At 71.9% G+C, this 108411-nt stretch carries 107 protein-coding genes and 13 pseudogenes (1 of these 120 only partly in view); 65 read left to right on the forward strand and 55 right to left on the reverse strand.

Annotation, left to right across the window (positions count from 1 at the left end; all coding sequences use genetic code 11):
- The coding region (gene tnpA / locus ACFY3J_RS23600; protein ID WP_390841690.1) for an IS200/IS605 family transposase at positions 1 to 294 on the forward strand (294 nt) is incomplete at its 5' end.
- A gap of 306 nt (positions 295 to 600) precedes the next feature.
- Positions 601 to 1845 (forward strand): IS110 family transposase, encoded by a 1245-nt coding sequence (locus ACFY3J_RS23605; protein WP_390841691.1) that lies wholly within the window; start codon positions 601 to 603, stop codon positions 1843 to 1845.
- Positions 1846 to 2134: 289 nt separating this feature from the next.
- On the opposite strand, the pseudogene ACFY3J_RS23610 reads toward ACFY3J_RS23605, so the two are convergent.
- The 6 genes and pseudogenes from ACFY3J_RS23610 to ACFY3J_RS23635 all read right to left on the reverse strand — a co-directional run bounded on the left by ACFY3J_RS23610 (position 2135) and on the right by ACFY3J_RS23635 (position 8595).
- Positions 2135 to 3595, reverse strand: a pseudogene (locus tag ACFY3J_RS23610) (aldehyde dehydrogenase family protein).
- Positions 3547 to 5334 carry an asparagine synthetase B family protein gene (locus ACFY3J_RS23615; RefSeq protein WP_390841692.1) on the reverse strand — a complete coding sequence of 596 codons (1788 nt, stop codon included), beginning with the start codon at positions 5332 to 5334 and terminating at the stop codon, positions 3547 to 3549. The pseudogene ACFY3J_RS23610 and the gene ACFY3J_RS23615 overlap by 49 nt, the downstream one beginning before the upstream one ends.
- A 76-nt stretch (positions 5335 to 5410) precedes the next feature.
- A complete protein-coding gene (locus tag ACFY3J_RS23620) occupies positions 5411 to 5917 on the reverse strand; it encodes a hypothetical protein (protein ID WP_384178355.1) in 507 nt (168 codons plus the stop codon).
- An 85-nt stretch (positions 5918 to 6002) separates the two neighbouring features.
- Entirely contained in the window at positions 6003 to 6839 is an 837-nt protein-coding gene (locus ACFY3J_RS23625) for a hypothetical protein (protein WP_384178352.1), read from the reverse strand.
- Entirely contained in the window at positions 6836 to 7897 is a 1062-nt protein-coding gene (locus tag ACFY3J_RS23630; protein ID WP_384178349.1) for a hypothetical protein, read from the reverse strand. Before ACFY3J_RS23630 ends, ACFY3J_RS23625 begins: the two co-directional genes overlap by 4 nt.
- Positions 7894 to 8595, reverse strand: a complete 702-nt coding sequence (locus tag ACFY3J_RS23635) for a cupin domain-containing protein (protein ID WP_384178347.1) — start codon at positions 8593 to 8595, stop codon at positions 7894 to 7896. The genes ACFY3J_RS23630 and ACFY3J_RS23635 overlap by 4 nt, the downstream gene beginning before the upstream one ends.
- A gap of 851 nt (positions 8596 to 9446) precedes the next feature.
- On the opposite strand from ACFY3J_RS23635, the gene ACFY3J_RS23640 reads away from it, so the two are divergent.
- On the forward strand, positions 9447 to 9776 hold the full coding sequence (locus ACFY3J_RS23640) for a hypothetical protein (RefSeq protein ID WP_384178344.1): 330 nt from the start codon (positions 9447 to 9449) through the stop codon (positions 9774 to 9776).
- Positions 9777 to 9961: 185 nt separating this feature from the next.
- Here ACFY3J_RS23640 and ACFY3J_RS23645 read toward each other — a convergent pair whose 3' ends face one another.
- Positions 9962 to 10927, reverse strand: a complete 966-nt coding sequence (locus ACFY3J_RS23645; protein WP_384178341.1) for a nitronate monooxygenase — start codon at positions 10925 to 10927, stop codon at positions 9962 to 9964.
- A gap of 166 nt (positions 10928 to 11093) precedes the next feature.
- Entirely contained in the window at positions 11094 to 13205 is a 2112-nt protein-coding gene (locus ACFY3J_RS23650) for a kelch repeat-containing protein (protein WP_384178338.1), read from the reverse strand.
- 474 nt (positions 13206 to 13679) lie between these two features.
- Between ACFY3J_RS23650 and ACFY3J_RS23655 the strand changes: the two genes are divergently transcribed.
- The 3 genes from ACFY3J_RS23655 to ACFY3J_RS23665 all read left to right on the forward strand — a co-directional run bounded on the left by ACFY3J_RS23655 (position 13680) and on the right by ACFY3J_RS23665 (position 15620).
- Positions 13680 to 14450, forward strand: a complete 771-nt coding sequence (locus ACFY3J_RS23655) for an esterase/lipase family protein (RefSeq protein WP_384178335.1) — start codon at positions 13680 to 13682, stop codon at positions 14448 to 14450.
- An 88-nt stretch (positions 14451 to 14538) separates the two neighbouring features.
- Positions 14539 to 14922, forward strand: coding sequence for a DUF1801 domain-containing protein (locus ACFY3J_RS23660; protein WP_384178332.1), 384 nt, complete (start codon positions 14539 to 14541; stop codon positions 14920 to 14922).
- 407 nt (positions 14923 to 15329) lie between these two features.
- On the forward strand, positions 15330 to 15620 hold the full coding sequence (locus tag ACFY3J_RS23665) for a DUF3040 domain-containing protein (protein WP_384178329.1): 291 nt from the start codon (positions 15330 to 15332) through the stop codon (positions 15618 to 15620).
- A gap of 206 nt (positions 15621 to 15826) precedes the next feature.
- Here the strand turns inward: ACFY3J_RS23665 and ACFY3J_RS23670 are convergent, their stop codons facing one another.
- From ACFY3J_RS23670 to ACFY3J_RS23680, 3 genes are all read right to left on the reverse strand, one after another.
- Complete coding sequence (locus ACFY3J_RS23670; RefSeq protein ID WP_390841693.1) at positions 15827 to 17104, reverse strand: cation:proton antiporter; 1278 nt, start codon at positions 17102 to 17104, stop codon at positions 15827 to 15829.
- Positions 17105 to 17108: 4 nt separating this feature from the next.
- Entirely contained in the window at positions 17109 to 17579 is a 471-nt protein-coding gene (locus tag ACFY3J_RS23675; protein WP_384178323.1) for a cation:proton antiporter regulatory subunit, read from the reverse strand.
- A 164-nt stretch (positions 17580 to 17743) separates the two neighbouring features.
- A complete protein-coding gene (locus ACFY3J_RS23680; RefSeq protein ID WP_390841694.1) occupies positions 17744 to 18382 on the reverse strand; it encodes an HD domain-containing protein in 639 nt (212 codons plus the stop codon).
- Positions 18383 to 18497: 115 nt separating this feature from the next.
- On the opposite strand from ACFY3J_RS23680, the gene ACFY3J_RS23685 reads away from it, so the two are divergent.
- Complete coding sequence (locus tag ACFY3J_RS23685; protein WP_384178317.1) at positions 18498 to 19457, forward strand: GlxA family transcriptional regulator; 960 nt, start codon at positions 18498 to 18500, stop codon at positions 19455 to 19457.
- A gap of 6 nt (positions 19458 to 19463) precedes the next feature.
- Here the strand turns inward: ACFY3J_RS23685 and ACFY3J_RS23690 are convergent, their stop codons facing one another.
- The gene (locus ACFY3J_RS23690; protein WP_390841695.1) at positions 19464 to 20333 is read right to left on the reverse strand and encodes an alpha/beta fold hydrolase; all 870 of its coding nucleotides are present in this window, start codon (positions 20331 to 20333) and stop codon (positions 19464 to 19466) included.
- A gap of 83 nt (positions 20334 to 20416) precedes the next feature.
- Positions 20417 to 20898: pseudogene (locus tag ACFY3J_RS23695) on the reverse strand (MFS transporter); the annotation flags it as partial.
- Between the two features lie 119 nt (positions 20899 to 21017).
- Here ACFY3J_RS23695 and ACFY3J_RS23700 point away from each other — a divergent pair.
- The 3 genes from ACFY3J_RS23700 to ACFY3J_RS23710 all read left to right on the forward strand — a co-directional run bounded on the left by ACFY3J_RS23700 (position 21018) and on the right by ACFY3J_RS23710 (position 23952).
- Entirely contained in the window at positions 21018 to 21533 is a 516-nt protein-coding gene (locus tag ACFY3J_RS23700) for a CGNR zinc finger domain-containing protein (RefSeq protein WP_390841696.1), read from the forward strand.
- A gap of 183 nt (positions 21534 to 21716) precedes the next feature.
- Positions 21717 to 22922, forward strand: a complete 1206-nt coding sequence (locus ACFY3J_RS23705; protein WP_390841697.1) for an NAD(P)/FAD-dependent oxidoreductase — start codon at positions 21717 to 21719, stop codon at positions 22920 to 22922.
- A gap of 133 nt (positions 22923 to 23055) precedes the next feature.
- Positions 23056 to 23952 carry an RNA polymerase sigma-70 factor gene (locus ACFY3J_RS23710; protein WP_384178305.1) on the forward strand — a complete coding sequence of 299 codons (897 nt, stop codon included), beginning with the start codon at positions 23056 to 23058 and terminating at the stop codon, positions 23950 to 23952.
- A 112-nt stretch (positions 23953 to 24064) separates the two neighbouring features.
- On the opposite strand, the gene rox is transcribed toward ACFY3J_RS23710, so the two are convergent.
- Positions 24065 to 25501: a rifampin monooxygenase gene (gene rox, locus ACFY3J_RS23715; protein ID WP_390841698.1), complete on the reverse strand. Its 1437-nt coding sequence runs from the start codon at positions 25499 to 25501 to the stop codon at positions 24065 to 24067.
- 403 nt (positions 25502 to 25904) lie between these two features.
- On the opposite strand from rox, the gene ACFY3J_RS23720 reads away from it, so the two are divergent.
- On the forward strand, positions 25905 to 27665 hold the full coding sequence (locus ACFY3J_RS23720; RefSeq protein WP_390841699.1) for an MOSC domain-containing protein: 1761 nt from the start codon (positions 25905 to 25907) through the stop codon (positions 27663 to 27665).
- A 29-nt stretch (positions 27666 to 27694) separates the two neighbouring features.
- Here the strand turns inward: ACFY3J_RS23720 and ACFY3J_RS23725 are convergent, their stop codons facing one another.
- Together ACFY3J_RS23725 and ACFY3J_RS23730 are read right to left on the reverse strand one after the other, a co-directional pair.
- Positions 27695 to 27925, reverse strand: a complete 231-nt coding sequence (locus ACFY3J_RS23725; RefSeq protein ID WP_384178296.1) for a hypothetical protein — start codon at positions 27923 to 27925, stop codon at positions 27695 to 27697.
- A complete protein-coding gene (locus ACFY3J_RS23730) occupies positions 27922 to 28404 on the reverse strand; it encodes a MarR family winged helix-turn-helix transcriptional regulator (protein WP_384178293.1) in 483 nt (160 codons plus the stop codon). The genes ACFY3J_RS23725 and ACFY3J_RS23730 overlap by 4 nt, the downstream gene beginning before the upstream one ends.
- 131 nt (positions 28405 to 28535) lie before the next feature.
- Between ACFY3J_RS23730 and ACFY3J_RS23735 the strand changes: the two genes are divergently transcribed.
- Complete coding sequence (locus ACFY3J_RS23735) at positions 28536 to 29162, forward strand: isochorismatase family protein (protein ID WP_390841700.1); 627 nt, start codon at positions 28536 to 28538, stop codon at positions 29160 to 29162.
- Positions 29163 to 29195: 33 nt separating this feature from the next.
- A pseudogene (locus ACFY3J_RS23740) lies at positions 29196 to 29423 on the forward strand (hypothetical protein); the annotation flags it as partial.
- A 51-nt stretch (positions 29424 to 29474) separates the two neighbouring features.
- On the opposite strand, the gene ACFY3J_RS23745 reads toward ACFY3J_RS23740, so the two are convergent.
- From ACFY3J_RS23745 to cynR, 3 genes are all read right to left on the reverse strand, one after another.
- Entirely contained in the window at positions 29475 to 30398 is a 924-nt protein-coding gene (locus tag ACFY3J_RS23745) for a GNAT family N-acetyltransferase (RefSeq protein WP_384178653.1), read from the reverse strand.
- A gap of 197 nt (positions 30399 to 30595) precedes the next feature.
- Entirely contained in the window at positions 30596 to 30889 is a 294-nt protein-coding gene (locus tag ACFY3J_RS23750; RefSeq protein ID WP_384178287.1) for an SCO4225 family membrane protein, read from the reverse strand.
- Positions 30890 to 31120: 231 nt separating this feature from the next.
- Complete coding sequence (cynR, locus tag ACFY3J_RS23755) at positions 31121 to 32032, reverse strand: transcriptional regulator CynR (RefSeq protein ID WP_390841701.1); 912 nt, start codon at positions 32030 to 32032, stop codon at positions 31121 to 31123.
- A 124-nt stretch (positions 32033 to 32156) separates the two neighbouring features.
- On the opposite strand from cynR, the gene ACFY3J_RS23760 reads away from it, so the two are divergent.
- The 4 genes from ACFY3J_RS23760 to ACFY3J_RS23775 all read left to right on the forward strand — a co-directional run bounded on the left by ACFY3J_RS23760 (position 32157) and on the right by ACFY3J_RS23775 (position 34436).
- Positions 32157 to 32750 carry a carbonic anhydrase gene (locus ACFY3J_RS23760; RefSeq protein WP_384178281.1) on the forward strand — a complete coding sequence of 198 codons (594 nt, stop codon included), beginning with the start codon at positions 32157 to 32159 and terminating at the stop codon, positions 32748 to 32750.
- 109 nt (positions 32751 to 32859) lie between these two features.
- Positions 32860 to 33330 carry a cyanase gene (gene cynS / locus ACFY3J_RS23765; protein ID WP_390841702.1) on the forward strand — a complete coding sequence of 157 codons (471 nt, stop codon included), beginning with the start codon at positions 32860 to 32862 and terminating at the stop codon, positions 33328 to 33330.
- 82 nt (positions 33331 to 33412) lie between these two features.
- Positions 33413 to 33913 carry a nucleoside deaminase gene (locus ACFY3J_RS23770; protein ID WP_365422987.1) on the forward strand — a complete coding sequence of 167 codons (501 nt, stop codon included), beginning with the start codon at positions 33413 to 33415 and terminating at the stop codon, positions 33911 to 33913.
- A 10-nt stretch (positions 33914 to 33923) separates the two neighbouring features.
- On the forward strand, positions 33924 to 34436 hold the full coding sequence (locus ACFY3J_RS23775; protein ID WP_384178272.1) for a nucleoside deaminase: 513 nt from the start codon (positions 33924 to 33926) through the stop codon (positions 34434 to 34436).
- 94 nt (positions 34437 to 34530) lie between these two features.
- Here the strand turns inward: ACFY3J_RS23775 and ACFY3J_RS23780 are convergent, their stop codons facing one another.
- Entirely contained in the window at positions 34531 to 35181 is a 651-nt protein-coding gene (locus ACFY3J_RS23780) for an ankyrin repeat domain-containing protein (protein ID WP_390841703.1), read from the reverse strand.
- Positions 35182 to 35419: 238 nt separating this feature from the next.
- Positions 35420 to 35992: a heme-binding protein gene (locus ACFY3J_RS23785; protein ID WP_384178651.1), complete on the reverse strand. Its 573-nt coding sequence runs from the start codon at positions 35990 to 35992 to the stop codon at positions 35420 to 35422.
- A 319-nt stretch (positions 35993 to 36311) separates the two neighbouring features.
- Here ACFY3J_RS23785 and ACFY3J_RS23790 point away from each other — a divergent pair, with 319 nt between their 5' ends.
- Positions 36312 to 37634: a sensor histidine kinase gene (locus tag ACFY3J_RS23790; RefSeq protein ID WP_384178266.1), complete on the forward strand. Its 1323-nt coding sequence runs from the start codon at positions 36312 to 36314 to the stop codon at positions 37632 to 37634.
- Positions 37631 to 38302, forward strand: coding sequence for a response regulator (locus ACFY3J_RS23795; protein WP_384178263.1), 672 nt, complete (start codon positions 37631 to 37633; stop codon positions 38300 to 38302). The genes ACFY3J_RS23790 and ACFY3J_RS23795 overlap by 4 nt, the downstream gene beginning before the upstream one ends.
- A 49-nt stretch (positions 38303 to 38351) precedes the next feature.
- Here ACFY3J_RS23795 and ACFY3J_RS23800 read toward each other — a convergent pair whose 3' ends face one another.
- Entirely contained in the window at positions 38352 to 38783 is a 432-nt protein-coding gene (locus ACFY3J_RS23800) for an SRPBCC family protein (protein WP_384178260.1), read from the reverse strand.
- Here ACFY3J_RS23800 and ACFY3J_RS23805 point away from each other — a divergent pair.
- Positions 38782 to 39051: pseudogene (locus tag ACFY3J_RS23805) on the forward strand (polysaccharide deacetylase family protein); the annotation flags it as partial. The gene ACFY3J_RS23800 and the pseudogene ACFY3J_RS23805 sit on opposite strands and share 2 nt — an antisense overlap.
- A gap of 77 nt (positions 39052 to 39128) precedes the next feature.
- On the opposite strand, the gene ACFY3J_RS23810 reads toward ACFY3J_RS23805, so the two are convergent.
- The gene (locus ACFY3J_RS23810) at positions 39129 to 39785 is read right to left on the reverse strand and encodes a class I SAM-dependent methyltransferase (protein WP_384178257.1); all 657 of its coding nucleotides are present in this window, start codon (positions 39783 to 39785) and stop codon (positions 39129 to 39131) included.
- A gap of 355 nt (positions 39786 to 40140) precedes the next feature.
- On the opposite strand from ACFY3J_RS23810, the gene ACFY3J_RS23815 reads away from it, so the two are divergent.
- The 3 genes from ACFY3J_RS23815 (at position 40141) to ACFY3J_RS23825 (ending at position 42506) form a co-directional block, all read left to right on the forward strand.
- Positions 40141 to 40587, forward strand: a complete 447-nt coding sequence (locus ACFY3J_RS23815; protein WP_384178649.1) for a DUF1772 domain-containing protein — start codon at positions 40141 to 40143, stop codon at positions 40585 to 40587.
- Positions 40588 to 40608: 21 nt separating this feature from the next.
- Positions 40609 to 41421 (forward strand): alpha/beta fold hydrolase, encoded by an 813-nt coding sequence (locus tag ACFY3J_RS23820; RefSeq protein WP_390841704.1) that lies wholly within the window; start codon positions 40609 to 40611, stop codon positions 41419 to 41421.
- 125 nt (positions 41422 to 41546) lie between these two features.
- Positions 41547 to 42506, forward strand: coding sequence for a DUF5996 family protein (locus ACFY3J_RS23825; protein WP_384178647.1), 960 nt, complete (start codon positions 41547 to 41549; stop codon positions 42504 to 42506).
- Between the two features lie 56 nt (positions 42507 to 42562).
- Here ACFY3J_RS23825 and ACFY3J_RS23830 read toward each other — a convergent pair whose 3' ends face one another.
- A complete protein-coding gene (locus tag ACFY3J_RS23830; protein ID WP_384178251.1) occupies positions 42563 to 42712 on the reverse strand; it encodes a hypothetical protein in 150 nt (49 codons plus the stop codon).
- Between ACFY3J_RS23830 and ACFY3J_RS23835 the strand changes: the two genes are divergently transcribed.
- Genes ACFY3J_RS23835 through ACFY3J_RS23845 form a run of 3 tightly spaced genes read left to right on the forward strand, consistent with a single transcriptional unit; the run spans position 42711 to position 45160 of the window.
- The gene (locus tag ACFY3J_RS23835; RefSeq protein WP_384178248.1) at positions 42711 to 43268 is read left to right on the forward strand and encodes a pyridoxamine 5'-phosphate oxidase family protein; all 558 of its coding nucleotides are present in this window, start codon (positions 42711 to 42713) and stop codon (positions 43266 to 43268) included. The genes ACFY3J_RS23830 and ACFY3J_RS23835 overlap by 2 nt on opposite strands.
- A 33-nt stretch (positions 43269 to 43301) precedes the next feature.
- A complete protein-coding gene (locus ACFY3J_RS23840) occupies positions 43302 to 44603 on the forward strand; it encodes an amidase (RefSeq protein ID WP_390841705.1) in 1302 nt (433 codons plus the stop codon).
- The gene (locus tag ACFY3J_RS23845) at positions 44564 to 45160 is read left to right on the forward strand and encodes a hypothetical protein (protein ID WP_390841706.1); all 597 of its coding nucleotides are present in this window, start codon (positions 44564 to 44566) and stop codon (positions 45158 to 45160) included. The genes ACFY3J_RS23840 and ACFY3J_RS23845 overlap by 40 nt, the downstream gene beginning before the upstream one ends.
- A gap of 90 nt (positions 45161 to 45250) precedes the next feature.
- Here ACFY3J_RS23845 and ACFY3J_RS23850 read toward each other — a convergent pair whose 3' ends face one another.
- Positions 45251 to 46120: an alpha/beta fold hydrolase gene (locus ACFY3J_RS23850; RefSeq protein WP_384178238.1), complete on the reverse strand. Its 870-nt coding sequence runs from the start codon at positions 46118 to 46120 to the stop codon at positions 45251 to 45253.
- A 55-nt stretch (positions 46121 to 46175) separates the two neighbouring features.
- Positions 46176 to 46988, reverse strand: a complete 813-nt coding sequence (locus tag ACFY3J_RS23855; RefSeq protein WP_384178235.1) for an RNA polymerase sigma-70 factor — start codon at positions 46986 to 46988, stop codon at positions 46176 to 46178.
- A gap of 318 nt (positions 46989 to 47306) precedes the next feature.
- Here ACFY3J_RS23855 and ACFY3J_RS23860 point away from each other — a divergent pair, with 318 nt between their 5' ends.
- The 3 genes and pseudogenes from ACFY3J_RS23860 to ACFY3J_RS23870 form a co-directional block, all read left to right on the forward strand.
- Positions 47307 to 47792 (forward strand): carboxymuconolactone decarboxylase family protein, encoded by a 486-nt coding sequence (locus tag ACFY3J_RS23860; protein ID WP_384178232.1) that lies wholly within the window; start codon positions 47307 to 47309, stop codon positions 47790 to 47792.
- A gap of 606 nt (positions 47793 to 48398) precedes the next feature.
- Positions 48399 to 48584 (forward strand): annotated as a pseudogene (locus ACFY3J_RS23865) (hypothetical protein); the annotation flags it as partial.
- Positions 48581 to 48751, forward strand: a pseudogene (locus ACFY3J_RS23870) (multicopper oxidase domain-containing protein); the annotation flags it as partial. The pseudogenes ACFY3J_RS23865 and ACFY3J_RS23870, both read left to right, overlap by 4 nt.
- A 22-nt stretch (positions 48752 to 48773) precedes the next feature.
- Here ACFY3J_RS23870 and ACFY3J_RS23875 read toward each other — a convergent pair.
- Together ACFY3J_RS23875 and ACFY3J_RS23880 are read right to left on the reverse strand one after the other, a co-directional pair.
- The gene (locus tag ACFY3J_RS23875; protein WP_390841707.1) at positions 48774 to 49868 is read right to left on the reverse strand and encodes a barstar family protein; all 1095 of its coding nucleotides are present in this window, start codon (positions 49866 to 49868) and stop codon (positions 48774 to 48776) included.
- 21 nt (positions 49869 to 49889) lie between these two features.
- Positions 49890 to 50063 (reverse strand): hypothetical protein, encoded by a 174-nt coding sequence (locus ACFY3J_RS23880; RefSeq protein WP_390841708.1) that lies wholly within the window; start codon positions 50061 to 50063, stop codon positions 49890 to 49892.
- 242 nt (positions 50064 to 50305) lie between these two features.
- Here ACFY3J_RS23880 and ACFY3J_RS23885 point away from each other — a divergent pair, with 242 nt between their 5' ends.
- Together ACFY3J_RS23885 and ACFY3J_RS23890 are read left to right on the forward strand one after the other, a co-directional pair.
- Positions 50306 to 51124: an isocitrate lyase/phosphoenolpyruvate mutase family protein gene (locus tag ACFY3J_RS23885; RefSeq protein ID WP_390841709.1), complete on the forward strand. Its 819-nt coding sequence runs from the start codon at positions 50306 to 50308 to the stop codon at positions 51122 to 51124.
- Between the two features lie 227 nt (positions 51125 to 51351).
- Positions 51352 to 51600, forward strand: a complete 249-nt coding sequence (locus tag ACFY3J_RS23890; protein ID WP_384178220.1) for a hypothetical protein — start codon at positions 51352 to 51354, stop codon at positions 51598 to 51600.
- Positions 51601 to 51725: 125 nt separating this feature from the next.
- Here ACFY3J_RS23890 and ACFY3J_RS23895 read toward each other — a convergent pair whose 3' ends face one another.
- Entirely contained in the window at positions 51726 to 52367 is a 642-nt protein-coding gene (locus ACFY3J_RS23895) for a superoxide dismutase (protein ID WP_384178217.1), read from the reverse strand.
- Positions 52368 to 52606: 239 nt separating this feature from the next.
- Here ACFY3J_RS23895 and ACFY3J_RS23900 point away from each other — a divergent pair, with 239 nt between their 5' ends.
- The 3 genes and pseudogenes from ACFY3J_RS23900 to ACFY3J_RS23910 all read left to right on the forward strand — a co-directional run.
- Positions 52607 to 52909, forward strand: coding sequence for a hypothetical protein (locus ACFY3J_RS23900; RefSeq protein WP_384178214.1), 303 nt, complete (start codon positions 52607 to 52609; stop codon positions 52907 to 52909).
- Positions 52910 to 53054: 145 nt separating this feature from the next.
- Positions 53055 to 53225 carry a 50S ribosomal protein L32 gene (gene rpmF / locus ACFY3J_RS23905; RefSeq protein ID WP_384178211.1) on the forward strand — a complete coding sequence of 57 codons (171 nt, stop codon included), beginning with the start codon at positions 53055 to 53057 and terminating at the stop codon, positions 53223 to 53225.
- 6 nt (positions 53226 to 53231) lie between these two features.
- Positions 53232 to 53321 (forward strand): annotated as a pseudogene (locus ACFY3J_RS23910) (GTP-binding protein); the annotation flags it as partial.
- Between the two features lie 132 nt (positions 53322 to 53453).
- On the opposite strand, the gene ACFY3J_RS23915 reads toward ACFY3J_RS23910, so the two are convergent.
- Complete coding sequence (locus ACFY3J_RS23915; protein ID WP_390841710.1) at positions 53454 to 54143, reverse strand: TetR/AcrR family transcriptional regulator; 690 nt, start codon at positions 54141 to 54143, stop codon at positions 53454 to 53456.
- A gap of 119 nt (positions 54144 to 54262) precedes the next feature.
- Here ACFY3J_RS23915 and ACFY3J_RS23920 point away from each other — a divergent pair, with 119 nt between their 5' ends.
- Positions 54263 to 54781, forward strand: coding sequence for a hypothetical protein (locus tag ACFY3J_RS23920; protein ID WP_390841711.1), 519 nt, complete (start codon positions 54263 to 54265; stop codon positions 54779 to 54781).
- Positions 54782 to 55458: 677 nt separating this feature from the next.
- On the opposite strand, the gene ACFY3J_RS23925 is transcribed toward ACFY3J_RS23920, so the two are convergent.
- Positions 55459 to 55683 (reverse strand): YozE family protein, encoded by a 225-nt coding sequence (locus ACFY3J_RS23925; RefSeq protein ID WP_384178202.1) that lies wholly within the window; start codon positions 55681 to 55683, stop codon positions 55459 to 55461.
- A 248-nt stretch (positions 55684 to 55931) separates the two neighbouring features.
- Between ACFY3J_RS23925 and ACFY3J_RS23930 the strand changes: the two genes are divergently transcribed.
- Genes ACFY3J_RS23930 through ACFY3J_RS23940 form a run of 3 tightly spaced genes read left to right on the forward strand, consistent with a single transcriptional unit; the run spans position 55932 to position 58802 of the window.
- Complete coding sequence (locus ACFY3J_RS23930) at positions 55932 to 57002, forward strand: Dyp-type peroxidase (RefSeq protein WP_384178199.1); 1071 nt, start codon at positions 55932 to 55934, stop codon at positions 57000 to 57002.
- A gap of 19 nt (positions 57003 to 57021) precedes the next feature.
- Positions 57022 to 57855 (forward strand): family 1 encapsulin nanocompartment shell protein, encoded by an 834-nt coding sequence (locus ACFY3J_RS23935; protein WP_390841712.1) that lies wholly within the window; start codon positions 57022 to 57024, stop codon positions 57853 to 57855.
- Complete coding sequence (locus tag ACFY3J_RS23940) at positions 57852 to 58802, forward strand: hypothetical protein (protein WP_384178193.1); 951 nt, start codon at positions 57852 to 57854, stop codon at positions 58800 to 58802. Before ACFY3J_RS23935 ends, ACFY3J_RS23940 begins: the two co-directional genes overlap by 4 nt.
- A 185-nt stretch (positions 58803 to 58987) precedes the next feature.
- On the opposite strand, the gene ACFY3J_RS23945 is transcribed toward ACFY3J_RS23940, so the two are convergent.
- The 4 genes from ACFY3J_RS23945 to ACFY3J_RS23960 all read right to left on the reverse strand — a co-directional run bounded on the left by ACFY3J_RS23945 (position 58988) and on the right by ACFY3J_RS23960 (position 62530).
- Entirely contained in the window at positions 58988 to 59305 is a 318-nt protein-coding gene (locus tag ACFY3J_RS23945) for a sulfurtransferase TusA family protein (protein ID WP_384178190.1), read from the reverse strand.
- Positions 59302 to 60489 (reverse strand): cysteine desulfurase family protein, encoded by a 1188-nt coding sequence (locus tag ACFY3J_RS23950; RefSeq protein WP_390841713.1) that lies wholly within the window; start codon positions 60487 to 60489, stop codon positions 59302 to 59304. Before ACFY3J_RS23950 ends, ACFY3J_RS23945 begins: the two co-directional genes overlap by 4 nt.
- Complete coding sequence (locus ACFY3J_RS23955) at positions 60486 to 61154, reverse strand: ArsR/SmtB family transcription factor (protein ID WP_384178184.1); 669 nt, start codon at positions 61152 to 61154, stop codon at positions 60486 to 60488. The genes ACFY3J_RS23950 and ACFY3J_RS23955 overlap by 4 nt, the downstream gene beginning before the upstream one ends.
- Before the next feature lie 113 nt (positions 61155 to 61267).
- A complete protein-coding gene (locus ACFY3J_RS23960) occupies positions 61268 to 62530 on the reverse strand; it encodes an MFS transporter (protein WP_384178180.1) in 1263 nt (420 codons plus the stop codon).
- A gap of 370 nt (positions 62531 to 62900) precedes the next feature.
- Between ACFY3J_RS23960 and ACFY3J_RS23965 the strand changes: the two genes are divergently transcribed.
- The 3 genes from ACFY3J_RS23965 to ACFY3J_RS23975 all read left to right on the forward strand — a co-directional run bounded on the left by ACFY3J_RS23965 (position 62901) and on the right by ACFY3J_RS23975 (position 65259).
- Positions 62901 to 63380 carry a hypothetical protein gene (locus ACFY3J_RS23965; RefSeq protein ID WP_390841714.1) on the forward strand — a complete coding sequence of 160 codons (480 nt, stop codon included), beginning with the start codon at positions 62901 to 62903 and terminating at the stop codon, positions 63378 to 63380.
- Positions 63377 to 64648 (forward strand): MFS transporter, encoded by a 1272-nt coding sequence (locus tag ACFY3J_RS23970; RefSeq protein ID WP_390841715.1) that lies wholly within the window; start codon positions 63377 to 63379, stop codon positions 64646 to 64648. The genes ACFY3J_RS23965 and ACFY3J_RS23970 overlap by 4 nt, the downstream gene beginning before the upstream one ends.
- Positions 64649 to 64740: 92 nt before the next feature.
- On the forward strand, positions 64741 to 65259 hold the full coding sequence (locus ACFY3J_RS23975) for a GNAT family N-acetyltransferase (protein WP_390841716.1): 519 nt from the start codon (positions 64741 to 64743) through the stop codon (positions 65257 to 65259).
- Between the two features lie 24 nt (positions 65260 to 65283).
- Here ACFY3J_RS23975 and ACFY3J_RS23980 read toward each other — a convergent pair whose 3' ends face one another.
- A complete protein-coding gene (locus ACFY3J_RS23980) occupies positions 65284 to 65796 on the reverse strand; it encodes a GNAT family N-acetyltransferase (protein ID WP_384178168.1) in 513 nt (170 codons plus the stop codon).
- 214 nt (positions 65797 to 66010) lie between these two features.
- On the opposite strand from ACFY3J_RS23980, the gene ACFY3J_RS23985 reads away from it, so the two are divergent.
- Complete coding sequence (locus tag ACFY3J_RS23985; RefSeq protein WP_390841717.1) at positions 66011 to 66244, forward strand: hypothetical protein; 234 nt, start codon at positions 66011 to 66013, stop codon at positions 66242 to 66244.
- A 142-nt stretch (positions 66245 to 66386) separates the two neighbouring features.
- Here ACFY3J_RS23985 and ACFY3J_RS23990 read toward each other — a convergent pair whose 3' ends face one another.
- The gene (locus ACFY3J_RS23990) at positions 66387 to 67757 is read right to left on the reverse strand and encodes a dicarboxylate/amino acid:cation symporter (protein ID WP_384178162.1); all 1371 of its coding nucleotides are present in this window, start codon (positions 67755 to 67757) and stop codon (positions 66387 to 66389) included.
- A gap of 750 nt (positions 67758 to 68507) precedes the next feature.
- Here ACFY3J_RS23990 and ACFY3J_RS23995 point away from each other — a divergent pair.
- Both ACFY3J_RS23995 and ACFY3J_RS24000 read left to right on the forward strand, forming a co-directional pair.
- Positions 68508 to 69032 carry a transglycosylase SLT domain-containing protein gene (locus tag ACFY3J_RS23995; protein ID WP_390841718.1) on the forward strand — a complete coding sequence of 175 codons (525 nt, stop codon included), beginning with the start codon at positions 68508 to 68510 and terminating at the stop codon, positions 69030 to 69032.
- A gap of 258 nt (positions 69033 to 69290) precedes the next feature.
- Positions 69291 to 70541, forward strand: coding sequence for a glycoside hydrolase family 3 N-terminal domain-containing protein (locus ACFY3J_RS24000; protein ID WP_384178156.1), 1251 nt, complete (start codon positions 69291 to 69293; stop codon positions 70539 to 70541).
- A gap of 125 nt (positions 70542 to 70666) precedes the next feature.
- Here ACFY3J_RS24000 and ACFY3J_RS24005 read toward each other — a convergent pair whose 3' ends face one another.
- Positions 70667 to 70798, reverse strand: coding sequence for a hypothetical protein (locus ACFY3J_RS24005; RefSeq protein WP_384178153.1), 132 nt, complete (start codon positions 70796 to 70798; stop codon positions 70667 to 70669).
- A 129-nt stretch (positions 70799 to 70927) separates the two neighbouring features.
- Positions 70928 to 71551, reverse strand: a complete 624-nt coding sequence (locus tag ACFY3J_RS24010; RefSeq protein ID WP_390841719.1) for a LysE family translocator — start codon at positions 71549 to 71551, stop codon at positions 70928 to 70930.
- A 444-nt stretch (positions 71552 to 71995) separates the two neighbouring features.
- Here ACFY3J_RS24010 and ACFY3J_RS24015 point away from each other — a divergent pair.
- Positions 71996 to 72914 (forward strand): annotated as a pseudogene (locus tag ACFY3J_RS24015) (LysR substrate-binding domain-containing protein).
- An 84-nt stretch (positions 72915 to 72998) separates the two neighbouring features.
- Here ACFY3J_RS24015 and ACFY3J_RS24020 read toward each other — a convergent pair.
- Positions 72999 to 73445, reverse strand: a complete 447-nt coding sequence (locus ACFY3J_RS24020; RefSeq protein WP_384178144.1) for a VOC family protein — start codon at positions 73443 to 73445, stop codon at positions 72999 to 73001.
- Between the two features lie 211 nt (positions 73446 to 73656).
- Between ACFY3J_RS24020 and ACFY3J_RS24025 the strand changes: the two genes are divergently transcribed.
- On the forward strand, positions 73657 to 74388 hold the full coding sequence (locus tag ACFY3J_RS24025; RefSeq protein WP_384178141.1) for an MgtC/SapB family protein: 732 nt from the start codon (positions 73657 to 73659) through the stop codon (positions 74386 to 74388).
- 58 nt (positions 74389 to 74446) lie between these two features.
- On the opposite strand, the gene ACFY3J_RS24030 is transcribed toward ACFY3J_RS24025, so the two are convergent.
- From ACFY3J_RS24030 to ACFY3J_RS24045, 4 genes are all read right to left on the reverse strand, one after another.
- Positions 74447 to 74869, reverse strand: coding sequence for an ATP-binding protein (locus tag ACFY3J_RS24030; protein WP_384178138.1), 423 nt, complete (start codon positions 74867 to 74869; stop codon positions 74447 to 74449).
- 190 nt (positions 74870 to 75059) lie between these two features.
- Positions 75060 to 75872, reverse strand: coding sequence for an anti-sigma factor family protein (locus tag ACFY3J_RS24035; RefSeq protein ID WP_384178135.1), 813 nt, complete (start codon positions 75870 to 75872; stop codon positions 75060 to 75062).
- Positions 75873 to 75897: 25 nt separating this feature from the next.
- Positions 75898 to 76431, reverse strand: a complete 534-nt coding sequence (locus tag ACFY3J_RS24040) for a sigma-70 family RNA polymerase sigma factor (protein WP_384178132.1) — start codon at positions 76429 to 76431, stop codon at positions 75898 to 75900.
- A gap of 445 nt (positions 76432 to 76876) precedes the next feature.
- The gene (locus tag ACFY3J_RS24045) at positions 76877 to 78529 is read right to left on the reverse strand and encodes a phospholipase C (protein ID WP_384178129.1); all 1653 of its coding nucleotides are present in this window, start codon (positions 78527 to 78529) and stop codon (positions 76877 to 76879) included.
- A gap of 387 nt (positions 78530 to 78916) precedes the next feature.
- On the opposite strand from ACFY3J_RS24045, the gene ACFY3J_RS24050 reads away from it, so the two are divergent.
- From ACFY3J_RS24050 to ACFY3J_RS24075, 6 genes and pseudogenes are all read left to right on the forward strand, one after another.
- Positions 78917 to 80812 (forward strand): ATP-binding cassette domain-containing protein, encoded by a 1896-nt coding sequence (locus ACFY3J_RS24050; protein ID WP_384178126.1) that lies wholly within the window; start codon positions 78917 to 78919, stop codon positions 80810 to 80812.
- Between the two features lie 139 nt (positions 80813 to 80951).
- Positions 80952 to 81308 (forward strand): DsrE family protein, encoded by a 357-nt coding sequence (locus ACFY3J_RS24055; protein WP_390841720.1) that lies wholly within the window; start codon positions 80952 to 80954, stop codon positions 81306 to 81308.
- An 80-nt stretch (positions 81309 to 81388) separates the two neighbouring features.
- Positions 81389 to 81775, forward strand: a complete 387-nt coding sequence (locus ACFY3J_RS24060) for a hypothetical protein (protein WP_384178120.1) — start codon at positions 81389 to 81391, stop codon at positions 81773 to 81775.
- A 56-nt stretch (positions 81776 to 81831) separates the two neighbouring features.
- A pseudogene (locus ACFY3J_RS24065) lies at positions 81832 to 82261 on the forward strand (hypothetical protein).
- 62 nt (positions 82262 to 82323) lie between these two features.
- Entirely contained in the window at positions 82324 to 83070 is a 747-nt protein-coding gene (locus ACFY3J_RS24070; RefSeq protein ID WP_384178114.1) for a DsbA family protein, read from the forward strand.
- Positions 83067 to 83927, forward strand: coding sequence for a cytochrome c biogenesis CcdA family protein (locus ACFY3J_RS24075; protein ID WP_384178111.1), 861 nt, complete (start codon positions 83067 to 83069; stop codon positions 83925 to 83927). The genes ACFY3J_RS24070 and ACFY3J_RS24075 overlap by 4 nt, the downstream gene beginning before the upstream one ends.
- Positions 83928 to 84010: 83 nt before the next feature.
- On the opposite strand, the gene ACFY3J_RS24080 is transcribed toward ACFY3J_RS24075, so the two are convergent.
- Positions 84011 to 84589: a restriction endonuclease gene (locus tag ACFY3J_RS24080; RefSeq protein WP_384178108.1), complete on the reverse strand. Its 579-nt coding sequence runs from the start codon at positions 84587 to 84589 to the stop codon at positions 84011 to 84013.
- Positions 84590 to 84833: 244 nt separating this feature from the next.
- Here ACFY3J_RS24080 and ACFY3J_RS24085 point away from each other — a divergent pair, with 244 nt between their 5' ends.
- A complete protein-coding gene (locus ACFY3J_RS24085; RefSeq protein ID WP_384178105.1) occupies positions 84834 to 85166 on the forward strand; it encodes a putative quinol monooxygenase in 333 nt (110 codons plus the stop codon).
- Between the two features lie 52 nt (positions 85167 to 85218).
- Here the strand turns inward: ACFY3J_RS24085 and ACFY3J_RS24090 are convergent, their stop codons facing one another.
- Complete coding sequence (locus ACFY3J_RS24090) at positions 85219 to 87066, reverse strand: exo-alpha-sialidase (protein WP_390841721.1); 1848 nt, start codon at positions 87064 to 87066, stop codon at positions 85219 to 85221.
- Positions 87067 to 87353: 287 nt separating this feature from the next.
- Between ACFY3J_RS24090 and ACFY3J_RS24095 the strand changes: the two genes are divergently transcribed.
- The 3 genes and pseudogenes from ACFY3J_RS24095 (at position 87354) to ACFY3J_RS24105 (ending at position 90525) form a co-directional block, all read left to right on the forward strand.
- Entirely contained in the window at positions 87354 to 88232 is an 879-nt protein-coding gene (locus ACFY3J_RS24095; protein WP_390841722.1) for an endonuclease/exonuclease/phosphatase family protein, read from the forward strand.
- A 555-nt stretch (positions 88233 to 88787) separates the two neighbouring features.
- Positions 88788 to 89394 (forward strand): annotated as a pseudogene (locus ACFY3J_RS24100) (aminotransferase class V-fold PLP-dependent enzyme); the annotation flags it as partial.
- Between the two features lie 315 nt (positions 89395 to 89709).
- Entirely contained in the window at positions 89710 to 90525 is an 816-nt protein-coding gene (locus ACFY3J_RS24105) for an IclR family transcriptional regulator (protein ID WP_384178096.1), read from the forward strand.
- 51 nt (positions 90526 to 90576) lie between these two features.
- On the opposite strand, the gene ACFY3J_RS24110 is transcribed toward ACFY3J_RS24105, so the two are convergent.
- Complete coding sequence (locus ACFY3J_RS24110; protein ID WP_390841723.1) at positions 90577 to 91782, reverse strand: cytochrome P450; 1206 nt, start codon at positions 91780 to 91782, stop codon at positions 90577 to 90579.
- A gap of 265 nt (positions 91783 to 92047) precedes the next feature.
- Between ACFY3J_RS24110 and ACFY3J_RS24115 the strand changes: the two genes are divergently transcribed.
- Positions 92048 to 93001 (forward strand): PDR/VanB family oxidoreductase, encoded by a 954-nt coding sequence (locus ACFY3J_RS24115; RefSeq protein WP_384178090.1) that lies wholly within the window; start codon positions 92048 to 92050, stop codon positions 92999 to 93001.
- Between the two features lie 11 nt (positions 93002 to 93012).
- Here the strand turns inward: ACFY3J_RS24115 and ACFY3J_RS24120 are convergent, their stop codons facing one another.
- Positions 93013 to 93735 (reverse strand): CBS domain-containing protein, encoded by a 723-nt coding sequence (locus ACFY3J_RS24120; RefSeq protein WP_390841724.1) that lies wholly within the window; start codon positions 93733 to 93735, stop codon positions 93013 to 93015.
- A 217-nt stretch (positions 93736 to 93952) separates the two neighbouring features.
- Between ACFY3J_RS24120 and ACFY3J_RS24125 the strand changes: the two are divergent.
- The 3 genes and pseudogenes from ACFY3J_RS24125 to ACFY3J_RS24135 all read left to right on the forward strand — a co-directional run.
- A pseudogene (locus tag ACFY3J_RS24125) lies at positions 93953 to 94582 on the forward strand (aminotransferase class I/II-fold pyridoxal phosphate-dependent enzyme); the annotation flags it as partial.
- A 20-nt stretch (positions 94583 to 94602) separates the two neighbouring features.
- Positions 94603 to 96261, forward strand: a complete 1659-nt coding sequence (gene hutH / locus ACFY3J_RS24130; protein WP_390841725.1) for a histidine ammonia-lyase — start codon at positions 94603 to 94605, stop codon at positions 96259 to 96261.
- 476 nt (positions 96262 to 96737) lie between these two features.
- Positions 96738 to 98162 carry a purine-cytosine permease family protein gene (locus ACFY3J_RS24135; RefSeq protein WP_384178080.1) on the forward strand — a complete coding sequence of 475 codons (1425 nt, stop codon included), beginning with the start codon at positions 96738 to 96740 and terminating at the stop codon, positions 98160 to 98162.
- Positions 98163 to 98187: 25 nt separating this feature from the next.
- On the opposite strand, the gene ACFY3J_RS24140 is transcribed toward ACFY3J_RS24135, so the two are convergent.
- From ACFY3J_RS24140 to ACFY3J_RS24160, 5 genes and pseudogenes are all read right to left on the reverse strand, one after another.
- Positions 98188 to 98817: a PucR family transcriptional regulator gene (locus tag ACFY3J_RS24140; RefSeq protein ID WP_390841726.1), complete on the reverse strand. Its 630-nt coding sequence runs from the start codon at positions 98815 to 98817 to the stop codon at positions 98188 to 98190.
- A gap of 278 nt (positions 98818 to 99095) precedes the next feature.
- On the reverse strand, positions 99096 to 100193 hold the full coding sequence (locus ACFY3J_RS24145; RefSeq protein WP_384178074.1) for a P1 family peptidase: 1098 nt from the start codon (positions 100191 to 100193) through the stop codon (positions 99096 to 99098).
- 71 nt (positions 100194 to 100264) lie between these two features.
- A complete protein-coding gene (locus ACFY3J_RS24150) occupies positions 100265 to 100552 on the reverse strand; it encodes a hypothetical protein (protein ID WP_384178667.1) in 288 nt (95 codons plus the stop codon).
- Positions 100477 to 100647: pseudogene (locus ACFY3J_RS24155) on the reverse strand (DNA glycosylase AlkZ-like family protein); the annotation flags it as partial. The gene ACFY3J_RS24150 and the pseudogene ACFY3J_RS24155, both read right to left, overlap by 76 nt.
- 123 nt (positions 100648 to 100770) lie before the next feature.
- On the reverse strand, positions 100771 to 102951 hold the full coding sequence (locus tag ACFY3J_RS24160) for an MMPL family transporter (protein WP_384178071.1): 2181 nt from the start codon (positions 102949 to 102951) through the stop codon (positions 100771 to 100773).
- A gap of 209 nt (positions 102952 to 103160) precedes the next feature.
- Between ACFY3J_RS24160 and ACFY3J_RS24165 the strand changes: the two genes are divergently transcribed.
- Entirely contained in the window at positions 103161 to 104285 is a 1125-nt protein-coding gene (locus ACFY3J_RS24165) for a sensor histidine kinase (RefSeq protein ID WP_384178068.1), read from the forward strand.
- Complete coding sequence (locus ACFY3J_RS24170; RefSeq protein ID WP_384178065.1) at positions 104282 to 104944, forward strand: response regulator; 663 nt, start codon at positions 104282 to 104284, stop codon at positions 104942 to 104944. Before ACFY3J_RS24165 ends, ACFY3J_RS24170 begins: the two co-directional genes overlap by 4 nt.
- 64 nt (positions 104945 to 105008) lie before the next feature.
- Here ACFY3J_RS24170 and ACFY3J_RS24175 read toward each other — a convergent pair whose 3' ends face one another.
- Positions 105009 to 105275 carry a UDP binding domain-containing protein gene (locus ACFY3J_RS24175; RefSeq protein WP_384178645.1) on the reverse strand — a complete coding sequence of 89 codons (267 nt, stop codon included), beginning with the start codon at positions 105273 to 105275 and terminating at the stop codon, positions 105009 to 105011.
- A gap of 54 nt (positions 105276 to 105329) precedes the next feature.
- Positions 105330 to 105731: pseudogene (locus ACFY3J_RS24180) on the reverse strand (transposase); the annotation flags it as partial.
- A gap of 274 nt (positions 105732 to 106005) precedes the next feature.
- On the opposite strand from ACFY3J_RS24180, the gene ACFY3J_RS24185 reads away from it, so the two are divergent.
- The 3 genes from ACFY3J_RS24185 to ACFY3J_RS24195 form a co-directional block, all read left to right on the forward strand.
- The gene (locus ACFY3J_RS24185) at positions 106006 to 106179 is read left to right on the forward strand and encodes a hypothetical protein (RefSeq protein WP_384178062.1); all 174 of its coding nucleotides are present in this window, start codon (positions 106006 to 106008) and stop codon (positions 106177 to 106179) included.
- 86 nt (positions 106180 to 106265) lie between these two features.
- Positions 106266 to 107093 carry a class I SAM-dependent methyltransferase gene (locus ACFY3J_RS24190; protein ID WP_390841727.1) on the forward strand — a complete coding sequence of 276 codons (828 nt, stop codon included), beginning with the start codon at positions 106266 to 106268 and terminating at the stop codon, positions 107091 to 107093.
- Positions 107090 to 108411, forward strand: the 5' portion of a protein-coding gene (locus ACFY3J_RS24195) for a CoA transferase (protein WP_384178056.1). It continues 448 nt past the right edge of the window; only the first 1322 of its 1770 coding nucleotides appear in the window; its start codon is at positions 107090 to 107092; its stop codon lies beyond the right edge, outside the window. Before ACFY3J_RS24190 ends, ACFY3J_RS24195 begins: the two co-directional genes overlap by 4 nt.

The raw sequence follows: 108411 nt of genomic DNA on the forward strand, positions 1-108411 counted from the left end.
GAGATCATGCGCAAGGTGTGCGAGGACTTCGAAGCGGAGCTGAAGGAGTTCAACGGCGAACGTGATCACGTCCACCTGTTGGTGCACTACCCGCCCAAGGTCACCGTCTCGAAACTGGTCAACAGCCTCAAGGGCGTCTCCGCTCGCCGGATACGGCAGGAGTTCACCGGACAGGTCAACCGCGCCATCATGCACGGGCATCTGTGGTCGCCCTCGTATTTCTCCGCATCATGCGGCGGAGCACCGTTGGCGATCGTCCGCCAGTACATCGAGCAGCAACAACGTCCACTCTAAAGTGCACATCAGCGATCCAGCGCACCTTCGGTGCGCGCCGGGGGCGTGGTAAATCCCGTGGCGCGCGCTGGGGATGCTTCTGTCTGCCCCTGCCGTGGGCCGGTGATGGTTCGGGATCGTGGTGGGGTTCGTTCCGGCCGAAACCGATTGCTCTGTGATGCCGGTGAGCTCGCACGTCAGCGTGGTGCTGGGGGCCGTCCACGGGAACCGTGGAGTGTTGCTGTGAGCACGTGCGTCAGAATTCCTGATTCATCCTGGCCCTCCCGGAACGGCGTACTACTCGTCCGTTGAGGGAGGGATCGGGACTTGGACGTGCTGCACGAACGCTGCGCCGGTGTGGACATCAGCAAGAAGGACGCCAAGTCGTGCGTCCGCACCCCGAGTACCAAACGGCGCGGGTCGTTCGCCACCGAGACCACCACCTGGGGATCGACCACGAACGCGGTGCTCGCACTGCGGGATCACCTGCTCGCCGCCGAGGTCACCCTCGTCGTGATCGAAGCGACTTCGGACTACTGGAAGCCCTTCTACTACCTGCTGGCCGAGGACTTGAACGTGATCCTGGTCAACGCACGGCAGGTCAAGAACCTGCCCGGCCGCAAGACCGACGTCTCGGACGCGGCCTGGCTGGCCCAGCTCGGCGCCCACGGCCTGGTCCGCCCCTCTTTCGTGCCGCCCCAGCCGGTGCGCGAACTGCGGGATCTAACCCGGGCCCGCACCCAGATGACCCGCGAGCGCGGCCAGATCGTCCAGCGGCTGGAGAAACTGCTGGAGGACACCGGCACCAAACTCGCCGCGGTCGCCTCCGACATCATGGGCGTCTCCGGCCGCGCCATGCTGGAGGCCCTCATCAGCGGCGAACGCGACCCACAGGTCCTTGCGGACCTGGCCAAGCGCAGGCTCCGCAACAAGATCCCCGAACTGACCGAGGCGCTGACCGGCCGCTTCCGCGCCCACCACGCGTTCCTGACCCGGCTGCACCTGGACCACTACGACCAGCTCACCGAGGCGATCAGGCAGCTGGATGCACGGATCGAGGAGGCGATGGCCCCCTTTCGTCCCGCGCTCGACCTCCTGGACACCATTCCCGGAATCAACCGCGCCGTCGCCGAGGTGATCATCGCCGAGACCGGCGGCGACATGAACCGGTTCGCCTCCGCCAAGCACCTCGCCTCCTGGGCCGGGGTTTGCCCCGGCCACCACGAGTCCGCCGGCCGCACCAAGAACGCCAAGGTCCGTCCCGGCAACCCGTACCTCAAAGGTGCCCTCGGTCTGGCCGCCTTTGGCGCCGCAAGAACCAAGGACACCTACCTCCAGGCCCGTTACAAGCGACTCACGGCCCGCCGCGGCCCGCTCAAGGCCCTGGTCGCCGTCGAGCACTCGATCATCACCGCGATCTGGCACATGCTCACCGACAACGTTCCCTACCACGAGCTCGGTGGCACCTACTTCACCCAGCGCGACCCCGAACGCGCCACCCGCCGAGCGATCAACGCGCTCAACCAGCTCGGCTACACCGTCACCCTCAACCCTCTGGAAGGCACGGCCTGAACGACCAGCCCCAGGACACCCGGCGACCAGCACGGCCACCGGGCACCCAACCCTGCCCGCACCCACCCTGACCTGCTGCCATTTACGCGTCAGAGCAGCCTTGAGATGCGTTCATCCCCGGCGTGAACGCCGGGGCTTTCTACAAGAGTCCCGGTAAGTACGCCAGCAAGCACACCCAGTCCCCCTCCCCCCGCCCCCTCGGCCACCACCGCGAGTCCGCACGGCGTCTGACGGCACACAGGACCGGCCGGGAGGGTTCTCGGGAGTCCCGCGGCGCGCGCGGCCGCCGTCAGGTGCCGCGGAGCAGGCGTGCGGTGACGGTCTTGGGACGCTGGTACTCGTGCAGGGCCAGGGTGCTCAGGTCCGTGCCGTGGCCCGAGGCGCCCCGGCCTCCGTGCGGGAGTTCCGCGGTCTGCACCAGATGGCAGTTGAGCCAGGCCTCCCCCGCGTTGAGCCGGCCGACGAGTTCCAGCCCCGTGGTCAGATCACGGGTCCACACGCTCGCCGCCAGTGCCTGCGGGACTCCGTCGGCCAGCGCGACGGCCGCGTCCAGGTCTTCGGCGTGCTACACGGTGAGCAGCGGGCCGAAGACCTCCTCCACGACCGCGGGGTCGTCGTCGGGCAGGTCGGCCAGGATCCGGGTCGGCCGCCAGAAGCCGTTTTCCTCGCCGGGCCGAGGGGCGATGTCGGCGGCGAGGTTCCGCCGGGCGGCGCTGGCCGTGAGGATGCCGTCGTAACGGGCCGCCTGATCGGCGTTGTTGAGCGGACCGAAGTCCCGTCCCGCGAGGCATTCCCGTGCCGCGACGACCAGTTGCTCCACCACCTGCTCGTAGTTCTCGCGCTGGGTGATGACCCGGGCGGGGGCCGCGCAGCTCTGCCCGGCGTTGTAGACGCAGGCGCGGGCCAGTTGTGCACAGGTGTCGTCGGGCGCGTCGGGCAGGACGAGCGCGGGGGCGTTGCCGCCGAGTTCGAGGCTGACCCGGCGCCCCGCGGCACGCGCGGCCACATCGGCCCCGGCTGCCGCACTGCCGGTGAACGCGACCATGTCGACATCGGCCTCGACCAGCAGCCGACCGGTCGCACGGTCGCCCGGGACGGCGGTGAGGACGGCGGGGCCGAGCGCTTCGGCGGCCTGCTCGGCCAGGAGTTCCAGGGTGTCGGGAGTGGTCTCGGCGGGTTTGGCCACCACCGTGTTGCCGGCGGCCAGGGCCGGAGCGCACCGCCAGGCCGCCATCATCAGCGGATAGTTCCAGGGCACGACGACACCCACGACCCCGAGGGGCTCCCAGCGCACCCAGCTCTCGTGGCCGTCGACCAGCCGTCCGGCGGCCGGTGCCGACTGGGCGCGGACGGCGGAGGCGTAGAACCGGAAGAGGTCCGCGACCTGCTCCACCTCGCCCGCCGTCTCGCTGTCCGGCTTTCCGGTCCCGGCGGCTTCCCGCGCGACATGGGCGCCGGCGTTCTCCTCGACCAGCGTGGCGAGCCGCTCCAGCCGGCGCGCCCGTTCCCTGGGGGTGAGGCCGCGCCAGCCGGGCAGGGCCGCGCGGGCCGCTTCGACCGCGGACCGCACCTCGCTCTCGCGCGCGACGGGGGCGGTGCCCCGGACACGACCGGTGCGGGGGTCGACGAGAGTGGTCTTCACCGTGTGGTCGCCTCCATGGTTTCCCGTGCACAAGTGAGGGACGGGTTCGGGGGTCCGGTTCACAGGTCGTACGCCCGCAGCCACAGCTCCAGGGTGAGGACCAGCCACAACTTGCCGCCCTGACGGGGCAGCAGCGCGCCTTCACCGCGCAGCCAGGTCCGTACGGTGTCCGGCCGGAACAGTCCTCGTCGTCGGGCGGCCCCGCCCAGCAGCAGATCTCCGCCCAGTTCACGCAGCGGCCCGCTCAGCCACTGCTGGACCGGGACCCTCATCCCGCTCTTGGGCCGGTCCACGACGGTGGCGGGCAGCAGATCGCGTACGGCTTCCTTCAGCACCCACTTCTCGGCCGTACCGCGGAGTTTGAGCGCGGGCGGGGTGGCGAAGGCGTGGTCCACCACCCTGCGGTCGAAGAGCGGGGCGCGGCCCTGGAGCCCCTGGGAGGCGGTCAGCCGTTCGACCTTGGTGAGGATGTGATGGGCGCCCTTGGTCCGCAGGTTGCAGTGGAGCAGTTGGTTGAGGAGGTGCGTCATCCGGTCCGGGCCCGTCAGGTAGGGCTCGACGAAGCGTTGCGGGGCGGGCGCGGCCTCGAGCGCGGCCAGGGCGTCGGCGGTCAGCAGGTCCGGGAGGTCGGTCCAGCACTTGCGGTAGGAACGCAGATAGGCGGTGGCCCGGTCCTCGTACCAGGGCGACTCGGCCGCTCCCGGAGCCCCGGCGTGCATCTCCTGGACCAGCATCGGGAGGTTCTTCGGCCCGCCGAACACCGGGTCTCCGCCCTCCCCGTTGAGGACGACGCTCAGCCCGTCGTTCGCGACCGCCTCGGCGAGCATGAGGTTCGGCACGGTCAACGGGTCGCCGACCGGGCTGTCGAGCAGGGCGGCCGTGTCGGCGAGCCGTGCGGCGACCGCCGTGCCGGAGACCGTCAGCACCCGGTGCCGGGTGTGGCAGTGGGCGGCGACGAGGCCCGAGTAGCCGAGTTCGTTGGGGAGTTCGTCGCCGAAGCTGATGGAGTAGGTGTGGACGGGGTGGCTGTGCAGCTTCGCGGCGAGCGCCGTGACGAGCGAGCTGTCGATGCCGCCGGACAGCAGTACGCCGACGGCCTCGGCCTCGGGCAGCCGCCGTGCGGTGGCCTCCTCGAGGAGGGCGCGCAGGGTGAGGACGTGGTCGCCGGATCCGCCGGACCGCCCATCCGGGCCGAGCGGTTCACCGATCCGCTCCCGGGGCTCCCAGTGGACCGTCTCGGTCGCGGTCCCGTCGGCCGTCAGCCGCAGCACCCGGCCGGGAAGCACCTCGCGCACGCCCTCCAGCAGCGTCTCGTCGCCGGGCAGATAGGCGAAGGTGAGGAAGGAGCGTACGGCGGACAGGTTCATCCGGGTGCCCAGGGCGGGCCAGCGGCGCAGGGCGCGCAGGGAGGTGGAGGCCGCCCAGGCGCCGGCGGCACGGGCGTAGAAGAGGGTGCGGGCGCCGACGTGGTCGCGGATCAGCACGAGGTCGCCGCCGTCGAGGACGGCGAGCGCGAACATGCCCTCGGCGAGCGCGACGCCCCGTTCGCCGAGCCGGGCCCAGCAGCGCAGCAGCAGTTCGCCGTCGCTGGTGCCGGGCGGGGCGGGGGAACCGTCGGCGGTGAGGGCGGCGAGGAGTTCGGCGCGGTTGTGCAGGGTGACCTCGCCGACGGCACGCATCCCGTGTGCGTCGAACGGCCCCTGGGCGTGCCCAGGTTCGTCCCGCACGAGGGCCAGCCCCGGCGCGACCGGCGGGGTGCCCATGGCCGCGAGGTGCAGATCGGCCGCGTCGGGCCGTGCGTCGGTGTGCCCGGTTCCCGACGCGAGACAGACGCAGAAGCGCGCCATCGGAGGGTCCTTTCCTGTTGCCGCGTGCCCGGATATCCGCGCACGCGTCCTTCCGCCGGCCGGAGGGGCGGCGCGGTCAGCCGAAGTCGTCGTCGCTCCAGTCGCCGTGGTCGTCCCAGTCCGCGCCGCTCCAGTCGTCCCCGTCGCCGCTGCCGTCGCCCCCGCCGGAGGACGAGCTCTGCGCCTGCCTGCGCAGTTCCTCCTCCTCTTCCGGTGTGAGGCTGAGCGGCGGCAGTTGGGAGGCGGTGACGGCCAGTCCCGCTATGCCGAGGCCGACGAGGATCCCTCCCATCCGGCCGCCGAACGACGTCCGGTTGATCATGAGGGTTTCGCCGCGCCCCCAGAGGGTGCGGCCGTAGCCGATGTCCCGCCCGTAGGTCACCGTGCCGTCGGCCAGAGTGCGCTTGACGATGCCGGTGCCCAGTTGTTCGTCGGTGCCCGTGCCCGCCCGGTCGTCGCGCCAGTGGACCTGGCCGGCCGGGCCGCGCCGGCGCCATTCCTGCCGGCCGTCCTCATAGGTGCGGTGGACGCTGCCGTCGGCGAGCAGCTCGTCCGTGTAGCCGATTTCGCGTGGGCGGATCATGCTCTTCGGTCCTTGGGTCTGCGTTGCTCGGGCATGCGGTCCTCGGGGGCGAAGTCGAAGGTCGAAGGTCGGGGGCCGGGTGGGGTCATGGGTCGGGCCAGGTCATGAATCCGGCGGTGCGCAGATCGCGCAGATCGCTCCAGACCGAGCGGTGGGCCGACCGGGGCCCGCGGGTGAGGCGCAGTGCGGCGCGCAGCAGCCGGGCGGGCGGTACCGCGGCCACTTCGGCGAACCGGCCCTCGGCGAGCCAGTCGACCTCCGAGGGTCTGAGCCCACTCGGCATCGGTCCGAGCGGTGGTACCGGGCCGGGCCTGCGTCCGGACACCAGGCGCAACGCCTGGGCGTGCCGGGGCACCAGCCCCAGCGAGGCGACCCGGACGGGCACCGGTCCCAGCTCTTCGCGTACCCGCGCGGGCAGGGCGATCCCGGCGGGGCTCGCGTCGTGCAGGACGTGCACGGTGGCACCCTCGGTCCGCTCCAGGGCTTCCACCAGCCGGGAGTCAAACGGGAGATCGTCCTCGGCGCTCAGGACGGGGCAGGCCGCTTCCAGGTGCACGTGGTTGGCCAGCAGCATCCGGGCGACGGAACGGTCCTGGCAGATCAACAGCCGTGGCAGCCCGTACCCGTACAGGTCGGGCTCCCGCGACGGTCCGCCGATCGTCGGGGCGGCGGCGGGAGCGGGGAGCAGTCCGGCCGGTTCCCTGCCGCGCAGCACCTCGGTGAATCGCGACAGCCGCAACGGCGGGGCCGGACTGTGCGGGATGCGCCGCACCGGCGCGGGCGCCGGGCGCAGGACACGGCAGGTCTCGTAGTACAACTGCCGCTCCGTGAAGCGGATGTTCCCCGGGGCGGCGGCGCGCTGCGCGGCGGTGGTGATCGCCCGCTCCAGCAGCAGCCGGCCGACCGGGCTCCGCCGGCTCATGCGCTCTCCTCGGGCCAGGTCAGAAATCCGAGGGAGGCTGCCCGCCGCCGCTGCGGATCGGCTGCCGCGCCGGCCTTTTCGACGGCCCGGGAGACCACGGTCAGCAGTTTGACCGGCGGTACTCCGACCAGCGGGAACCCCCAACCGCGGCTCAGCCACTTCAGTTGCCCGGAGCTGAACTCCCCGCTCTGTGCGAGCAGTTTCATGACGCTCGCCCCCGGCTGTTCGCCCCGCACGGGTACCGCGCGCGCGAGACCCTGCACCGCGCCGAGGGGCAGACCGATGTCGACAACCGGGCGCGCGGGCTGCGCGGCGCGGACGCGGTGGGCGAGCAGCAGGCCGTGGGCGTCGGCGTCGTGGAGCACCAGTACGGGTCCCCGGCCGGGTGCGGCGGGCAGTGCGGCCGGATCGGCCACCAGGGTGACCCCGTGTCGAGTGGTCAGGCCCGCCGCGTCGAGGAAGACGGCGATGGAGCGGTCGGGGCAGACCAGGACGAGCCCGTCGGACGGGGTGCCCGGGGCCGGTTCCGGGTCCACCCCGCCGTTCGCCGGGTGGGGACCCGGGGTCGGATACCGGCTGTCGTCGATCACCCCGGGCGGCAGGGAGCCGTAGACGCTCTTCCACGCCTCCAGTGGGCCGGTGCGGAAGGCCTCCCGGGCGACTCGGGGGCGGCCCCGGCCCACGCCCATCACCTCCGCGACCACGAAGCCCACCGCCGCGAGCAGCAACACACCCCCGAGGGTGGCGACGACCACGCCTTTCGAGCCCAGCCCGACGAACACCGCGATGACACCGGCAATCATCAGGGAAACGCCGCACCCCATCTCGACCTGAGTCTCCCGCAGCGACTTGCGGGACAGGGCGTACCACAACTGTCCTGGTGTGCAGGGTACTTGGCTGTCGTGACCAAGAGCGAGGGCGGTCCTGCGGACCCGGAGGTCGTTCAGTTGGAGCGGGTTGGTCTTGGGGTCCAGGGCGTACCTGCTCCCGCACTTGCCGCAGACGTTGCCGGGACGTTCCTTGCGCAGCAGGGACTCCTCGCAGTGCGGACAGATCACCGACGGCCCTCCAGTCCCTGTGCGAGCCGACGCAGCCGGGCGGCCAGTCGCTCCCTGACGGTGGTGGCACCCGGCACCCGCACCCGCTGGACCTGTTCGATGTCTCGTAGCGCGGCGGCGAGTTCGAGGTAGTCGACGGGGGCGAGGGTGCCCGTGTGCGTTCCGGTGTATGTGGCGGCGGTGGGGGCGCCGTGCGGCGGGCCGGCCGCCCTGCGCTCCGCCTCGGCGGCGGTGATCGCGTAGTCCTCGTGGTCGATGCCGTAGCCGGTGTTGGCGGCCAGGATGGTCAGCGGGTCGGTGTCGCGGTTGGCGAAGGAGTGCGGCACCATCTCCGGAATGCGGATCAACTCACCTGGGGTCAGCAGGACTTCGGTGACTCGGCCGCGCTCGCTGTCGTACAGGCCGCAGGCCGCGTATCCGAGGCTGAGGACGAAGTGCTCCCCGCCGTGCGCATGCGGGGTGAAGGCGCTGCGCGGGCCGACGATGCCGATTTTGACGGTGGCGTTGGAGGGGCGTTCGGGGGAGGTGGCCGCGTCCCCGACGAGGTAGTGGGCGAACTGCCCGTCGTCGATGAACCGAAGGAGGTCCCGCTCGGGCCCCAGCGCCCGGGCGCCGTCACGATCGGCGAGGACGACGGACCCGTCGGGCCGCAGCCGGTACAGCCGCACGCCGCGCGGCAGTTTCCCCAACCCGCTCAAGTTTCCTCTGCCTGACACCTCTTCACGCGAGCTGCCGAACAAGCGCGCCTCCCCCATATGCCGCTCACGTCCGCACTCGGATGGTAAGTCGCGGTCCGGAACGCGACGAGGGTCCGGACGCAACCAACGGCCGGCACCGGGCTGAACGACGAGTGAACTCAGCCGCCTGTGGCCGCCCTATCCGCCCGACGCGCCGTCAGCTGCCGAAGAATCAGCCAGCGCGTCATGGCGTACCCCGAGCACCCGTCGGCCCGGCTGCCAGTACGCCACCCGGCGCCCACCTCGGCGTCTCGACGCGGATCGGCGCTTCTCGTCCTCCACGCCGAGTCGGCGGCCGGGCACGGGAGAAGCGCGCCGCACGCATGGTCGCCGTCGTCATCGGCTCGCCTCCACGACTTCCCGAACCCGGCGATGTGGGCCGGCTTCCGGCGCCGGGCGTCCGTGAGCCGGGACCGCACCTCGCCGACCGGCACCTCGCCACCGACTCACAGGATCGCCGCCGCCCGAAACGGGTCCCCCGATAGGACGCGCCCCCGCTGTTACGAAAGCCATTCGGCCATTCGCGGGAGTCGAGGCGGCGAGACCGCCGGCAGCGCCACGAATCGTCAGCTGTTTTCCTCCTGATCGCGGGCTGGTTCGGAGCAGGAACCGGGCCGACGACCCGCGCTCTCCCCGGATCGATGGTCCGTACAAGGGAGAGTTACGGATATATCCGCGTTTCGTAACACGAATCCTTTTGGTCATCTGCTGTCGTCGGAGAGGGCCACAGTGTGGCGCCTCGGCACAGAGCCGGGAATCGGATCGCACGCCCCGCCCGACCAGGGTGGGGGTGCACGACCGTGAGGGGATTCATGTCTGTTTCTCGTACGGCGCTCCGCCTACTCGCCACCTGTGTGGCTTCGGGCGCCCTCGTCGGCGCGGCCGCCCTGCCGGCCCTGGCCCACGGAGGCCACGACCGCGACAACGGAAGGAGCTTCTCGCACAGCCGCCCCGTGGAGGGCGTCGGGATCGGCCACGACTACGACGGGCGCCGCGGTCACTTCGACGACCGTTACCGCTACCGGGGCTGGCACCACGGCTGGTACAACAACCGCCGGCACTGGGACCGGCACCACGGCTGGTACAACGACCGTCACCACGGCTGGTACGGCGACCGTCACCACTTCCCCGGCCGCCGCTGACGCCTCGGAAGTCGTGCTGTGACGCGGAGGGCGCCTGCCACTCTCCGCCACCGCCGTCACAGCCGGTATGACAGCTGCGCCGAAGGGCCGAAGACCGCACGTGCGGTCTTCGGCCCTTCGGCCGTCAACCGCCGGCGCACGACCTGCCGAACGGCCGTGATCGCCGCTCCCCGGTGATCGCGCGGTCAGCGCCTGACGGCTCGGGCCAGCGCTTCCTCCGCCTGGGCGGCCAGGGTGCCGACCAGACCGGCCGCGGACGGCAGGTCGTCGATGAGGTCGACGCCCTCGCCGGCCCACTGGGGCAAGGCCGGGATCTCGCGTCGCGCGACGGCGTCCTCGTACGCCTGCCGCGCATGCGGGTCAGCCGCGAGTTCGTCCTCCCGGCCCCGCCATGCGTCGAGGAAAGGGTGGCCGAGGGTGCGCGCGGTGTACTTCGCCGGCCAGCGCGAAGCACGGGCGATGTCCAGCACCCTGTTGCGCTCGGTGTCCTCCCCGCGGCCCTCGACGATCGCCCGGGCGGTCGCCGGGGCGACCAGGGCCTCGGTCGTGGCCTGGAAGCGGGTGCCGAGCAGTGCTCCCGCCGCCCCCAGCGCCAGGGCGGCCGCCACGCCTCGGCCGTCGGCGATCCCGCCGGCCGCAAGCACCGGCACCGGCGCCGCCAGGTCCGCCACGACGGGCACGAACGGCAGCGTGGACCGCCCGTGCCGGGCGCCGTGCCCGCCGGCCTCGGTGCCCTGCGCCACGATCACGTCCGCGCCCAGATCCACCGCCCTGCGGGCCTCCTCCAGGTCGGTGACCTGAAGGATCAGCGCCGTACCCGCGCCACGGACGCGCTCCGCGAACGGACCGGGGTCGCCGAACGACAGCATGACCGCTGCCGGCTCTTGCTCCAGCGCCCGCGCGATCGCGCCGTCGTCGATCGCCCACGTCTGGAAGCCGATACCCCAGGGTTTCCCGGCGCACTCGCCGGCCAGGACGGGCAGTTCGCGGGCCAGCCACCCCCGGTCCCCGTTCCCGCTGCCCAGCAGTCCGAGCCCGCCGCCGCGCGAGACCGCCGCCGCCAGGGCGCCACCGGCCGAACCGCCCATCGGCGCCAGGGCGATCGGATGCTCCACACCGAACAGTTCCGTGAACGCCGTCGACAATCCCATGGCCGCAATCCTCACCCACGCGGTGCCGGTCGCAGGGCGATCGACGGACTCGTTCGCACTACGCACAGCGAGGCGCACAGATCGAGCCCCGGGCGCGCGGGGCGGTCCGGGTGCGGCACGGGCCGGCCCCGAAGGGCCGGCCCGCGGCTGTGTCACGGGGATGAGGTCACGAGGACTTCTTCAGCGTGAAGTCGCCCGTCGTCGTCCCTCCCTTCTTGAGCTTCACAGTGGTGGTCACCGGCTGGTAGCCGTCCTTGGACACGATCACGGTGACCGGGTTGAGGCGGCTGTCGAACCACAGGGCGTAGGTTCCGTCCTTACCTGTCCGCAGGGTGTGGCTCACCGTCGAGGCGTTGATCTGGACGGTCGCCCCGGCCAGCGGCGCGGTGCCGCCCTGGCCGTCGGCGCCCAGCACGGTACCGGCGTACTTGCCCCAGTCCTTCGGCGGGCTGACGCGCATCTTCACGTCGACCGGAACCCCGGCGTACGGGGTGTCGGTCTGGACGGTCAGAGCCGCCGTGTAGTCGCCGGGCTGGGTGACCTCGTCGACCCCGGCGTCCAGGCCGACCGTGATCGTGGTGCTCGCCCCCGGCTGGAGCGTCACCTTCCGCTCGGACACGGACAGCCAGCTGACGTCCGAGGAGCCGCCGCCCTGGTCGTAACCGGGCAGCACCTCCACGGTGGCCACCGGCGGCGTCAGGCTGCCGCCGGGGTTGCCGCCGACCTTGTAGAAGCCGGTGGCGCCACCACCGCGGTAGACGGAGCTGTTGGCGTTGGGCAGGGCGGTCCAGGCGCCTGTGCCCGGGTCGAAGGCGAAGCCCTGGTTGGTGATCGCGGTGCTGTTGCCGGTGACACCGGACGAGACCAGCAGCAGGCCGTTGGCCGCGGAGTACGCCGAGCCCCACAGGTCGATGGGCAGGTCGGCCACGGCCGACCAGCTGTCGGACGACGGGTCGTAGCTGTAGGCGTGCTTCACCGAACCGGCGTCGGTGGTGCCGCCGGCGCAGTAGAGCTTGCCGGCGATGCCGCCGCAGGACTCCCAGGAGATCGGCTCCGGGTAGGAGGCGATCTGCGACCAGCTGTCGGACGACGGGTCGTAGACCGTGACGTCCTTGGTGCCGCAGGCGCTGCCGGTGCAGCCGCCGACGACGTACAGCTTGCCGCCGAGCACCGCGCTGCCCGAGCCCGCGTACGGCTTGGGCGAGGACGCCTTGGTGGACCAGGTGTTGGACGCCGGGTCGTAGACCTCCAGCTTGGCGTCGGGGTTGCCGCCGGCGCCCCAGCCGCCGACCGCGTACAGCTTGCCTCCGATGAAGCCGCGGGCCGGGGACTCACGGGTGTCGGTGGCGGAGGCCAGCTTCGACCAGGAGCCGCTGTCGGGGTCGTAGGCGTACAGCGCGTTGGTGTCCGCGCTGCCGGTGTAGCCGAAGGCCGAGTAGACCTTTCCGCCGTCGGCGGCCACCGCGTTGTCCTGGAGCGTGGTGGGCAGGTTGGCCACCGGCTGCCAGGCGTCTCCGGCCGCGTTGGCCGCGGCGGCGGACTCCTTCTTGCCTCTGCCGTCGGCCTTGGCCGCGGAGAGCGGGGAGTAGTCGCCCTTCACCAGGTTGAGCGGCGCACCGCCGGTGGACTTCATCGTGAAGCCGCCGGGCTGCTCGCCCAGGGTGAGGGTCGCGGGCGCGCCCCCGGTGTTCTTCACCGTCAGGTTCTGGGCGGCCGCCTTGCCCCAGTCGACTGTCTTGTCGACCGAGCCGGGGTTGATCACCAGTTTGCCGGCCTTCAGCCCGAAGTCGGCCCGGTTGGTGCTGTCCGGTGCCACGTCCACCGTCCTGGCCGCGTCGGTGTAGCGCGACTTGGAGGCGGTGAAGGTGTGGCTGCCGGTCTTGGTGGTGAACATCCAGTAGAAGCCGCCGCCGAGCGCCGGGTCGTCCGGGGTGGCGGCCGTGGTGGCCTTGTCCTGCGCGGCGTCGGCGTTGACGACGGTGGCGCCGACGACGCCCTCGCCGGTGTTGGCGTCGGTCACGCTGCCGGCGACCAGAGCGCCCGCGACGGGCTCGTAGGCACGCTTGCCGACGAACACCGCGGAGGCGCTGGTGCCGCCGTACACGGCCCAGCCGGAGCCGCCGTAGGTCTGGTACACCGAGACGCCGGTGACGGGGTCGGCGACCGCGGAGACGTCGGCGACGGTCCGCATGGAGCAGCCGGTGTCCGTCTGGAAGGCCGGCTTGGGCTCGTACAGCGAACAGCCCGAGCCCGGGCCCCCGTAGCTGTTGTGCCACACCGACTCGGACCAGCCGCGGCCGGTGGTGGTGTCCCGCTTCAGGGCGGTGCCGCCGACCGGTCATTGACGGATGTACGACATGACATGATCCTGCCAAGTTGATGTCTCGCCGGAATCGTCCGGTCGCCGCCCGTGAACCGCGTGTGAGGTGGGCCACCAAAGCATTGCCGACAGCGGAAACTTCGGCTTAACGTCCCCGCAATCCGTTGGAGCGGACGGGCGTCACCAGCCGGTTTCCGTTCGGCGGCAGCCCTCGGGCGCGGGCTCGGACCGGAGCCTCCTCCGTGCGGCGGGGCGTGCTCCACCGCGTGGTTCCCGGCAGCGCGCACCCCTGGCGGCGTGAGGAGTCGAGCCATGATTCTTTCCGGACGGGAACTTTCCGGTTGTCGCAGCGCGGGGGCGACCCCTCCTGGCCCGGCCGGGCCACCGGGTTCCCGCGGGAGCCTGCTCCCGGTCCGCTCGCTGCCCGGAGCCGTGTTCGGCGCCGCCGTGGAGGTGGCCGCGATCGTCGCGGCACTGGCCCTGTACCCGTCCGGTTTCGGCGAGGGCGGGGAACGCCGCGGGCCCGGATCCCGGCGGACGGCGCCGTCGGACGCCGCTGTGGCCCTTCCGGCCGTCCCCGCCGACAGTCCGGTCCTGCTGGTCCACGGTCTGTTCAGCAACCGGGCGATCTTCCACGTCATGAGACGCGGCCTGCGGCAGGCGGGTTTTCACCGGGTCGCCGTACTGAACTACAACTGGCTGAGCAACGACGTCCGCAGCGCCGCGCGGTTGCTGGCGGAGCAGGTGGAGCGGATCTGCGAGGACAGCGGGCACGAGCGTGTCCACGTGATCGGCCACAGTCTCGGCGGCGTGGTCGCCCGCTACTACGCGCAGCGCCTGGGCGGCGACGCCCGCGTGCACACTCTGGTCACCCTGGGCGCCCCGCACCACGGCACGCTGGCCGCGGCGGTACCGCTGCCGCTGCGGGCGATCCGGCAGCTCCGGCCGGGCAGCGACGTGCTCACGGAGCTCGCCGGGCCCGCTCCCGGCTGTGAGACCCGCTTCGTGGCGTTCCACAGCGACCTCGACGAGCTGATCGTTCCCGCCGCCAACGCCCGGCTGGTCCACCCCGACCTGCGGATACGCAACGTCCCCGTGCGGGCCGTCGGCCATGTCTCGCTGCCGCTGCACGGCAGGGTCGTCGGTGAGGTCTGCCGCGTGCTCCGCGATGCGCGCGTCGCCGAGCCCCTGGCCGCGGCTTGAGCCGCGGCGACCCTGCGAACGACCGCCGCATGCCACTCTGGTGACGCGTGGGGGTGTCCCGCGGTCAACCGCCAGGGAGGTAAGCCGGATGACGACTGGCCGCAGTGGTGAGGTCGACCAGCTGATGGAGACGGTCGATCATCCGCAGAGGGAAGCGGTCGAGTACCTGCGCGCCGCGATCCTGCGGGCCGATCCGCTGATCACCGAGCAGGTGAAGTGGAAGGCTCCGAGCTTCTGCTACGGCGGTGTCGACCGGGTGACTTTCCAGTTGAGGTCCAGGGACGTCCAACTCGTCTTCCACCGGGGCGCGAAGGTGAAGGACGACGCCGCCTCGTTCACGTTCGACGACGACAGCGGCCTGATGCGGTGGCGTTCCGGCGACCGGGCTCTGGTGACCTTCAAGGACCTCGCCGAGGTCAAGGCGCAGGAGGCGGCGTTCATTTCGCTGGTCCGGCGGTGGGTCAGGGCGTGATGCAGGGCCTGATGCGGGCGGCCTCCGGGCGTGATGCAGGCGGTCTCCGGGCCGGGTCCATCGGGTCCGGCACCCATTCGGTGTCGTCTCTGGGGGTCCGAGCCGCCCGTAAATGGGTGTTGGACCCGATGGCGACAGCCCTCGGCCGCGGGTGAGGGTGGAGTCAAACCCCCTTTCGACGGTCGTACCGGCGTGTGGCCTGACGTTGCCACCTGCCCGGGCACGGGTGCGGGCCGCGGCGCCCCTGACAGGGGGAGAGAAGCCGCGAGTCCGTCGAGTCACGAGAGGAGCCCGGCACCGATGGCGGCAGTGCCACGGCGACCAGGTCGCGCGCGGGTTTCCGCCCGCACGGACCGGACCGCCGGCTGTCGAGCCTGCCCGCCGCCGCGTGCCGAGAGGAGCGCGTCATGCCCGGAACCGATGACAAGCTGCTCAGCGAGATCGCGGCTCGCGTGTACCGGGACGATCCCCGGTTCGCTCGCGCCCTCCGGGCCGGACGCCCCTGCCCGCCACGCGAATACCGGCGCACCCGGGCCTGGCCGCTGTTCGCCCTCGCCCTGGTGGCGCTGGGCACCGGTATCACCCTGGACCACGGGCTGCTGATCGTCACCGGCATGGTCCTGGCCGGAATGGCCGCGGAACTGTGCGACCCCCGGCGCACCGCGCGCAGACCGCGGATTCCCCCGCCCCGGTCCTGACTGCGACGGCCCGCCGGACGGCCGCACCACGGTGGACGGCCGGGGCGGCGAGGAGCGGGACCGTGCCGTGCTCCGTCAGTGCCACCTGGCCGTCCTCACTCATGATCCGCCGGCTGTGTCACTCATGACCGGCCGACCATGCCCTGATCCGCCGACCGTCCCGATCACGACCGGCCGTGCGTGTCCTGATCGGCAGACCCTTTTGATCACGACCGGCCGACAGTGCCCTGATCGGTCACCGTCTCGTGGCCGGTCGCCGTTTCCTGCGGCCCGGATTCCGGTGCCCAGTCCTCGGCCGGTACGCCGCCGGCCGGTGCGGTCTTGCCGAACAGGCCCGTCAGGCGCCGGGCCACCGGTTCGGTGTAGCGGGCGGAGAGCGGGCCCAGGATGACGAGGATCAGCACGTACGCCGTGGCCAGCGGGCCCAGGTCGGGTTCGATCCCGGCGGTGACGGCGAGCCCGGCGATGACGATGGAGAACTCGCCCCGGGCGACCAGCGTGCCGCCCGCGCGCCAGCGTCCCTTGACGGAGATGCCGGCCCGCTTGGCGGCCCAGTAGCCGGTGGCGATCTTGGTCAGCGCGGTGACGACGGCCAGGGCCAGCGCCGGCAGCAGCACCGGCGGAATGCTCTGGGGGTCGGTGTGCAGTCCGAAGAACACGAAGAACACCGCGGCGAACAGGTCACGCAGCGGGGCCAGGAGATTGTGCGCGCCCTCCGCCACCTCGCCGGACAGGGCGATGCCGACCAGGAACGCGCCCACGGCGGCCGACACCTGCAACTGCTGCGCGAGCCCCGCGACCAGCAGGGTCAGGCCCAGCACGACCAGCAGCAGCTTCTCGGGGTCGTCGTTGGAGACGAAGCGCGATATGTGCCGGCCGAACCGCACCGCCACCAGCAGCACCAGAGCGGCGACCCCGAGGGCGATGGCCAGCGTGACGCTGCCCGCGGCCAGGCCCGCGCCGGCCAGCAGGGCGGTGATGATCGGCAGGTACACGGCCATGGACAGGTCCTCGAGGACCAGGATGCTGAGGATCACCGGGGTCTCCCGGTTGCCCAGCCGTCCCAGATCGCCCAGGACCTTGGCGATCACACCGGACGAGGAGATCCAGGTCACCCCCGCCAGGACGACCGCCGCCACCGGCCCCCAGCCCAGCAGCAGCGCCATGGCGGCGCCGGGCAGGGCGTTGAGCGTGGCGTCGACGAGCCCGGCCGGGTACTGGGTCTTGAGGTTGGAGACCAGGTCACTGGCGGTGTACTCCAGCCCCAGCATGAGCAGCAGCAGGATGACGCCGATCTCGGCGCCGATGGCGACGAACTCCTCACTGGTGTCCAGCGGGAGCAGTCCGCCCTGGCCGAAGGCGAGCCCGGCCAGCAGATACAAGGGGATGGGCGAGAACTGGAAGCGCCCGGCGAACCGCCCCAGCAACCCCAGGCCCAGGATGATCGCGCCGAACTCGATCAGGAAGACCGCAGACGAATGCACGCGATCACTCCCGCCCGAGAATCGCCGCGGCGGCATCGGCGCCCTCGCGCGTGCCGATCACTATCAGGGTGTCCCCGCCCGCGAGCCGGAGGTCCGGCCCGGGGGACGGGATCGCCTCGGCCCGCCGCAGCACCGCCACGATCGACACACCGGTCTCGGTACGCATCCGGGTCTCACCCAGCAGCCGCCCGTTCCAGTACGAGGTCGCCGACAGTTCGACGCGCTCCGCCACCAGCCCCAACTCGGTCGTCGAGAGCAGGTTGGGGCTGTGATGCGCCGGCATGAGCGCGTCGATGACGGCCGCCGCCTCCCCGGCGGTCAGACGCACGGACAGCGCGCAGGCGTCGGGATCGTCCTCGCGGTACGCGCTCAGGGTCCGCGATCCGTCCCGGTGCGCGACCACGGACAGACGGCGCTGTTCTCGCGTGCTGAGGTCGTAGCGGACCCCGATTCCCGGCAACGGCGTACCACTCATGCGCGCAGCGCCCACAGTTGTTCTCCCTGTCCGACTTGGCGGTTTCTTTAGGCAACCTTTAACGGCACCCTATCGAGCCGTGTCGCGCGCAGGGAATTGCGGACGATGTCAGCTCCGTCTCAATCCGGAGCGTCGAAGAGGCATTCCAGCGGGGGTGGAGCTGGTCATTCGGGCCAGTCGGAGTTCTTGATGACCTCGACGAAGTCGGTGCGCCGGAAGCCTGGAACGTAGTGGGCCAGGACGTCGGCCTTGACGTTCCCGAAGGTCGTATCGGGGCGTTCCTCGATCCCTTCGGTGAACGCGGCGAGGATCCGGTTCTTGAAATCCGGGCGCGGGTGCGCGGAGACGACCGCGGCGCGCTCCTCGTCGGAGACCGTGTGATAGCCGATGCCCAGGACGTCCAGTTCCACGCCGCGGGTCACCAGGGCGATCTCGGGTGCCATGTGGAGCGGGATCTCCGGGGTGGTGTGCAGGGCGATGCTCGTCCAGACACGGTCGGCCGGCTCGCCGGTGATGCCGTGGGCGTGCAGAAAGCGGCGGGCCTCGTCGGCACCGTCGATCTCGAAGCGCCGGTCGGTGCGACGCATACGCTTCGTGAGCCCGAGGTCGTGGAACATCGCGCCCACGTACAGCAGTTCGGGGTCGAAGTCGAGCCCCTGCTCCCGGCCGCGCAGCGATCCCCACAGGAAGACCCGCCGGGAGTGGTGGAAGAGCAGCGGTGGGGCGACGTCGCGGACCAGTTCGGTCGCCTCCCGTACCAGGGTGGTGTCAGGGATCCGCACTCCTGCGATCACTTCGTTCATCGTTCGTCCGCCTTTCTCGCCGGGCCTTGCCCGGATCGGTGATCCACCTCCAGGGTTCACCGGACGACGTAGGCTGGGCCATGTCTTTGCTGCCAGGAGAACCACGGATTCGGACATGACGCATCGGGTTGGCTTCGTCGTCTTCGAGGGGGTGACCATGCTCGATGTCAGCGGTCCGTCGGAGGTTCTCCATCAGGCCGGTCGGCTCGCTCCCGGCTATGAGCTGGTCCTGGTCTCCCCACGGGGTGGGACGGTCACCACCGCCGCCGGGCCGGCACTGACCGGTACGGTCCGGGCGACCGACGCGGGCCCGGTCGACACGGTCGTGGTCGCCGGAGGCGACCGGCTGGCGCAGCAGCCGATCGATGAGGAGTTGCTGGCCGCGGCGGGCGCCCTCACCGCGCGGGCGCCGCGGGTCGCCTCGGTGTGCACCGGCGCCTTCGTCCTGGCCGAACTGGGCCTGCTCGACGGCCGCCGCGCGACGACGCACTGGCGGCACGCGGCCACGCTCGCCCGCCGTTACCCTCGTGTGCGCGTCGAACCGGACGCCATGCACATCCGCGACGGGCGGTACGTCACCTCGGCGGGCATCAGCGCGGGCATCGATCTGACGCTCGCCCTGGTGGAGGACGACCACGGCGCCGACGTGGCGAGGAACGTCGCGCGTGAACTGGTCGTCTTCATGCAACGTCCGGGCGGGCAGTCGCAGTTCTCCACGGCCATCACGACCCCGCCTCCCCGCGGTGACCTTCTCCGCCCGCTGATCGCGTCCGTGCTCGCCGATCCGGCCGCCGACCACAGCCTGCCCGCCATGGCCGCATCCGTCGCCGTCAGCCCTCGGCATCTGGCCCGGCTCTTCCGCGCCGAACTGGGCACCACGCCCGCACGCTGGGTCGAACGGGTCCGCCTCGACCGCGCCCAGCAGTTGCTGCTCGAAGGTCACAGCGTGACGTCGGCCGCGCACCACAGCGGGCTCGGCACGGACGAGACCCTCCGCCGCGCCTTCGCCCGCCATCTGGGCACCACGCCGACCCACTACCGGAGACGCTTCGCCACCACCCGCGAACAGCGGTAGTCCGCGTCAGGCGAGGACGCGGGCGAGGAACTCGCGGATGTGCCCGGTGATGGCGTCGAGGTGGCTTTCCAGAGCGAAGTGCCCGGACTCGATCAGATGGATCTCGGCATCGGGCAGGTCCTGGCTGAACGCCGTGGCGCCGTCGGGGCCGAAGATCTCGTCATTGGCTCCCCAGACCGCCAGCAGCGGGACCCGGGAGTCGCGGAAGTACCGCTGGACCTCGGGGTAAAGGTCCACGTTGGAGGGGTAGTCACGGAAGAGTCGGAGTTGGATCTCGTCGTTGCCCGGCCGGTCCAGCAGGGCCTGGTCGTGAACCCAGTTGTCGGGGCTGACCAGGCTGGGGTCGGCGACCCCGTTGACGTACTGCCAGCGTGTGACATCCGGGGTCAGGGCGCCTCGCATGGAGGCTTCGGTGGCCGGCCCGGGTGCCTTGGCGTAGGCGAAGACGCCGTCCCAGAAGGGCTTGACGAAGCCTTCCTCGTAGGCGTTGCCGTTCTGGGTGATGATCGCGGTGACGCGGTCCGGGGACTGGAGGGCGAGACGCCATCCGATGGGGGCGCCGTAGTCCTGCACGTACATCGCGAACCGGTCGACGCCCAGTTGCTGGAGCAGCCCTGAGGTGATCTCGGTGAGGGCGTCGAAGGTGTACGGGAAGTCCTGCAGGGAGGGCATCGCCGACTGGCCGAACCCGATGTGGTCGGGGGCGATCACGCGGTACCGGTCCGCGAGCGCCGGGAGCAGGTGGCGGAACATGTGCGAGCTGGTCGGAAAGCCGTGCAGGAGCACGACCACGGGCGCCTGGGGATCGCCGGCTTTCCGGTAGAAGACGTCGAGACCGTTGACGGTGGCCGTGCGGTGGTGGACTGCGTGGACCATGCCTCTCACCCGTCTCTCGAACTTCAGTGGTGATGCGTCCAGTCGAACACCTTCCGCCTAACCAGTCAAGATACCTTTACTGGTTAGGTCATGGCGGAGCAGCGCCAGGCGGGCAGCAGGCCGAGGGCGGTGAGTGCGGCCAGGGCCGGCAGGACGGAACTCATCGTCGAAACGGCGGACCCGGTCGCGCCGGCCGCGACGGCGATACCGAGGGTCGGTCCGATGTTCATGGCGGTCTGCTTGAGCCCGCCGACAACCCCCGCGTACCCCGGCGGCGCGTCGCCGACGACGGTCCCGGTGGCGGTGACCATCACCGTGGCGAACCGGCACCGATGACGGCGAAGGCCGCGCCCATGACCATCCACGGACCGGTCGCATCGAGCCGGGACAGCCCGGCGATGCCGGCCACGACGAGGCCCGTGCCCGCGGTCGCGGTGCGCCGCGCACCGTACCGGCGCAGCGCGGCGTCCGCGACGGGTGAGCCGAGGACCATGAACACGGTCAGCGGAAGGACGCGCAGACCGCAGATGAGCGGATCGAGGCCAAGTGTGTCCTGGAGATGGAACACATAGACACTGTCTACCAACAGGCGTAGACAGCGTCCTCTCACCTTCTGGTCGACGACTGGTCGACGTGGTGCTTGCGTGTAACCTGTCAAGCGAGCCAATTCGGTTAGGGGGTGCGATGGTGACCGAGCGGGAGCGGCAGGACGCGCTGCTGGAACTCCTCAACAGCACGCCGGTGGTCAACGGTGTCGTTCAGGACCGGCTGGCGGATCCGGAGGCGGCCAGGTCCTGGCAGCGGACCCACGGCGGCAGCGGAACCGAGGACGAGCTGCGCGGCCTCGTACAGGCGCGGGATGCCCTCCAGGACGTGGTGCGCGGTACCCGGCCCGCCGCGTCGCTGGCCCCGCTCCTGAAGGGCGTCACCTCCCACCCGCGCATGTCGCCCGCGGGGGTGTCGTGGGAGCTGGACACCCCTCCGGAGCGCCGGATGGCGGTGGAAGCGGTGCTGGCGTGGAGCGCGGTTCAGCGGACGATCCCCGGGCGGCTGCGGCCGTGCGCCAACCCCGAGTGCCGGCGCTTCCTCATCGACCGCAGCAAGACCAACAAGGCCCGCTGGTGCTCAATGGCCGTCTGCGGCAACCGTATGAAGGCACGGCGCCACTACCAGCGCACTCGCGACGCCCCAGTCGAGTAACACCCGCTCGCCCGCGTGCCGAGCGGCTCGGATCCCGACGCCTGCCGCCTGCCGCCCGTCCGCGGCTTCGCTCGCGTGTCTCGGAGCGGGCCCACGTCCTCGCAGTGATCCGCCTCACATGCTGTCACAACGGCCGATCACGCGGTGTCTTGAGGCCGAACCCCTGGAAACGGAGGAGACACCATGGTGGAGAACACGGACGTCGTCGTGATCGGTGGCGGATACGCCGGCGTCATGGCCGCCAACCGCCTGACGCGGCGCGACGACGTGACGGTGACGCTGATCAACCCGCGCCCGACTTTCGTCCATCGGATCCGCCTGCACCAGCTGGTGGGCGGGACCGACGACGCCGTCGTCGACTACCGGGACGTCCTGGCCGACGGCGTCCGGCTGGTGGTCGACTCCGCGACACGGATCGACGCGGCCACGCGCCGCGTGACACTGGCGGCCGGCGGCACGGTCGGCTACGACTACCTGATCTACGCGGTGGGCAGTGGCAGCGCCGATCCGCGCGTGCCCGGTGCGGCCGAGTTCGCCCACCCGATCGCCACCCTGGAGGAGGCGCAGCGGCTGCGGCCGATCGTCGACGCCGCTCCCGCGACGGACGCCGTGACGGTCGTCGGAGCGGGTCCCACCGGCATCGAGACCGCCGCCGAGCTGGCGGAGGCAGGCCGCACCGTGACCCTGGTCTGCGGTGGGGTGCTCGGCCCGTACCTGCACCCTCGGGGCCGACGCTCGGTGGCCGGGCGGCTGGCGGCGCTCGGGGTCACCGTGCTCGACGGTCCCGGCACGGAGGTGACGGCGGTGACCCGCGATGCCGTACGGCTCGGTGACGGCCGCGAGCTGCCGAGCCGGGTGACCGTCTGGACCGCCGGCTTCGGCGTGCCGGACCTGGCCGCGCGCAGCGGGCTGAGCACCGACGCCCTGGGCCGCCTGCTCACGGACGAGACGCTGACGAGCGTGGACGACGAGCGTGTCGTCGCGGCCGGGGACTCGGCGGCACCGTCGGACCTGCCGTTGCGGATGAGCTGCCAGGCCGCGATTCCTCTGGGCGCGCGGGCCGCCGACACGGTGCTCAGCCGGATCACGGGCGAGCGGCCGTCGGCCCTCAACCAGGTGTTCGCCGGCCAGTGCATCAGCCTGGGCCGACGCGCCGGCATCTTCCAGTTCGCCCACAGGTACGACGTCGCGCTGTGGTTCCACATCGGCGGTCGCGCCGGCGCGAAGGTCAAGGAGTTCGTGTGCAGGGGCATCGTCAAGCACCTGGCCGACGAGGCACGCAAGCCCGGCTCGTACGGCCTGCACCGCGTCTCGGGAGGCGCCAAGCGCCAGGAGCTGCTGGAGGGCCGGCGCGGCGCGGCTCCGGCCACCGGCGCACGGGCAGCCTAGTGCCGCGGCAGGTACGTGTGGGCACCGAACGGCCCGGCCGGATCGTACGGCCACCGACGAGAGGGACCGTGTTGTGCGCGCACGCTTGAATGCCCCCGTGACAAGGCCGTCCGCGAAGAAGAGAGGTCGAGACATGAGCGACCGCACCACTGACCCGGCGACCGAGGCGTTCATCGCCCACCGCAACCTGCTCTTCACCGTCGCCTACGAGATGCTCGGATCGGCTGCCGACGCCGAGGACGTCCTCCAGGAGACCTGGCTGCGATGGGTCGAGGTCGACTTGGCGCAGGTGCGCGACCAACGCGCCTACCTGGTCCGGATCACTACCCGGCAGTCGCTCAACCGGCTGCGCGCGATGAAGCGCCGCAAGGAGGCGTACGTCGGTCCCTGGCTGCCCGAGCCACTGCTCACCGCGCCGGACGTGGCCCAGGACGTCGAACTCGCCGAGAGCGTGTCGATGGCGCTGATGCTGGTCCTCGAGACGCTGTCGCCGACGGAGCGCGCCGTCTTCGTACTGCGCGAGGTCTTCGAGGTCGGCTACGACGAGATCGCGGCGGCCGTCGACAAGAGCCCCGCGGCCGTCCGCCAGATCGCGCACCGCGCTCGCCGACACGTCGACGCCCGCCGCCCGCGCAAGGTGGTCTCCCCCGGCGAGACCCGGGCGGCCCTGGAGTCGTTCCAGCGCGCGTTCGAGACCGGAGACCTGCAGGGACTCCTCGACGTGCTCGCGCCCGAGGTCGTCCTGATGAGCGACGGCGGCGGCGTCAAGCACGCCGCGCTGCGGCCGGTCGTCGGCGCCGAGAAGGTGGTCCGCCTGTTCGTCGGCGGCGCCGGAAAGGTCCAGGGCAGGATCGCCATCGCCCCCACGCTGGTCAACGGCGGCCCGGCGCTCTTCGTGCGCCTGGACGGCGAGATCGACGGCATCATGGCGGCCCGTGTCGAGGACGCCCGCATCACCGGCCTCTACTACGTCCGCAACCCGGAGAAGCTGTCCCGCGTCGAGTCCGAGACCCCGCTCACCCTGCGCTGAAGACCGGTGGGCGACAGCCACGCCCGGCCAGGTGGCATCAGGCGGGGGGACGACGGCTCGGGTGTCGTCCCCCCGCTTCCAGGATCAGTCCATCCGTGTCGGCGCGCGTCGCTCAACTGGCGGCCGCGCCGAACCACTTGGGCAGCCGGCTGAGCAGATCCCGCTGATCCTCACCGACCCACGCCACATGGCCGTCGGGCCGCAGAAGTACCGCGGGCGCGTCCAACTCCTCGCTGACGTCCACGACGTGATCGACCCGGTCCGCCCAGCCCGCCACCGAAAGGCGGCCGCTCCGGTCGAGCAGCAGCCCGCGTCCACCGTGCATCAGCTCGTAGAGGCGCCCCCGCTTCAGCCGCACGTCCCGCAGCCGCCGGCCGAGCAGTTCGTGGCCCTCACCGACGTCGTAGCGGACCTCGACCGCGGTGATGATCCCGGTCACGTACCGGTTCACCTCCTCGAAGTCCATCAGCTTCGAGAACAGCTCCCGCAGCGCGGTCGCACCCGGATCGGTCCCCAGCAGGGTCATCTGCGCGCGGGTGTTGTCCAGCACCCGGGCGCCGACCGGGTGCCGTTCGGCGTGGTAGCTGTCCAACAGCCCTTCCGACGCCCAGCCGTTGACCTCGGCGGCCAGCTTCCAGCCCAGGTTGAACGCGTCCTGCACGCCGAGGTTGAGCCCCTGCCCGCCGGTCGGCGGGTGGATGTGGGCCGCGTCGCCGGCCAGCAGTACCCGGCCCACCCGGTAGCGCTCGGCCTGCCGGGTGGCGTCGCCGAACCGGGACAGCCGGCGCGGCGAGTGCGCCCCGAAGTCGGTGCCCGCGACCGCCCGGAGCTGCTTCTTGAACTCGTCGAGGGTCGGCGCGGTCGCACGGTCCTCGGCCACACCGTCCGCGGGCACGACGATGCGGTACACCCCCGCGTGCCCGTCCACATCGGGAACGGCACCGAACCGCAGTTGTGTCTTGCGGACCTCCGTGACGACGGCGGCGACCGTCGCCGGATCCTCGGTCACCTCCATGTCGCCCAGCAGAGTCTCGATCTTGGCGGGCTCGCCGGGAAAGCCGACGCCGAGCAGTTTGCGCACGGTGCTGCGGCCGCCGTCGCAGCCGACGAGGTAGCGCGAGCGCAGGTGCGTGCCGTCGGCCAGTTCGACGGTCACAGCGTCCTCGTCCTGGCTCAGCCCGACCACTTCGCGTCCGCGCCGGATCTCGGTACCGAGTTCGAGGGCGTGCTCGTTGAGCAGCCGCTCGGTGACCGGCTGCGGGATGGCGAGGCCGTACGGGTGCGCCGTGTCCAGCCGGTCCGGCCACGGCTTGTGGATGCCGCCGAAGAAACCGCCGGCCTGGAACTTCTCACTGACCGCGAGGAACCGGTCCAGCAGACCGCGCTGGTCCATCATCTCGACGCTGCGCGTGTGCAGTCCGCGCCCGCGGGACTGCCCGGTCGGCTCGGTCAGCTTCTCCAGCACGACCACGTGCACGCCGTGCAGCCGCAACTCGCCGGCCAGCATCAAGCCGGTGGGTCCGCCGCCGACCACGATCACGTCAATCATCAAAACGCCCGTTCAAGGAGAGGGGATTCCGCCAGTCGGCCGCCCCGCGCGGTCCGGCGGCACGCACACCCGTACGCCGACATGGCGCACACACTTCGCGAATTACGCGTTTCCGCAGGTTCTGGCTTCGAGTGGAGATTCTGCGGCACGACCCGGGTCTTGCCGCAAGGCCCCTGGTGCGCTATAGGTTGAAAGTGGCAAGGAGTGGGTGCTCCTTGCCTTTTCCTTTGCCTTTGGCTGTGCCCTTTGCCGTCCACCGCGGACGAAACGCGCCCCCTGCCGGCCCAAGAACTAGGATCGATCCCAGCGCACAGATCACAGCGCCATGAGGGGCTGCTCCGGTCACAGCGCCATGAGGGGCTGCTCCGGCCGCCCCGGCCGACCACCCCGCAGGAGGTCCGCGATGGCGACGCTGCTGTCCGTCAACGTGGGGATGCCCACCGACGTCTCATGGCAGGGAAGGACCGTCCACACCGGAGCCTGGAAGACCCCCGCCGAGGGTCCCCGCATGGTCCGGCGGCTCAACGTCGACGGAGACGGCCAAGGAGATCTGGCCGGGCACGGCGGCGAGATCCGTGCCGTCCTCGTCTACCAGTCGGAGTCCTACCGGTACTGGCGAAAGCAGCTCGGGCGCGACGACCTGGCCTTCGGGATGTTCGGGGAGAACTTCACCGTCGACGGACTGCCCGACGACGAAGTGCGCATCGGCGACCGGTACCGCATCGGCGAGGCCGAATTCGAGGTCACCCAGCCCCGCGTCACCTGCTACCGCGTCGGCATGCGCCTCGGCGAGCCCACCATGGCGTCCCTGCTGGTCGCCCACCACCGGCCCGGCTTCTACCTGCGCGTGCTCACCGAGGGGCACGTCCAGGCCGGCGACGAGATCACCCTCATCCGCAAGGGTCCCGAGGAACTCAGCGTCGCCGACACCGACGCGCTGCTCTACCTCCCCGACCGCGACCCCGCGAAGCTGCGCAAAGCACTGAACATCCCCGCCCTCAGCCCCGGATGGCGGCAGTCCTTCCGCGAACTCGCCGCCGCCCAGCAGCCCAGACAGGAACCCGGATGGCCGGGCGAACGCGCGAGCACCCAGCAGTCCAGGGAAGAGCCGGGGTGGCCGGGCTTCAGGGCCATGCGCGTCGCCCGCATCGTCCCCGAGACCCCCGACGTCTCGTCGGTCTACCTCGACAGCGCCGACGGCACACCCCTGCCCGAGGCCCGCCCCGGCCAGTACCTCTCCATCCGGCTCGCCGTCGGCGACACCGTCCCCACGGTGCGCAGCTACTCCCTGTCCTCCGCGCCCACCGCCCGCACCTACCGCATCAGCGTCAAGCACGAATCCTGCGGGAAGGTCAGCGGCTACATCCATGGCACGCTGCGCCCAGGGGACCTCGTGGACGTCGCAAGTCCCCGAGGAACGTTCGTACTCGAAGCAGGCACCCGCCCGATCGCCCTCATCTCCGCGGGGATCGGCGCAACTCCCGTGCTCGCCATGCTCCACCGGCTCGCCTCCGCACGAGACCCGCGCCCCGTCTGGTGGATCCACACCGCGCACGACCGCGTCCACCATGCGTTCGCGGACGAGACCCACGCCCTCCTGGCCCAACTCCCCGACGCCCACGAGCACGTCTACTACACCTCCGAAGCCCCGCCCCCGGGCGAGCGCCACATCACCCGGGGCCGCCCGACCGCCTCGGCCCTCACGGCCCTGGACATCCCCACCGACGCGGACGCCTACCTCTGCGGGCCCACCGCCTTCATGAAGGACCTCGGCGGTTACCTGCGCGATCACGGTCTGCGCGCGGAGCGGATCCACACGGAACAGTTCAGCGCCCTTCCCGCCATCAACCCCGGCGTCACGCCCACCCCCGCCGTCCGGCCGCACCAGCCGCCCGGCCCCAAGGGCGCCGGCCCCCTCATCACCTTCGCCCGCAGCGGCGTCAGCACCCCGTGGTCACCGTCCCACGCCTCACTGCTCGACCTCGCGGAAGCCTGCGACATCCCCACCCGCTGGTCCTGCCGCACCGGCGTCTGCCACACCTGCGTCACGCATCTCATGGCGGGCGACGTCACCTACACCACCCCGCCCCTCGAACTCCCCGAAGCCGGCACCGTCCTCGTCTGTTGCAGCCGACCGACCACCGAAGTCGTCCTCGACCTCTAGTCATTCCTGGCGTCGCGCCGATCGCCGCGTCACTTGCCGATGTCCAGCACCGCCATCATGCCCGCGTCCTCGTGGTTCAGGATGTGCCGCAGTGTGGGCGGCATGCAGCGGCCGTTGCAGGTGAGAGCCCACAGCTCGTGGCCGCCCAGGTTCACCCGCCGCCTCTCCACGACGAGTTCCGCCCGCAACAGCCCGTTGCGGCTGACCAGTTGCGCCGGCTCCTCCAGGGGAGACCCCTCGATGAGCCCAGGCCGCCTCAATCGCCCTCACTTCGTCCCGGCACCTGGGCGTCGTGCTGGGCTTCGGCTTGCAGGTCGGCCACGCGACGGAGAGCCGCCCTGAAAGCGGCGTACTCCTGTCTGCCCAGAGCCTTCGCGTGCCGTTCCTCGATCGTGCGCATGATGGAGGCGGCGGCCTCCATCTGGAGCAGGCCGCGTGCGGTGGGACAGATCAGCTTGGCCCGGCGGTCCGCGGGGTCGGGTCTGCGCTCGACGTAGCCCAGGCGTTCCAGGTCGTCGACGAGGGAGCCGATGACCTGCTTGTGCCGTCCGGAGGCGCGGGCGAGTTCGCTGGCGCGGACGCCGTCGGGGCGCAGGTACGCGAGGACGGCGCCGGCGCGGGGCTGGATGTCGTCGAAGCCCTGCTCGGCGAGCGCGGCGAACAGTTCCCGCTGCACGGAGAAGAGGATCCGGGCGGCGAGCACTCCGAGGTCCGGTTCCGCAGCCTGGTGCCCGGTCAAGGTCCCTCCCGTCCCGGCGGCCGTACGCCGCCGTGCTGTGTGACCAGCGAGGTAGACTGCGAATGGTCATGAAAATTGACTATCTAATTTAGTGACCAACAAGCTGTGGCTCAACCCCGAAGGAGCGGAAGATGAGCGAGCACAGCACGTTCCTGGAGCCGATCACCCGGGAGAACGCCGCCGTGGTCCTGGTCGACCACCAGGTGGGTCTTCTGTCGGGCGTCCGGGACATCCCCGTCGGAGAGCTGAAGCACAACGTGGTGGCGCTGGCACGGGCGGCGACCGTGCTGGACATCCCGCTGGTCGTCACCACCACCGCGGCCGACAGCATGTGGGGGCCGACCACCCCCGAGCTGGTCCAGGCACTGCCGGCCGGACAGAAGATCATCGACCGCAGCACGGTCAACGCCTGGCACGACGACCACGTGCGCGGTGCCATCGAGGCCACCGGGCGGCAGAAGCTGATCTTCGCCGGGGTGTCGCTCGAGGTGTGCGCGGCGCTGCCCGCGATCTCCGCGACAGCGGCCGGGCACGACGCATACGTCGCCGTGGACGCCTCCGGTACCTTCAGCCAGGCCAAGAGGGAGACCGGCCTGCTGCGCATGCACCAGGCCGGCGTCGTCGTCAGCGACTACGCCACCCTCATGGTCGAGGCCCTGGCCGACAACGCCTCCCCCGAGGCCGGCGCCCTCTACGCCGCCCTCGACATGCCCTTCGCCGTCCTGGTCGGCCAGATCTCCACGGCCTACCGAACCTGAGACCAACAGCGCCACCGAGAGAAACGGTGCTGCGGGGGAACGGACCTGCGCTCCGGTTTCGCCCGGGCGCTGCGCTCCCGGCCCCGCCCGGACGTGATCGTCGCCCTGACGGATGGACAGGCGCCGTGGCCCTCCGCACAGCCGCCCTGCCGCACCGTCGTAGGCCTCTTCCCGCGTCCCGCCCGCGCCGTGAACGAGGAGAATCCCGCCTACGTCCCGGACGCCCCGCCGCGTTGGGCGACTGCCGTCTCCATCGGCTGAGCGAGCTGGACGAGTCGGGGGGGGGCACCCTCGTGGGTGCCCCCGCCTCGGTCAGCTCCAGGTCATGTTGATCTCACGTTCGAAATTGACGTAGCCGGCGCGGTGGAAGGCATGCGCCATGGGGGTGTTGCCGAGGTCCGTGGACGCCCGGATGCGGGGGACGTCCTGCTCGGCGAGCACACGGGTGCCCTCGGCGAGGATGTCGTCGATGTAGCCGTTGCCGCGATGGGCGGGCAGGACCGCGATGTAGGCGACGATGGGGTTGTAGCCGTTGTGGGCCGGGATGACGAATCCCACCGGCTCTCCGTGGGGCAGGGTCGCGACGCGCCACCAGTCCCGCGGGCTGGTGTAGCGGGCGAGTTCGTCCTCGTAGTGCTTGACGGCCGCTTCGTGGGCGGACATCCGGGTCAGGTCGTCCCGGCCGTGTGCGTCCAGCGTCCCGTCCAGGACCGAGGTCATCAGGGCAACGAGTTCCCCGGGGTCGTGGACGGGTCGGAACGCGAGACGGCCGACGGGCCCGGGAACGGGTGATTCGGGACGCCATTCCAGGCGCAGTCGTTCGACGAAGAGCCGCGCACCGGTGCGTTCCAGCACCGTCATGCGCTCCTCGACGACTTGCCTGGTCAGCGCGTTCTCACGCCAGTCCGGCGGGATGAAGCGGCTGTACTCGGGGGGACGCGACCCGTTCGGGAGGGTGGCCGCCGTCGCGGTGCGCAGCAGTCGCACCCCGGTGTCCACACGATCGGGGCTCGGGATGCCGTCGTCGATGTCGAGGACGTCCAGGACGAGTGGCGCGTCGCCGCCTGGCCGGCTCCACCAGGCCGCCCTGGCCAGCAGGCGGTCGCCGTGCACGGCGACCCACATCCATTCCGGACGTCGGCGGCCGGCGGCGAGGTCGTCCGCCAGTTCCTCGTTGAGGCTGTAGGGCAGTCGGCAGAAGAGGTCGAGTTCTTCGCGTCCGGTGATCGGACGCATGGTCAGGTCGTTCTGATGCACGGTCAAGGCACGCTCCGGTGAAGGCGCCCGTCCGCTCCGGGGTCAGAGATGGTCCGCGCCCCGGGAGGACTCAAGCGCGGTGATCATGGCGATCATGGGCCTGTCCCTCCTTTCGCTGTCGTGGTCCCTCACCCTTGTGGTGGGGGTTCGACTGTAGCGTCCGACCGCGCCTCGAATCACCTCACTTGTTTCCCTCGCAGCACCCTCCACAGCACCCAGGCCTGGACGAGGCCTCCTGCCGTCAGGAGCAGGAGGTATGCCCCGCCCGTGACCGGCAGTGCGGTGATCGGGACGGAGAGGGGCAGCGCCGCCCAGATGAGCCAGACACCCGAGAACCCCGGGTCGCCGAACAGGACGAGCGCCTCGATCCAGAGCGCCAACCCGACGATGATCGCCGCGTAGCCGCCCGCGAGCCACGCCGCGACGCGCCCCCGCTCGTAGCCGGCCGGTCCCTGCAATGCCGCCGTCATGGTGCGTCTCCTCACTGCTGCGGCGGAGTCCACCGTGGATCTCCCGCGGTCCAAGGATCACGCCGGAGGGGAGGGCCCGGCCTCGGTACGCCTACTCAGTCCGGCCTGAGTACCCCACCCTCGGGTAACAGGTACCCGGCGGTCCGAGGTGTGCGGGTCCAGGCCGGCGTCCTTCGGAGCGGGGAGCGGGTCTGCCGCTCCTGTGCCGTACGGGACACCCGGCCCCGGACGTCACTGCGGGGCGTCGGTGTAGCCGCGGGCCCGGACGAGGTCCTGGGTGAGACGGATGAAGGCGCGGGCGGCGGCGCTCTGGTAGCTGCTGCCGCGCCGCAGCAGCGTGACGGTGCGTGCGGGCAGGGCCGGTTCGAGGGGGACGGGGCGCAGGTGCGGGTGGTCGTGGGTGATGGCGTCGGGAAGCACGGTGGCGATCGGGGTGCGCCGCACGATCTCGACGAGGGCCTGGACGGAGTCGGCCTCCACCACGATGCGGGGCTGCACCCTGTGGGTCGCGAAGTGGGCGTCGATATGGCTCCGGGTGGCGAAGTCGCCGTTCAGCAGCGCGAGTTGCTGATTGCTCAGCTCGTCCACCGGTATCGGCCGGGACGGACCCCCCTCGGGGCCGGGGGCGCCGGTGACGAGGCTCAGCGTCTCGGTGAACAGGGTCTGCGCCGCGACGCCGGGAAGGTGGGCGCCGGAGAAGGCGACGCCGAGGTCGAGGTCGTCGGCGAGCAGGGCCGACTCGATACGGTCCTGGGTCATCTCCTTGACGTCCAAGGTGATGCCGGGATGGCGGGCGTACATCTCGGCGACCAGGGGGCCCACCAGATAGGAGGTGAACGTCGGCGTCGCGGCCAGGCGCAGGTGCCCGCGGGTCAGGTCCTGGACGTCCTGGACAGCACGCCGGCCGGCCTCCAGGTCCCGCAGGGCGCGGCGGGCATGGCGCGCGTATGTCTCGCCCGCGTCGGTGAGTCGCACGCTGCGGCCGGTGCGGTCGAGAAGCGGCACCCCCACGGTCCGCTCCAGTTGCCGGACCTGCTGGGAGAGCGTGGGCTGGGAGATGCGCAGGTCCTCGGCGGCGCGGGTGAAGCTGCCGTGCTCGGCCACGGCGAGCAGGTAGCGCAGGTGACGCAGTTCCAGAGCCATGAGAACGATTATAGATACGGGCAATGGGAGACATGGGTACTGCGTCTTGGACTCTATAGGACCAGGTCATGCATGGTGGATTCACCGAGTCCGGCAGGCCGGAACCCATCGAAGGGAGTGACTCATGCGCGACCTCGCCCAGGGCGTCACGCGTTTCCAGCGGGACGTCCATCCCGCCAAGGCGGACCTGTTCGCCCACCTCGCCGAGAACCACACGCCGCACACGCTGTTCATCGGCTGCTCCGATGCCCGCGTCGTCCCGGAGCTGATCACGGCCAGCGAACCGGGCGAGCTGTTCGTCGTCCGCACCGCGGGCAACCTCGTCCCGGCCCACACGCCGGGCCCCGACGCCGTGGCGGCGGCCATCGAGTACGCCGTGGCCGTCCTCGGCGTGTCCGACATCGTGGTGTGCGGGCACTCCGGCTGCGGCGCCATGACGGCCCTCGCCGAGGCCCACGACCTGCGCGGGGTGCCGGCGGTCGCCCAGTGGCTGCGGCACGCGGACGCCTCCCGCGCCCGTACCGCCGTCTCCGGGGACGTCGCCGCTCTGGTGCGCCAGAACGTGCTCGCCCAGCTGGCGAACCTGGTCACCCACCCCTCGGTCGCGCGCGGTCTGGCCGAAGGCGCCCTCACCCTGCACGGCTGGGTCTACGACATCGCCACCGGAGGCGTCGAGAACGTCGACGCCGAACCGCGGGCGACCGCGTCCGCGGCCTGAGGGCGCTCCCGCCCCACGGCCCACGGCCCCCCATCGCCCCGGCCTGCCACGTCGCAGTGGCGGGGTGTCCCCCACCCCCCTGAACCCTGATCCCTGAAAGGAACCCCTCATGCCGCACGCCCAGTTCGACCCCACCGCCCGGCAGGCCCTCGCCATCACCGCCGTCGAGGCCAAGATCCGCAAGGACCTCACCTGGCAGCGGATCGCGGACGCGGCCGGCCTGTCGGTGGCCTTCACCACCGCCGCCGTGCTCGGCCAGCACGCCCTGCCCGAGCCGGCCGCCCGGGCCGTCGGCGAGCTGCTGGGCCTGGACGCCGACGCGGTCGCGCTGCTCCAGACGATCCCGACCCGGGGGTCGATCCCCGGCGGCATCCCGACCGACCCGACCATCTACCGCTTCCACGAGATGCTCCAGGTGTACGGCACCACGCTCAAGGCCCTGGTGCACGAGCAGTTCGGTGACGGCATCATCTCCGCGATCAACTTCAAGCTGGACGTGAAGAAGGTCGCCGACCCCGAGGGCGGCGAGCGCGCGGTGATCACCCTGGACGGCAAGTACCTGCCCACCAAGCCCTTCTGATCCGCCCGATCGGACCGGCTCCGGGGCGGTACGGGCTCGCCCGGCCGCCCCGGCTTCCTCCTCCTACGGAAGGACACCCTTGATGGACTTCGCACAGCGCACGATCGACATCGCCCGCCGCAACGTCGCCGAGGGCGGCCGCCCGTTCGCGACCGTCATCGTCAAGGACGGCGAGATCCTGGCCGAGAGCCCGAACCGGGTCGCCCAGACCAACGACCCCACGGCGCACGCCGAGATCCTCGCCATCCGCGAGGCGTGCACCAAGCTGGGCACCGAGCACCTCGTCGGCGCCACGATCTACGTGCTCGCCCAACCGTGCCCGATGTGCCTGGGATCGCTCTACTACTGCTCACCGGACGAAGTGGTCTTCCTCACCACCCGGGACGCCTACGAGCCGCACTACGTGGACGACCGCAAGTACTTCGAACTGGACAACTTCTACGAGGAGTTCGCCAAGAACTGGGACGAGCGCCGGCTGCCGATGCGCTACGAGCCGCGCGACGCCGCGGTCGAGGTCTACCAGCTCTGGCAGAAGCACAACGGCGGCGAGCGCCGTGTCCCCGGCGCCCCCACCGCGGCCTGAGGGAGCGGCCATGTCCCTCGTCGAACCGAACGCCGCCGAGCTGCGGCATCTGGAGCGCGCGGTCGAACTGGCCGCCGAGGCGGTGCGGGCCGGGGACGAGCCGTTCGGCTCGGTCCTGGTCGGTGCCGACGGGCAGGTCCTGGCGGAGGACCGCAACCGGGTGCACAGTCTGGACGACAACACCCGGCATCCGGAGTTCGAGCTGGTCCGCTGGGCCACCGCCCATCTCACCGAGCGGCAGCGCGCGGAGGCCACCGTCTTCACCTCCGGGGAGCACTGCCCCATGTGCGCGGCCGCCCACGGCTGGGCCGGCCTCGGCCGGATCGTCTACGCCCACTCGGCCGCCCAGTTGACGGACTGGCTGTCCGAACTGGGCGTACCGCCCTCCCCGGTGCGCTGCCTGCCGATCCAGGACGTGGTGCCCGGCCTGACGGTGCAGGGACCCGTCCCGGCCCTGACCGACCGCCTCCGCGAACTGCACCGCGAATTCCGCGTCGGCCGACCGGGCACGGCCGCTTCCTGACAGCGCGGCCGGGGTGTCCATGCCTGGCGCGCGGCCGGTCACCGCGCCCGCACCGCGACGACCGCGGTGCGGGCGCGGTGATCGGCGTGCCCGCTCATCGGCGCTCGGCCGTGCCGTGGTCCGCGTCCGCCCGCGCTTCGGCCTCGCGCAGCAGGGCCGCGATCCCGCGGAAGCCGCGGCGTTCGGCGTGGGCGCGGGCCGTGGTCCCGTCGGCGTCCGGCAGCAGCGGGTCGGCGCCCGCCCCGAGCAGCACCTCCACGACCTCCTGATGCGTGCGCCCGCCGTCACCGAGGATCACCGCCTCCAGCAGCGCCGTCCAGCCGAGCCGGTTGACGTGGTCGACGTCGATGCCGGTCTCGGCCAGTACGGCCCGTACGTAGGCCACGTGACCGCGCTCGCTCGCCGGGATCACCGCCACCCCGCCGAACCGGTTGGTCAGCTTCAGGTCCGGCCCGCCGCGCAGCAGTGCGCGCATCATCGCCACACTTCCGGTGACCCCGGTCACCAGCCAGGCGCTGTCCAGGCGGTCGTCCTGCGCGTTCACGTCGGCGCCCGCGTCGACCAGCATCCGGGCCGCCTCCACCTCGTCGGCGAGGGCCGCTCGCAACAGGGGCGTACGGCCCTGCTCGTCACGTGCCTCGCGGTCGGCGCCGGCTGCCAGCGCCTCGCGGACGGCGGCGACATCGCCGTGGTGCGCGGCGTCCAGCAGGGCGCGGTCGGTCGGGGAGAGCGACTTCTTGGCCACGACGGAACTCCTCCACAGGGTGGCGACGGACAACGGGACGACGACGGCGGCAAGGACGACAAGCAAAGCAGAGGAGCGGAAAAGGGTGGCGGGCGAGGGGCCGGGAGGGCAGGAGAAGCCGGAACCCGCGGCGCGCGGGGCGAAAGCCCCCGCGCGCCGCGGTGGCCGGGTGCCCGCCGGTTCGGGAACGTCGCTCACCCGGGGACGCCGGTCACTCGGGTGGTGCTACAGGATGGGCTCAGCGCCCGTTGCTGATCGCCGCGACACCGGCCTGGGCGAACTTCTCGTCCAGGTCGCCGGACGGGGCGCCCGCGACGCCGATGCCCGCGATCGGGGCGTTGTCGTGGGCGACCGGGGCGCCGCCCGCCAGGAACAGCGTGCCCGGGATGTCCTTCAGGGTCGGTGCCGAGTCCAGGCGCTTGACCAGCTCGGAGGTGGGCGCGTTCCAGGAGACGGCGGTGTACGCCTTCTTGATCGCCGAGTCGTAGGACTGGGGCCCGGCACCGTCGCCGCGCAGGGTGACGATCGTGTTGCCGTTGCGGTCCACCACCGCGACGGTCACCCGCTGGCCCTCCCTCTGGGCGGCCTTCAACGCCGCCAGCGCGGCGTCGGCGGCGGCGTCGGCCGTCAGGTGGGTGCTGGTGGTCGTGGCCTTGCTCTTCACCGCGGCCACGGCCGCGACCGGAGCGGCGGCCGGGGTGTCGGCGGAGGCGGACACGGCTCCGACCACACCGGCACCGACCGCTGCCACGGCCGCCACGGAGGTGATGGCCTTGGCGCGGGCGGAGAACTTCTTGGCCTTGTGCTGCATCACGGATACCTCTCCAGTCATGTCACGTTCCCGGCACCCGGACCGTCGGATCGGCCGTGCCTGAGCGGGTGTCGGAGGTCTCGGCGCTGCCTGCGCCGTGCCTCCACTCTCGACCGGCTCGGCACGCCCGACCGTCGACGTACCGGCTGCTTCCGGCGCGTGGAACGGGGGACGTCGGGGTCAACCGATCGGTTGACCCCCTGCCGTGCCGCCCGGGCGACAATGGCGGTGTTCGCCGAGTTCGGGACCTTTCCGCCGAGGCCTGCCCGCCGCCGAGCCACAGCCATGTCCGTACGTCCCGGCCGGGGAGGAACAGCCCATGCCGTCCAGGAACCGGCCTTCCCCGGCCGGCCCGGCCACCGCCGACAACGAGTCCCGCAGGCTCGCGTTCGTCATCCATCTGGCGTTCTTCCTGCTGCTCGGCTCCGCCCTGTTCCGGTACGTCCAGCGGCACAACGCCCAGCCCCAGGTGCCGGCTGTCCTGGCCCTGGCCGGCGTCCTCGCCCTGCTGTACGTCGTCGGCCACCGCACGGCGGTCGCCGCGGCCGGCGCGACCGCCTCGGGCACGGCGGCGGTCCCCGGGACGGATCCGCCCTCCTCCCTGGGCTCCGCCTCCGCGGGCCGCGGGCGGCCTCCCCTCACCGGGCTGCTGTGGCTGGGCGCGCTCGTCGGTGTGTGGGCCGTACTGGTCGCCCTGGCGCCCAGCTTCGCCTGGTGCGCGGTGCCGCTGTTCTACACCGCGCTGCGCACCCTGCCGACGCCCGCCGCGTACACCCTGGTGACGTTCTTCACCGCCTTCGTGGTCGTCGCGCAGCTTCGGCTTGCCGACCGGCTCGACGTGGACCTGGTGATCGGTCCCCCGGCCGTCGCCGCCCTGGCGACCGCGGTCTTCACCTACATGGACCGGCAGGCGACCCGGCAGGCCGCCCTGATCCGCGACCTGGTGCGCACCCGCCGCGAACTCGCCGCCACCGAGCGCCGCGAGGGCACTCTCGCCGAGCGCCAGCGGCTGGCCATGGAGATCCACGACACCCTCGCCCAGAGCCTGTCCAGCCAGCGGATGCTCCTCCAGGCCGCCGACCGGCTGTGGGAGACCGAACCGGCGCGGGCCCGCGCCCATCTGCGCACCGCCGGGTCGATCGCCGAGAGCAGCCTGACCGAGGCTCGCCGGTTCGTGCACGACCTGGCGCCCGCCGACCTCGCCGAGGGCGGCGGACTGGAGTCGGCCCTGCGAGTCCTGGCCACCCGCGAGAGCACGCCCGAACTCACCGTGACCTGTGTCGTCGACGGCACCCCGGGACCGTACGGGCTGCCGGACCGGGTGCAGTCCGCTCTGCTGCGCATCGCCCAGGGCGCCCTCGCCAACGTCCGGGAGCACTCCGGTGCCACCCGGGCCGCCCTCACCCTCACGCACCTGGAGGACCAGGTCCGACTGGACATCGCCGACAACGGCCGCGGTTTCGACACCGCCGCGCTGCCGGAGCGCGCCGTCGGGGTCCGCGGGCACGGCCTGCCCGCGATCCGGGCCAGGGCCGGCCAGCTGGGTGGCACCCTCACCATCGAGTCCGCGCCCGGTGACGGCACCGTCGTCTCCGCGGCCGTCCCGCACCGTCCCACTGTCGCGGAGGTCCCCACTCCATGAACCGGACCGAACCCACCGAACCCGCCGAAGGCGCCGAACCGGCGACCGTACGGCTCGTCCTGTGCGACGACCACGCCGTGGTCCGCGCCGGGCTGCGCGCCCTGCTCGGCAGCGCCCCGGGAATCGACGTGGTGGGCGAGGCGGACAGCGGCGCGGAGGCCATCGCGCTCGCCGCGAAGCTCGTCCCCGACGTGGTCCTCATGGACCTGCAACTCGGCGACGGGATGGACGGTGTCGAGGCCACGCGCCGCATCACCGCCGACTCCGGCGGCTCGGTCCATGTGCTGGTCCTGACCACGTACGACACCGACGCCGACATCACCCGTGCCATCGAGGCGGGCGCCACCGGCTACCTGCTCAAGGCCGAGCGCCCCGACGAGCTGTTCACGGCCATCCACAGCGCCGCCGCCGGCCGCACCGCCCTGTCCGCTCCCGTCGCCCAGCGGGTCATGAGCCGCATGCGCAGCCCACGCCCCAAACTCACCGACCGCGAGCGCGACATCCTCGGCCAGCTGGCCCGCGGGCTGACCAACCGGGACATCGCCAAGGCCCTCTTCCTGAGCGAGGCCACCGTCAAGACGCACCTGGGGCGCATCTACGACAAGCTCGGCGTCGACACCCGCGCCGGCGCCGTGGCCGTCGCCAAGGAACAGCGCCTGCTGCCCTGACGAGCACGGCGCGGCTCGCTCACCGGTCTTCCTCGGGTCTTCCTGCCGCTCACCGGCTGTGTTCGGCGTACTCCCGGAAGTGTTCCAGATCGCTGCGGACGTGCCGTTCGATCGCATTGGCCTGGGCGAATCCCCTGGGGCCGCCGAATGCCTCCCGGACGGTGTCGGGGTCGTACTCCAGCCGTGCCTGGATCCGGGTGTTGCCCCGGTCGATGGGGTGCAGGGTGAGGGAGCACTTCAGTTCCGGGGCTCCCGTGGTATGCCATTCCATCACGCGGTCCCCGGCGCGGTCGGAGACCTCGGCTTCCATCTGCCGGGCCCGTCCGCCGGCCTCGATGTCCAACTGGGCGCGGCCACCGGCCTCCGCACGGGCGTCCCGCACGCCGTCCATGAAGCGGGGATAGTTCTCCACCCGGTGAAGGCTGTCCCAGGCGCTGTCGATGGGGACTCCGACGTCGATGTGTTCTTCGAGGGTGCTCATGGCGACCTCCACGGTTCGGCTCACGACGCACGTTTCTGCCTCCAGTGTGCGCCCCGCTCCGGTGAGCCGGGGCCCTGAGCAGGCGGCCGGAAGCCAGGAGCCCACCCGGACCACCCACCGGATCCTCACCGGGATCGGCCCGGACGAAGCGCGCAGGGAGATCACCCGGGGCCGCGATGCCGTGGCGAAGGTCATCGGCCGCCCACCGGTCCTGCCGCGCCCGCCGCAGGGCCGTACGAGCCCCGCCGTCACGGCGATCTGCCGGCGGCTCGGTATGGCCGGAACGGCCGATCTCTCAGCCTGTCCCGGGCGCCTGCCCGACACCGGACGAGCGGCGGCGCACGTTCAGTGCTCTTCCTCGCGGGGGCGCTCGGCCGTGCCGAGGATGTGGGTGGCGGCCGGCAGGGGGACGCGGGTTTCGGGGAAGGCGAACCTCTCCGCCTCCGTGAGAGTGAACCCGGCGGCGATGATGGCCGACCGGGTGTCGCGGCCGGTGTGGCATCCTCCGCACAGCAGGGGCCAGAAGGTCGCGTCCACGGCGCGCTGGACGCGGCGCATACCCGGTGTGTCCGCCTGGACGTGCTCCAAGAACCGCAGGTGGCCTCCGGGCCGCAGGACGCGGTGGATCTCGGCCAGGGCCGCTGCCTGGTCTGCCACCGAGCACAAGGTGAGGCACATGACGGCCGCGTCGAACGAGGCGTCGGGCACCGGCAGTTGCTCGGCCCGGCCGTCCACGACCTCCACCTCCGCGGGCACGGTGCGGGCCGTTTCCACGGCCAGGGCACGCAGTCGGGGCTCCGGCTCGACGGCCAGGACGCGTCTCACCTCGGGTGGGTAGTGCGGGAAGTTGAGTCCATTGCCCGCGCCGACCTCGATGACCCGGCCGGACAGACCGGCGACCAGGCGCTTCCGGTACCGCGTGATGCCGGCCCTCTCCAGGCCGGGGCCGGCGACACGGGCGTAGAAGCGGGCGAAGACGGGGTGGCTGACCTGTGGGGCCATGGCGGATCACCGGATTCGTGTCAGGGGCGGTGCCTGGTGGTCGTCGCGAGCATGTGTTGCGACCCAGCACACCACACAAGTGAACTGCTGACGCTTGTCGGAAGCACCCCCTAGAGTGATCCGCCTATTGACCTGATGGTGTGCTGAAACGGGGGACGAGTGAGCAGGAACCGGCGGATCGGAGCGTCCGAGCGGCGGGCGTGCTGCAAAGCACTTCACGTGGAGTGGGGGCTGATCGTCGAACGGAATCCGGTCGTCATCGGCACCGGTTTCGGCATCGTCACCTGCACGAGGAAATGACGTGAGTGCACTCGCCACCCCTTCCCTGCTGGCGGCCACCCTGGCCACAGGCCTGATGGCCGGTCTGTTCGCGGCGTTCGCCTACGCCGTCATGCCCGGTCTGCGCCGCGGCGACGACCGCACGTTCGTCACCGCGATGCAGCAGATCAACAAGGCGATCCTCAACGGATGGTTCATGACGTGCTTCCTGGGGGCGATCCTCATGCTCGCGCTCGCCGCCGTCGCGCAGTGGTCCGGCGGCGATCGCAGGGTCTTCGTGTTCGTCGTCGCCGCGCTGGCGCTGTATCTGGCGATGTTCGTCATCACCGCGGCGGTCAACGTCCCACTCAACGACGAGTTGGCCGCCGCCGGCCAACCGGACCGCGCCGGCGACCTCGCCGCCGTACGGGAGCGCTTCGAGTCCGGCTGGGTCGCCTGGAACATCGTCCGCGCCGTGACCTCCACGGGCGCGTTCGGCTGCCTGGCCTGGGCTCTGGTCCTGCATGGCCGCTCCACCCCCTGAGGCGGTCGACGGGAGATCCGCGTGGCTTGGTCCGAGCGCATCGTGACACGAGACGGAGTGCGACTCGTCTGCAGGGACTGGGGCGGGCTTGGCCCGCCCGTCGTGCTGTTGCACGGTCTGGCCGGCCACTCGGGCGAGTGGGACGCGACAGCCCGGCGTCTGAGCTCCCGGTATCGGGTCGTCGCGGTCGACCAGCGAGGGCACGGCGCCGGCGAACGTCACCCCCGGGACCTCTCCCGTGCCGCGTACGTCGCCGATGTCATCGCCGTTGCCGACCGGCTGGGGTTGCGACAGCCGGTACTGGCCGGCCAGTCCCTGGGCGGGCACACGGCCATGCTCACCGCCGCCGCGCATCCCGACCGGGTCCGCGCGCTCGTACTCGTCGAGGCCGGCCCGGGTTCCGGGAACCCGAACGCTCCCGTCGGGATCGGCAGATGGCTGGACTCGTGGCCGGTACCGTTCACCTCCCGGGAGGCGGCTGTCCGGTTCCTCGGCGGCGGCCCGGTCGGCGAAGGCTGGGCAGCCGGCCTGGAGGAACGCGATGGTGGCTGGTGGCCGCGTTTCGACCGGGACGTGATGGTCGAGTCGCTGGCGGAGAACGCCCGACGCTCCTTCTGGGGCGAGTGGGAGCAGATCGTGTGCCCGACCTTGGCGGTGCTGGCCCGGTCCAGCATCATCCCGCCGCACGAAGTCGACGGCATGCTCCGTCGAGGCCCCGTCACCAGGGCCGTCAGCATCCCCGGAACCGGTCACGACCTGCACCTGGAGCAGCCCGGCACTCTGCACACCCTGTTCTCGGACTTCCTCGACGATCTCGCGCCAGCCCGGCCATGACTCTCGACGTCGAAAGGGGTCATGCCGAGATGCCACATCTGTCCGGCGTGGCCATCATGGTCATCCAGGCCCCGGTCCGGCCGTCAGGAGCGTCGGCCGCATGGGAAGGGTGATGACCGATGACCATGGAGCTGTTCCCGCCGATCCCACTCGCCGAGTGGCGCGACACCAAAGAGACGCTCCATCGCTTCGCGCAGATCGTCGGGAAGGTCCGCCTCGCCGCCGGCACCCGGCGCAACCACTGGTGGAACGTCCCGTTCCACCTCACGGGGCGCGGTATCACGACGCGCCCGATGGGACAGGTCGACGGCAACCCGATCTTCACGATGGACTTCGACTTCGTCGCGCATCGGCTGGTCGTCTCGACGCTGGACGGCCGGGAGATCTCCTTCCCGCTCGTCGGCCGGTCCGTGGCGTCCTTCCACGCAGCGGTCATGGACTCGCTGGCCGCGCTGGGCATCCAGGTGCGGCTCAACGTGCCCACGCCCTTCGACCTGCCCGACTCCGGCCGGCCGTTCGCCGAGGACACCGAGCACGCGACGTACGACCCCGCGCAGGCCAACCGTTACTGGCGGGTGCTCAGCCAGGTGGCGTCGGTGCTGGAGGAATTCGCCGCGGGGTACTCGGGGAAGGTGAGCCCGGTGCACCACTTCTGGCACACCTTCGACATCGCGCACACCCGGTTCTCCGACCGTCGCATCGAGCAGCCCCGGCAGGTGGACCCGGTCACCCGGGAGGCGTACTCCCGGGAGGTGATCAGCTTCGGCTTCTGGTTCGGCGACGACGCCTTCCCCGCGCCCGCGTTCTACTCCTACACCGCTCCCGAGCCGGCGCACCTGGCCGAGGAGCCGCTCCGGCCCGCGGCGGCGCACTGGGTCGCCCGCATCGACAGCCACCTGGCCGTCCTGCCGTACGACGAGGTCCGCACCGAGGACGACCCGCGTGCCGCCGTGCTCGCCTTCTACGAGAGCGCGTACCGGGCCGGTGCCCGGCGCGCCCGATGGCCGATCGACTCGCTCGCTTGCCCGGGCGGGGTGACGGACCCGCAACTGCGGGCCCACACGCCCCGCCCCGTTTCCGGCTGAGGCTCGGCGGCGGTCGCGCACCGGTCGTCGGCGGGTCCACCCGGCCACCACGCCGGTCAGGCGTCGGCGCGCGCCCGCTCGCCCTCGAGCAGACCTGTCGCCTGGCCCACCTCGACGAGGCGGCCACGCGGCACCCGCACGCCGAGTAGCGATGATTTCGGCGCGGGCCGCCGGTCGTCATGGGAGAGAGAAAGGAGTTCCGCCATGCCGACACAGGGAACCTCGAAGCAACCCACGACCGAGTTCGACGCCCGCTACAGCTCCGCACTCAATCCCCGCCCGGGTGCCACGGAGGTCACCGCCACCGAGTGGGCCGAGGCCCAGCGGCTGCTGAGGTCCGCCGAGATCTTCTGGGTGTCCACGGTGCGGCCCGACGGCCGACTGCACGTCACTCCCGTGATCGCCGCCTGGCACGGCGGGGTGCTGTACTTCTCCACCGGCCCGGGGGAACAGAAGGCCAGGAACCTCGCTCATGACGCGCACTGCGCACTGACGACCGGGGGAAACTCGCTCACCGAAGGGCTCGACGTCGTGGTCGAGGGCAAGGCGGAACAGGTTGCCGATCCGGCGCTGCTGGAGGAGGTGATCGCGGCGTACGAAGCCAAGTACGGGCCGCACATCACCTCCCCCGAGGGCACCTTCCACGGGATCGGGGACGCGTTCCGGAAGGGGGACGCGGTGGTGTTCGCGGTGGCTCCGGCGACGGCGTACGGGTTCGGCCGGGACGACGGGGTGTACACCCATACGCGGTGGAGGTTCTGAGCAGGTCCGAGCGAGAAGCAAGAAGGGGCGAAGGTGATCGGCACCAGCGAGTACGCGGATCTGTCCGCCCTGGACATCGCCCATCATGTGCGGCACGGCGCCCTGACGGCCGTCGACGTCGTCGAGGCCGCCCTGACCCGGATCGCCGAAGTCGACGATGACGTACGCGCGTTCACCGAGGTCTGGTCCGAGCAGGCGCTCGCTCACGCGGCCGGCGTCGACGCTCGACTCGCCCGCGGCGCCGTACTGCCTCTCGCGGGTGTGCCGATCGGCGTCAAGGCGAGCGAAGGCCCCGGCTCCCACCAGAACACCCGGCTGGTGGCCGCCGGGTGCGTGCCGGTGGGTGCGACCTCGGTGCCGCGTACCAGCCGCAGCTGGCAGACCTACGGGCACACGGACCGGGGTCCCACCCTCAACCCGCTCGATCCGGCGTGGTCGCCCGGCGGCTCGTCCGCGGGTTCGGCGGCCGCGGTCGCCGCCGGACTCGTCCCCCTCGCCAGTGGATCCGACGGTGCCGGATCGGTGCGCATCCCCGCCGCGTGGTGCGGCATCGTCGGCTTCAAGCCCACCAATGGCCTGCTCCCGGCCCGTGATCGGGCGGGTCTGAACTCGCCCGGTGTCCTGGTGGGCGACCCGCGGGACGCCCTCGCCCATCTCGCCGCGGTGACCGAGTCGCCGGCGCCGGCCGTCCGCTCCACGTACCCGCTCCCGGCGGTCTGGTCGGCCACTTTGGGATACGCGGACACCGATCCGGCGGTCGCGGCCGTCGCCCGCCGCTCGGCGGAAAACCTCGCCGAGGCCGGACTGATCACCCTGGCCGAAGGCCCCGACCTGACACTCGCCGACCCCGCCCCCGCCTGGACGGCCCTTCGCGCGGGGGTGCCTTCCCCGACCGGGGGTGTCAGCAGGGTCGTCAGCACCAACGAGGAGCGACTGCGCGACTGCTTCCAGCGAGCCGACCTCGTCCTCACGCCCACCACGCCCCACCCACCGCACGGCCACGACGGGCCAGGGGCACGGATGAGCGTCGCCCTGACCTGGGCGTTCAACCTCAGCGGTCATCCAGCGCTCAGCCTTCCGGCAGGGATCACGGCCCAGGGAGCGCCGGTCGGTCTCCAACTCGTCGCCCGCCACCACGAGGAGCGACAGCTCCTCGACGTCGCCGACCGCGCCACCCGGCTCGGCGCCGTACCCCGGTCGCTCGGGGGTGGTTTCGGCGCCCGAGCCGGTGCCGCGGCGTTGTCAGAGGGTGGTGGCACAGTGACGGAACAACGATCGAGAGGCGTGGAGGGGCGATGGGGGATTTCTTCGAGCGGATCGTCGACGTCGAGGTGACCGGCGAGGAGGCCGGGCCGCTCGCGGATCGGATGGTCGATTGGATGGTCAGCGAGGGCCTGATCACGCGTGAGACGTCCGGCGACGGGGTGTACAGCCTGAACGTGGATGAGGGCTATGTGCCGGGCCCGAGCTGGGCGCGGGCCGTCGCCGACTCCTCGGACCCGGACTGGCGGCCGGGCCCGGTGGCCGTGGTCGTCGGACGCGACCACCACTGCGGGGGTCAGGGAGTGGACGAAGCGGAGTACGCCGTCTGCCCGCGGTGCGAGGCCAAGACCGTGATCATCGCCTACCCCGAGGAGTTCGAGGCGGACGAGGAGGTCTGGCGGCCGTTCAGGGACGGCATCGCCGCCTGGAAGGACACGGGTGAGGGCGGTGTGCCCTGCTCCTCCTGCGGTGCCTCGGTCCCGGTCACCGAGTGGCGGTGGGACTCCGGTTTCGCGGTGGGCGCCCTCGCTTTCGACTTCTGGGGGTGGCCGCCGCTCTCCGTCGGCTTCTGCGCGGAGTTCAGCCGGCGCCTCGGGCACCGGACGGCGGAGCAGACGGGCAAGTTCTGAGGCGTCTTCCCCAGGCTCCTCGCGGCGGCCACACCCAGTGCCTCCCTCCGGCCCGTTGGCGGTCGCACCGGGTCGGAGGGGGGACGATCGTCAGCGAGCGTCGTCGAGAACCTCGCGCAGCCTGCGCGCGAAAGCCTCGGGCTTGCCGGCGTAGCCGGACTCGCCGCCGAGGAAGCCACCGTGGTGGCTGGGGAACACGGTCGCCCGCCGGCCGAGCAGTTCGGCCGCCGCCTGCGAGGTGCGTCCGGTGAAGGTGTCGAGGGTCTCCTCACCGACGGCGATCAGGACCCGTGTCGGCGCGGAGTTCAGGGCGTCGAGGTCGGGTCGGTAGCCGCTGACCGCCCAGGACCGGTCGGAGAGCAGCGGGTCGTCACGGGAGCCGTCGTCCTCGGTCGGCATCCCGAACGCGGCCGGATCCGGAGCGGGTTGGGCGAAGTAGGCGTCGGTGAACTCGCCCCGCCACGAGGTCATCGCGATGAACGCCGCCATGCCGGCGCCCCAGCCCTTGTCCTGGTACGCCTGCCGGACGGCGGCCCGGGCACGCTCGGCGGCCACGGCGTCGGGAAGTACCGGGATGAGCGGCGGCTCGTGCGCGACCAGGGTGGTCACGTCGTCGGGGTACGCCGCCACGAGGGCGAGCGCGGTCACGGCGCCGCCGCTGCTCGCGAACATCTCGACCGGGCCCGTTCCGAGCGCCTCGATCACGGCGTGCACGTCGGCGGCCTGATGCTCGGGCGCGTGGTCGACCCGGCCGTCCTTGCGGGTGCTGCGGCCGAGACCGCGCGGGTCGTAGGTGACCACGGTGCGGTCGGGGAAGTGCGACGCCAGGGTGCGAAAGCCGGCGGCGTCCATGGGCTGGCCGATCATGACCAGCGGTGGGCGTCCGCCGGCGGTCGGCAGCGGACCGTGGACGTCGTAGGCGAGGTCGGCTTCGGGAGTCTGGAGGATCCGAGTCGTCATGAACGTTGGACCCCCGCGGCGCCCATAACTCATCGCACCCCGCGCCCGTATCCGCTCAGCGGTGCAGGGTGGTTTCCCGGTGCATGCGGGAGAGTTTCTCGGGGTTGCGCACGGCATAGAGCCCGGTGACGAGGCCGTCCTCGATGTGCAGGACCACGACGGTGTCGATCGCGCCGTTGATCCGCAGAATCAGGGCCGGGCAGGCATTGACCTGTGCCTGCCGCAGCGACACCTCGGTGATCCTGCCCAGTCCGGCGGCCAGCAGGCGGCCCACCTTGTCCGCCCCCACGACGGGCCGCGGCACGGTCTGCTTGACTCCGCCACCGTCGCCCAGGAAGACGACATCCGGGGCGAGGATGTCGAGCAGGCTCTGCAGATCGCCCGTTTCGAGCGCCCGCTGGAACGCGTCGAGCGCGTCCCGGTTCTGGGCCGGGGAAACGACCCCGCGCGGCCGGCGCGCCGCGATGTGTGCCCGTGCCCGGTGTGCGATCTGGCGGACCGCGGCCGGGCTCTTGCCGACGGCTTCGGCGATCTCGTCGTACCCGAGGTCGAACACCTCGCGCAGCACGAACACCGCCCGCTCGGTCGGCGTGAGTGTCTCCAGCACCAGCAGCATCGCCATCGAGACGCTGTCGGCCAGTTCGACGTCCTCGGCCACGTCCGGGGCGGTCAGCAGCGGTTCGGGCAGCCAGGGACCGACGTAGGACTCGCGCCGGCGGCCGAGCGTACGCAGCCGGCTCAGTGCCTGGCGCGTGGTGATGCGGACCAGGTACGCACGCTGGTCCCGCACCGTGCCGAGATCGACGCCGGCCCACCGCAGCCAGGTCTCCTGAAGGACGTCCTCCGCGTCGGCGGCCGAGCCGAGCATCTCGTAGGCGACGGTGAACAGCAGATTGCGGTGGGAGACGAACGCCTCGGTGGCGGGGTCCGGGCGTCCGGTCGGCGAGCCCGCCGGCCATCTCCCCCGTGCACTCGCTGCGCTCGCTCTTCACCGGCTGCTCCCGCCTGTTCGCTCCCGACGACGCCATGCGCACAGGACGCCGGTCGCCGCGGCTTTGTGACACCCATGAGAGGTGGCGCACGTCACACCGCCACTCCGTCACAAGGAGCGCGTGGCCGGCATCTCGTGTTCGTCCAACGCAACACGACAAGTGACGAGTAACGAGTGACGAGTGGGGACGACATCATGAACGCTCGGTTCAACCTGTTCGAGAACGAGATCGGCGCCAAGTTCGCCAAGCGGTTCGCAGGCGCCGGCCTGGTGGTCCAGCAGTCGCCGCTGCCGAGGTCCACGCAGGAGCTCGTGTCGCTGCGCGCCAGCCAGATCAACGGCTGCGGTTGGTGCGTCGACATGCACACCAAGGAGGCGGCGGCCGCCGGTGAGACCGCCGTACGGCTCAACCTCGTCGCCACCTGGCGCGAGTCCACCGTGTTCACCGAAGCCGAGCGGGCCGCCCTGGCTCTCGCCGAAGAGGGAACCCGGCTCGCCGACGCCCACCAGGGCGCGTCCGACGAGACCTGGGCCCAGGTGCGCAAGCACTACGACGACGACCAGATCGCCGCACTGGTCGCCCTGGTCGCCCTGATCAACGCGGCCAACCGGCTCGCCGTGATCGTGCACCAGCAGGGTGGTTCCTACGAGCCCGGCATGTTCGCCGCCGCGTTCGACTGAGCTGCGGCCGCATGGGGCCCGGCCCGGGATCATTCGATCCGGGGCCGGGCCCGCCGAGGTCCGTGCGTAGCGCGGTGAGCAGACCGAGCAGATCACCGGTCGCGACGTCCTCAAGCTCGGTGTGGCTCTGCCGGCCGGTGGCGCCGCAAGGCCGGCCTCCGCCTCCACGGCACCGTCCGAAGGCCGCCCGGTCGTAGTCGACGTCCACCACGACACCGGCACTCCCGAACTGCTCCGCCGGCACGGCGGGCTGGTTCCCGCCGAAGTGGACGGGGCGGCAAAGGAGGGCACCCCGTGCATCCCCGCACACGGGATGCGGCGCCTGTCGTTCACGCCCGGACCGGCCGGCTCCCGCTTCTGCCACACCCATGTGGCGGCACATGACGACCTGAGCCCGGGTCCCTACACCGGTCAGGCAGTCCCCGTCCACATCGAGCCGAAGGCCCACCCCGCTGCCTACGACCACGAGGTCTTCCTGGTGCTGAAGGAGTTCGGGCCCGCCTTCGGCCAGGGCGGGACATGGCCCAGAACTTCCTGGCCGGCTCCGAGGTGCCGGCCCTGGAGCGCAGGGATGAGAAGGCGATGGCCGGCTCACCGGCCCGGGGGATGCCGCACGGCCACGAGGTCCGCTGCACCGCGTTCGGTGTCAACGGCCGCAAACGGGGCCACGGCCCGCCGATCAAGGTCAAGTCCGGGCAGCGCGTGCTGTTCCGCGTCCTCAACGCCAGCGCCATCGAGATCCGCAGCCCGGCCCTGCCCGGCCACACCTTCGAAGTCACCCACATCGCCGGGACCCCGACCCACGGCCTGCGAAGGACGTCGTCATGCTCGGCGGCCACCAGACCCTCGACTTCGACTTCACCGCCGACCAGCCGGGCCTGTCCCTGTTCCACTGCCACCAGCGCCACCAGCAACTCCGCATGGACTACGGCCTCATGACCCTGCTGAACTGCGCCTGACCCGTGTCCTCGCCGTCAGCGATCAGGCCAATTCGACGCGCATCCCGCCCCCGGTCAGGGTGTCGAGCACTTCGGCGAACAGTTCGTACGGCTGCCCGTCCGGCGTCAGGGTGCGGGACAGGTGCTCGCGCGCGGTTGCCGCTTCCCGCCAGAGCAGCGTTCCCGGAGAGGTGTAGCCGAACCTGCCGCGCAGGCAGTCGTCGAGGGCGCCCAGGCAGCCGCCGAAGTAGCCGCCCGGCCCGTTCACGGCCTCGCCGAGGGCCAGGTGGAGCCCTGGGACGTCGGTGATGTGCCGGCCGTCGAGCTCGTACACGCGATCGGCCGGCCGGTCGCGGTGCGGGCGTCGGCAGGCCCGCTCCTGGACGACGTCCAGCCAGGCCTCGCGCCGCCGGGTGTCGAGGCCGGCCCACGCACCGGGTGTCTCCGGCGGCCCGGCGAGCCACTGCTCCCAGACCGGCCGGGCGTGTTCGGGCACGGGCGTGAAGAACCGGCCGTCCAGTTCCAAGTCGATCAAGTCCGCCTCGGGCGCGGACGGGTGGCACGCCTCGACCCTGGTCCACAGCAGCCGCCGGGCGAGGGGCTCGCCCCTGTCGTCCCGTATCTCCAGGGCGGCCTCCTCCAGGTCCAGCGCCCGCCGGGTCCCCGCCGTCAGTGCTCGCCGCAGTACCTCACCCGGGACGAGGTCCCGCAGGACGAGCGGGGGTTCGACCCGCTCGGGCGGCAGGACGCGGGCGAACTCCCGGCAGGTGCCCAGCCATCGGTGCTGGTCGTGCAGTCGGACGGAACCCCGGTGCCCGACGGGCGGACCCTCGCAGTCGTCGAGACCGGTGAGCACGAGACCGTCCGTCCCGGGGTGTTGACCGAGACTCTCCGCGTCTTCGAGAAGCCAGGGCCCGAGGTCCTCGTCCTCCGGCACCAGCCATACCCGGCTGCCGGCCCAGCCGCGTACCTCGTCTCCTTGCGGAACCCAGCCGAAGAGTTCGTACGTCCCACGCCGGGGCTCCCCGAACAGTCCCTCCACCTCGGCGCAGACACCCCAGACCTGGCCGTGCTCCGTGTCCGTCAGCGTGTATCGGGCCTGTCCGTGACGGTCCTCTTCCTCATGTTCCTCACCCATGGTGGAAATCATGCCCGGTCATTACGACCGTGGAATGGCGGAGGCGGCCTGGGGGGCGCAGATCGTGCCGCGGCCGTCGACGACGGCGCGGACGCCGGTGAGGTCGTCGACGTGGGCCATGGGAGTGTGGGCGGTCTTGCCGGTCTGCTGGCGGTACTCCCGCGAGTTCTCCTCGTCGTGCTCGACGGTGAGCATGACGCGGTCTCCTGGGGAGGAACGCGGCGAGCCCGTTGGATCCGGAGCGTCCGAGCCGTATCCGGCCGCCCCGCCGCCCTCTCGGCGCCCTGGGTCTCCTGCTCCTGCCCGATCCGGCACGAGCAGCAGGTCTTCAAGCGTCCTGGCGCAGAAGCGGCGTGGGCCGGAGGAAAGGTAGAGGCGTCGACGTCGGTGTCGGTTTCCTGCCGGAGAACGACCGGCCAGCGTGTTTGACTCCGTGCATGACCACCACGCAGTCGGCCAAAGCCCAGCTCTTCCGTTCTCTGCACGCGCCCGGCGCGCCGCTCGCGCTCGCCAATGCCTGGGACGTCGCGAGTGCCCGGGTCATCGAGTCCGCGGGGGCCTCCGCGATCGCCACCACGAGTGCGGGCGTCGCCTGGTCGTTGGGCTCGCCGGACGGTGACGTCCTCGCCCGCGATCAAGCGCTGGGGTTGATTTCCCGCGTCGCCGCCGCGGTCGCGGTTCCGGTCACCGCCGACATCGAGGGCGGGTACGGGCAGGACGCGGCCGAGGTCGCCGAGACCATCACCGGGGTACTCGCGGCGGGTGCTGTCGGTGTCAACATCGAGGACGGCACCCGAGCCCCGGACGAGCTCGCGGCGCGGCTGGCCGTCGCCCGGCGGACCGCCGACCGCGCGGGGGTGGAACTCTTCCTCAACGCCCGTGTCGACACGTACCTGTTGGGGCTCGGGGACCCGGTCACCCGGCTGGAGGAGACCCTGGCCCGAGCGCGCCGGTACGTGGACGCCGGCGCGGACGGCATCTTCGTTCCCGGTGTCTCCGACACCGCCACGATCGCGGCGCTGGCCGAGGGCGTCTCCGTGCCGTTGAACGTCATGGCCGGACCCGGCGCCCCGAGCGTCGCCGAGCTGGGTGCCCTCGGCGTGGCCCGCGTCAGCCTCGGCCCGGGCGTGGCGCAGGCCGCGTACGCTGCCGCCCGCCGCGCCGCGCGGGAGCTCTTCGACACCGGTGACTACGACTCCCTGTCCGGCGGCATCACCTTCCCGGAACTCAACGCGCTGCTCTCCGAGTCCCGTTGACAGCACCGTGATCCGTACTCTGTGGCGGTTGCTTCAGGGGAGGGACCGTCCACGCAGCGCGATCCGGAGCGCCACCGCAGGACCACGCGGAGTGACACGCGGGCGGTGGCCGCTGCCATCGCCGTCGGCCTGATGAGCGGCTGCTCGTCGGGCGAGTCCGCGCAGGCTGAGCAGTGGAGACGGAACTACTGCACCGGCTTGGTGCCTGGCAGGACGTCAGGGAGGCCATGGCGGCCGACGCCGAGAGCACCGGGCCGGGTGAGGAACGGATGGACCCGTCGCCCGAGCTCGACAACGCCGACATCGCCGGGCACGCCGCCGTCGTCGCCGCCAAGGTGCTGGATCGGGAGGGCCTTGACCGCACCGGTGGTCACACCCTCGATGACACCGTGAGGGCGGTCGGCGGCGACCCGGGGGCCGAGGCCCGTGCGACGTCCTCCTGCGACGACTCGGGCTTCGAGACATTGGTCGGTTGAGGTGACGCGGAAGTGCTCCCCCTGGCGGCTTGCCAGGGGGAGCACTTCGCTGTGCGCCTGCCGGTGACGGGTGAGAAGACGATCACAAGCAGGACATCCGCGGGACTACGTCGTCACGACGGTCGTCACGGCGCGAGCAGCAGGCTGTCGCCGCGCTCCCTGGCGGCCGCGTAGCGCTTGGCCACGTCCTGCCAGTCGACGACCTGCCACATCGCCTCGATGAAGTCCACCTTCTGGTTCTTGTACTGAAGGTAGAAGGCGTGCTCCCAGGCGTCGAAGACGAGGATCGGGGTGGAGCCCTGCCCGACGTTGCCCTGGTGGTCGTAGACCTGCTCCACGATCAGACGGCCGCTCAGCGGCTCGTACGCCAGCACACCCCAGCCCGAACCCTGGGTCGTGGCCGCGGCCTTGGACAGTTGCGCCTTGAAGCCCGCGAAGGAGCCGAACGACTCGGCGATGGCACCGGCCAGCTCCCCCACGCCGTCCTTCTCCAGGGGCTCGCCGCCGCCGTCGCCGGTCATGTTGTGCCAGTAGATGCTGTGCAGGATGTGCCCGGAGAGGTGGAAGGCCAGGTTCTTCTCCAGACCGTTGACCGAGCCCCACGACTCCTTGTCCCGCGCCTCGGCCAGCTGCTCCAGCGTGTCGTTGGCGCCCTTGACGTAGGCCGCGTGGTGCTTGTCGTGGTGCAGCTCGATGATCTCGGGACTGATGACCGGGGCAAGCGCCGAGTAGTCGTACGGGAGCTCCGGGAGCGTGTAGACCGCCATGTCCACCATCATCCTTCGAGTTATTGCGCATTAGTTGCAAGTGCACGATAGCAGCAACAACGCGCCGGAGTGCCGACCCGGCAACAGCCGCCGCGGCACCTCGACCGGGCCGACCGCGCACCCCAGCCACCTCGACATTTCCCGCAAATATGAACGAATCGCCCTATATTGACTAACGACGCACGGCCCGCGACAGCATCACCCGCCAGCCGCCGAACGGCACCCCCCAGGAGCAGCGCATGAGCACCGCCGCCGAACACCACACCCACGACAACCACACCCACACCCATGGCGAGGGCTGCGGACACACCGCCTTCCCGCATGGCGACCACGTCGACTACGTGCACGACGGGCACCTCCACAAGGCCCACGACGGCCACGTCGACGAGTGCGCGACCGCCGGCCACACCACCCACGCCCACCACGACCACCAGCACGGCGAGGGCTGCGGACATATGGCCGTACCTCACGAGGGCCACGTCGACTACGTGCACGACGGACACCGCCACGCCGCCCACGAGGGGCACTGGGACGACCACTGACGCAGCCGGCAGACCTCGAGCGGCCGGCGACCTCCCGAGGACGCCGGCCTCGGGCATCCCGCCGCACAGCAAATAGTAATGAGAATCGTTTTCATGTAGCCTCCTGGTTGCTCACCGAAGGTGACCAACGAACCAGGAGGACCCCATGGCCGTTCCCAAGCGCAAGATGTCCCGCAGCAACACCCGCCACCGCCGGGCCCAGTGGAAGGCCGCCACACCGGTGCTCGTCCCGATCACCGTCGACGGCGTCGCGCACCTCGTGCCCCAGCGGCTCGTGAAGGCCTACGAGCGCGGCCTGCTGCGTCCCGAGGGCTGACCGTCCATGCCTTCCGACCGACTCCCCGTCACCGTCCTGTCCGGCTTCCTCGGCGCGGGCAGGACAACCCTCCTCAACCATGTCCTGGGCAACCGAGGAACGCCTGGCCGAGATGACGACATCGAGCTGCCCTACAACAGGGAACCTTGAGCGTGTGCCATCCGTTTGAGCGGCTGCAGGTCTTGGGGCCGCTCTCGTGCGTGACACCCGGACCGGCCAAGAGTTCCTTCAGGGGGCCACACGCTCTGCGCTTGCTTGGCGCTGCAGGCCGTCGAGGAGGGCCTGCAGCCCGAGTTCGAAGCTGTCGTCGGGGGCGGCGGCGTAGCCGGCCGCTGCGGTGCCCAGGCGGGCGCGTAGGCGCGGGTGACGCATGGCGATCTCCTGGGCTTTGGTCATGGCCTGGTGAATCTGTTGTTCTGCGGTGCCGTTGCCCTGCTGGTCAAGTTTCCGGGTGAGGGAGGCGGTCGCGGCGGCGCCGGCTGCGTTGCCGAGGACGTAGGTGAAGACGGCGGCGGCGGCTCGGTCGGCCTGGGCGCCGGTGAAGCCGGCGGTCTCGTGCAGGGCGAGGCTGTGGTCGTCGTGGCGGGCTTTGTTCTCGCCGTAGAGGACGTGCGCGGCGAATGCATGGACCAGCCAGGGGTGGCGCAGGAACATCCGGTACAGGTCGGTGGCCATGGCGGTGGCCGTGGCGCGCCAGTCGGCGCCGTCGAGGTCGGGGAGGTCGAGTTCGCCCCACACGTGGTCGGCGGCGAGCAGGAGCAGGTTGTCCTTGTTCTCGATGTGCCAGTACACCGCGGTGGCTGCGGAGTTGAGGCGCTTGCCGAGGGCCCGCATGTTCAGCCCTTCGAGGCTGTCGGCGTCCAGCAGCTCGATGGCGGTGCGGACGATCTGATCGCGGGTGAGGGTGTCGCGTGCCATGACCTCACCGTAGGCATCACTTGCACAATGTTCAAGAACTGTCTTGCACAGCGTTCAAGTCGCGGGCTACGGTCGTACTCGCCCACCAATTGAACTAAGTACAAGTCAGGGAGACGTCCATGAACGCCCTTGCCGCAGTCATGCAGTTGCTGGTCGCCGCCGCCTTCGTCAGCATCCCCCTGGTGCGCCACCGTTACGGACCGGCCGCCAAGGCCGCCGCTGTGGCGGAGCTGCGGCGGCAGGGTGTTCGCCCGGAGGTGCTGGAGGAGAACAAGCTCCGCTTCGACGCCGGCGGCCACGAGACCGCGGCCCCGGCGACCGTCGCCGTGGTGATGACCGCCCTCGCCGCGATGAACTTCGCCGGGGCGGAGCCGGCCCAGCTGCTGACCTGGATATTCTCCTCCCTGGTCCTGCTGATGAACGTGGTCATCGTCTACAGCAACCTCACCGCGGTGAAGTCCGTCGAAGCCGCCTTCAGCCGCAAGGGCGACCCGGAGTTGGCCCGCATCGAGGTCGGCCCGTTCCTGAAGGCCGCCGAAGACGCCTTCCCCAGCTGGGTACGGGCACAGACCTACGTGCGCAACACCATCGTCTTCGCTGGCTCCGCCCTCGCCATCGTCGCCGTGTCCGTCGCTTGACCACATGCAGACGCCCCGCTGCAGCGGAGGCAGGCAGGGCCTTGCGGGCACTGCCAGCCCGACGTCACGCTCGGCCACCTCGACTGACCGACGCCACGATGCGGCTGTCGCCGTTGCTACCGGACGTCCGGGCGCGCCCGCACACGGACGCCTCCACGTTGGCGCGGATGTTCACCGCGAGGCCGGCGCCGGCGGACACCACCGCGGCGTCGGTAGGGCTGCCCTACACGCCGTCGTCGGACCACCGGGCGCCCATCCGCTCGTACTCGGTGTCTGTCACCGCCCTGCCGTTGTGGGACGGGGACGGCCAGGAATCCTGTGCCACTGCCAGTAACTCGCTTCCAGTCGCCCGAGCCGGCGGGCCAGGTCTCGCAAGGCGCGCACCGTGGCCGTGGTGCTGATCTCGTCGATCCGGGCTGTCGGTGTCGCGGGCGCCGGAGGGCCCGAAGCGTGCGACGGAGCCGGCCTGTGACCACAGGCCCGTGGGCGAGGTCGTGACCTCAGTCGTCGGCAAGTCCACGCGCTGCACGCGGCACTGGCCGACTGCCTCATGGCCGACGGTGAAAGCCTGCCGCCCGTCGACCCGTTCCCCGCCTGGGACACCCACGGCATCGGCGACACCTGCGAGCACGAGCACCCGGAGCCCGTGGCGCAGGTCTGAGCGCACGCCCGTGACCTCAGTGGGAGTGAGGCAGGTGCCGGAACTCGTTCCAGGCCTGACGCAGGGTGTCGATCACCTCCGGGGCGGCCCCGCGCCGCTCCAGGTACTCCCGGTACGTCTCGACGGTGGCCGCCGCGGGCCAGTGGGGGTCGTTCGCAACGGCGCGGGCGAAGGACCCCAGACGGTTCAGCTCGTCGGTGTGACTCCTGAGCCACCGCGTGAAGTCGGCTGCGTCGTTCATCGCATGTCTTCTCACAGAAGGAACGCCCACTGGTCCTCACCTGGCCGTCGGCCCCGCCGGCTGCCGTTTCTCAGACTCCCACGAGCACGCGGCAAGTCAAACCGGTCGTCGGGCGTCCCTGGTGAGGTTCGCGGCGACGCCTGTACGTATGCGGCCGGCGGCCCGTCGAGGGCGCGGTGGCGGGTGCCGAGCTTGCGCCATACGGTGAACAGGTGCCCGCCCGTGACCGTCAGGAAGGGGCGTGCTCCATGTGCGCACACTCCCAGGCCCCGGAGCCGCAGTCGGTGCTGTCCCCGCTGACGGGCGCGGCGATCTTCCTGGTCGCGACCATCGACCGGGGTGGCGAGCCGGTCGTACGGGACACGCTGTCCGAACTGAACGGGCTCCAGCGGGCGGTCGGTTTCCGGGCGACGCCGGACGGGAAACTGAGCGTGGTCGTGGGCATCGGCTCGGAGGCGTGGGACCGTCTGTTCGCGGGTCCGCGTCCGGCGGAGCTGCATCGTTTCCGCGAGTTGGTCGGACCCCGGCACCGGGCGGTCTCGACCCCCGGCGACCTGCTGTTCCACATCCGCGCGGCCCGTCCTGACCTCTGCTTCGCGCTGGCCGCCGAGATCATGGAGCGGATCCGCGCCGTCGTCACCGTGCGTGACGAGGTGCATGGGTTCAAGTACTTCGACGTACGTGACCTGCTCGGATTCGTGGACGGCACGGAGAACCCCACGGGCCGGGCAGCGGACACGGCGGTGCTGATCGGTGACGAGGACCCGGAGTTCGCCGGGGGCAGCTATGTGATCGTGCAGAAGTACGTGCACGATCTGGAGGCGTGGAACGCCCTGCCGGTGGAGGCGCAGGAGTTGGTGATCGGGCGCAGGAAGCTGTCCGACGTCGAACTGGACGACGCGGTCAAGCCGGCCGACTCGCACGTGGCGCTCACCACCATCGAGGACCCGGACGGGACGAAGCACGAGATCCTGCGCGACAACATGCCCTTCGGGACCGTGGGGCAGGGCGAGTTCGGTACGTACTTCATCGGTTACGCCCGTACGCCGGCCGTGATCGAGCGGATGCTGGAGCGCATGTTCCTGGGCGATCCGCCGGCCACCCACGACCGGATCCTGGACTTCTCCACCGCGGTGACCGGGTCGTTGTTCGCCGTACCCACCAGCGACTTCCTCGACGACCTCCCCGATGCGCCGGCCGCGCGCGAGGGTGGGGAGGGCCAGGAGGACGGTGGATTCGAGGAGACGGAGCCCGTGCCTGCGGCGGTCCGGCCGCCGGCCCTGGACGGCTCGCTGGGGATCGGTGATCTGAGGATGTGACAGGAGGCGAGCACCCGCGATGGACAATCTGCATCGTGAACTGGCACCCATCTCCGCCGCCGCGTGGGCCGACCTGGAGGAGGAGGCACGGCGTACTTTCAAGCGGCACGTCGCGGCCCGCCGCATCGTCGACGTGCCAGAGCCGTGCGGCCCTGAGCGGGCCGGTGTGGGGACCGGGCACCTGCGGACCGTGGCGGCGCCGGCCGAAGGGGTCGAGGCGCGGCTACGCCGGTTCCAGCCGCTGGTCGAGCTGCGGGTGCCGTTCACCGTGGACCGGCAGCAGGTCGACGACGTCGCGCGCGGTGCCAAGGACGCGGACTGGCAGCCGGTCAAGGACGCGGCCCGGCAGATCGCGTTCGCCGAGGACCGCGCCGTGTTCGAGGGCTATCCGTCCGCGGACATCGCCGGTCTGCGGGAGAGTTCGTCCAACTCCGCCCTGACCCTGCCGGCCGAGGCGCGCCAGTACCCGGACATCGTCAGCAAGGCCCTGACCGTGCTGCGGCTCGCCGGTGTCGGCGGCCCGTACGCACTGGCGCTGAGCGCGGCGGCGTACACCGCTGTCAGCGAGACGTCCGACTACGGCTACCCGATCATCAAACACATCGCCCGGGTGCTGGACGGCGACATCGTCTGGGCGCCCGCCATCGAGGGGGCCTTCCTGCTGTCGACGCGGGGCGGGGACTTCGAACTGCGCCTCGGCCAGGACCTGTCCATCGGCTACCTGTCGCACGACGACACAAGCATCCGGCTGTACTTCCAGGAGACGCTGACCTTCCTCGTGTACACCGGCGAAGCCGTCGTGCCGGCACAGGGGTCGACTCCCTCGTCCGCACCCGCGGCGGGGCGGGCATGAAAGCCGCCATCGTGGGAGTCGGCGCGGTCGGGTCGGCCACGGCGCTGTCCCTGGTCGAACGTGGGGGAACCTGCCGGGAGATCGTGCTGATCGACCGCGACACCGCCCGCGCCGACGGCGTGGCCGCCGACCTGCGCTACGCCGCTCCACTGTCCCCCACCGTCGACGTACGCTCCGGTGGCTACGGTGACCTGGCCGGGGCCGCCGTCGTCGCCATCACCGCGGGCGTCAACGAGAAGGCCGGCGGCGCCACCGACCGGTCCGAGCCCCAGGGGCGCCTGCGGCTGCTGGAGACCAATGCCAAGGTCTTCGCCGACGTCGTCCCCCGGGTGGTCGCGGTCGCGCCGGAGGCGGTGCTCATGGTGGTCACCGACCCGCCGGACCCGCTGGCCGACCTCACCCGTCATCTCGCCGGGCACGACCGGGTGTTCTCGACCGGCACCCTCATCGACAGTCTCCGGTTCCGTGTGCAGCTCGCCGACCGCCTGCGGGTGCGGCCACGTGACGTGCAGGCCCTCGTGGTGGGCGAACACGGCACCTCCGAGGTGCTGTTGTGGTCCTCGGCTGGTGTGGGCGGCATCCCCGTCGCCGAACTGCTCGCCCAGGACGGCCGGTCGGTCGAGGACATACGCGAAGAGGTCGAGAACGACATCCGGTACGCCAACATCACCATCATCGAGGGCACCGGCGCGAGCCAGTACGGCATCGGCGCCGTCTCCGCACGGCTCGTCGAGGCGGTCCTGCGCAACGAACGCGCGGTGCTGCCGGTGGCCGCGTACTCCTCCGCTCGCAGGGTCACGCTCTCCCTGTCCAGCGTTCTCGGAGCGGGCGGCGTCCAGCAGACGCACGAGCCCGCCATGACGCCCGAGGAGCGACGGGCCCTGGAGGAGAGCGCCCGGGTGCTGCGCCAAGCCGCCGAACGGGCCATTGCCGTAGGGGCGACGTGAGTTGGGGGCCCGACGAACAGCCTGACAGGGGACGGACACCACGACGACCACGACCGCATCATCCAGGACCGCGCCTTCGACGACGGGATGGGCCGCGATGCGTGCGATCGTCCGGGCGTTGTGCTCGAACAGATGCGCCTGCATGCCCGCCGCTCTGGCGGCCACGAGAATGACGCAGGTCGGGTTCAGGTGAAATCCCGCTGTTCGGGGGCCGGTTCGGTGGTGTGCCAGGGGGCATCGGGGTGGGTGGGGCGGGCGTTGGTGGTCAGGCGGAGGGCGTGGACCGGGGGTTCGGCGGTGTTCGGGACGGGGCCGAGGTAGTGGTGGCCGGTCATGTGGCACCAGGCGGGGAGGTCGAGCGGGGCTGCGGGGTCGGTGGCGATGACGTGTACGTGGGTGCCGGGGGCGGCGTCTTCGATGGCGGCACGGAGTCTGAGCAGGAGGGTGACGCACAGGAGTCCGGTGCCGTCGACCGTGATGTCCGCCTCGTCGGCGGCGGTCACCGGGTGCCTGCCGCGGAAGCGTTCGTCGCGGCGGCGATCGCGGTCGCGGCTGCCGCGATCTCGTCACGGGTGGTCCAGCGGCCGAGGGAGAGCCGGACGGCTTCCAGGGCCCGCGCGGGGTCGGTGCCCATGGCGGTGAGGACGGGCGAGGGGATGTGGATGCCGCTGTGGCACGCGGAGCCGGTGGAGGCGGCGATCCCGGGTGCGCCGTCCAGAACGCGGTGTCCCGGTACACCGTCGATGCCGATGTTCAGCGTGTTGGGCAGCCGCTGTTCGACGGGCCCGTTGAGCCGGACCCGCCCGGGCAGGGCGTCGACGAGTCGGTGGTGCAGTTCGTCGCGCAGGCCCCTGATCCGCTCGTGCGCACCGTCGGCGAGGTCGTCGGCGGCGAGTTGCGCGGCGGCGCCCAGGGCGACGGCGAGGGCGACGTTCTCGGTGCCGGCGCGCAGCCCGCGTTCCTGGCCGCCGCCGTAGACGACCGGCTCCAGTCGCACACCGTCGCGCACGAACAGGGCGGCCGCACCCTTGGGCGCGTACATCTTGTGCCCGACGACCGTGAGCAGGTCGGCGCCCAACTCCCGTACGTCCAGCGGGATCTTCCCGACGGCCTGGGCGGCGTCGCAGTGGAGCAGCGCTCCGGCCCGGTGGGCGGCGTCGGCCAGTTCCCTCACCGGCTGGAGGGCGCCGGTCTCGTTGTTGGCGACCATGACCGAGACCAGCACGGCGTCCTCGTCCAGCGCGGCGGTCAGCGCGGCCGGGTCGACCAGGCCCTCGCGGTCGACGGGCAGCACCGTGATCCGTGCGTGGTGGAGGCGTTCGAGGGCATGGCAGGTGGCGAGGATCGCGGGGTGTTCGGTGGCCTGGGTGATGACGTGGGGGCGGGTGCGGGTGGCGGCCAGGGTGGCTCCGCGCAGGGCGAGCAGGTCGGCCTCGGAGCCGGAGGCGGTGAAGACGATCTCGTCCGGGCGGGCACCGATCAGCTCGGCGACCCGGGCACGCGCCGCCGCGAGGGCGCTGCGGGGTTCGCTGCCGTAGCGGTGGGTGCTGGAGGGGTTGCCGAAGTGCCCGGTCAGGTGGGGCAGCATCGCTTCCACGACGCGCGGGTCGACGGGTGTGGTGGCGTTGTAGTCGAGGTAGACCGGTCCGCCGGCCAGGCCCGGGTGCGGCGGCGGACGGTGGGTCATGCGCCGGCTCCCGCGTCCACGGGCAGCTCCGCCAGGCGCCATTCGAGCATGCCGTCGTTGAGGCGGATGGCGCGGCGGCCGTTCTCGGTGAGGAGGCGGACGGCGTCGTGGGCGAGGACGCAGTACTCGCCACGGCAGTAGACGACCACCTCGGTGTCCTCGGGCAGTTCACCGACGCGGTCGGCCAGTTCCTCGACGGGGATGGAGACGGCACCGGGAATGTGCCCGGCCCGGTACTCCTCGACCGGGCGGACGTCCAGAAGCACCACCTGCTCGGATTCCGCGCGGGTCCGCAGTTCGTCCCGGTTGACCGTGCTGCCGCCGCCGTCGCCGAGGTAGGCGTCGCGGGCGGCCGGGACGCCGGCCTGATGGGTCTCGGCGACCTTGCGCAGCAGGGCGAACAGCTCGGCGACGTCGTCACCGGCGAGCCGGTAGTGGATGCGTACGCCCTCACGCCGGGTGCTGACGAACCCGGCCTGTTTGAGGATCTGGAGGTGCGCGGAGGCGGTCGTCAGATTCAGTCCGGCCGCCTTCGCGAGCGCGTCGACCGTGCGCTCGCCCTGGGCGAGGAGGTCGAGCAGCTCCAGCCGCTTCCCGCTGGCCAGCGCCTTCCCGCTGGCCGCGAACGCGTCGTAGAGCCGCGCCTTCGTGGCCGTCTCCGCCATGATCTCCTCCCTTTCCTCCAAAAATCTATGGAATATGGTACCTGAGCTGCCGCCGGACAGCTGTGGGTCGTGGCGTTCGCCGCACGGGCGGCCGTGCCGTCCGCTTCACCGGTTCACCGGCTGTGGGCGGTGACGGCGATGGCCGGGAGGACGGCCAGGGCGAGAACACCACCGGTCAGGGCGAGGACGGGATAGCCGGCGAGGTCGACGACGATGCCGGAGGCCAGTCCGCCGGTGGCGCCCGCGACGGCGATGGAGACGTCGACCATGCCCTGGGTCTTGGCACGGGTCGCCAGCGGCACCGCGTCGGTGATGATCGCGGTCCCCGAGACCAGGCCGAAGTTCCAGCCGAGGCCGAGCAGCGCCAGGGCGAGCGCCAGCAGGGCGACGGAGTCGCCGGGGACGACGGCGGCGACCAGGCCCGCGACGAGGAGGGTGACGCCGGAGGCGGCGGCGAGCGCGATGCGGCCGTAGCGGTCGACGAGGCGGCCGGTCAGCGGCGAGGGCAGGTACATCGCGCCGACGTGGATGGCGATGACCAGCCCGGAGGCGGCGGTGCCGTGGCCGTGGTCGTGCATGTGGACCGGGGTCATGGTCATCACCGCGACCATGACGAGCTGGGTGAGGATCATGACCAGGGCTCCGAGCACGACGCCGCCGCGCGGCTTCGCCGGTGCCTCCTCGACGGCCTGGCCGGCCTGCGCCGGCCGCGCGGCGGGGTCCTGCTCGGCTTCGGCGAGGGTGCGGGCCAGCAGGAGGGGGTCGGGGCGCAGCCAGAGGGCGAGGACGACGGCGGCCGCCGCGTACGCGGCCCCGGCGAGAAGGAAGGGTCCGGCCAGGCGGGGAATGCCGAGGACGGCGGCGAGGTCGCCGGTGGGGGCGGCGAGGTTGGGGCCGACGACGCCGCCGAGGGTGGTGGCGACCAGGACGGTGGACACGGCGCGGGCGCGGTGGGTGGGGGCGGCGAGGTCGGCTCCGGCGTAGCGGGCCTGGAGGTTGGTGGCGGTCCCGGCGCCGTAGACGAACAGTGCGATGAACAGCAGGACGGGGCTGCCGAGGCCCGCGGCGGCGAGGACGCCGACACTTCCGACGGCGCCGGTGAGGTATCCGGCGGCCAGGCCCGGGCGGCGGCCCCGGGCCTGGGATACACGGCCGACGCCTATCGCGGCGAGCGCGCTGCCCGCGGTGAACAGCGCGCTCGGCAGTCCGGCCAGGCCCGTGGTGCCGAGCATGTCCTGGGCCAGCAGGGCTCCGACGGTGATGCCCGCCGCGAGCCCGGCGCCGCTGAGGACCTGGGAGGCGACGAGGACTTTCAGGATGCGGCGCTGCACGTCGGGGCCGGCGGCGAGAGTGGACGAAGCTGCGGTGCTCGTCACGGGTGGGGCTCCTTTCGGTGGCGGGCGCTTCCCGCCACACGGCGGGAAGGGGTACGGGCCGGACGGCCAGGGGTGGTCAGGCGTCGGGCGCCTGGGCGCGGTCGGCGAACCAGGTCGGCGGGGTCCGGGCCGTGGACGGTCTCCGGGCTCGGTGCTCGGTCATGTCTCTCCTTGTGACGGCGGAGCAGGATGGTCGCACGCCTCCACGGCACCCACTCCGATCAGGCTTTATACCGTCCGGAGACGAATCCGCCCCGCGGGCGAGGACCCCGGCCGCACTATTCCACAAATCCATGGAATACCGTAGGTGACGGCGGGTGCGTGCAGCCACACGCACTCCTCCACACCGGATCGCCTGGAAGGACACGCCGTGGGCCACACCGAGGAGCAGTTGATCCCGCCGGGCGACGAAGGGCCGGGCAACAGCGCCCATCCGCTCGGCCTGGGCGGCGGGCGCGCCCTGGCCGTGGACGCCGGCGGCGACCTGCGTGCCCCGTACGCGGTGGCCGGGCGGCACGGGCTGCGCGTGGCGTTCGCCGCGGACACGCATCGGCACGCCGACTTCCCCTCCGGCGCCGTGCGGCTCGGTCGCGACGCCGGGGCGACCGTGCTCGCCTCCACCGCCGGCCGCGGGGCCTTCGCGCACCCGCCGCTGGACGACGGTGACGAGGTGGACCTGGGCGGGCTCACGCTGCGGGCGCTCGCCACCCCCGGCCACGCCGACGAACACCCGCCGTACCTCGTCCTGGACGGCCGTACCGAACTCGGCGTGTTCACCGGCGGGTCACCGATCGTGGGCGCCGCCGCCCGGACCGACCTCCTCGGCGCCGGGCCGGAGAGCGGCCGATGAGCACCCCACCCGCCGCCGAGGCCTCGGCGGCCCCCGCACCGGTACGGCTGGGCCTGCGGGAGAACTGGCTTCAGTTCACCCTGCTCGTCGTCGTCAACACCTGTGTGGGCGGCCTGGTCGGACTGGAGCGCACGACGGTGCCGCTCATCGGCACCAGGGTCTTCCATCTCACCAGCGACCTGGCCGTGTTCTCCTTCATCATCGCCTTCGGCATGACCAAGGCGTTCACGAACCTCGCCGCCGGGGCGCTCACCGCGCGATTCCGCCGCAAGCAGCTGCTGGCGGCGGGCTGGCTCATCGGGATCCCCGTGCCCTTCGCCCTCGCCTGGGCGCCCTCGTGGGGCTGGATCGTCGCCGCGAACGTCCTGCTCGGCGTCAATCAGGGCCTGACCTGGTCGATGACCGTGAACATGAAGATCGACCTCGTGGGCCCCGCCCGGCGGGGTCTCGCCACCGGTCTGAACGAAGCCGCCGGGTACGCCGCCGTGGGCGCCACCGCCCTGCTCACCGGCTATCTCGCCACGTCCTACGGCCTGCGCCCCGCGCCCGAGCTGATCGGCGTCGTCTTCGTCGTGGCCGGGCTGGCCCTGTCCGTCGTCGTCCGCGACACCGCCGCGCATGTCGCGCTCGAACTCTCCCAGCACCCCGCGCTTCCGCCAGCGGAGCGGAACACCGGCCTCGCACAGGCCTTCGCCCGCACCTCCTGGCGCCACCGCTCCCTGCGCGGCGCCAGCCAGGCAGGCCTGATCAACAACCTCAACGACGGCCTCACCTGGGGCGTCTTCCCCCTGCTGTTCACCGACCACGGCCTCGGTCTCGCCGCCGTCGGCCTGATCAAGGGGCTGTATCCGCTGCTGTGGGGCTTCGGGCAGATCGCCACCGGCCACTACGCCGACCGCGTCGGCCGCAAACCCCTCATCGTCACCGGCATGCTGGTCCAGGCCACCGGCTTCGTCCTCGCCCTCGTGCTGCTCCCGCGTCCCCTGCTCGCCGGCATCGTCTCCGCCGTCTTCCTCGGTATCGGCACCGCCATGGTCTACCCCGCCCTGATCGCCTCCGTCTCCGACCACGCCCACCCCACCTGGCGGGCCAACGCGCTGGGGACCTACCGGTTCTGGCGCGACGTCGGCTACGCCGCCGGAGCCCTCGTCGCCGGTGTCCTCGCAGACGCCCTCGGCCTGAACGCCACCGTCCTCGCGGCCGCCGCCCTCACCGCCGCGTCCGGCCTGCTCGCCGCCCGCTGGATCACCGACCGCCCCACCCACTGACCAGCCGCACACCGCGCCCCGGAGAGGTACGCGTGCCCGCCGACCGCCTCCCCGGCAGCCGAAGCCGACGCCCGCATGGTTGAGTTGCGGGCATGAGCACCCTCGCGGCCCACGCCATCGGCACCAGGCGGCTGGACCTGCTGCCCCTGCACGTCGAGCACGCCGAGGAGATGGCCGCGGTGCTGTCGGATCCGGCCCTGCACACCTTCACCGGCGGCACGCCGGACACCCCGCGAGCCCTGCGCTCGCGCTACGAGCGCATGACGGCCGGCTCTCCCGATCCGGCGGTCTCCTGGCTGAACTGGGTGATCCGGCTGCGGGAGGAGTCCTGCCTGACGGGCACGGTCCAGGCGACGGTCGGCCCCTCCGGCCACGGGCTCATCGCCGAGGTCGCCTGGGTGGTGGGGACCCCGTGGCAGGGACGAGGCATCGCCGGCGAGGCCGCCCGGGCACTCGTCGACTGGCTGGGCCGCCGGCCGGTGCGGACCGTCGTCGCCCACATCCACCCCGACCACCGGGCATCCGCTGCCGTCGCCACCGCCGCCGGGCTCACACCCACCGACGCATGGCACGAAGGCGAGCGCCGATGGTGTCTGAGCGTCAGGCGATGACTTCGGCACGCTGCGTCACGGGCTTCAGCGCACCAGTTCGTCGGCAAGGAGGTCCATCAGGAGACCGTCGTGCCAGGTGCCGTCCGTGCCGCGCTCGTACTGCCGCATGATGCCGACGGGCCGGAAACCGGCCTTGGTGTAGCAGCGGATCGCCGCGGTGTTGTCGGCTGCCGGGTCGATGACCAGGCGGTGGTAGCCGTGGGTGTCGACGAGATGACAGGCCAGGGTCCGTACGGCGTCGGTGCCCAGGCCCCTGCCGTGCACCGCGGGATCGAGGAAGATGTCGATGCCCGCGTGCCGGTAGTCCGGCTCCTCCTCGGCATGCCACTGGATCATGCCGATGGGCCGCTGCCGGAAGTCGACGGTCAGGCACCGGGTGTGAGGGTCCTCCAGATCGGCCGCGAGGTCCGCCGCGAGGTCGTCCCCGCCCCTCCACCGTGCGCGTACTTCCGGTGTGGCCCGGATGTCGGCCAGGGCGGGGATGTCCTCGCGGACCGTGGGGCGGAGGACGACAAAGGCGCCGCGCAGCTCGGTCATGACCGGGAACTTTACGGGAGTCGGGCACGTGCGGTGTGCTCGCGTTACCGCGGCGCCCCAAGGCTGATTTCCGCGGCCTCCCAAGGCTGATGTGAGGGCGCGAAGTTGCGTTCGCGGGCGCGAGCCTGCTCGTGATCGAGATGCGGGTTGCGGGGAGCGGTGCCAAGAATCGAACTGAGAGGCAGTGACGCCGACTACAGAAAGGCAGTCGATCATGCGAAGCAGGATCATACGCGCTCTGACCGCCAGCGTCGCCGCAGGCATGCTCGCCAGCGGAGCAGCCGTGGCCTCTACAGGAGCCGCCTTCGCGGCGCCTGCGAACGCCAAGGTGTCCAACAGTCACCACGCGTCCGTACCGGACCCCACCAAGACGCCGCACCACAAGAAGTGCCCGAAGGGTGAGCACTACAAGAAGGTCCACGGCAAGTGGGGCTGCCACAAGAAGTAGCCTCCGTGCCGGGCGCCGGGGACATTCGGCCGACATCCGTGCCGACTGCGCGACTCCCCGGCGCCCGTCATCGCGCGCGGTTCTCGCCCTGAGAACGCGCCTCCGCCCTGTCGGCCAACAGCCGTCAGGGCGGAGGAGGTTGTCAAACCGGAATGAACCCGGAACGAGGCGGGGCGTCAGACGGGGCCGGGGCGGCCTGCTCCGGGTCGTCGTAGAGGCTCTCCGCGTGGTCGGCCGGGGAGGCCGAGGCGTTGTCGTACTTCGTGTGGTCCAGGATCTTCTCACGGGCGGAGACGAGCACCGGGACGAGGGCCTGACCCGCGACGTTGGTCGCCGTGCGCATCATGTCCAGGATCGGGTCGATGGCGAGGAGCAGGCCCACGCCCTCCATCGGCAGGCCGAGGGTGGACAGGGTGAGCGTCAGCATGACGGTCGCGCCCGTCAGACCGGCGGTGGCCGCCGAGCCGATCACCGAGACGAAGGCGATGAGCAGGTACTCCTTGATGCCGAGCTGCACATCGAAGATCTGCGCCACGAAAATCGCGGAAATGGCCGGGTAGATGGCCGCGCAGCCGTCCATCTTGGTCGTCGCGCCGAACGGCACGGCGAAGGAGGCGTAGTCCTTCGGGACGCCGAGACGGATCGCCGACTGCTGGGTGACCGGCATGGTGCCGACCGAGGAGCGGGAGACGAACGCCAACTGGATGGCGGGCCAGGCGCCCTTGAAGAACTGGATCGGGTTCAGCTTCCCGACGACGGAGAGCAGCAGCGGGTAGACGCCGAACAGGACCAGGGCGCAGCCGATGTAGATGTCGGCGGTGAACGTCGCGTAGTCGCCGAGCAGGTTCCAGCCGTACTGCACGATGGCGCGGCCGATGAGTCCCGCGGAGCCGATCGGGGCGAGCAGGATCACCCACCACAGAGCCTTCTGGAGCAGCTCCAGGATGGACTCGGAGAGCGTGAGGACCGGCTGGGCCTTCGAGCCGATCTTGAGGATCGCGATACCGGCGACGACCGCCATGAAGACGATCTGAAGCACGTTGAGCTCGGTGAACGGCGTGATGACGTCGGTCGGGATGATGCCGGTGAGGAAGTCGAGCCAGCTGCCGGCGTGGTCCGGCTTGGCGCCGTCGGCCGGGGTGAGGGCGGAGCCGGAACCCGGGTTGGAGACCAGCCCGATGACGAGGCCGATGACGACCGCGATCAACGAGGTGATCATGAACCAGAGGAGGGTGCGGCCGGCCAGGCGGGCCGCGTTGTTGACCTTCCGCAGGTTGGTGATCGACACCATGATCGCGAAGAAGACCAGTGGTGCCACGGCCAGCTTCAGAAGCTGCACGAAGATGCCGCCCACCTTGTCGAGGGTGGTGGCGAGCCAGGACACGTCGTAGGTGCGGGCTACGAAGCCGAGGATCAGGCCGACGACGAGACCGAGCAGGACTTGGGCCCAGAAGGGGACGGGTATCCGGAAGCCTGAGTTCGCGGGCTTCGGATCAGCGGTGTTCGCGGACACGGACACACTCCAGTAGGGACGCGCGAAAAGGTGAGTTTGAGCGGGGACTTACAGGAGCGGCGCGCAGAAGAGACGTCAACAGCGCCGCTGCATCGATGAGTTCGCGGTCAGGCGCGACAAGCCGCGGACACGCAGCGGCAGAGATCGACATGCAGGCGCGCCACGAGCGATACGCCCATGACGACACGGCAGACGCCGTAGGAGGCGTCTGCGCGGTAGGCGGCTGCTGTCTTCACGGTGAAACGTTAACACTTCTACTTTGAGAACCTCAAAGGGACCCTTTGGATCGAGGGTGCCCTTTTCCCGTCTTGTGGGGACTCCCTCCCGCCGGGGCGCCGGCTCTTCCAGGGACGCCCTCCCGCCGGGGCGCCGACATCCGCTCCGTTTCCGCGCCGCCGGGGCCCGGACAGCGGCCTCGAGAGGCCCGTGGATGTGATGCCACCCATAGGAGCCAGATCACGTCCTAAGGCGGTTCGTAGCGAGCATGTCGCCCCAAGCAGCAAAGAAAGCCCCACAGTGGAACATTTCGGGCATTTACTACGCAGTCGGGTAGTACGTCACATCATTGCGCCCCGTCCGGCCGACGGCTAAACATTGCTGTCGTTGCTCCGAGCCACGAGACGGACGACCCGGCGAACTCCGCCGGATCCGCCCGCTCCGGTCCGTGCAGCACGGGGCTCCGCCCCACGCCACCGCAATCGATTGCGGCCGGCACCCCGACGACGTCCCCCACTGGAGGGTTACTTCCGTATGACCACGACCGCTCGCACCGCCCGCTTCGCCCGTCTGCGCACCCTCACTGTCACCGGCATCGCCACGACCGGCGCAGCTGCCGCCGCCCTGACCCTGATGCCGTCGCCCGCACAGGCCGCCGAAGCGACGCAGGTGCACGCCTCCTCCGTGGTCGCGGCCCGCTCCACCGACAGCCACGCCTACAGCGGCAAGACCGGCTACGGCAACAACCTCGACGGCTGGATCAAGCAGTCCCTGGCCATCATGAAGGCCAAGGGCATCCCCGGCAGCTACGAGGGCCTGCACCGCAACATCATGCGTGAGTCCGGTGGCAACCCCAACGCCCAGAACAACTGGGACATCAACGCCCGCAAGGGCACCCCCTCCAAGGGTCTCCTCCAGGTCATCTCCCCCACGTTCAACGCCTACCACGTCGCCGGCACCGCCCACAGCCTCACCGACCCGGTGGCCAACATCACCGCGGCGGCCAACTACGCGGCCCACCGCTACGGTTCCATCGACAACGTGAACTCCGCGTACTGATCCCGCTCACGCGGTACTGATCCAGCGCACGCACACGCGCACGACAGGGCCGGGGCCGGCAGCGACAACCGCTGCCGGCCCCGGCCCTGTCCGTCGCTGGAGGCGTCGGCACCCTGCGTAGTCACCGAAGGGGCGGACAAATGCCCAATAAAGTACCGTGTGATGGTCATGACGAGCGCGGCTCGCCATGAGGAAACAGCCGCGAGACAGGCGGCTGCGGGGAGGCCACAGCACCCGTACAGGCCAGGAGACGAACTCATGACATCACGTGTCCGGCAGATCAGGAGCCGCCGTTCCACAGCCCTGCGCTGCGCGGCACCGCTGGTCACCCTGGCGCTGGCCGCCACCGGCTGCGGTGCGTCGGTCACGCCCGGGCGAACAGGCGACTCGCCCCGATCCCCCACCACCGCGGACGCGCCCCCCGCCGCCGCGAGCACCCCCTCGCCGACACAGACGGCCACCTGCACCGACCGCTACTTCTCCGGCATGACCACCGCTCAGCGGGTCGGGCAGCTCTTCATGGGCGGGGTCTCCGCGGCCCACCCCGACCAGGCCCAGCTGCGCACCCTGCGCGACAACCACGTGGGCGCCATCATGCTGACCGGCCGCAGCACCGCCGGCACGACGGCGACGAGGAAGACAGTCGACGGCTTCCGGGGCCAGGCGGACCAGGTCGGCGGCCGCCGGGTCGGTCTGCTGGTCGCCACCGACCAGGAGGGCGGCCAGGTACAGGTGCTGAACGGCCCCGGCTTCTCGGCCATACCCAACGGCCTGACCCAGGGCAGCTGGCCGACCGCGACGCTGCGCAGTCAGGCCGCCGGATGGGCCAAGCAGCTGAAGGCCGCCGGCGTCGACCTGAACCTGGCGCCGATCGCCGACGTCGTGCCGGCCGCGCTGGGCACCCGCAACATGCCCATCGGGTTCTTCAAGCGGGAGTACGGCCACACCCCGGAAACCGTGACCTCCCACTCCGGTGCCTTCGCCGCCGGCTTCGCGCAGTCGGGCGTGATGACCACGCTCAAGCACTTTCCCGGGCTGGGCCAGGTGATCGGCAACACCGACACCACCGCCAACGTCGTGGACTCGGTGACGACCGCGAGCAGCTCCAGCCTCGAGCCCTTCCGGGCCGGGATACGGGCCGGCTCCCCCTTCGTGATGGTCTCGTCGGCCACCTACACCAAGATCGACCCCAACCATCTGGCGGCCTTCTCACCGACGGTCATCGGTCAGCTGCTGCGCGGCCGGCTCGGCTTCAAGGGCGTGGTCATCTCGGACGACATCGGGAACGCGGTCGCGGTGCGGTCCTTCAGCCCCGCCCAGCGGGCCGTGAACTTCATCGCGGCGGGCGGGAACATGATCCTCACGGTGCGGCCGAGCACCGTGCCCGCGATGACACAGGCCATCGAGGCCCGGATGCGGCAGGACGCGTCCTTCCGAGCCAAGGTCGACGACAGCGTGCGCCGGATACTGGCCGCCAAGCAGTCCGCGGGACTGCTCGACTGCCACTGAGGGTCCCTGCCCGCGACTGCCGCTGAGGCTCTGCCTGCGATCAGGCGCGCGGGTCAGGTGCTCAGGGTGCGCGATCAGGTGCTCAGGGTGCTCGGGTCGGGTACTCGGGATGCGCCCGAGGTGCCTCAGGCAGCGGCTGTCATCGGGCGGCCGCTGCGGGCGAAGGCGTTCCAGAGCTGGACGAGCAGACGGATGACGAGCGCCTCGATCACGGCGACCGCCACTTGTGTGAGGAGCGAGGTCAACAGGTGGGGCACGGGGTGCCGCCCTTCTTGTGCATGTTCGGGTCACTTACCTTTGTCCGCTGCCGCGACGTCGCGCGGGCCGACCGCAGGTGACCGCGGGTTTAACTTTCGGTTTCGCCTGGGACCGGGGGACGCGCGGGGTCAGCCGGCCGTGGTCGCGACCACGAGACCGAGACCGATCAGCACGACGCCCGTGGTCCGCCCGAGTATGCGGCGGGTCCCCGGCCTTTCGAGGACGCGCCCGGCCCTGGACAGCAGAAGAGCATAGCCGCCCAGCCAGGTGAGGGTCAGGGTGGCATGGAGGAGGACCAGCAGCGTCATGGCCCAGGCGGCGGGCAGCTGCGGCGGGGCCAGGGTGGGAAGCAGTCCGGAGTAGAAGACGGCGATCTTCGGATTGAGGGCGTTGCCGACCAGGCCGGTCCGCCATGGGCTCCCGACGGCGGGGGAGCCGCTGTCCGTGCGGGTGGTGTGCGAGGCGCTGCCGCGGTTCTGCCACAGCGCCTGCGCGCCCAGGAAGACCAGGTACCCGGCGCCGAGGAGCTTGACGACCAGGTAGGCCGTGGGTGAGGCGGCGAGCACGGCCGCGAGTCCGGCCACGCTCAGCGCGCCCCAGAGCAGCAGCCCGGTCGCGATCCCGCCCACGGTGCGCAGCGCGTCCCCGGGCCCGGCCGCGAGGGCGCGTCGTGTGACCACCGCCATGTCCGGGCCGGGCACGGCGGTCAGCAGGCCGAGGACACCGAGCGCGGCCGCGAAATGGGTCAGCACGCCGGTCTCCTCCTGATCGGACTGACGGGAGTGGTCAACGGGGGGTCCTTCCGGTGTGGCGCGTCCAGTGATCGGCGACGGAGTGCGGGTTGGCACCCGGGCCCTCGGTGCTCAGCAGCACGAGCACCGAGGTCGCGTCGCGCCCCGGGGCCGTACGGCGCTCCTCGCCGCCCGCACCGGTGAGCACCGTACGGAGGCCGGCGAGCGCGGCGGCTCCGCAAGGGCCCGAGGAGACCCGAGGGCCGTGAGGCGGACGGCCGCGCGGGCGCTGTCGGCGTCGGGGACGGCGCGGACCACGGCGGCGCACGACGGGAGGCGTTGTCAGGCACATGTTGAGGATCCATGCCCTCGTACGGTCGGTCCAGCGAACGTTTTCGACCTGTACTCGTCGGAGAAACCGATGATGCAGCAGGCCGATCCGCGACGGCGAGGAGAGCCCCGGCGATGTTCGATCTGCACCGGCTGCGGCTGCTGCGTGAACTCAAGCACCGCGGCACGCTGGCCGCTGTCGCCGCCGCCCTGTCCTACGCCCCCTCCTCCGTCTCCCAGCAGCTCTCGCAGCTGGAGGCCGAAGTCGGCGTCCCGTTGCTGGAACCGGCCGGTCGGCGGGTGCGGCTGACCTCGCAGGCCGAGATCCTCGTCGCCCACACCGAAGCGGTCCTCGAACGCCTGGAACGCGCCGAGGCGGAGATCGCCACCTCGCTGTCCGATCTGACCGGAACCCTGCGTATCGCCTCGTTCCAGACGGCCGCCCTGGCCCTGGTCCCCACCGCGCTCGGCCTGTTGCGCGACCTCCACCCGCAACTGCGCGTCCACGTCACGCACATGGAGCCCGAAAGGGCCCTACCCGCCCTGCTGGCCCGGGACTTCGACCTGGTCCTCGCCGAGGAAAACCCCGGCAACCCCCATCCGCGGCCGTCCGAACTCGAACAGGAGGACCTGCTCGACGACCCTCTGCACCTCGCGCTGCCCCACCCGGCCGACAGCCCGGGCACCGACGGTCCGATGGCGGCGCTGCGCTCGCTCCAGGCACCCCTGGGTGATGGAACCCGGAGGCACGGCCGCACGGCACTGGGCCATGACCCTGTGCCGCGACGCCGGCTTCGAACCCGACGTACGCTTAGGGACCACCGACCTGCTGCTCCACCTCCGCCTCGTCGAGCAGAGGCACGCTGCCGCCTTCCTTCCCGACCTGGTCTGGTACGGGCACTCCCCCACGGTCGCTCTGCGGCAGCTTCCTCGCGGTCAGCGCGCGCGCCGCATCTCCACCGTCGTACGCCGCGGCGGCAGCCGTCACCCCGCCGTCCTCGCGTGCCGCGACGCCCTTCTCCGCGCGGTCACCCTCCGCTCCGGCCGGGCGTAGGGCAGCACAGCGCTCGAACTCATTTCGAGAGGGGTCGCGCGAAGCCGTCGACCTCGATGACGGCCCTGGTGAAATCGAGGGTTGTCAGTTCTCCGCGTCGGGCGCCTCGACAGGCGTCAGTGTCACGGTGCCGTCGTCGGCGACCGACCAGCCGGGGTTGTGACACACCTCCCAGCGGTGGCCGTCGGGGTCGGAGAAGTAGGCGTGGTAGCCGCCGAACGCCGCGCGTTGCGGCTCCTTGAGGACCGTCGCCCCCGCCGCACGGGCCCGCTCCACCGCCGCGTCCACGTCGGCGGGCGCATCGAGGTTCTGCGCGAGGGTGAAGGGGGTGCCGGCCACTGCCGCCTGCCCGGTGTCGGCGCCCAGGTCGGCCAGGGAGAAGAGCCCCAGGGCCAGCCCCCGGCCGATCTGGTAGAAGACGATCTCGTCCAGATCGAGCAACGGCGTCCAACCCAGGCCTTCGCTGTAGAACCGGCGGCTGACCGCCAAGTCCTCCACGCCCAACGTCACCAGGTTCAACTGCTGCTTCATCGATCGCCCCCACACGCCGCCAGGAATCGGTCGTCCGGGCGCAACGCTACCGCCCGCGACGGGGCGACCCGGTACAGGGCGCGGCAGCCCGTTCCGTTCGTTGCCCCTTTGGCCGGAACCGATACGTGAACTCCGGGCAGCGCCGATCCTGTTGTGCCAGGTTGGGGGTAGATGTCGGCTTGGTGGAGTACGTACGGATCAGGAGGTGCGCGTGAGCGGGCTGGCGGCGTCGTTGTGGGACTTGAGCAACGGGCAGGGCGTGCGGCAACTGTCCGAGCTGGGGCTGGCGCTGCTGTTGTCGAGCCTGATCGGCTGGGAGCGGGAAGCCAAGCAGAAGAGCGCGGGCCTGCGGACGCACACCCTGGTCGGTATCTCCAGCGCCTTGATGATGGAGGTCTCGCAGCACGGGTTCACCAATGTCCTGGGGCTGGAGAACGTCTCGTTCGACCCGTCCCGGGTGGCGGCGCAGATCGTCTCGGGGATCGGGTTCATCGGCGGCGGACTGATCTTCGTGCGCCGGGACGCGGTACGGGGCCTGACCACCGCGGCGACGGTCTGGCTGACCTGCGCCGTCGGCATGGCCTGCGGCGGCGGACTGCCCATCCTGGCGACGGCGACCACCATCGTGCACTTCCTGGTCGTCCGCGGATATCCGCGCCTGCTGTCCACCCGCCTGATGCCCGGCACGTCCACCAGCATCTTCGAGGCGCGTCTGACCTACCGGACGGGCACGGCGCTGCTGCCGCGCCTGATGCAGATCTGCACCGGTCGGGGCTTCCGCATCCTCCAGGTCAGAGTCGAGCGGCTGCCCGGGCGCACCGACGACGCCGCGAAAGTGCTGCTGGAGCTCGAAGGCACCGAGGATCCCGCCCAACTGGCGTCCGAGCTCTTCCAGGACGACGGAGTGATCGACGTGGAGATGACGACAGGCGACGAGGAATAGGCGGGTGCCCGCGTCTCGCCCGCGCGCCCACCCGCGACCGGGCGGGTACGGGATCGCGTCACGCCCGGCACCGCAGACAGGCGCGGACCTCCCGGCCGCCGCGTGTCTGGTGGACCTCGGTCGACTCCGCGAGGTAGCGGACGATGCCGGTGCCGCGGCCGTGTTCGTCCGGGGCCGTCTCGCGGTGGTGGTGCTCCACGGCGGTCCCGGAGTCGCTGACGACGATGTGCAGGGTGTCGTGGTCGAGGAGGAGCAGCAGCGTCATGTGCTCACGGCCGTACTGGGCGGCGTTCGCGGCGAGTTCGTCGACGATGAGGACGGCGGAGTCCCGCTCGCTCCGGGGAACGCGCCAGCAGTCCAGCAGATCCGCCGCGAAGTGACGGGCGGCCGAGACGTGCGCCTCCTGGGCGGGGAGAGTGAGCAGGGCCTGGTGACGGCAGTGCGAGAGCAGTGGTGGGCTCGGACAGGCGGGATCGGTCACAAACATGGTCTTGTGGCTCTTCTGTGGGGTGCGGAGGCCGGAATCCGAGGGGTGGCCCGGGAATCGGGTGGAATCGGTTCGGCGATACCCGAGTTGGCCCCTCATCCAGTTGCACGGAGACCGGGTACCACACGGTTCGGGACTGATTGCATCTTTCGCCGCATTTCTGCGGATGCCGGCCTTGGCTCGCCTACGCTCGCATCGTGACCAGCTTCTGACCGTCGCCCGTGACGATCTCGAAGTGCTGGATGGTTCCCGGTGAGAGCGGGATCGCTCCTGGAATCGTGGTGCCGGGAGGGTACTGGCCGGCCCGCCAGGTGGCGGCGTCCGCCCTGGCCCCGCCGGGCCCGATCGCCTGCAACCGGCAGATGACGCCCGCGGGCGCCCCTCCGGCGGAGACCTGGAGGACGCTGCCCCACGCCGAGGGCGAGACCTTCACCGACGCGGTGACGCCGGTGACGGGATCGTGTCCGGAGAAGGTGCGTGACGGTGCCTGCGTGGTCGGTCCGGGCGGCGTCGCCTCACTGAGCACGGATCCGGTGGTCGCGAGCCATGTGCCGCCGATCGACGCCGCGATGAGCGTCAGGGTGGCGGCGGCTCCGGCCCACTGGAGCCGCCAGGTCCTGCGGCGCCTGGCCGCGGCCTGCCGGAGCATACGGTCGAGGAGGCCCGCTTCGGCCACCTGAGGGGCCGCGGACGTGTCGGAGCGTGCCGGAGGCGCGTTCGACGCGGTCTCGGCGGCCCGCCGCACCAGCCGGTCGGCGAGGTCCCCGCTGACGGCGGGCATCGCCCGACCCGCGGCTTCGGCTTCGACGTCGGCTGCAGCAGCTTCGGCTTCGGTGACCGTCGCGAGCAGGGCCGGCAGTCCCGCCAGCTCCGCGTGCTCCTGCCGGCACTCGTCGCACACCGCGAGGTGGGCTCGCACCCGCTCGCTCTCCGCCGGGGACAGCGCGCCCAGGACGTATCCGCCCAGCGCCAGCCGGAGGGCGTCGTGGTCGTTCATGGTCGACACCTCCTCCACGCCGCCGTCATGACTCGATCCCCCGTTCCCGGAGCGCGAGCCTGAGTGCGTGCAGGGCGTAGTAGGTCCGCGACTTCACGGTGCCCAGTGGGATGCCCAGCACGTCCGCGGCTTCCGCCATGGTCCGGCCCCGGTAGTACGTCTCCAGCAGCACGGCGCGATGGTCCGGGGACAGCGTCCGCAGGGCGTCGGCCACCGCCCAGCTCTGCAGCGCCTGCTCGATCTGGTCCTCGCCCCGCGTCTGCTCGGCGGCCTGCTCCAGGGCCTCGCCGTCCACCTCGGGCGGCCTGGCCTTGCGGGCCCGGTGGCCGTCGATAACCACGTGCCGGGCGACCGTGCACAGCCATGCGCGCGCCGGACCGCGAGCCGGTTCGAACGCGGCGGGGTGCTGCCACGCGCGCAGCAGCGTCTCCTGCACGACGTCCTCGGCCCACTGCCGGTCTCCTGAGGTCAGTCGCAGCACGTAGTGGAACAGGGGGCCCGCATGCTCGGCGTACAGGGTGCGGAGCAGTTCCTCGTCCGTGGTCGAAGCGGTCCCCATACCAGGGACACGGTACGCGGAGCGGTCCGGTTCGGCCGTTGGACCACGTTTTCGGTGAGTCCATGGCATATGCCGATCATCGCGCAAATGCTCCCTTTTGTCGTGCGGCATCCGGCAGGCCGCCGCCGGTCACGGAGAAGTCCCCAGCTGGTCGCGGAGGGGCCCCACCGCCGTCGCTCACGCCTCGCGGCCTGGGGGCCGGCCGTCGCAGCCGTCGGCGCGCTCGGGCTGCCCAGCGCGTGCGGCCGGTCCTCGCACTCCCCGCCCGCCGCAGCCGGCGCCCTCACACCTGGTCATGAACAGAGTCGGCCGGCCGGGACGCCCGGCGCCGCCGGGCCCGGGGGCACGGCGGGTTTCTCGGCCGGCGCCCCGGCCCTGCCCGGCATGACCAGCATCCTGGCCGAGTTCGGCACGCTGCTGCTCCTGGCCGCCTGGCAGGCTGCGGCTACGGGGTTCCGCGGCCACCGGCGGCTACGGCCGGGGACAGGTCGTTGACGACCGCGTCACGGGTGGCGACGGGCCTGAGGCCGTAGCCGCGTTCGATGGTGGCGATGATGGAGGTGGTGTCGTAGACGGTGTGGTCGACGGCCGAGCGCGGCAGCGAGCGGGAGATGATCAGCGCGGGGACACGGGTGCCCGGGCCCCAGGCGTCATGGGCGCCGCGCGTGGGCGAGCCCGGTCCCGGGGGCGGCAGATGGTCCCACTGGCCGCCGAACTCGTCGTAGGTGACGACCACGAGCGTCCTGCCGGCCTGCGGGCCCTCCGTCACCGCCTTGAGCAGGTCGACGAGGTGGTCGCTGCCGGCCGCCTCACCGGCGTAGCCGGGGTGCTCGTTCTCGGCGCCGTAGGGCTTGACGAAGCTGACGGCCGGCAGCGTGCCGGTCCTGGCCGCCCGCAGGAACTCCGTCTCGTCGCGCAGGTGGCTGCGGCCCGGGGTGCCGGGGGCGTAGTCGGCGAAGTAGTCGAACGGCTGGTGGTGGTACTGGAAGAGCGGCCCGGGGTGCCCTGCCTCCGCGTCGTTCCAACCGCCGGAGTACCAGTTCCAGGAGACGCCGGCGGTCGTGAGCCGGTCGCCGATGTTGGGGTACTTCGCGTCGTCGATCAGCGGGATCCGGGGGCCGCTGCCGTACGGTGCGCTGGACGGCTGCACCGTGTTGACGGCCAGGTTGCCGCAGGCGTGCGCGTAGTCGGCCGGGTCGCCGTCCGGGCAGGCGGTGGTCAGAGCACCGTCCGCCACCGGGCCGGTCGCCCGGTACAGCGGGTACGAGGCCGGCATGCCGTCGGCGTCGAGGACCGTGTTCTTCGCGCCGGACGCACCGCCGCTGGTGTCCTGCGGCGCCCGCGCGGCGATCAGGTACTGGTGGTTGAGGAAGGAGCCGCCGAACGCTGCCTGGAAGAAGTGGTCGGCCAGGACGTAGCGCGGGGCGCCGGGGGCGTGCAGGTAGCGGTGGACCGGCAGTGACGTGGTGTCGTAGTGGCCCATCGTGAGGCCGACCGCGTCGGAGGCGGTGACGTAGCGGTCCTGCCGACCGCCGTCGATGGCGTACCGGTTCTGGTAGAAGCGGTGCACCAGGTCCCGGGTGCAGCCGCCGGGCAGGGCACCCGGGGAGTCCCTGACCACACCGTCGTCCGCGCGGACTCCGGGCGCGGGGCAGGTGCGGTCCTGCGGCCCGATGTGGTCGTCGACGGTGAACGGCTCGTTGGCGAACGCGCTCGCCTCGACCCCGTGGGCGGCGTCGCGGCAGGTCGACGACAGGGGCGGGCTGGTCAGGTTCACGTCGTTCTGGAGCAGGCAGCGATACGGCGTGCCGTCCTGGGCGCGTTGTGTGCGCTGCCGGGCGGTGGCCCGGGCCAGGCCCTCGACCTGCCGGCCGCCGACCGGTCCCCAGGTGCCGTAGAGGTTGTCGAAGGAGTGGTTCTCCTCGTAGATCATCACCAGGTGCTGGTAGCCGCCGGGCAGCGTGTGCGGCGCGGCCTGCCACTCCAGTGCGGCACACGAGGCCGAGGGCGTCAGGGCCAGGATCAGGGCGGCCGTACCGGCCGCGACAGCGGACAGTCGGCGTCCGGCGGGCGGCCGGGGTCGAGTGCTGCGTCCCATGGGGCTCCCTCCAGCGGTGGTTGACGGCATGTCAGGGGTCGGCCCTGGCGCGCCTCGGTCAGCCCGAGGCGGCCGGCGCGGAGAAAGGTAACGGGTCGATGCGTCCTTCGGCAGTGGGCGCGCCCAGCCGTGCGTGTGCGGGCCGGCCGGCGGTGCGGGCCGGGGCCGTGTCCCGGGAAAACCCATGTGCACCAGGCGTCTCGGGCATCGGCGTTTCGGCCACCCTGCCACCGCTCGACGGCGGCTCCAGTACGGCGACCGCGTGAGCGGGCCCTTGCTCCTCAAGGGGTCCACCGCGTCCGGAATCGAGCGTGTTCGAATCTCCCGGCACCTCGTTGTACCGGGCACTGCCGGGCCATCCAGGCGCGGTGCGAGCCCCAAGGAGGGATGCAGGTGACTGTGACTGACGCCTCGACCGCGAACGGGGAAACGCCTCCCCCGCCACCTCCCGCCACCATCACCTTCGAGGGCAAGCACGGCAGGAACCCCCTGGCGGAGGCCGGTTTCGGCGCCATGTGCCGCCGGCTTCCCGCCGTGCTCGGGCACACCGCGCGCATGGCCTGGTCCGTCGACAGGACCGGCGTCGTGCTCCTCCTGGCCTGCCAGCTCCTCACGGGCGCCACGGCCGCGCTCGTCCTCGCGTTCACCGCGCGGGCCATGACCCACATCCTCGGTACGGGCACCGTGTCCGAACGCCTGCACGGCGCGCTGCCCGCGCTGATCGTGGTCATGGCCGCCGCGGGCCTCGGCCGGATCGGCAGCGCCCTGTCCTCGTACGCCGACGGGCGGATCACACCGCTGCTGATGACCGAGGCGGACATCGCGCTCGTCGCCGCCGTGTGCCGGGTCGAGGCGTCGGCGTACGGCGAGGACGGCTTCGCCGACCGGCAGGAGGCCGCCGAGGTCGGTGTCACCCGGACCCGGTTCATGGTGCAGGACAGCCAGCGGTTCACGGCCGCCCTGATCCGCATGATCGCGGCGAGCGGTGTCATCACCGCCCTGCACCCGCTGATGCTGCCGCTGCTCCTGCTGGCCGTCGTCCCGGCCGGTGCCGGCGCCGTACTGTCCGCGCGGGTCGACTACGAGACCCACTACCTCAACGTCGGCGACCGCAACGTGCGCTCCATGATGCGCTGGTGGGCCACCTACTCGCGCTTCGGGGACGAGGTCCGCGCCAACGGCATGACCGGCTACCTGGTCTACTGGTACCGCGCCCTGTCCGACCGCATCGACCAGCGCACCCTCACCGCCGCGCCCCGCATGCTGCGCATCGTGCTGGCGACCAGCGCCCTGGGCGGCGTGTTCCTGCTCGGCACCTGGGTCACCCTCGCCTGGCTGGCCACCACCGGCCGTGTCGCCCTCCCGGTCGCCGCCACCGCCGTCGTCGCCGTGCAGACCACGCTGGCCGCGCTCTCGCAGTTCGTCGTCAACGGCGCCGCCATGTTCCACACCTCGCTCTACCTCGCCGACATGCGGTCCTTCCTCGACATGGCCCGCGAACGCGCCCCGAGGCGCGGTGAACTGACCATCCCGGAACGCGTGGACGAGATCCGGCTCGACGAAGTCGTCTACCGGTACCCGGGCAAGGACGAACCGGCCGTCAACGGTGTATCGCTCACCCTGCGCCGCGGCCAGATCCTCGCCGTCGTCGGCGAGAACGGCTCCGGCAAGTCCACCCTGGCCAAGCTCATCACCGGCATCCTCCTCGCGGACAAGGGCCGCGTGCTGTGGGACGGCACCGACCTCGCCCACGCCGACCCGGACGCCGTATGGCGGCGCACCGCTCTCGTCCCCCAGAACTTCGCCTGCTGGCCCCTGCGCACCCGGGAGAACATCACCCTCGGCCAGCCCCGCACCTACGACGACGGACCGGTCTGGGAGGCGGTCGAGGCCGTCGGCATGCGGGAGGCGGTCGAGAAACTGCCGCAGCAGCTCGACACCCTCCTCGCCAAGGAGCTGTGGGGCGGTGCCGAACTGTCCGGCGGCCAGTGGCAGCGTCTGGTCTGCGGACGGGCGCTGTACCGGCAGACGCCGCTGCTGATCCTGGACGAGCCGACCTCGCAGATGGACCCGCGGGGCGAGCACGGGATCTTCGGGAGGATCAAGGCCATCGCCGGCGAACGCATCACCATCGTCGTCACGCACCGCCTGGAGAACACCAGGATCGCCGACCACATCGTGGTCATGGAGGAGGGCCGCATCACCGAGCAGGGCCCGTACGACGAACTCGTCCAGGCGAACGGGGTCTTCGCGGACCTGCTGCGCCTGTCCCAGGACCGCTGACACCAGCCCGGCACGGCGGCGGCGCGACCCGCCCGCGGTCAGGCCTGTGCGCGGCCGCGGGATCCCGGTTCCGGTGGGATCGGGTCGCGCCGCGCGGGTCCCCCGGTCGCGACTCCGCCCGGTGTGCGAGGGTGGCCCCATGAACGCCGAGAACGCCGAGGCAGCCGGGTCCCGTTCCCCCGCTCCCGTACGTGTCGTCGTGGCGGCTCCTCAACCGGACCGCGTGGTGCGCGCGGTGACGAACCTGGTGGCGGCGGATCGGCCCGTCGAGGTCGTCGTCCACGGCGCCGGACTGGACCTCGTGCTGGGGGAAGAGTCCGGCGAACAGGTCACCCGGCTGCTGGAGACCGGGGCGCGGGTCCTCGCCTGCGCCAACAGTCTCTCGGGGCGCGGCCTGACCGCCGGCTCCCTCGTGGCCGGCGTCGGGGTCGTACCGGCCGCCGTGTGGCACCTGGCGCTCCGTCAGCACGAGGGGTGGTCCCTGGTCCCGCTGTGATGACGCGCCCGGTCCCGGCTTCGATACGCCCGGGGGTACCTGGGCTATGGTGTCGGGACCGAGGAAGTGGAGGAAGGGCGATGCGTCGCACACGGCACGGTGCCATGGGCGCCTGCCTCGCGCTGCTCGTCCTGCTGGCCGCGCTGTTCTGCGCCACGACCGCCTCTCCGCCCGGGTTCCGGGCGGCGTCCTCCTCCGCCGCGGCCGACCCGCACGTGGCACCGTGTCCCGAGACGCTGGACGACGCCGGTCACGGCGCGCCCGCCGCGGCGGGAAACGGGCCCTGCCTGAAGAAGGCGCAGCCGGAGCAACAGCACCCGCGGTTCGGTGCGCTGCTCTCCCGTGCCCTGCCGGCGCAGGCCGACGACACGGCACCGGCGTGGGAGTCCGCGCGCCGGGATGTCCGGCGCCACGGGCCGGAACCGTCTCCTCCCGACCTCACCGAACTCTCCGTACGACGGGTGTAGGTCCGCGCGCCCTGTCCGCGCGTCCCTGCCACCCCGTACGACCGGAGAGTCATCCGTTGTCCGTGTCCCGCTCCCCCCGAGCGGCGTGGGCCGCCCTGCGCCGCTGGCCCGGACGTCGCTGGGCCGCTGTCGCGGTGGCCACGCCGCCCGCGGTCCTCGTCCTGGGCGTGCCCACCGCACTCGTCCCGACCCCGCTGTTCTCCCGCTCGGTGCCGCCGCACCTATGTGCGAACCGGGCCCGTCGCGGGCCGTGACGACGCGACGGGGCGCTCGCTCGGCTCGGCCGGCGCGGTGCTGTCCTTCCTCGCGATCGGCTGCCCCGTCTGCAACAAGGTGGTCCTGCTTCTGCTGGGGGCCTCCGGCGCGCTGAGTTACTGGGCGCCCCTGCAACCCGCGGTCGCCGTGCTCGCCCTCGTCCTGCTGGCCGAGGCCGCGCTGCGGCGCCTGGCCACCGAGGCGGCCTGCCCCGTGCGGCCCGTCGCCTGACCCCTGTCCTTCCCCTCTCTCCTTCCTCTCTCCTTCGCACACTTCACTTTCGGAGGTGCCCCATGCCTTCCTCCCCTCGTGCCCACCGTCGCCGTCTGACCTTGATCGCCGTGGGCGGCGGTGCGGCGGCCGCCGTCGCCGCGGCCGCCGCTCTCGGCGGCGGTTCCGGGGACCCCGTGTCCCGGGACCGGCCGGCCGCCGCCGTCTCACCGTCCGTCGCCGGAGCCACCCCCGACGAACAGGAGAAGTCGCTGCTCGCCCTGGCCCGCAGGGACCAGAAGGACCCGCTGGCCCTGGGCCGCGCCGACGCGCCCGTCGTACTGATCGCCTACGAGGACTTCCAGTGCCCCTTCTGCGGCAGGTTCGCGCGGGAGACCAAGCCGGAACTCGTCCGCTCGTACGTGGACAAGGGCCTGCTGCGCATCGAGTGGCGCAACTTCCCCGTGTTCGGCGCCGAATCGGAGCGCGTCGCCCGCGCTTCCTGGGCCGCCGGACGGCAGGGGCGGTTCTGGCAGTTCCACGACGTCGTCTACGCCAAGGAACGCCCGCGCAACAAGGGCGCCTTCTCCTCTTCCCGGCTTCGTGAGATGGCCCGCGAGGCGGGCGTCGCCGACCTCGACCGCTTCGAGGCCGACCTGAAGTCCCAGGCCGCCGAGGTGTCGGTGAGCAGGGACCAGGAGGAGGGATACGCGCTGGGGGTGTCCAGCACGCCCGCCTTCCTCGTCAACTCCACACCCATCCTGGGCGCGCAGCCGCTGAGCGCGTTCACCGCCGCCGTCGAGAAGGCCGCGAAGGAAGCCGGGCGATGAGCGGGATCACCGCCGCGACCGCCTTCCTCGGCGGCCTGCTGGCACTGCTCAGCCCGTGCAGTGCGCTGCTGCTGCCGGCGTTCTTCGCCTACGCCTTCACCGGCCGCACCCGACTGTCGCTGCGTACCGCCGTCTTCTACGCGGGGCTGTGCACCACACTGGTGCCGCTCGGCGTGGCCGGCTCCTTCGCCGGCCGCCTGTTCTACGGGCACCGCGAGCTGCTGGTCCTGCTCGGCGGCTGGACGATGATCGCACTGGGACTGGCGCAGATCCTGGGCCTCGGCTTCGGCTCCCGCCGTCTTCAGGAGGCGGCGGGCACCCGCAGGACCGGGTCCGCCGCCTCCGTCTTCGCCCTGGGCACCGTCTACGGACTGGCGGGCTTCTGCGCCGGTCCCATCCTGGGCGGCATCCTCACCGTAGCGGCGCTCGGCGGCAGCCCCGTGCACGGCGGGCTCCTGCTGGCCGTCTACGCGCTGGGCATGGCCGTTCCGCTGTTCGTCCTGGCGCTGTTGTGGGACCGCTGGGACCTCGGGCGTCGGCGCCGGCTGCGGGGGCGCGCGGTGCGGTGGGGACCGCTGACCGTGCACACCACCTCGCTGGCCGGCGGGATCCTCTTCGTCCTGCTGGGCGTCGTGTTCCTGCTCTTCGACGGCACCTCGGCACTGCCCTCCCTCCTCGACATCGACACCGAGGCGGCCTGGGAGAGCGGCGCCAGGCGGCTCGGCGAGGCCGTCTCGGACCGGGTTCTCCTGCTGGTGCTGGCCCTGGCCGGCGCCGGTACGGCGGTGGTGGCCGTGCTGCGGCTTCGCCGTCTTCCGCGCGGTGAGGAGGGAGAAGGCACCGACTCCGCCGCCTGACCGGGCGGAAGTCGCCGCGTGTGCCGTGCGTGGACAGCGCGTCCCGCCGGTGTCCCGTCCGCGCACGGCACACGCGGCTCCCGTCAGTCGTGGTCCGGGCGCAGTCGGCGGTTGGTTCCGGACCGGCCGATGTCCAGGTCCAGGAACGAGGTCAACGCGGTGCCGCCGTTCCAGAAGCCGAGCAGATCGACGTCGATGAGGCACAGTCGGTGCCGGGCCGCGAACTCGCGGGCCGGCCGGGTGAAGACGCAGGAGGCGACGAAGACCGGGACGTCGGCCCGGTGCTCGGCTCGTGCGGTGCCGTTGAAGGTCTGGAGGTCACGGCTGCCGACGGTGCGGTGCCTGGCGTACCGCTTGCACTGGACGACGATGCGGCGGCCGTCGGGCAGCCGGCCGGTCACGTCCGCGCCCAGATCCCCGGCGCCGCCGACCCGTCGGACGTCGGTGCAGCCGTCCCGGCGGCACAGTTCGGCGACGTACTCCTCGAACTGCCGGTCGTCCATCGCCCACACCGCGTCCAGCGAACGGCGCGCCCGCCGCCGCGCCTCCTCGGCGAGCCGGGTCCTCTCCGCCTGTGCCTCGCGTCGCCCGGCCCGTACCAGGCCCGTGACGACGGCCGCGGCCACCGCGGCGGTCAACGCCACCAGCAGCGCGATCCCCATCCGGATCCGCCCCCTCCCCCTTGCGGCGGCGCACCGCCGCAACCCCCGGGCGGTTGGTCACCCGTCGGCTACGATCATCACAGCCTGCCGTGTCCGACCTGTCACGGCTACGGCCGTGTTCAGCCGATCCACCGCACCACCGGCCCGTCCCGGCCCGCGGTGCGGCACGCCTGTGGCGCCGTTCGCGCGCCGGACCGCACAGCGGGCGGCGCGGCTGCGCGCGGAGAACCATTGAGGGAGACCGATGATCTTCATCACCGCCAAGTTCCGTGTCCGCCCCGAGTACGCCGACCAGTGGCCGCGGATCGCCGCCGAGTTCACCGCGGCCACCCGCGCCGAACCGGGCTGCCTGTGGTTCGACTGGTCCCGCAGCGTCGAGGACCCGACGGAGTACGTCCTGGTCGAGGCCTTCCGCGACGACGAGGCGGGGGCGGCCCACGTGCGGTCGGAGCACTTCAGGGCCGCGCAGCAAACCCTGCCGCCGCACCTGGCCGAGACGCCTCGGATCGTCAACACGACCCTGGCGCAGGACGGCTGGTCGCTGCTGGGCGAGATGGCCGTCTCCGGACAGGAATGACCCACCGCCTCGCGGGAGTTCTTCCGCGAGGCGGTTCGACGCGCGGGTCGGGTCAGCTCAGTTCGACGCGCTCGCCCGTGTGCCCGATCACGGTGACGCTGTCGTCCGAGGTCGAGGTCCACTCGGTCACCGGTGTGAAGTACCCCGCGTCCAGGTCCTCCTGTGAGACGACGTGGTACGGGAAGGCGCACGTGTAGGAGGCGTGCGCCGCGAGGCCGCGCCACCGGCAGTTGCGTGAGTCGGCCGCCGGGTCGAGGTCCCTGAGGTTCCCGCTCGGCACCACCGTGGTGGCCGCGTCGGACAGGTTGGTGACGGTGTAGGTGAAGACCAGCCTGTCACCGGCCCGGTAGCCGTCGTCCCGCGGGTTGGTGAGCGTGCCGCCGGTCACCTGGATGCGGCCCGGCGTGTTCTCGTCGGCCGTCTTCGGCACCTCGACGGTGAAGGAACCCCGGGCGGTGCGCCCCTTGGTGTCCGTGAGCGTGGCGGTCACGGGGTAGGTGCCCCCGGTCGCGTCCTCCGGGACGGTGAGGTGGACGGTGACGGCGCGGGAGGAGTCCGGGAGGATCCGGTCCGGCGGCGTCAGTCCGTACGTCCAGCCCGCGGGCACCCCGAGGGTGAGGTCCTTCACGTGGAGGGCCGACCCGCTCTGGTTCGCCACCGTGAGCTCGAATGCCGCCGCACCGCCGCGTTCGACCGTGAGGTTCTCGGCCGTGAGCGGCGCGGCGACGCCCTGGAGCCAGGCGAGGTTGAACCGGGCGAAGCGGATGCCACCGTTGCCGCCGTCGGGCTCGTAGAGCAGGCCGACGTTGCCGTCCGGCAGGGTCGCCAGGGTCGAGTAGGCCATGCCGTCCGGCTGGAAGACCCGCGCGACCGGCCATGTCTCGCCGTCGTCGAAGCTCATCCGGACCGTGCCGTTGGCCCGTTGGCTGGTGGAGCCCGCGTTGGAGAACAGCAGCACCTTGGCGCGGTCCGAGCCCTTCGGCGCGTTGGGGAAGGCGCGGACGATGGAGGCGTTGTTCGCCGGGTCGGGCAGCTCCCGGTCGACGGTCACCTTGCCGTAGGTGACGCCGCCGTCGTCGGAGATCGCGACCTTGCGGTAGCCGGAGCGGCCGGAGTCGCGGGAGTTGAGCATGACGCGGCCGTCGGAGAGTTCGACGGTCTTGTTCTCGTCCATGCCCGCACCGACGGCTTCGCCGACCTTCCAGGTCTTTCCGTGGTCGTCGGAGTACACGGACACGGCCTGGAAGACACCGTCGCCGTTGATGATCGTGTACTGCTGGAGCAGCCGCCCGGCGTACTTGCCGTACTTCAGCTGGATGCCCTGGCCCGACGCGGCGAACCGGGAGCGCCAGCCGAGGTCGGCGGTGACGTCCGAGGTGATGACCCGGTGCCGCCAGGTGCGGCCGTCGTCGTGGGAGACGCTGACCTCGGCGTGGAGCACGTTGCGGTCCTCGGGGTCGACGCCGGGCCGGGACCCGCCGAAGCCCTGGTTGAAGGACTTCACGTGGAAGTTGAAGATGTCGCCGGTGGAGCGGTCGACGAGGTAACTGGGGTCGGAGTAGCCCTCGATGGGCGCCTCCCGCTTGCCCGCGTGGACGGTCGTCTGCTCCTCCCAGGTGGCGCCGCCGTCGGTGGAGCGGCGCTGGAGGATGGAGTTCGGGCCGGGCGCGTCGATCGCGGTGGGCCGGCCGTCGTAGGCGGCGAGCACGTCACCGTGGTTGGTGACGGCCAGCGCCGGGATGCGGTAGTTCGGGAAACCCTCGCCGTTCGTGGCGAGTTGCTGCTCCGCGTAGAAGGGCTTGCCTGCCTGAGGGGGCGTGGCGTCGAAGTCCGGTGCCTGTTTGGCGGCCGCGGCCGCGGGCACGCCGCCCGCCAGTGCCACGACGGTGGAGAGCCCCACCAGACCTGCTCCCCATCGGAGCCTTCGCCGGAAGTGAGACATCGCTGTCCTATCGCTCGGAACGGCAGGGCGTCTGCCGTCGACGCGGATCATATGACGTCTGACGTCTGACGTGAACCCCTCCGGTCCCATGTGATGTGCCACGGCGGGGACGACGGCCCGCCGCGGCGCTGAATCCTCGTCAGCGGCTCGACGGAGGCGGGCTCGACGTGGGCGGCATCGTCAACCACACTCGTCACAGCGGCTGTTGTGTGACTCTCCGAGAAGACGGTGAAGGGATCGACGGCATGAAGCCCACGTTCCGACGTCCTGTCCGGCGCGGCGTCGCCGCCGTACTCGCCGCCACCGCCGTGCTCGCCGTGGCGGCACCGGCGACGGCCGCGGACACCGGCACCGCCGGGTCCCGCGCACCCGCGGTGCCGCTGCGGGTGGCGACCTACAACATCCACGCCGGGGCCGGCGAGGACGAGGTCTTCGACCTCGACCGCACCGCGCGAGCGATACGTGATCTGCACGCGGACGTGGTCGGTCTCCAGGAGGTCGACGTCCACTGGGGCGCCCGCAGCGACTTCGCCGACGAGGCCCGGGCGCTGGCCGAGAAGCTCGGCATGCGGGTGTTCTTCGCGCCGATCTACGACATGGACCCGGCTGCCCAGGGCGCGGACCGCCGCCAGTTCGGCGTCGCCGTGCTGAGTCGCCACCCGGTGCTCGAGGCCGAGAACCACGAGATCACCCGGCTCTCCACCCAGACGCCCGATCCGGTGCCGGCCCCGGCGCCCGGCTTCGCCGAGGTGACGCTCAACGTCAGGGGATCGCACGTGCACGTCTACGACACGCACCTGGACTACCGGGGCGACCCGTCCGTCCGCAGGGCCCAGGTGGCGGACATGCTCGACGTGCTCGCCGCCGACCGCGGCCCGAAGATCCTGGTCGGGGACTTCAACACCGAGGCGAGCGCTCCGGAGTTGGCACCGCTGTGGCAGCGGCTCAGGGACGCCGACCCGGACGGCGGAGGGACGTACCCGGCGCTCCGTCCGGAAAAGCGCATCGACTTCGTGACCGTCTCCCCCGACATCACCGTGACCGGCGTCCGGTCGATCGCCACGGAGGCGTCCGACCACCGCCCCGTGGTCGCGGACCTGGAGCTCCACCGGCGCGGCCGCTGAACTCTCACGGCGCCGCCGACGTCCACGTCGCGTCGGCCGGTCTCAACGTGCCAGTCCTCCAGGCGCCGGCCGAGCGCGACGGCGCGCTCCACCACCTCTCGGCTCACGGTGGCCCGGCTGCCGACGACTTCCTCCAGCAAGCGGCGGCGCGCGGCGCTGTCGTGGTCGGCGCGGGTCCGGGCCGTCTCCGGCCAGGAGCGGACGAACGGTTCGAGGACGGCCAGGCCCGGAGCGACGGTGTCCGCGCGGTCCTCGTCCGCCCGCTGGTACGGCCACACCGGCCAGGCGGCCGGAACAGGTGCCGCGCCGCTCCGGCGCTGTCCCGCCGAGAAGTCGTCGTGCACCGGGTGGGCCGGCAGCCGCGCGGTGCGCTGGGGCACCGCGAGGTCGGGGCGCAGGGTGCCGTCCCAGGGCACCGGGTCGCCGAGGATGGCGCTGCCGTCCGAGGTGACCAGGCTGATGTCGGCGGCCAGTACGCCGTGGGCGGCCGACAGCAGGTGCGGTCCCTCCGTCCGGGTACCGTGCCGGCGCACCAGCGTCTCCACCGTGCGAGCCGCGCACGCGACCGTGGACCTGGCACGGCTGGCGCGGACACGCTGGTGTGCTCGCCGTACAAGTTCCTCGGCCCGCACCTGGGAGTGCCGGCCGCCCGGCCCGAGTTCCTCCGGACCCTGCGCCCGGACAAGCCGCTGCCCTCCAGCGACGCCGTCCCCGAGCGTTTCGAACCGGGCACCCTGCCGTACGAGCCGCTGGCCGGCGCCCGCGCCGCGGTGGACTTCCTCGCGGACCGGTTTCGGACGCGTGGGGCAGCCGCCGGGACCGGCTGGTCGCCTCCTTCGCGGCGCTGGAGTCCCACGAGGACGCCCTGCGCGCGCGGATCGAGCAGGGGCCGGCCGGCCTCGGCGGGATCACCGTGCACTCACGTGCCGCACGGCGCACCCCGACCCTGCTGTTCACCGTGGCGGGAGTGCGCCCGGCCGACGTCTCCCGGCACCTGGCCGAGCACGCGGTCGACGCTCCCGCCGGTTCCTTCTCCGCGGTGGAGGCCGTGAGCCGCCTCGGTCTGAGCGACGAGGGCGGCGTACGGGTCGGGCTCGCGCCGTACAGCTGCTCCGACGACGTCGACCGGCCGCCGGCCGCGTTGGGCGGCCTCGCCCGCTGACCGGGACGGGAACCTCCCGACGGCACGCGGCGCCTTCCGGTGTCCACGGCTCCGGTGTCCACAGCGGTCCGGTCGGCGGCGGTGGGCCGCCGATGCGTCGGCCGCGTCCCGTGCGGGAGCCGTCGCCGCAGTGCGGGCACGGGGTTCGCGACACGGCGAGAGGCGTTCTCACGGGACGAGAACGAGGTGTGCGCAAGAGCCCGCGATGCGGCACGGTCGAAGTCTCGTGCGAGACGGGGACGATCGTTTACGCTGACGCCCCGTCGCTCCGCACGGCGACCGCTGACGCCCCATGGGCAGGCCGAGGAGGGCTTCATGACAAGAGTGGTCCCTAACGGTGCGGCCGACGCGGGTGGTGCGGGCCGGTCCGGGGTGTCACCGGGCGTCTCGTTCCAGCGCGGCCTCAACGTGCTGATCAGCGTGGCCGAGTCGGGTGAGGCCCGGGTCGAGAAGATCGCCGCCGACGCCGGGATCCCGGTGAGCACCGTCTACCGGTATCTGCGCACCCTGCGCGAGCTGGACCTGGTGGAGGAGCGCGCGGGCACCTACGCGCCCGGCTGGCGGCTGCTGGAGATCTCCGGCCAGCACCTGACCCACACCCGCCTGGTCGAGCTGGGCCACGCGCTGCTCCAGGAGCTGACGGACGCGACGGGCGAGACGGCCGTGCTGACCGTGCGGGTCGGCACGCGGGCCATGTGCCTGCGGCAGACCCAGTCGCCCCACCCGATCCGGATGGCGTTCCGGATCAACCAGTTGCTGCCGCTCCACGCGGGAGCGGGCCAGCGCCTGCTGCTGGCCCATGCGCCGCGTGCCGTGATCGACCACGTTCTGGAGCAGCCGCTGCGCGGCATCACCGCCCGAACCCTGGGACGCGCCCAGCTGGCCAACGAGATCGACCGGGTCCGCCGGAGCGGTTTCCTGGTCACCAGGGGCGAGTTGAGCGAGGGCGCGGTGGCGGTGGCGGTGCCCGTCGTGGCGGGAGGCGAGGTGCTCTGCGCGCTCACCGTGGCCGGGCCCGAGAGCCGGTGCGGCTCGGCCTGGCGCCGGCACGCCCGGAGCCGGCTGCGGGCGGCCGGCCGACAGCTCGGCGAGCTGCTGGAGCACCGGGCTGCGCCGCTGCCCATCGGGTGAACGCCGTCCGGCGGGCGCCCGATGGGCAGCGGCGCGGCCCCCCGCGCCCCCTCAGGCCGGGGTGACCCGGACCGGCAGGTGCGTCCAGCCCCGCAGTGTGTTGTGCAGGAACGGCACCGGCTCACCCACGAGTTCCACCGTCCGTACCCGCCGGGCCAGTTCGCTGAACAGGACGTCCATCTCGAGCCGGGAGATCGGCTGGCCCACGCACTGGTGGACGCCGATGCCGAACGCCAGGTGCCCGGAGGCGTCCCGCTCGATCCGGTACTCGCCCGCGTCGTCCCCGAACCGGCGCGGATCGCGGTTGGCCGCGCCCATGAACAGCGCGATCTTCGTGTCCTCGGCAAGGCGCACCCCGTGGAACGCCGCCTCGCGGGAGGTGGTGCGGAAGAAGGACTGGAAGGGCGACTCGAAGCGCAGCGCCTCGTCGACGGCGAACCGGGCCAGCGCCGGGCTCTCGTGCAGGGCCGCCCACTCGGAGGGGCGGGTGGCCAGGCATTTCATGGTGTTGCCGATGGCCAGTACGGTCGTGTCCAGGCCCGCCGACAGCAGGGCGCGCACCAGCCGGGTCGCCTCGTCCGAGGTGATCACGCCCTGGTCGGCGTACTCCCAGATCTTGGCGCCCAGGCCGTCAGGGGTCAGGTTCTCGCGGGCGCAGTTGCTCATCACCCACTCGACGGTCCCCTCGCCGGCGGCGAAGTACCGTGCGTAGCGGGCGTCTTCGGGGCCGAACGCGGAGAAGTTCATGGCACCGTGCGGCAGCAGGTTCTCCGCTCGCCCTTCGCGGGGTATGCCGACCGCGTTGCCGAACACCTCGATCGGGAACAGCTCGGCCAGTTCGGTGATGGCGTCGAACTCGCGCTGTTCCAGGACCCGGTCCACGAGCCGCACGGCGAACTCCTTGAACGCGGCGCGCAGCACCCGGATGTTGCGGGGGGAGATCACTCCGGCCATCGCGGTGCGCAGCGGGGTGTGCGCGGGCGGGTCGGAGTCGAGGATGCCCGCGGGGCGCCACGGCGGCTCCTGGTGGTAGTTGCGCGGACCGACCCCGGCGCCGGAGATGAACGTCTCGTGGTCGGCGAGGATCTGCCGGCACTGCTCGAAGCGGGTGAAGGCGTGGACGCCGTACCGCTCCAGCCACACCGCCGGTCCCGCCTCGCGCATGCGGTCGAACAGCGGGTAGGGGTCGGTCAGGTTGGCGTCGTCGTAGGGGTCGTCCGGGATGGATGCGACGACGCCGTCGGCGGTGCTGGTCATCAGGCCCCCTCGGGTGGGCGCGGGTGGTGGTCGGGTACGCGGGTCGGCGGTGTGGACGGGGCGTGCCGGGCGACGTGCGCCGGGCTGCGCCGCCTCGTGCCCGCTGCCGCGCAGGAACGGTAGTCCGGCGGCGGGCGTCCGGGACACGGCTGTTATCGCCTGCTGAGAAAGGCCGTTGCCGCGTACCAGCCGCGCTCCGCACGATGCGGCGACCGGGGTGCCTCGGAAAGCGCCCCGCACAGGTCGAGTCGGAGACGGAGGAGCCATGTCGGCGCAGCAGTTCGTGACCGTCACGGTCGAGGAGGTGACGACGGAAGCGGCGAGTGTCGTCTCCCTCGTCCTGGCGGCGCGCGACGGCCGGGCCCTGCCGCGGTGGACGCCGGGGGCCCACATCGACGTCGTGCTCTCCCGCGATCTGATCCGGCAGTACTCCCTGTCGTCGGCCCCGGACGAGGCACGCTGGCGGATCGCGGTGCTGCGCGAACCCGGCGGGCGCGGCGGTTCGGTCCACCTGCACGACCGTGTCCGTGCCGGGGACACACTGCTGGTGAGCACCCCCCGCAACACCTTCCCGCTGGACCTCGGAGCCGGCCGCCACGTCCTCGTCGCGGGAGGAATCGGGATCACACCGCTGCTGCCGATGGCGGCCGCGCTCGACGCGGCGGGCAAGGAGTGGACGCTGCTGTATCTGGGGCGGGCCGCCGCCTCCATGGCGTTCACCGCGGAGCTGGCCCGGTACGGGGACAGGGTGCGGCTCCACCGCGACGACGAGTCGGGCGTCGCCGACATCTCGGCGGAGCTCGACGGGCTGGGAGCGGCGGACGCCGGCGTGTACGCGTGCGGTCCGCCCGGACTGCTCACCGCCGTCGAGGACTACGCCCGGACCCGCCCCGGCACCCGGCTGACCGTGGAGCACTTCACCGCCGGTCCCGGGGACGCGCGCCGCGAGGGCGACCGGCCGTTCACGGTGCGGACCCGCGACGGCCGCGAGATCACCGTGGGCGCCCGCCAGTCGATCCTCGACGCGCTGTCGCAGGCGGGCGTGCGGACGCTCAGCTCCTGCCGGGAAGGCGTCTGCGGGACCTGCGAGACGGCGGTTCTCGGGGGCGAGCCGGACCACCGTGACCGGGTGCTCAGCGAGGAGGAGCGCGCCGCGGGCGGGACCATGATGATCTGCGTCTCGCGGTGCCTGGGTGAACGTCTGGTCCTGGACGTGTGACTACCGGCGGCTCACCGGCGGCGTCCGAAGCGGAGCCGGGGCGGTGACAGCACCGACGACAGGCCGTCCCCACCACCCGGCGCCGTGCGCACACCGACCTCCGAACGAGCCGAACCGCCGCGTACCGCGGGAGGGTTCAGGATGTCGTCCCGGTCGAAGCCGAGCCGGTTCACCACCTCCACCACGCCGTCGACGCTGTCGCACAGCCGCACGGTGACCGGGATCAGGCTCTTGTGCTCCACTGTGCCGCTGAGTACGACCCGGCCCTCGGCGACCTCGACCGCGAGCGCCGAAGGCCGCAGGCCCAGCATCCGTACGAGGACGTCCTCCAGGATCTCCTGCTGAATCTCGCGGTCCCGGCGCAGGAACAGCCGCACCAGGTCACTGCGGCTGATCACGCCGATCAGCCGGCCGTCGCCGTCCACCACCGGCAGGCGCTTGACCTTGTGCCGCTCCATCGCCCGCGCGGCACGCACGGCGTGCCAGCCGGGCTCCGCGACCACGGCGGGGCTCGTCATCAGCTCCCCCGCGTTCCTCCCGGCGCCTCCGCACGTCTGCTTGCGGAGCAGGTCCGCCTCGGACACCACTCCTATCGGCCGGTCCTCGTCGTCGACCACCGGGACGGCGGTGATGTCGTACTCGTCGAGGACGCGTGCGATCTCCTTGAACGCCGTGCCCGGTCGCACACTCACGGCGGTGGGGCTCATCAGCTCGCCCACGCTGCGTCGTCTCATCACCCGGCACCCTTCCTGTCGCCTCCAGTCCACCGCACGCGCCGCCTTGCCGCCGAGGCCGAACAGTCCCTGCCAGGACCCCGAAAGTCCCTTCGTACCGCGCGCGGTCACCCGTTTCGGCCGTTGGCGGATTCTCGCCCGCTGAGAACGGCTCGTCGGCGCCTGACGGTCGCCGCCCCGGCTTCCAGGCGCCGAGCCGCCGTCCGTCTGCAATCCCCACAACCCGACCTCGACCGTGCTGCCGCCGGGCGTCCTGGCCGCCTTCGTCGCGGCCGTTCCCGAGGACGTGCTGATCGTCGTGGACGAGGCCTACCGCGAGGTCGTGCCGGCGGGCGGAACCGACGACGGGGTGCGGCTTCAGCGGTCGTATCCGAACGTCGCCGTGCCGCGGACGTTCTCCAAGGCCTACGCCCTCGCCGGTCTGCGGGCCGGCTACTGCGTGGCCGACCCGGCGGTGCTCGACGCCGCCCGGCGCGTGGCGCTGCCGTTCACGCTGAGCGCGCCCGCGCTCGCCGCCGCGCCGGCGACCCTGGACGAGCCGGAGCCGACGGCGCGTCGGGTACGGCGGCTCACCGGCTCGCGGAACCGGCTCGTCGCGGATCTGCGCGCGGCGGGCCTGGAGGTGCCGGCGTCCGGGACCGACTTCGTCCGGCTGCCGTTCGGGGACGTGAGCCGGGTGTCCCTGCGGCAGTGCACGCTCGCCGGCATCGGCGTGCACGTGTTCCCCGGTGAGGGCGTGCGGATCACCGTCGGCGACGAGGACGCCAACGCCGCCGTGGTCGCCGCGGCCCGGCGCTGTTCTCACCCCATGAGAACAGCCGATTGCGGCCCCTGCGACGGCACGTAGCCTCAGCGCAGGAGGAACCCATGACCGAGCCAGTGACCTTGGGCGAAGCGCCCGTTTCCCTCGACGATCTCCTCGCCGTCGCACGCGGCGGCCGTCGGGTCGTCGTCGGCGAGAGCGCCGTGAAGGCCATGCGTGCGAGCGAGCAGTGGGTCGACTCGATCGTCGAGGGCATGCGGGCCGGTGAGCCGGTGGAGCCGATCTACAGCGTCAACACCGGCTTCGGTTCGCTGGCCGGACGGCAGGCATTCGCCACCGCCGAGGACGCCGCCGAGCTGTCCCGCCGGCTGATCGTCTCCAACGCCAGCGGGGTGGGCCGCTATCTGGACGAGGAGGTGGTGCGCGCCGCCATGCTGATCCGGGCCGCGAGCCTGACCCGCGGCCACTCTGCCGTCCGGCCCGAGCTGCCCGAGACCCTCGCGCGGATGCTCGCCGCCGGGGTGCACCCGGCGGTCCCCGAATACGGCTCTCTGGGCGCCAGCGGTGACCTCATCCCGCTGGCCCACCTGGCGATCGTGCTGTCTCGTCCGGCCGGCGAGGACGTCGAACTCGACAGCGGCGAGGCCTTCCGGGACGGCGAGATCGTGAGCGGTCTCGAGGCCATGCGCCACGCCGGGATCGAGCGGATCACGCTGCGCGCGAAGGAGGGACTCGCCCTGACCAACGGCACGTCGTTCTCCACGGCGCAGGTGGCCCTCGCCCTCGCGGACGCGCGGAACCTGCTCGCCACCGCCGAGATCACCGCAGCGATGTCCATCGAGGCGCTGATGGGCTTCGGGGACGCGTTCCTCCCACAGATCCACCAGGCCCGCGGGCACCGCGGCCAGATCGAGTCCGCGGCCCGCATCCGGCAGTTGCTCGGCGACAGCGGCCTGGTCGACGGCGACGTGGACCGCGACCCGGTCCGGCGGCCGCCGCAGGACGCGTACTCGCTGCGCTGCACACCGCAGGTCCTCGGACCGGTCCGCGACACACTGCGTTTCGTGCACGACATCGTGGAGACCGAGATCAACGCGGCCACCGACAACCCGCTCGTGTTCCCGGACCTGCCGGCGACCCGTGGCCTCAAGGCGGTCTCGGGCGGCAACTTCCACGCCCAGTACCTCGCGTTCGCCGCGGACTTCCTCGCCATCGCCGTCACCGAGATCGGCAGCATCGCCGAGCGCAGGCTGTTCCGCCTCGACGACGGATCCCTCAACCGCGGGCTGCCGGACATGCTCGTCGTCAGCGAGAAGGTGGGCATGGACTGCGGCTACATGCTGCCGCAGTACCTCGCGGCCGCGCTGGTGTCGGACTGCAAGACGCTGGCCCATCCCGACAGCGTCGACTCGATCCCGACCTGCGCGAACCAGGAGGACCACGTCTCGATGGCGAACAACGCCGGCCGGCACGCCCGGCAGGTGGTCGCCAACATCGAGGCCGTCATCGGCATCGAGCTGCTGATGGCCGCGCAGGCACTCGAACTGCGCCTGGCCGAACAGGCCGCCGACGCCTCGGTGCTGTCCGGCGCGAGCCGGGCGGTCCTCGAACTCGTACGCGCCACCCGGTCCGCCGACGGGCGGGCCATCGACCACATCACGCGGGACGTCGTCCTGTACCCCCGGGTCCGTGCGGCCGTCGACCTGGTGCACAACGGCTCCGTCGTCGAGGCCGTGCGGGCCGTGCACCCCGAGGGCCCCTGACCGCCGCCGCCGGGGCGGTTGCCGGAGCCGGCGATCGCCTTCCCGCCCGCGCGTCCGGCCGTCACGTCGGTCGGACCCCGGGCTCAAGCGGCCGGGCAATACATCGTGTGCACGGCGACGGGCTTGCCGCGGGTGCGGATGCCCCAGCGGCTCCACTCCAGGGACGCCGGCCGGCGCGGTTCCGGCCGGACGGCACGGCGGACGGGGCGGGCACCGCCTCCGGGGTCCACGGGACGGCGGCTCCGAGCCCGGCTCCCGGCGAGCACCGCCGACGCGGTCGTCGGGCAGTGGCTCCGCGAGGAACGGGACCGTCGGTGAGTCGGGGCGGCCACCGGCCGTAGGTTCGGGCCTCGCCACCCGGCCCAGGCAATCCTCAGCCCATATTTTGCAACAAAGTATTGACCTCTCATTCATCCAATCCCATTCTGAATGACCTTATGCATGTCAGAAGCGGATCCGTGGAAGAGGGCATATCTATGACAGGCGTGGTCGAACAACGCTCGATCGATGTCATCCCCGACGCCGAACGGCACGGCAGCGCGTTCAGCCAGTTCACTCTCTGGCTGGGCGCAAACCTCCAGATCACCGCGGTCGTCACCGGCGCGCTCGCCGTCGTCTTCGGCGGGGGCGCCTTCTGGTCGATCATCGGCCTGCTGCTCGGCAACCTGCTGGGCGGCGCGGTGATGGCCCTGCACTCCGCCCAGGGACCGCGCCTCGGCCTGCCGCAGATGATCTCCAGCCGGGCCCAGTTCGGCGTCCGCGGAGCCGTCGTCCCGCTGGTCCTGGTCATCGTGATGTACGTCGGCTTCTTCGCCAGCGGCAGCGTGCTGGCCGGGCAGGCGGTCGGCGAACTCACCCACCTCGGCGACACCACCGGCATCGTGATCTTCGCCGTCGTCACCGCGGTCACCACGCTCGTCGGCTACCGGCTCATCCACACCCTGGGGCGGGTGGCCAGCGTCGTATGCGCAGTCGCCTTCATCTACCTCGGCATCCGCCTCCTGGAGCACGCCGAACTGAGCGCCCTCCTCGCCAACCGCTCCTTCGACCTGCCGCTCTTCCTTCTCGCCGTCTCCCTGTCCGCCTCCTGGCAGCTCGCCTTCGGCCCGTACGTCGCGGACTACTCGCGCTACCTGCCCCGCGCCACCTCTCCCCGCGCCACCTTCTGGTGGACCCTCGGCGGCTCGGCCCTCGGCTCCCAGTGGTCCATGACGTTCGGCGCGCTCGCGGCGGCCGCCGCAGGCAGCGCCTTCGTCGACAACCAGGTCGGCTACATCGTCGGCCTGGGCGGCGCGGGCCTCGCGGCCTCGTTCCTGTACTTCGTCATCGCCCTGGGCAAGCTGACGGTGAACGTCCTCAACACCTACGGCGGCTTCATGTCGGTGGTCACCGGCATCAGCGGCTTCCGCGGGCAGCGCGCGCTGTCCACCCGCGGCCGCGCCGCCTACATCGCCGGGATCATGATCGCGGGAACCGCGGTCGCCCTCCTGGGCAAGGACAGCTTCCTGACCTCGTTCAAGGACTTCCTGCTCTTCCTGCTCACGGCCTTCACCCCCTGGTCGGCGATCAACCTGGTGGACTACTACCTGATCGCCAAGGAGCGCTACGACCTGCCCGCCCTGAGCGACCCGCACGGCCGCTACGGCGCCTGGCGCGTCAAGGCACTCATCGTCTACGGCATCGGCCTCCTGGCCCAACTTCCGTTCCTGGCCACCAGCTTCTACACCGGCCCGCTGGTGAAGCCGCTCGGCGGCACGGACATCTCCTGGATCGTCGGCCTGGCCGTACCCGCCATCCTCTACTGGCTCACGGCCCGCCGGGACACCGCCCATGTACCGGACCGCATGATCCTCACCACCGAGCCGGGGACGGGGACCGCTTCCCCCTCCCCGACCGCCTGACGGCGGCGAAGGCGGGCGCACCCGCTCACTGCCCGGGCGGTGTGCCGGCGGGGTCGGCCTCCAGTGCCAGGGCGGCGAGCCACAGCTCCGTGCGGTCGGCCAGACGGTCGAGATCACGGCCGGTGAGCTGCTCGATCAGCCGCAGCCGGTAGCGCAGGCTGTTGCGGTGGAGCGTCAGCTCCCGGGCGGTCGCGGCGGACGCGCAGTCATGGGCGAGGTACGACCGCAGCGTGGTGACCAGCTCGGCCCTCTGTTCCTCGTCGTGCCGCAGCAGCGGCGCGAGCACGGCGTGGCCCAGCTCCCGCAGCGGCAGGTCCGGATTGCCCATCAGCAGTCCGGCGATGCTCAGCGGCGCCGCCCGGTGCTCCCCGGGGCCTGCCTGCGCCGCCTGGCGGGCCTCGAAGCAGCCGAGCCGCAGCCCGGCCACGCCACGTCGTGGCTCGCCCACGCCCACGCGGACCCCCGGGTCCAGCACGGTCAGGTGGTCCGCGACGGTACGGGCGGCGGCCGCGGCGTCGACGCCGTCGGGCACGATCACCATCACCGTGTCGCCGATCAGGGCGGTGGGCAGCCGGTCGCCCTCACGTTCCAGGAGCGGCCCGGGCCCGCGCCAGCCGGGCAACGCGGCGGTGGCGGCGTCGACCGCCCGGTCCACGTCGACGCCGCCCGACCCGGCGAACTCCCCGATCCGGTCGGTGACGCCGGCCGGGTTGATGTTCTCCCGGGTCTGCCCCGACTCGGCCGGGTCCCACCGTCCGTCGATGCGGTTGCGCCGAAGGTGCTGTCACTGTGCCATGCCCTCCCCTTCGCTGGACCACGCCGGCCGTGCCGCAGGCCGTCGTCAGGCTCTCCGAAGGACCGGCCGTCACAATGCGCGATTGCCGAATGCGGCCGATAGCCGCGGCCTATCGCCTCCCCGCCGCGGATCCCGTGTCAGCCGGACGGCTGTTTCCGGCCGCCTGACAGTGGGCTTGCCGCGGGAGCCGTGAGGGCGTCGAGCAGCCGGTCCGGGGGCAGGGCCGGCAGTGTGCGGCCGCCGAAGCCCGTGGTCGTGGTCGCGGCCAGCAGGGAGTTGAGCACCGCCTCCTCGACGGCGTCGAGGACGGCTTCGAACAGGGGCCCCAGTTCGGCGTCCGCCACCGGGGCGCCCGCCTCCGGTCGGGTGCCGAAGGCGATGGCGTAGTCGCCACTGCCGTGGCTGTAGGCGGCGCCCGTGCGGGCCAGGGCGAAGACGGCCCGCCGCGCGACGCGGGTGAGCTGCCGCGCGTCGACGGGGGCGTCCGTGGCCACCACGATCATGCAGGAGCCGGTCTCCGTGACCGGCGCCGGGTCGCCGGTCAGGCCCAGGGACCGCGGGGTGACGCAGCGGCCGAGCACCCGCAGCGTGCCGCCGAAGTTCGCCTGCACCAGGACCCCGGCCGTGTGCCGCCGGCCTCCCAGTTCGGGAGTGCGCGAGGCGGTTCCGATCCCGGCCTTGAACCCCAGGGCGCCGGTGCCGGTTCCCGCGCCGACGCAGCCCTCGGCCACCGGACCGCCAACCGCCCCGTCGAGCGCGGCCCGGACGTGCTCCTCGTGCACCGGCCGCGCGCGGATGTCCGACAGGAAGCCGTCGTTGCACTCGCCCACTACGGGGTTGAGGCTCTGCACCTCGCCGCTTCCGGGCCGTTCGAGCATCCACCCGACCAGGGCGTCTGCGACCCGGAACGCCGACAGGGTGGAGGTGAGCAGTACGGGGGTCTCCAGCGTGCCGAGTTCGGCGATCTGGGTGGTGCCGATGAGCTTGCCGTAGCCGTTGCCGGTGAACACCCCCGCGGGCAGCGGCGCGTGGGGGCCGACGGCACCGGGCACGACGGCGGTCACTCCGCTGTGCACATCGGGGGGACGTCGGACGGTGGCGTGACCGACCCGGACGCCCGGCACATCGGTGATCGCGTTGAGGGGACCGGTGTCGCCCCGCCCGACGACGATACCGAGGTCACGGGCCCGGCGCCGGGTGCCCGGTACCGACTGGAGGTGAGCCGTGGGTTCCATACGACCGGACGCTACGTCATGTACGGCCGGGACCGGGCGCGGCGGGCGGCCCCGGCCGTATGAACGGCCCGTCACCGGGACGCCGGCACGACCTCCTTGACGAACAGCTCGAGCGACCTGCGCTTCTCCTCGTGCGGGAGGCTGTTGTCGCACCAGAAGCTGAACTCGTCGACGCCGGGTTCCTGGTAGCGGCGCAGCCGTTCGACGACCTCGCCCGGCGTGCCGATCACCGCCGTCCGGGGCAGCGACTCGGGTGCGAACTCGGGGCGTTCGGCGAACTTGGGGTCGACCTGACCGCCCGGTGGCCGGGCACGGCGGCGTCGAGGCCGGCCGGGTCGAAGCCGCTGAGCCGGTTCCACAGCGCCGGGTACGGCGAGGCGGGCTGCTGTGCCTGAAGAGCGACCACGCGCCGCACCGCGTCGGCGGCGGTGAGCGGCTCCCGGTCCAGCAGCAACTGCCGGGCGAGTGCCCAGCGGTTGAGGGCGCGCGGTAATCATCCGGTCATCACGCCGAGCCTGTCTCCCGGTCGTGCGGGGAACCCCGCCCAGGGTTCCCCGCACTCCGGCCGGAGCAAGGGTCAGACCCTGGCCTCCTCCCCGACCTCGGCGCCTCGAGCCGCGGTGGCCTTCGGCGAACGGCGCCCGGGCATCCACCAGTTGGCGTTGCCGCACAGTTCCATCACCGCGGGGACGAGGATCATCCGGATGATGGTGGCGTCGATGAGCACGGCGACGGCCATGCCCAGACCTCCCTGCTTGACCGCGACGTCGGGACCGAGCAGCGAGGTCGTGAAGACGGCGACCATGATGGCGGCCGCGGCCGTGATGACCTTGGCGGTCCGCGCCATTCCGCGGGCGACGGCCGTCCGGGTGTCGCCGGTGCGCTCGTACTCCTCACGGACCCGTGAGATCAGGAAGACCTCGTAGTCCATGGACAGGCCGAACAGGACCGGGAAGATCATCATCGGCACCCAGGTCGTGATCGGCATCTCGGTGGGGAAGCCTAGGGCCGAGCCCAGCCATCCCCACTGGACGACCGCGACGAGCACGCCGTAGGCGGCGCCGATCGCCAGCAGGTTCATCACGGCGGCCTGCAACGCGATCGTGACGGACCGGACCAGCGCGATCAGCAGCACCAGGGACAGCGCGATGACGACCGCGATCATGAAGGGCAGGCGCGAGCCGATGTCGTCGGCCATGTCGATCGTGCCGGCGTTCGGGCCACCGACGTAGACCCCGTCGCCCCCGGGTGCCTTGGGCAGCACGTCGTCGCGGAGCCGGTGCACCACGTCCGCGGTCGCCTCGTCCTGGTATCCGGTCCGGGGGAAGGCCATGAAGATCGCCGCCTGCCCGTCCTTGCTGACCTGGGGCGGTGTGGTGTGGGCGATGCCCTCGGTCCTGCCGACCGCTTCGACGACGGGACGCAGACCGGTGTGGCCGGAGCCGACCTCGGCGGCGAAGACCAGGGGTGCGCCGTAGCCGGGACCGAAGCCCTCGGAGAGGATCTCGTACGAGGTGTAGCTGCTCCTGTCGTGGGGCTGGACACTGGCGTCGGGGTTGCTCAGCCGCATCGACAGCGTGGGGGCGGCCAGCACCAGCAGGACCGCGCCGGCCAGTACCGCGGCGACCAGCGGCTTGCGCTGCACCACGCCGGCCCAGCGCTCGGCGAGGGTAGGTCGCTCCCGCGCCGGGACACCGTCGGCCCCGCTCCGCCGGGACGTGCGACGCGGCAGGCGCAGCGAGTTGATCCTGTGCCCGGTGAAGCCCAGGAACGCCGGCAGCAGGGTCACCGCGGCGATCATCGTCACCAGCACGATCACCGAGGTGGCGACGGCCACCCCGGTCATCAGCCGCTGTCCCATGACGATCAGGCCCATCAGCGCGATCACGACGGTCGTGCCGGCGAACAGGACCGCGCGACCGGCCGTTGTGATGGCCTTGACCGTGGCGGTCTCCGGCTCGTCGCCTGCCTGCAGGCCGTCCTTGTAGCGGGTCACGATGAACAGCGCGTAGTCGATGCCGACGCCGAGCCCGATCATCGCGGCGAGGATCGCGGTGAAATCGGGTGACGGAACCAGGTATCCCACCAGCTTCATCAGGGCGATGCCGGCGACGATCGCCAGCAGTGCGGTCACGATCGGCAGTCCCATCGCCACCAGTGACCCGAAGGCGATGAACAGGATCACCGCCGCCGCCACGATGCCCACGCTCTCGGACGAACCCTGCGGGGGTGTCTCGGCCTTCTCCGCCTTCTCCCCGCCCAGCCCCAGCGTCACGCCGTCGCCGGAGGCTTCCTTGACCATGGTCACCAGGGGCTTGACCTCGGCCTTCTTCACATCCTTGGCGGTCAGCGGGATGGTCGTACGGGCGATACGACGATCCTTCGTCACCAGATCCTCGTCCCTGTACGGCGAGGTCACCGGTCCCGTGAGGGGGGAGGCGTCCAGATCGGCGACGACCTTCTCGATCTTCTGCCGGGCGGCGGGGTCGTCGATCCCCTTCTCCGCCTTGATCGCGAGAGTCAGCGTATCCCCCTGCCGCTCGGGGAAGTGCTTCTCGATCAGCGCCTGCGCCTTGGCGGAGTCGGAGCTTCCGCCGGAGAAGTCGTTGTCGGGGGCGGCGCCGAAGCCGAAGCCGGCGAACGCCACGGCGATCACGCCGACGATCCAGGCCAGGAGCACCGGGCGGCGCCGCCGGTAGCAGAACCGGGCCAGTGCCGCCAGGGCTCCTTCCGTACGGGGGGTGCCGGTTGCCGTCATCTTCTCCTCCTGCGACTGGACGTCGCCCGATCATGTCCTCCGGACCCGTCCCCGAACGTCCCGCAGGCGCGGACACTTTGGGCTGCCACCGACGGCGCACGGGACCGCGGCGGATACCGCGGGCGCCGCCCCTGTACCGCGGGCGCGGTACAGGGGCGCTCGTCCCCGAGCGTGATCCGCCCGCGGCGGCATCCCGTTAGGGTGCGCCCATGGACAGAGCACGGTTCGGTGTCCCGGCCGGTGTCGGGGACTGGGCGATCGCCGTCGGCGTGGCGGGGGCGCTGCTGGCCACCGGGCTGTCCGGGGGGCACTCCGCCGACGACCTCGGCCCGCTCGGCTACGCGCTGCTGGTGGCCGGCGGTCTGGCGCTGGCCGCGCGCCGCCGGGCCCCGCTGCCCGTGCTGGCCGTCACCGGACTGTGCGCGGTGGGTTACCAGGCGGTCGGCTTCGATGTGCCCGCCGTCGCCTACCTGTTCGCGGTGTACGCCGCCATGCGGGCGGGGCACCGCACCGTCACCGTCGCGGCAAGCGTGGGCATGCTGGCCGCCCTCCCCCTCGCGGCCCTCGCCTCCCTGCACGACACGGGGGAGGCGTTCGCGCAGGCCCGCGGCGCCCTCGAAGTGGCCTGGCTGATCGCGGCCGGCGCGGCGGGCGAGGCGCTGCGGCAGGCCGAGCGGCGGGCGGACGAGGCCGAGCGCACCCGGGAGGAGACCGCGCGGCGCCGCGCCGACGAGGAACGGCTGCACATCGCGCGGGAGTTGCACGATTCGCTCACCCACCAGATCTCGATCATCAAGGTGCAGGCCGAGGTCGCCGTCCATGTGGCCCGCAGGCGCGGCGAACAGGTGCCGGCGGCCCTGCTGGCGATCCAGGAGGCGGGACGTGAGGCGAGCCGGGAGCTGCGCGCGACCCTGGAGGCGCTGCGCGACGACGACACGGCCCCGCCGCGCGGAATCGACCACGTCCCGGAGCTGGTGGAACGGGCCCGTGCCTTCGGCCTGGACGCGACGCTGACGGTCAAGGGGCAACGGCACGACGTGCCCGCCGCGGTGGACCGGACCGTATACCGGATCGTTCAGGAGTCGCTGACCAACATCGCCCGGCATGCCGCCGCGGACTCGGCGTCGGTCCGGATCGACTGCCGTCCGGACGCGCTCACGATACGCGTCGACGACGACGGCAGAGCCACGCCGGGCACCGCCCCCGTGCCCGGCGTCGGACTGCTCGGGATGCGTGAGCGCGTCACCGCCCTCGGGGGCCGGCTGCGGGCCGAGCCGCGTGTCGAGGGAGGCTTCACCGTCCAGGCCGAACTCCCCGTGGAGCAGACGTCGTGATCCGTGTCCTGCTGGTCGACGACCAGCCGCTCCTGCGCAGCGGATTCCGCGCGCTGCTCGACATGGAGGACGACATCGAGGTGGTGGCCGAGGCCGGTGACGGGCTGGAGGGCCTGGAACTGGTCCGGGAGCACCTGCCCGACATCGCGCTCATCGACATCCGGATGCCGGTCCTCGACGGCATCGAGGTGACCCGGCGCGTCGCCGCGGACCCGGCGCTGTCCGGGGTGCACGTCGTCATCCTGACCAACTACGGCCTGGACGAGTACGTCTTCGACGCGCTGCGCGCCGGGGCGGCCGGGTTCCTCGTCAAGGACATCGTGCCGGAGGACTTCCTGCACGCCGTGCGTGTCGCCGCGCGGGGCGACGCCCTGCTCGCGCCGTCGATCACCCGCAAGCTGATCAGCCGGTACGTCACCCAGCCGCTCGACACGGGAGTCGGCCCGGGGCTGACGGAGCTGACCAACCGCGAACGCGAGGCCGTCGCCCTGGTCGCGCAGGGGCTGTCCAACGACCAGATCGCCGACCGCATGGTGATCAGCCCGATGACCGCGAAGACCCACGTCAACCGGGCCATGGTCAAACTCGGGGTCCGTGACCGCGCCCAACTCGTGGTCCTGGCCTACGAGTCGGGCCTGGTGACCCCGAGAAGCCGTTGAGCGCGGCGGGCGGCCGTGCCGGTCGGGTCGCCGCGGCACTCGGGGTGAGGACGGGCGTGGCTGATCACCCTGCCTCACCAGTGCTCCTGGCCCGGGGATCCCCCCATGGACAGGAGCGCTGATGACGGCCACTCGGATGGTGCGGATCGTGGAAGCGGACCGTGGCGCCGAGCGCGGTCAGGCAGCGGACCACCGCGGTCGCGGGTGACTCGCGCAGACCGGCGACGTCCGGCTTGCAGGTCACGCCGAGCAGCAGCACTTCGGCCCCCTGGACCGCGCACCCCGCTTCGTCCAGCAGCGCGGTCACCCGCCGCGCCACATGGGCGGGCATCTCACGGTTCACCTGCTGCGCGGCCGCGACCGTCCGGAAGGTGAACCGTTCCTGGAGACTGAGCGGGAGTGAGTCCTGTGGCCATAACCCGTGCTCAGCCAAACACCCCGAACGGTCTTGGGTGTTCTGGTCCACCGCGTTCGCTCCGCGTCCGGCGCGTACGGATCCTGTCCGTGGTCCGGGGACACGGGGGCGGTTTCCCTCGCTCCCTCGGCCGCCGGGTCGGGCCTGGGCGGTCCGATGCCCGTGCACATCGCTCTGGTGTGCACGGGGCGGTGCCGTCCGTCGCCTGATCCGGTATCCGAGGGCGCGCCTGCCGATGGCCACCGAGGCGGCGGCGTGTTGGCTGGTCATGTGGGTTTCGCCGGTGAGCGGGGCTTGCCAGTGCTGGGCGCCCCGGACGCTGGTGCAGGCGGGATCGACGGCGATCACGCCGATGCCGGCTTCCGCGCACATGCCACGGCCGTGCCCGCTGTGCATCGTGCACCGGGCCGCCGTCCCGGAGGCCGACAGGCCGCGCGCATCCGACCGGGCGATCACGGTCACTCCGCGCGGTGAAACCCGCGCGCCCCCGGAACCGGCCGTCCCGGCGGCAAACCCGTACCGCACGGCAGGGAGGCCGTGGTACGGACACGAACACAGCCGACACGGAGAGCGAGATGACTGTCGCTCAATGTGATCTTCTGTGAGTGTCGTCGGGTACCGGGCCCGAGATGTCCAAGGAGATCTCATGCACACATCCGCTGTCGGAAAGCGCCTCGCCATCGCCCTCGCCACCGCGTCCCTGGCAGGCGTCCTGGGCCTGGCCGGCTCGGGGTCGGCCCAGGCGGCGAGCGCGGGCGTCCGGATCCTCCCCGGACACGGCACGCACACCACGCAGCTGTCCGGCAGCTTCTCCTCCTGACACGGCGGACGGCGGACAGGGCCGGGGTCGCCCCGGCCTCATCCGCGCGCCCGGTCCCGTACTCACCCGCATCCCAGGAGCACTTGGTGAAGTCCGCTCTCCACGCACCCGCCGCCGCGGTCGCGGATCCCGGCGAGGGATACGCCTTCGACAACGACAACGTCCACGCGGCGGAGCAGCACCGCTGCCTCGCCGCGTCGCTGGACCCGATCACCACCGCGCGGCTGGCCGGCACCGGAGTCACCGACGGCTGGCGCTGCCTCGAGGTCGGCGCGGGCGGCGGCAGCGTCGCCACCTGGCTGGCCGAACGCGTGGCGCCCACCGGCGAGGTGGTGGCCACGGACATCAATCCGGTGCACCTCCCCGAGCACCCGCGGCTTCGGACGCTGCGGCACGACGTGACCCGCGACCCGCTGCCCGAGGAGGCCTTCGACCTGGTCCACTCCCGTCTGGTGCTGCTCCATCTGCCGCAGCGCCGGGCGGCGCTCGCCACGATGACCCGTGCCCTGCGCCCGGGCGGGTGGCTGCAACTCGACGAGTTCGACATCGACTACGGCCCGGTCCTGCTGGCGCCGAGCCGTGCCGGAGCCGAGGTGTACGAGCGGTTCCTGGCGGCCAAGGCACGCGTGTTCGCGCAGGCGGGAGCGGACGGCAGCTGGGGACGGCACGCCGCCGGGGCCATGCGGGACGCCGGGCTCGTCGACATCGACCCGGTGCCCTTCCTGATGCCGTGGCACGCCGACTCGCCAGGCGTCCACCTCCTGATCCACCACACCCACCACCTGCGTGACCGCCTCGTCGCCGCCGGCATGACCGACGCCGAACTCGCCGAGGTGCGCGAGGTGATGCGGCATCCCCGGTTCCGGGCCAGCTCGTGCGTGATCTACTCCGTGCAGGGGCGGCGGGCCCGGTGAGCGTCGACGCGTGCGTACGGACCGAGGCGCGTCGGGCGCCGGAACCACACCGGCCGCTGGCCGGGATCCAGGTGGGCGCCACGGGCGGCTCGACGGCGCTCGCGGTCGCCGCCGACCACCTGGCGCTCCTCGGCTGCGAACCGGCCACCGCCGGCCTGCGGCACGCCACCGGTGACACCCGTCCGGGGCACGGCACCGGTGACGCCGGTGACGCGGGCACCCTCGTCACCGCCACGGGTGCCGGCAGCCTCACCTGCGCCATCGACTGGGCGGGCCCGGTGGCGCTGCCCCTGGCGAGCGAGGCCGACGTGCAGTCCGCCTGCGGCATCGCCCACATCCACGGGCGCCGGTACGGGGCGCCCACGCTGCTCGGCCTCGACTACGCCGGAACGGTGGCCGGGGTGCTCGCCGTGACCGGCATGCTCGCCGCGTTCCACGCCGCCGCGCGCGGCACCCGGATCGGCCGGGTGCGCACCTCGGTCGCGCAGGGCGCGCTCCTCGCCACCGGCCAGTACCTGGCCATGGCGAGCGCCGCCGGTACGCACCCTTCGGACATGCCGGTGCCGCCGGCGTCCCCCGGTCCGGGCGCCGGCGCACCGCCGTTCACCAGCGCCGACGGGGTCAGGTTCGAGATCGAGACACTCGACGCCGAGGCCTGGCAGCGCTTCTGGACCGTCCTCGACGCCGAGCGGACCGCTGTCCGCCGAGGCTGGCCGCCGTTCCAGAACCGGTTCGCCACCGCCGTCTGCCCGCTGCCCGCCGCACTGCACCGCGTCGCCGCGCGGCGTTCCTACCAGGTGATCCGCTCCGTGGCCGCCCGGACCGACGTCAGCGTGCTGCCCGTCCGCGGCCCCGACGCGCCGGAGCCGGGCGCCCTGCCCGAGACCCCATGGACCGTCAGGGCACTGCCCGCGGACCGGCGGACGGCGGCGGGGCCCTCCGTGCCCTCGCCCGCCGCGGCCTGCCCCACGGTGTCCCGGCCGCTCGCCGGGCTGGTCGTCGTCGAGTCCACCGGACGGGTGCAGGGGCCGCTCGCCGGACACGTACTCGCCCGGCTCGGGGCCCGGGTCATCAAGGTCGAACCACCGGGCGGGGACCCCCTGCGCGGCACCGAGCCGCTGGTCGGCGGCTGCTCGGCCCGGTTCCTGGCGCTCAACCACGGCAAGGACGTGGTGGAGGCGAACCTGCGGACCCCGGGCGGCCGCGGGACGCTCCGCGAACTCGTCCGCGACGCCGATGTGTTCCTGCACAACTGGGCCCCCGGCAAGGCGGCCGCGTGGCATCTCGACGCCACCGATCTGGCCGGTGTCCGGCCCGG

Source organism: Streptomyces sp. NPDC001231, assembly GCF_042896885.1.
Lineage (GTDB): Bacteria > Actinomycetota > Actinomycetes > Streptomycetales > Streptomycetaceae > Streptomyces.

Excerpts from the sequence above, each read along its gene's own strand:
- ACFY3J_RS23615 (WP_390841692.1), bottom strand. The coding sequence starts at position 5,334 with ATGGCGCGCTTCTGCGTCTGTCTCGCGTCGGGAACCGGGCACACCGAC.
- ACFY3J_RS23620 (WP_384178355.1), bottom strand. The coding sequence starts at position 5,917 with ATGATCCGCCCACGCGAAATCGGCTACACGGACGAGCTGCTCGCCGAC.
- ACFY3J_RS23625 (WP_384178352.1), bottom strand. The coding sequence starts at position 6,839 with ATGAGCCGGCGGAGCCCGGTCGGCCGGCTGCTGCTGGAGCGGGCGATC.
- ACFY3J_RS23640 (WP_384178344.1), top strand. The coding sequence starts at position 9,447 with ATGTCTGTTTCTCGTACGGCGCTCCGCCTACTCGCCACCTGTGTGGCT.
- ACFY3J_RS23645 (WP_384178341.1), bottom strand. The coding sequence starts at position 10,927 with ATGGGATTGTCGACGGCGTTCACGGAACTGTTCGGTGTGGAGCATCCG.
- ACFY3J_RS23660 (WP_384178332.1), top strand. The coding sequence starts at position 14,539 with ATGACGACTGGCCGCAGTGGTGAGGTCGACCAGCTGATGGAGACGGTC.
- ACFY3J_RS23665 (WP_384178329.1), top strand. The coding sequence starts at position 15,330 with ATGCCCGGAACCGATGACAAGCTGCTCAGCGAGATCGCGGCTCGCGTG.
- ACFY3J_RS23675 (WP_384178323.1), bottom strand. The coding sequence starts at position 17,579 with ATGAGTGGTACGCCGTTGCCGGGAATCGGGGTCCGCTACGACCTCAGC.
- ACFY3J_RS23680 (WP_390841694.1), bottom strand. The coding sequence starts at position 18,382 with ATGAACGAAGTGATCGCAGGAGTGCGGATCCCTGACACCACCCTGGTA.
- ACFY3J_RS23685 (WP_384178317.1), top strand. The coding sequence starts at position 18,498 with ATGACGCATCGGGTTGGCTTCGTCGTCTTCGAGGGGGTGACCATGCTC.
- ACFY3J_RS23690 (WP_390841695.1), bottom strand. The coding sequence starts at position 20,333 with ATGGTCCACGCAGTCCACCACCGCACGGCCACCGTCAACGGTCTCGAC.
- ACFY3J_RS23700 (WP_390841696.1), top strand. The coding sequence starts at position 21,018 with ATGGTGACCGAGCGGGAGCGGCAGGACGCGCTGCTGGAACTCCTCAAC.
- ACFY3J_RS23705 (WP_390841697.1), top strand. The coding sequence starts at position 21,717 with ATGGTGGAGAACACGGACGTCGTCGTGATCGGTGGCGGATACGCCGGC.
- ACFY3J_RS23710 (WP_384178305.1), top strand. The coding sequence starts at position 23,056 with ATGAGCGACCGCACCACTGACCCGGCGACCGAGGCGTTCATCGCCCAC.
- rox (WP_390841698.1), bottom strand. The coding sequence starts at position 25,501 with ATGATTGACGTGATCGTGGTCGGCGGCGGACCCACCGGCTTGATGCTG.
- ACFY3J_RS23720 (WP_390841699.1), top strand. The coding sequence starts at position 25,905 with ATGGCGACGCTGCTGTCCGTCAACGTGGGGATGCCCACCGACGTCTCA.
- ACFY3J_RS23735 (WP_390841700.1), top strand. The coding sequence starts at position 28,536 with ATGAGCGAGCACAGCACGTTCCTGGAGCCGATCACCCGGGAGAACGCC.
- ACFY3J_RS23745 (WP_384178653.1), bottom strand. The coding sequence starts at position 30,398 with ATGCGTCCGATCACCGGACGCGAAGAACTCGACCTCTTCTGCCGACTG.
- ACFY3J_RS23750 (WP_384178287.1), bottom strand. The coding sequence starts at position 30,889 with ATGACGGCGGCATTGCAGGGACCGGCCGGCTACGAGCGGGGGCGCGTC.
- cynR (WP_390841701.1), bottom strand. The coding sequence starts at position 32,032 with ATGGCTCTGGAACTGCGTCACCTGCGCTACCTGCTCGCCGTGGCCGAG.
- ACFY3J_RS23760 (WP_384178281.1), top strand. The coding sequence starts at position 32,157 with ATGCGCGACCTCGCCCAGGGCGTCACGCGTTTCCAGCGGGACGTCCAT.
- cynS (WP_390841702.1), top strand. The coding sequence starts at position 32,860 with ATGCCGCACGCCCAGTTCGACCCCACCGCCCGGCAGGCCCTCGCCATC.
- ACFY3J_RS23770 (WP_365422987.1), top strand. The coding sequence starts at position 33,413 with ATGGACTTCGCACAGCGCACGATCGACATCGCCCGCCGCAACGTCGCC.
- ACFY3J_RS23775 (WP_384178272.1), top strand. The coding sequence starts at position 33,924 with ATGTCCCTCGTCGAACCGAACGCCGCCGAGCTGCGGCATCTGGAGCGC.
- ACFY3J_RS23785 (WP_384178651.1), bottom strand. The coding sequence starts at position 35,992 with ATGCAGCACAAGGCCAAGAAGTTCTCCGCCCGCGCCAAGGCCATCACC.
- ACFY3J_RS23790 (WP_384178266.1), top strand. The coding sequence starts at position 36,312 with ATGCCGTCCAGGAACCGGCCTTCCCCGGCCGGCCCGGCCACCGCCGAC.
- ACFY3J_RS23795 (WP_384178263.1), top strand. The coding sequence starts at position 37,631 with ATGAACCGGACCGAACCCACCGAACCCGCCGAAGGCGCCGAACCGGCG.
- ACFY3J_RS23800 (WP_384178260.1), bottom strand. The coding sequence starts at position 38,783 with ATGAGCACCCTCGAAGAACACATCGACGTCGGAGTCCCCATCGACAGC.
- ACFY3J_RS23810 (WP_384178257.1), bottom strand. The coding sequence starts at position 39,785 with ATGGCCCCACAGGTCAGCCACCCCGTCTTCGCCCGCTTCTACGCCCGT.
- ACFY3J_RS23815 (WP_384178649.1), top strand. The coding sequence starts at position 40,141 with ATGGCCGGTCTGTTCGCGGCGTTCGCCTACGCCGTCATGCCCGGTCTG.
- ACFY3J_RS23825 (WP_384178647.1), top strand. The coding sequence starts at position 41,547 with ATGGAGCTGTTCCCGCCGATCCCACTCGCCGAGTGGCGCGACACCAAA.
- ACFY3J_RS23835 (WP_384178248.1), top strand. The coding sequence starts at position 42,711 with ATGCCGACACAGGGAACCTCGAAGCAACCCACGACCGAGTTCGACGCC.
- ACFY3J_RS23830 (WP_384178251.1), bottom strand. The coding sequence starts at position 42,712 with ATGGCGGAACTCCTTTCTCTCTCCCATGACGACCGGCGGCCCGCGCCG.
- ACFY3J_RS23845 (WP_390841706.1), top strand. The coding sequence starts at position 44,564 with ATGGGGGATTTCTTCGAGCGGATCGTCGACGTCGAGGTGACCGGCGAG.
- ACFY3J_RS23850 (WP_384178238.1), bottom strand. The coding sequence starts at position 46,120 with ATGACGACTCGGATCCTCCAGACTCCCGAAGCCGACCTCGCCTACGAC.
- ACFY3J_RS23855 (WP_384178235.1), bottom strand. The coding sequence starts at position 46,988 with ATGCTCGGCTCGGCCGCCGACGCGGAGGACGTCCTTCAGGAGACCTGG.
- ACFY3J_RS23860 (WP_384178232.1), top strand. The coding sequence starts at position 47,307 with ATGAACGCTCGGTTCAACCTGTTCGAGAACGAGATCGGCGCCAAGTTC.
- ACFY3J_RS23875 (WP_390841707.1), bottom strand. The coding sequence starts at position 49,868 with ATGGGTGAGGAACATGAGGAAGAGGACCGTCACGGACAGGCCCGATAC.
- ACFY3J_RS23880 (WP_390841708.1), bottom strand. The coding sequence starts at position 50,063 with ATGCTCACCGTCGAGCACGACGAGGAGAACTCGCGGGAGTACCGCCAG.
- ACFY3J_RS23885 (WP_390841709.1), top strand. The coding sequence starts at position 50,306 with ATGACCACCACGCAGTCGGCCAAAGCCCAGCTCTTCCGTTCTCTGCAC.
- ACFY3J_RS23890 (WP_384178220.1), top strand. The coding sequence starts at position 51,352 with ATGGCGGCCGACGCCGAGAGCACCGGGCCGGGTGAGGAACGGATGGAC.
- ACFY3J_RS23895 (WP_384178217.1), bottom strand. The coding sequence starts at position 52,367 with ATGGCGGTCTACACGCTCCCGGAGCTCCCGTACGACTACTCGGCGCTT.
- ACFY3J_RS23900 (WP_384178214.1), top strand. The coding sequence starts at position 52,607 with ATGAGCACCGCCGCCGAACACCACACCCACGACAACCACACCCACACC.
- rpmF (WP_384178211.1), top strand. The coding sequence starts at position 53,055 with ATGGCCGTTCCCAAGCGCAAGATGTCCCGCAGCAACACCCGCCACCGC.
- ACFY3J_RS23915 (WP_390841710.1), bottom strand. The coding sequence starts at position 54,143 with ATGGCACGCGACACCCTCACCCGCGATCAGATCGTCCGCACCGCCATC.
- ACFY3J_RS23920 (WP_390841711.1), top strand. The coding sequence starts at position 54,263 with ATGAACGCCCTTGCCGCAGTCATGCAGTTGCTGGTCGCCGCCGCCTTC.
- ACFY3J_RS23925 (WP_384178202.1), bottom strand. The coding sequence starts at position 55,683 with ATGAACGACGCAGCCGACTTCACGCGGTGGCTCAGGAGTCACACCGAC.
- ACFY3J_RS23930 (WP_384178199.1), top strand. The coding sequence starts at position 55,932 with ATGTGCGCACACTCCCAGGCCCCGGAGCCGCAGTCGGTGCTGTCCCCG.
- ACFY3J_RS23935 (WP_390841712.1), top strand. The coding sequence starts at position 57,022 with ATGGACAATCTGCATCGTGAACTGGCACCCATCTCCGCCGCCGCGTGG.
- ACFY3J_RS23940 (WP_384178193.1), top strand. The coding sequence starts at position 57,852 with ATGAAAGCCGCCATCGTGGGAGTCGGCGCGGTCGGGTCGGCCACGGCG.
- ACFY3J_RS23950 (WP_390841713.1), bottom strand. The coding sequence starts at position 60,489 with ATGACCCACCGTCCGCCGCCGCACCCGGGCCTGGCCGGCGGACCGGTC.
- ACFY3J_RS23955 (WP_384178184.1), bottom strand. The coding sequence starts at position 61,154 with ATGGCGGAGACGGCCACGAAGGCGCGGCTCTACGACGCGTTCGCGGCC.
- ACFY3J_RS23970 (WP_390841715.1), top strand. The coding sequence starts at position 63,377 with ATGAGCACCCCACCCGCCGCCGAGGCCTCGGCGGCCCCCGCACCGGTA.
- ACFY3J_RS23975 (WP_390841716.1), top strand. The coding sequence starts at position 64,741 with ATGAGCACCCTCGCGGCCCACGCCATCGGCACCAGGCGGCTGGACCTG.
- ACFY3J_RS23980 (WP_384178168.1), bottom strand. The coding sequence starts at position 65,796 with ATGACCGAGCTGCGCGGCGCCTTTGTCGTCCTCCGCCCCACGGTCCGC.
- ACFY3J_RS23985 (WP_390841717.1), top strand. The coding sequence starts at position 66,011 with ATGCGAAGCAGGATCATACGCGCTCTGACCGCCAGCGTCGCCGCAGGC.
- ACFY3J_RS23995 (WP_390841718.1), top strand. The coding sequence starts at position 68,508 with ATGACCACGACCGCTCGCACCGCCCGCTTCGCCCGTCTGCGCACCCTC.
- ACFY3J_RS24000 (WP_384178156.1), top strand. The coding sequence starts at position 69,291 with ATGACATCACGTGTCCGGCAGATCAGGAGCCGCCGTTCCACAGCCCTG.
- ACFY3J_RS24020 (WP_384178144.1), bottom strand. The coding sequence starts at position 73,445 with ATGAAGCAGCAGTTGAACCTGGTGACGTTGGGCGTGGAGGACTTGGCG.
- ACFY3J_RS24035 (WP_384178135.1), bottom strand. The coding sequence starts at position 75,872 with ATGAACGACCACGACGCCCTCCGGCTGGCGCTGGGCGGATACGTCCTG.
- ACFY3J_RS24040 (WP_384178132.1), bottom strand. The coding sequence starts at position 76,431 with ATGGGGACCGCTTCGACCACGGACGAGGAACTGCTCCGCACCCTGTAC.
- ACFY3J_RS24045 (WP_384178129.1), bottom strand. The coding sequence starts at position 78,529 with ATGGGACGCAGCACTCGACCCCGGCCGCCCGCCGGACGCCGACTGTCC.
- ACFY3J_RS24050 (WP_384178126.1), top strand. The coding sequence starts at position 78,917 with ATGCAGGTGACTGTGACTGACGCCTCGACCGCGAACGGGGAAACGCCT.
- ACFY3J_RS24055 (WP_390841720.1), top strand. The coding sequence starts at position 80,952 with ATGAACGCCGAGAACGCCGAGGCAGCCGGGTCCCGTTCCCCCGCTCCC.
- ACFY3J_RS24060 (WP_384178120.1), top strand. The coding sequence starts at position 81,389 with ATGCGTCGCACACGGCACGGTGCCATGGGCGCCTGCCTCGCGCTGCTC.
- ACFY3J_RS24070 (WP_384178114.1), top strand. The coding sequence starts at position 82,324 with ATGCCTTCCTCCCCTCGTGCCCACCGTCGCCGTCTGACCTTGATCGCC.
- ACFY3J_RS24075 (WP_384178111.1), top strand. The coding sequence starts at position 83,067 with ATGAGCGGGATCACCGCCGCGACCGCCTTCCTCGGCGGCCTGCTGGCA.
- ACFY3J_RS24080 (WP_384178108.1), bottom strand. The coding sequence starts at position 84,589 with ATGGGGATCGCGCTGCTGGTGGCGTTGACCGCCGCGGTGGCCGCGGCC.
- ACFY3J_RS24085 (WP_384178105.1), top strand. The coding sequence starts at position 84,834 with ATGATCTTCATCACCGCCAAGTTCCGTGTCCGCCCCGAGTACGCCGAC.
- ACFY3J_RS24095 (WP_390841722.1), top strand. The coding sequence starts at position 87,354 with ATGAAGCCCACGTTCCGACGTCCTGTCCGGCGCGGCGTCGCCGCCGTA.
- ACFY3J_RS24105 (WP_384178096.1), top strand. The coding sequence starts at position 89,710 with ATGACAAGAGTGGTCCCTAACGGTGCGGCCGACGCGGGTGGTGCGGGC.
- ACFY3J_RS24110 (WP_390841723.1), bottom strand. The coding sequence starts at position 91,782 with ATGACCAGCACCGCCGACGGCGTCGTCGCATCCATCCCGGACGACCCC.
- ACFY3J_RS24115 (WP_384178090.1), top strand. The coding sequence starts at position 92,048 with ATGTCGGCGCAGCAGTTCGTGACCGTCACGGTCGAGGAGGTGACGACG.
- ACFY3J_RS24120 (WP_390841724.1), bottom strand. The coding sequence starts at position 93,735 with ATGAGACGACGCAGCGTGGGCGAGCTGATGAGCCCCACCGCCGTGAGT.
- hutH (WP_390841725.1), top strand. The coding sequence starts at position 94,603 with ATGACCGAGCCAGTGACCTTGGGCGAAGCGCCCGTTTCCCTCGACGAT.
- ACFY3J_RS24135 (WP_384178080.1), top strand. The coding sequence starts at position 96,738 with ATGACAGGCGTGGTCGAACAACGCTCGATCGATGTCATCCCCGACGCC.
- ACFY3J_RS24145 (WP_384178074.1), bottom strand. The coding sequence starts at position 100,193 with ATGGAACCCACGGCTCACCTCCAGTCGGTACCGGGCACCCGGCGCCGG.
- ACFY3J_RS24160 (WP_384178071.1), bottom strand. The coding sequence starts at position 102,951 with ATGACGGCAACCGGCACCCCCCGTACGGAAGGAGCCCTGGCGGCACTG.
- ACFY3J_RS24165 (WP_384178068.1), top strand. The coding sequence starts at position 103,161 with ATGGACAGAGCACGGTTCGGTGTCCCGGCCGGTGTCGGGGACTGGGCG.
- ACFY3J_RS24175 (WP_384178645.1), bottom strand. The coding sequence starts at position 105,275 with ATGCCCGCCCATGTGGCGCGGCGGGTGACCGCGCTGCTGGACGAAGCG.
- ACFY3J_RS24185 (WP_384178062.1), top strand. The coding sequence starts at position 106,006 with ATGCACACATCCGCTGTCGGAAAGCGCCTCGCCATCGCCCTCGCCACC.